This is a genomic window from Streptomyces sp. NPDC038213, from assembly GCF_055600495.1.
Map to the genome: position 1 here is coordinate 1 of NZ_JBVJYM010000033.1, position 87,868 is coordinate 87,868.

An 87,868-nucleotide genomic window follows, 5' to 3' on the forward strand; every position below is an offset into this window, starting at 1 on the left:
GCCGATTGACGCCCGTCGAGTACGAAACCATCATGGCCCCTCACACAGCACTCGCTGCGTAAACCCCAACTGTCACCCGATCACGCAGCAGTCCCCTGGAGGCGCTGGCGCTGGCGCTCGGGGTTGATGCGTCCCAGCTCGATCCATCAGGTAGAGGCCCGGTCGGCAGGGTGCACGTGGCGCTGCCGAAGATCTCTGCTGCCGTGGCAGGGTACGACGTTCCCCTCGACCCGCCTGGGATGACGCTCGGAGAGCTCTCCGAAGCTGCGAGGCAAGCGACCGCCTGGCGGTTGGCTGCTCAATACGGTCGTATCGCAGCAGAGGCTCCGCTACTGCTGAGTGAATGCCTTGCACACCTGCACGCCGCCGTCGGTCCGGCCCGCCAAGAGGCGGCCCGCTTGGTAGTAGCCACGGCTCGCGCCGCCGATGCCGTCGCTTTCAAGCTGCGGGCTCACGACCTGTCTGCACGGCTCATCGAGGTGATGCGGTGGGCCGCCAGCCACACCGGGGATTCCGACGTGGCTGCGGTGGCCGCATACGTGCACGCCGAGACCTTCCTCGCCTCAGAGTCGTATCGGAAGGGCCAGGTTGTCCTCGAAGGTGCACTGGATACTGCGCGCAACGCAGGCGGTGCCTGCTCCCCTGCGGCTCTCGGAGCTCTCCACATGCGCACTGCCGTGGTGGCCGCGAGGGGCGGGGACGCAGTCGGCTCGCGCGCCCATCTGAACGAGGCGGCGCGCATGGCGGGCGACCTTGCGGAAGGCGTCCATCTCGGTACGGCGTTCGGTCCCTCCAGTGTTCGCATCCACGAGGTGGCCGTGGCCGTCAGCCTGGGGCAGGAGCACGTCGGTCATGCCCTGGATATCGCTCGGGTGTGGAAGCCTGGAGCAGAGATTCCCGCTGAGCGACGATCAGGCTTCTTCGTGGAGCTCGGCCGTGCGCAACTCTGGGCGGCCCGTCCGGATGAGGCCTTCGAGTCCCTGAAGCTCGCACGATCCCTTGCGCCGCAACACGTACGGGACCATCCGTGGGTACGTGAGGACATCGCAACCCTCCGACGCATCAAGCGTGGGGCCAACCAGCCGTTGTCGGCGTTCGCCGAGTGGGTCGGTGCGGCGTGACCAGCCTGGGATACAGGGGCAGCCCCCGATGCCTGCACTCTGACCGTCACGGTCGTGGAAATCCCGCTCAGCGGATCGCAGAGCACGGGGCGGGTCGGCTGCCGCCGAGACGGCCGGAGCGCGTAGTGGTCGTTGGCGGCCTATGCCCAGCCTCAGGCGGCCCGGAGGCCGCTGGGCCTGCCCAGCTGTGTAGCGATCCGCTGCGGCTTGTTGCTTGTGGTCTTTCCGCCCGGAGGGCGGGGGCCCGGGGGAACGGGATGCGCCTGGCCGACCCTGACGAACCAGGGCCCTGGTCCCCCTGCTGCTTTCTCTCCTGTGGCTGCTGGCAAGTCTGGGACTTGACGTCCCGTGGTGCCCTGTCAAGGGCGGAGCGCCAGCGGAGTCGCGCAGCGACGCGACCGAAGGGAGCGCCCTTGACAGGGCACCACGGGACGGCCGGACAGTCAGACATGCGAGCAGACACCGGAGAGCTTCTCCGACCCCGGTCGGGGATGGGGAGCCGGGGGCCTGACCCCGGTCGCGGTGGGGGTGGGTGGGCAAAGGGCGGTGCTGGGGGTGCCGGGGCGGGGGAGGAGACGGGGTGCGGGGGAGCGCTCGTACCGCTGCGGGCTCTGATCCCGGCCCCGGCGTTCGTACCGTTGCGGATCCTGACCCCGGCCCCGGAGCGTACGTACCGCCCGCCTACGCCGCCATGCCCAGGGCCCTGGGCATCAGGTGGCGTCTGGCGAGGTAGGCCAGGAGGCCGTAGCCGGTGAGGAGGAGGGCCATGGTGAAGATCCATTCGTGGGAGCCCCCGGGGCGGTAGACCCGCCCCGGGTTGCCCACGTCCACCGCCGGGGCCACCCGGCCTTCGGCCAGGGAGTCCTTGGCGGTCCCGTAGAGGGTGATGCCCTCGCGGGTGACGGTGCCGTCCTTGGAGGTGAAGCTGCCCGCCCACTCGCAGCTCTCGTGGCCGCCGTGGGAGACGCAGCGCAGTTTGCCCGCGGTGAAGGAGCCCGCGACCCCGTCGGCGGTGGCCGCGCGGGCCACGTTGCCGAGGTTGGGCAGCGCCACGTACAGCAGCAGGGCCGCGAAGGCCAGCAGCAGGGAGCCGACGAAACCGGAGGGGCGGCGGGCGGCGGTCATGCGGTGAGGGCGCAGTCGCAGCGGGCGTTGCGGTTGTCCGGGGTGTTGCGGACGTGGTAGACCATCGCGATGATCATGGGGATGGTCACCAGCGCGTTGTAGAAGAGGTGCAGTTCGACGCGCGGGAAGACGAGCTGCAGCACGCTGGTGGGGACGGCCTTGCCCGCGATGTACGCGCCGGCGAGGGCCTGGATCAGCAGGAGCAGGTGCTCGATGTGGTGCCAGAACTGCACGCCCAGGGTGATGTTCCACCAGGTCCGGGAGCGGCCCTCGAAGCCGCGGCGGAAGATGATGAACCCGACGAGCATCAGGATGGCGTAGCTGTAGTGCATCCACTCGGACTTCACCAGCCACGGGAAGGGCACGCCGAGGACTCCGCGCGCCTCTGGGACCGGCCAGCCGAGCACGTAGATCTGGATGGCCTGGGTGAGGTGCTCGGCCCAGTGCGCGAGGACGATCACCAGGAACACCCTCAGGCCGATCTTGTGGAACCTGCCGTTGAGGGAGTTGAGTAATCCGCTCTCAACAGGCTTTACCTGCGCGGTCGTTGCCATGATGATCTCCTCCGTCGGTCCGGATCCGGAGGCTATCTGACCAGCGCAGATGAGGGGTGGTCTTCTTCGAGATTGCGGATCTGCGGTCAAACGGGAACGGAGTGGGTCCTTTCATACAACTCAGCAGCTACCTTGGCCGCATGCTGAAAAGAACCTACGAGGGCCAGGACTGCAATCTGGCCCGTTCGCTCGAGGTGATCGGTGAGCGCTGGAGCCTGCTGATCGTCCGGTCGGCGCTGCTGGGCGTGAAGCGGTTCGACGGCTTCATGGGCCACTTGCAGATCGCCCGCAACATCCTGACCAGCAGACTCGCGCGTCTCGTCGAGCTGGGCATCATGGAGAAGGTCCCCTACCAGGACAAGCCGGTGCGGTACGAGTACCCGCTGACGCCCATGGGACGGGATCTCGCCACCGCCGTCATCGCGCTCATGCAGTGGGGCGACCGGAACATCCCGCTGGAGATGGGCCCGCCGCGGCGGGCCGAGCACATCGGGTGCGACGGGCACGTGCACGTGCGGATGGACTGCGACCGGTGCGACCGGGACGTCCGGGGCGAGGAGGTCGCCGTACGGAAGATCCGCTGAACCGGGCCGCCTCTGAACGCTCCCCCACCACCCCACGCCCACCCCCGCACCCCACCCCCGCCCCGCCCTGAACGCCCCCCGGACACCTGAACACCTCTCGAACAAGCCCCCCGCCACCTCGGTGAACATCCCTAACCAGGCTTCAAGGGGGCCCCGTTGCGCACTACCGAAGATGCCGCGTGCTATAGCGCCCCTTGACCATGAGGCCTCCTGCCACCACCCCCGGTGGCCCCGTGGAGGAGGCACAGCGTGGGAACCGCAACGGGCGCTCTGCGCAAGCTGCTCATGGCCCCGGCCCTGAGCGAGGTCAGTTTCGCCGGACGGGGCTTCCCCGTCGTCCCGACGCCCGCGACGGCCCAGCTGGAGAGCATCCCGCAGGCGGTCGTCACCGGCTTCGAATGGGGCATCGAGGCCCGCGACCTCTGGGAGACCGAGCGCCGGCTGGAGCTGGTCGACCCCGAGCTGCAGGGCTTCGCGTACGAGGGGGCCACCATGGCCTCCGTCATCCGCGACGTGATGGGCCCCGGCCGCGGCCGCCGCACCCAGGACCTGATGGAGGGCGCCAACGGGCGCCGCCACATCTTCCTCAACTACATCGGCATCGGCTTCGCCATGGCCAAGCTGCCCCGCCCGCTGTGGAAGAAGGTCATGCCCGAGCTGCACGGCGACGAGTTCTACCCGCCGATGCTCTGGCTCGCCGTCGACGGCTACGGCTTCGACCGCGCGTACTTCGACACCCGCCGCTGGATAGACGAGCAGCGGCTCGACAGTCCCCACCCGTGGGACGGCCACCCCGACTACTTCCAGCGCGCGTTCGACCAAGGTGTCGGGCGCGCGTTGTGGTTCATCCACGGGGCGCACGTCGACAACGTCACCGCGGCCCTGCGCCGCTTCGCCTCCTCCCGCCACGCCGACCTGTGGGCGGGCGTCGGGCTGGCCGCCACCTTCGCCGGCGCCTCCCACTCGGAGGACCTCTCCGCCCTCTACGCGGCGGCCGGCGAGCACCGCGGGCACCTCGGCCAGGGCTCCGTCTTCGCGGCGAAGGCCCGCCACTTCTCCCGGACGGTCCCGGAGCACACCCGCATCGCCGTCCACGCCCTCGCCGGACTCACCGTCGAGCAGGCCGCCGCGCTCGCCGACGACAGCACCCCCGACCTGAAATCGACGGGACCTGTGCCCACGTACGAACTCTGGCGTACGGCGGTGCGTGAACAACTCCTCGTAAATGCCGTTTGAGCATTTCTGGAGTAGACGCTCCGGCGGGCCCGATCGTTAGATTCGAATTCAGCTAATTGGCTAGGTCGCAGTACCGAAGTGCCGAAGTGTCGACGTACCGCAGTACGGCAGGACCGAAAGACCGAAAGACCGTAAGGAAAATCCAGGACTGTAAATACGAGGGGCGGTTTGCTACGTGTCCATGTTGCGTGCGCTGAGGCGCAGGGTCCTCACACCCAATGTCCGGGAGACGCACCTGGATCGACGCGGATTCCACGTGAAGAACCCGGAAGCCAAGCATCAGCTGGAAACCGTCGGGTGCACCTTCCTCCAGGGGTACGCCTACGCGGTCGAGGCCCGTACGGCGGCCGAGGCCGAGGAGTGGCTGGAGACCGTCCCCCGTGCCTACCGCGGGTTCGCGTACGAGGGCGCCGGGATGGGCGCCGTGATGCTCGACGTGATGTCCGGCGGGGGCAGCCGGCTGACCGGCCTCCTCGAGGGCGAGGGCGCCAAACACGACTACATGATCTACGTCGGCGTGGGCTGGGCCATGGCCCGGCTGCCGAAGTTCCTGTGGCCGGACGTCACCAAGATCGACCCGGTGCTGCGCTGGCTGATCCTGGACGGCTACGGTTTCCACCAGGCCTACTTCAAGACGGACGCGTACGTGCGCAAGCCGCACGACGTGCACCCCTTCAGCTGGGCCGGCGGCTCCGACGAGTACAGCCAGCGCTGCCTCGACCAGGGCATCGGCCGGGCGCTGTGGTTCGTCGGCGGCACCGACCCCGACGTGGTCGCCGGGCTGATCTCCTCCTACCCCGAGCACCGGCACGCGGACCTGTACGCCGGCTCCGGGCTGGCCTGCACGTACGCGGGCAGCGCCGACGAGGCGGAGCTCAAGCGCTTCGCCGAGTACGCCGGCCCGTACGCGCCGAACCTCGCCCAGGGCTCCGCCTTCGCCTCGGAGGCCCGGGTCAAGGCCGGCACCACCATCGACCACACCCGGATGGCCGCCCGCGTCCTGTGCGCCGGGCGCACCCCGGAGGAGGCCGCCCAGGTCTGCCTCGACACGCGGCCCGAGCGCTGCGACGGCGGTCCGATCCCGGCCTTCGAGACCTGGCGGCAGGCCATTGCCGCCGGAGTATCCGTCCCCTCGTACTCGCAGGAAGGTGCCACCGCATGACGCACCCAGTTGCCTGGCTGCGAAAGCAGGCACCCGGAGTAATTGCCCTCGCCGTTATGGTGAGCATGTTCTACGCGGTGAAGCCGGAGGAATCCTCCGCTTCCGAGAAGCGTGAACTCGCGCAGGCATTCAAATTCGAGCCCATGTCCATTGCGCTGCCCTCCGGATACCGTCAGCAGACGGTCCGCAAGGTGAACAAGGCGTACAAGCACATCGAGGCGTGGATTTCCTCGGTCGGTGCCGGTGTCGCGATGAACGACATCGACGGCGACGGGCTTTCGAACGACCTGTGCATCACCGACCCGCGCACCGACCAGGCGGTCATCACCCCGGCCCCGGCCCCCGGCCGCAAGAGTGCCACGTACGCGCCCTTCGCCCTGGACCCGGCCCCGCTGCCGAAGACCCCGTACAGCGCCCCCATCGGCTGCGTCCCCGGCGACTTCAACGAGGACGGCGCCACCGACGTCCTCGTCTACTACTGGGGCCGCACCCCGGTGATCTTCCAGCAGAAGAAGGAGGCCTGGGACAAGAAGATGCCGCCCAAGGCCGAGTGCTTCGAGCCGGTCGAGCTGGTCCCGGGCAACGGCGGCAGCGTCTACACCGGCCCGCTGTGGAACTCCAACGCGGCCTCCGTCGCCGACTTCGACGGCGACGGCCACAAGGACATCTACATCGGCAACTACTTCCCCGAGAGCCCCGTCCTCGACTGGACGAAGGACGGCGGGGTCACGATGAACGACTCCATGTCGCACGCCCAGAACGGCGGCGGCGGGCACTTCTTCCTCTGGACCCCCGACGGCTACAAGAAGGTCGAGGAGGAGGTCATCCCCAAGGGCCGCGCCAAGGGCTGGACCCTGGCCGCCTCCGCCACCGACCTCGACGGCGACCTCAAGCCCGAGCTGTACCTCGGCCTCGACTTCGGCTCCAGCACCCTGCTGCACAACCGGTCCACCCCCGGCAAGCTGGAGTTCGTCGAGGTGAAGGCCAAGTACAGCGGGATCATGCCGCGGTCGAAGCAGATCGGCCGCAGCTCCTTCAAGGGCATGGGCATCGACTGGGCCGACCTCAACGGCGACGGCCTGCTCGACTCCTTCGTCTCCAACATCACCACCTCGTTCGGCATCCAGGAGTCGAACTACACCTTCATCAGCAAGGCCAAGAGCCAGGCGGACCTCTCCCGCCAGCTGAACAAGGGCGTGGCCCCCTGGAAGGACGAGAGCGCCTCCCTCAACACGGCCTGGTCCGGCTGGGGCTGGGACGCCAAGATGGCCGACTTCGACAACGACACCCGCGCCGAGATCACCCAGGCCACCGGGTTCGTCAAGGGCAAGCGCAGCCGCTGGGTGCAGCTCCAGGAGCTCGCCACCGCCAACGACCAGCTGGTCCGCCACCCCGGCGCCTGGCCCAAGGTCGAGGAGGGCGACGACCTCGCCGGCGACCAGTTCCTGCGCCTGTGGACCCGCAACGGGGACAAGTACGACAACATCTCCAAGGAGCTCGGCCTCGGCGTGCCCGTACCGACCCGCGGCATCGCCACCGGTGACGCCGACGGCGACGGCCGCCTCGACCTGGTCGTGGCCCGGCAGTGGGACGCCCCCGTCTTCTACTGCAACCTCAGCCCGTCCCAGAACGACTACCTCGGCCTGAGGCTCGTCGACGACAAGGGATCGGCCGTGGTCGGCGCCCAGGTCACCGTCGCCCTGCCCGACGGGCGCAAGCTCCTCGGCCGCGTCGACGGCGGCAGCGGCCACTCCGGCAAGCGCAGCACCGACGTGCACATCGGCCTCGGCAAGGTCAGCGGACCCGTCCAGGCCAACATCTCCTGGCGCGACTCGACCGGCCAGGTCCGCAAGCAGGCCCTTTCGCTGACCCCCGGCTGGCACACGGTCCAGCTCGGCACCGAGGCCAAGGAGAAGTGACCGTGTCTTCCCAGAACACCGCAGCTGCAGCCCCGGCGAAGCCAGCCGGAGGCCCCCGCCACGACCCCAAGGTCATCACCGCCCTGAAGCGGTTCGCGATCTCCATCACGGTGCTCAACATCCTCGGCTACACCGTGCTCGGCTTCGAGCAGGTGTGGATGTGGCCCTTCATCGCGGTCTTCACCGCGTACGCCACCGAGCTCTCCCTCGAATGGGTCAGCGCCCGCAGTGAGAACCGGGCCCCGCGCTACGCCGGCGGCGGCTTCAAGGGCGTCGTCGAGTTCCTCTTCCCCGCCCACATCACCGGTCTCGCGGTGAACATGCTGACGTACGTCAACGACCGCTGGTGGGTCATGATGTTCGGCGTCGTCGTCGCCGTCGGCACCAAGCACGTGCTGCGCGCCCCCCTCAAGGGCCGCATGCGGCACTACATGAACCCGTCGAACTTCGGCATCGCGGTCATCCTGGTCCTCTTCCCCTGGGCCAGCATCGCCCCGCCGTACCACTTCACCGAGTACCTGACGGGCAAGACCGCCGTCGGCGACTGGATCCTGCCCGCGGTCATCATCACCCTCGGCACCCTGCTCAACGCCAAGCTGACCAACCGCATGTGGCTGATCGCCGGCTGGGTCGGCGGCTTCGCGATCCAGTCCGTCGTCCGCGGCTGGATCTTCGACACCTCGATCCCCGCGGCCCTCGGCATGATGACGGGCACGGCCTTCGTGCTCTTCACCAACTACATGATCACGGACCCGGGCACCTCGCCTTCGAAGAGGTCCTCGCAGATCGCCTTCGGCGCCGGTGTCGCCGGTGTCTACGGGGTCCTGACGGCCCTGCAGATCGCGTACGGCATCTTCTTCGCCACCGCGATCGTCTGCCTGATCCGCGGCCTGTACCTGTGGGGCCTGCACTTCCAGGAGAAGCAGCGCTCCGCCGCCGCCAAGACCGCGGCGATCCGCCCGATCGAGCCCCTCGCCGCCGTACCGTCGCCCGTCCCCGCCCCCGTCGAGGCACCCGTCAAGGTGCCCGCCGCGGCGGCCGCGGCCGCACCGGTCTCGGCGGTACCCGCCCCCGCCGAGGACCCGTGCATCGCCGGGACCTGCATGCACGGCAAGTGCGCGGCCATGCGCGCCACCGCGGCGAAGGACGAGAAGGTGACGGTGACCCTGTGAGCAGAATCGCCATCGTCGGCATAGCGGGCCGCTATCCCGACGCCGCCAACCACCGCGAGCTGTGGGAGAACGCAGTCGCCGGCCGCCGGGCCTTCCGCCGGCTGCCCGACGTGCGGATGCGCCTCGCGGACTACTGGGACCCCGACCCAGCCACCCCCGACCGGTTCTACGCCCGCAGCGCGGCCGTCCTGGAGGGCTACTCCTTCGACCGGATCGCCCACCGCATCGCCGGCAGCACCTACCGGTCGACCGACCTCACCCACTGGCTCGCCCTCGACACCGCCGGGTCCGCCCTGGCCGACGCCGGTTTCGCCGGCGGCGAGGGACTGCCGAAGGAGCGTACGGGCGTCATCGTCGGCAACACCCTCACCGGCGAGTTCTCCCGCGCCAACGTGATGCGGCTGCGCTGGCCGTACGTACGCCGCGTCCTGGCCGCCGCCCTCAAGGCGGAGGACTGGGAGGACGAGCGGACCGCCGACTTCCTCGCCGGCGTGGAGGAGGCGTACAAGCAGCCCTTCCCCGCCATCGACGAGGACACCCTCGCCGGCGGCCTGTCCAACACCATCGCCGGGCGGATCTGCAACTACTACGACCTCAACGGCGGCGGCTACACCGTCGACGGGGCCTGCAGCTCCTCCCTGCTGTCCGTCACCACCGCGGCGACCGGCCTGGTCAACGGAGACCTGGACGTGGCCGTCGCGGGCGGCGTGGACCTGTCCATCGACCCCTTCGAGATCATCGGGTTCGCCAAGACCGGCGCCCTGGCCAAGCGGGAGATGCGGCTCTACGACCGCGGCTCCAACGGCTTCTGGCCCGGCGAGGGCTGCGGCATGGTCGTCCTGATGCGCGAGGAGGACGCCCTCGCCGGCGGCCACCGCATCTACGCCTCCATCGCCGGCTGGGGCATCGCCTCCGACGGCCAGGGCGGCATCACCCGCCCCGAGGTCAGCGGCTACCAGCTCGCGATGCGCCGGGCGTACGAGCGGGCCGGGTTCGGCGCCGACACCGTCCCCCTCTTCGAGGGCCACGGCACCGGCACCGAGGTCGGCGACGCCACCGAGCTCAAGGCCATCATGGGCGCCCGCGCCCAGGACAACCCGCAGGCCCCGCTGGCCGCCATCTCCTCCATCAAGGGGATGATCGGCCACACCAAGGCCGCCGCGGGCGTCGCCGGGCTCATCAAGGCCACCCTGGCCGTCGACGCGGCGATGCTGCCGCCCGCCATCGGCTGCGTGGAACCGCACGACCTCCTCACCGAGGACGGCGCCAACCTGCGCGTCCTGCGCCAGGCCGAGGCCTGGCCCAAGGGCGCACCGCTGCGCGCCGCCGTCACCGCCATGGGCTTCGGCGGGATCAACACCCACGTGGTCGTCGACAAGGCCGTGCCCAAGCGGCGCCCGGCCCCCAGCCGCCGCGCCACCACCCTCGCCAACTCCCTCCAGGACTCCGAACTGCTCCTGTTCGACGCCGAGTCCCCCGCGGCGCTGGGCGAGCGCCTCACCGAGGTCGCCGGCTTCGCGGCGCAGCTGTCGTACGGACAGCTCGCCGACCTCGCCGCCACCCTCCAGCGCGAGCTGCGCGAGCTGCCCTACCGGGCCGCCGCCGTGGTGACCTCCCCCGAGGACGCCGAGCTGCGCCTGAACGCCCTGGCCGGCTCCGCGGCCGAGGGCACCGTCAGCCACTTCGCCCAGGACGGCCGGACCTTCCTTGGAAAGGCCGACGGCGAGGCCCGGATCGGGTTCCTCTTCCCCGGCCAGGGCTCCGGCAAGGGCACCGGCGGGGGCGCGCTGCGCCGCCGCTTCACCGAGGCCGCCGAGGTGTACGCCAAGGCGGGCCTGCCCACCAGCGGGGACATGGTCGCCACCGACGTGGCCCAGCCGCGGATCGTCACCGGCTCCACCGCCGGCCTGCGGGTCCTGGACTCCCTGGGCATCGAGGCCGAGGTGGCCGTCGGCCACAGCCTCGGCGAGCTGTCCGCCCTGCACTGGGCGGGCGCCCTGGAGGGCCCCGCACTGCTGGAGGCGGCCCGGGTGCGCGGCGCGGCGATGGCCGAGCACAGCGCCTCCGGCACCATGGCCTCCCTGGCCGCGGCCCCCGAGGCCGTCACCCCGCTGACCGACGGGCTGCCCGTGGTCGTCGCCGGGTACAACGGGCCCAAGCAGACCGTGGTCGCCGGGCCGGTGGACGCGGTCGAGGAGGTCGCCGCCCGCGCGGCGAAGGCCGGGGTCAACTGCACCCGCCTGGCCGTCTCGCACGCCTTCCACTCCCCGCTCGTGGCCCCGGCCGCCGAGTCCTTCGGCGAGTGGCTGGCCGCCGCCGAGTTCGGGACCGTGGACCGGCGGATCGTCTCCACCGTCACCGGTGCCGAGCTGGAGCAGGACAGCGACCTCGCGAAGCTGCTGCGCCAGCAGATCACCGACCCGGTGCTCTTCACCCAGGCCGTGCAGGCCGCCGCCGCGGACGTGGACCTGTTCGTCGAGGTCGGACCGGGCCGGGTGCTCAGCTCCCTGGCCGCGAACACCGTCGACGTACCGGTCCTCGCCCTCAACACGGACGACGAGTCGCTGCGGCCCCTGCTGGCCGTGGTCGGCGCGGCGTACGTGACCGGCGCCCCGCTGATCCACGAGCGGCTCTTCCGCGACCGGCTCACCCGGGCGCTGGAGATCGGCACCGAGTTCAGCTTCCTGACCAGCCCCTGCGAGCAGGCCCCCGAGATCAGCCTGCCCGCCGGCCGGGCCGCCCGCCCCGCCGAGGGCGAAGCGGGTACGCAGGCACCCGCCGCGGACGCTGCCGGTGCCGAGGGCCTGACCGCCCTCCAGGTCCTGCGGGAGCTGGTCGCCGAGCGCGCCGAGCTCCCCCCGGAGCTGGTCGCCGACGACAGCAGCCTCCTGGACGACCTGCACATGAGCTCCATCACGGTCGGCCAGATCGTCAACCAGGCCGCCACCAGGCTCGGCATCGGCGCGGCCCACGTGCCGACCAACTTCGCGACCGCCACGGTCGCGCAGCTCGCCGAGGCCCTGGAGGAGCTGGCCGGCTCCGGCGGCGGCGCCCCGGGCAGCGGCCCGCTCGTCACCGGATCGGCCGTCTGGGCCCGCCCGTTCGCGGTGGACCACGACGAGGTGCCGCTCGCCCCCGCCGGACCGGCCGGACAGAACGGCCCCTGGGAGCTGTACACCGCCGGCCAGGACCCCTTCGGGCAGCAGCTCAAGGAGGCCCTGGAGCACGGCGGAGTCGGCTCCGGCGTGGTGGTCTGGCTGCCGCCGTCCTGCCCCGCCGCCCACATCGAGCAGGCCCTCGACGGTGCCAAGGCCGCCCTCGCGGCCGGTGACCGCGAGCGCCGGTTCGTCCTGGTGCAGCACGGCCGCGGCGCGGCCGGCCTCGCCAAGACCCTCCACCAGGAGGGCCACCTGCGGACCACGATCGTCCACACCCCGGCCCCCGGGGCGGACACCGTGCGGACGGTCGTCGCGGAGGTCGCGGCCACCGGCCGCTTCACCGAGGTCCACTACGACGACCAGGGGGTGCGCCGGGTCCCGACCCTGCGGGCCCTGCCCGCGGCCCCCGCCCGTACCGAGCACGTCATCGGATCCGGGGACGTCCTGCTCGTCACCGGCGGCGGCAAGGGCATCACCGCCGAGTGCGCCCTGGCCGTGGCCAAGGAGACCGGAGCGAAGCTGGCCGTCCTCGGCCGCTCCGACCCGGCCGCCGACAAGGACCTCGCCGACAACCTGGCCCGGATGGCCGACAGCGGGGTCGAGGTCGCCTACGCCCGCGCCGACGTCACCGACCCGGCCCGGGTCGCCGCAGCCGTGGCCGAACTCTCCGGGCGGCTCGGCCCGGTGACGGCCCTGCTGCACGGTGCCGGACGCAACGAGCCCGGCGCCCTGACCTCCCTCGGCATCGAGGACTTCGAGCGGACCTTCGCCCCGAAGGTCGACGGCCTGCGGGCCGTGCTCGAAGCGGTCGGCGAGAGCAGCCTCAAGCTGCTCGTCACCTTCGGCAGCATCATCGGCCGGGCCGGCCTGCGCGGCGAGGCGCACTACGCCACCGCCAACGAGTGGCTCGCCGACATCACCGAGGAGGTCGCCCGCAACCACCCCGGCTGCCGCGCCCTGTGCATGGAGTGGTCGGTCTGGTCCGGGGTCGGCATGGGCGAGAAGCTGTCCGTGGTCGAGACGCTGTCCCGCGAGGGCATCGTCCCGGTCTCCCCGGACGCCGGCGTCGAGATCATGCTCCGGCTGATCGGCGACCCGGACGCCCCGGTGGTGACGGTCATCAGCGGCCGTACGGAAGGCATCGCGACCATCCGCAAGGACCTGCCGCAGCTGCCGCTGCTGCGCTTCACCGGCAGCCCGCTGGTCCGCTACCACGGGGTCGAGCTGGTCACCGAGGTCGAGCTCAACGCGGGCACCGACGCCTACCTCGCCGACCACCTCCTCGACGGCAACCTGCTGCTGCCGGCCGTCCTCGGCATGGAGGCCATGGTCCAGGTCGCCCACGCGGCCACCGGCTGGGACAAGGTGCCGGTCATCGACGGGGCGCAGTTCCTGCGGCCCATCGTCGTACCGCCCAACGGCTCCACCCGGATCCGGATCGCGGCCACCGTGACCGCCGAGGACACCGTGGACGTCGCCGTCCACGCGGAGGAGACCGGCTTCGTCGCCGAGCACTTCCGCGCCCGGCTGCTCTACGGCGACCTGCCGATCCCCGAGGGGCAGCCCGAGCAGGTGCCCGCGGGCGTGCCCGCGGCCCCGCTGGAGCCCGTCGCGGACCTGTACCGCAGCGGGGTCCTCTTCCAGGGCGACCGCTTCCAGCGGCTGCGCCGCTTCCACCGGGCGGCCGCCCGGCACGTCGACGCGGACGTGGCGCTGGGCGCGCAGGCCGGCTGGTTCGCCCCGTACCTGCCCGCGCAGCTGCTGCTGGCGGACCCGGGCATGCGGGACGCGCTCATGCACGGCAACCAGGTCTGCGTCCCCGACGCGACCCTGCTGCCCTCCGGCATCGAGCGGCTGTACCCGCTCGCCCAGGGGGCCGGTGTGCCGGAGCAGGTGCGCTACTGCGCCACCGAGCGGTACCGCGAGGGCGACAAGTACGTCTACGACGTCGCCGTGCGCGACGCCGACGGGCGGATCGTCGAGCGCTGGGACGGACTGACCCTGCACGCCGTACGCAAGAACGACGGCGCCGGGCCCTGGGTGGAGCCGCTCCTCGGCTCGTACCTGGAGCGGACCCTGGAGGAGGTGCTCGGCACCCACATCGCGGTCGCGGTGGAACCGGACGCGGCGGACGCCGACGGCTCCACCGAGTCCCGCCGGGCCGCGACCGCGGTCGCGGTGCAGCGGGCCCTCGGCGACACCGCCGAGATCCGCTACCGGCCCGACGGGCGGCCCGAGATCGACGGCGGGCGGCAGGTCTCGGCGGCCCACGGGGTCGGCGTGACGGTCGGCGTGGTCGCGGAGCGCACGGTGGCCACGGACGTCGAGGCCGTCAACGTCCGCTCCGAGGAGGAGTGGGCGGGGCTGCTCGGCGAGTACGCCTCCCTGGCCGCCCTGGTGGCCGCGGAGACCGGCGAGGCCCCGGACACGGCGGCGACGCGGGTGTGGAGCGCCGTCGAGTGCCTCAAGAAGGCCGGGGTACTGGCGGGGGCTCCGCTCACGCTGGCACCGAAGTCCCGTACGAACTGGGTGGTGTTCACCGCCGGCGGGCTGCGGATCGCGACCTTCGTGACCGCGCTGCGCGGGGCGCTCGACCCGGGCGTGTTCGCCTTCCTGACGGACGGGACGGACGCGGCGTGACGGGGCGGGCGAACCACTTCGAATACCGGCACGCGGTGGCCTTCGCGGAGACCGACGTGTCAGGTTGCGCCGACTACGTGCACTACCTGCAGTGGCAGGGACGGTGCTGGCAGCTCTTCTTGCGCAAGGCGGCGCTCGACGAGCTCGACGGGGTCAACGGCCCCGTCGGGCCCGACGTGACGGGTGGTTCGCCCGCCGACCTGCGGCTGTTCACACTGCAGGTCGACTGTGAGCTCTTCGAGGCGGTCTGCGCGCAGGACCGCCTGTCCGTACGGATGCGGGTGGCCGACCTCGGCCACACGCAGTTCGACTTGACGTTCGAATACGTCAAGGAGACGGGGGACGGCGAAGTGCCGGTGGCCCGGGGCAGCCAGCGCGTGCTGTGTCTGCGCGGCCCCGAGTCCGCCCCCGTCCCCGCACTGATCCCCGACGCGCTGGCACAAGCGCTGGCGCCCTACGCGGCCGGGATTCGGCCGCCGGCAGGGAGGCAGACATGAGTCCCACGGCCGCTCCGTCCGCGGAGCTCGTCGACGTGGAAGACAGAAAGCAGTTGCGCGGGAGCTTCGGTGCCTTCCCCACCGGCGTCACCGTGGTGACCGTCGGTGGGGAGACCCCGCGCGGCATGACAGCCAATTCGTTCACATCCGTCTCCCTCGAACCCCCGCTGGTGCTGATCTGCGTCAACAAGGACGCCGTGATGCACCAGCACCTCGGGGTCTGCGAGACCTTCGCGGTGTCGATCCTCGGCAAGGAGCAGGAGGCGCTGGCCAAGCACTTCGCCGACCGCTCCCGGCCGGTGGGCGCGGGCCAGTTCGACGCCGTCGACTGGGTGCCCGGGCGGGTGGGCGACGCCCCCCTGATCTCCGGCGCCGTCGCGCAGTTCGAGTGCGAGAAGTGGGCCTCGTACGACGGCGGCGACCACACCATCTTCCTCGGCCGCGTGCTCAGCGCCGCCCGCCGGCCCGCCGAGGAGGCGCTGCTCTTCGCGAGCGGCCGCTTCCGGCGCCTGGTCCAGGACCAGGCGGAAGGCAGGGCGGCGTGAAAGTCCACCCACCGGGCCCGCCCCTGAAGGCCATGCCCGGACTGCTGCGCAAGCTCGCCTTCGACCGGCTCGCCCTCATGCAGGACGCGGCCGACCTGGGCGACGCCGTCCGCGTCAACATGGGCCCCAAGAAGCTGTACATCTTCAACCGGCCGGACTACGCCAAGCACGTCCTGGCCGACAACGCCGACAACTACCACAAGGGCATCGGCCTCGTGGAGGCCCGCCGCGTCCTGGGCGACGGACTCCTCACCAGCGACGGCGAGGTCTGGAAGACCCAGCGCCGCGCCGTCCAGCCCGCCTTCAAGCCGGGCCGCATCACCCGGCAGGCGGACGCCGTCGCCGAGGAGGCGGCGAAGCTCGTCGCCCTGCTGAGACGGCACGAGGGCCAGGGGCCCGTGGACGTGCTCCACGAGGTCACCGGACTCACCCTCGGGGTGCTCGGCCGCACCCTCCTCGACGCCGACCTCACCCGCTACGACTCGATCGCCCACGCCTTCGAGGAGGTCCAGGACCAGGCCATGCTGGAGATGGTCACCCAGGGGGCCACCCCCGGCTGGCTGCCCCTCCCGCGCCAGGCCCGCTTCCGCAGGGCCCGGCGCGAGCTGTACCGGGTCTCCGACCTCCTGGTCGCCGAGCGCATCGAGCGGATGTCCGGCGGCGAACAGCCCGACGACGCCCTTTCCCGCGTCATCCACGCCGCCTGGCAGCAGGAGCGGGACGCCGACCGGGTCCGCACCCGGCTGCGCGAGGAGCTCGTCACCCTCCTCCTCGCCGGCCACGAGACCACGGCCAGCACCCTGGGCTGGGTGCTGTACCTCCTCGAACAGCACCCCGAGGCCCGGGAGGCCGTACGGGCCGAGGCCCGGGAGGTCCTCGGAGAGCGCATCCCCGAGGCCGCCGACCTGCACAAGCTGACGTACACCACCAAGGTCATCCAGGAGGCCATGAGGCTGTACCCGCCGGTGTGGGTGCTGCCCCGGGTCTCCCAGGAGGACGACGAGGTGGGCGGGTACCACGTGTCCGGCAAGTCGGACGTCCTGGTCTGCCCGTACGTCATGCACCGCAACCCCGAGCTGTGGGAGGACCCGCTGCGCTTCGACCCGGAGCGCTTCGACCCCAAGCGGGTCGCCGGACGGGACCGGTACGCCTACATCCCCTTCGGGGCCGGCCCGCGGTTCTGCATCGGCAGCAACCTCGGGATGATGGAGGCCGTCTTCGTCGCGGCCCTCGTCACCCGGGACCTCGACCTGCGGATGCACCCGTGCCATCCGGCGGTCCCGGAGGCCATGCTCTCGCTCAGGATGCGCGGCGGGATGCCCATGACGGTGCACCCGGTGAGCTGAGGCCCGCGACCCCGTCGCACGAAGGAGGGGCCGGCAGCGGTGGAGACACCGCGGCCGGCCCCTTCTGTATGCGGCGGAACGAATCGCGCGAGCGTCGCAACGGCACCGGGAGCGTACGCCTCACTGCACGCCCAGGCGGGCCAGCAGCACCGGCGGGTCCAGCACGTCCAGCGGCCGCAGCACGATCTCGGCGGGCCGCGGCAGCGCCCCCGGCCGCACCGTCACCGGCCCGTGCTGCCCCACGGACAGCACGCCGGCGCCCTCCTCGGCCCCGTACGGGGTCGTGTGGACCAGGATGTGCCAGGTGCCGTTCGGCACGTCCCGCAGCTCGAAGGGGCCCGGCTCGTCCAGCACGGTCCAGCGCACCGGACGGCCCTGGCGGACCCGGGTCGGGAAGATGCCCACGAAGACCGTGCCCGGCTCCTCACCGGCCGGCAGGACCACCTTGCCGCGCAGCGACAGGCTCTGCGCCACGGCGCCGCCGCCCGCGGAGCGCACCACACCGCCCTGGGGGATCCTCGGAAGGACCCCGCCGAGCTCCCGGTAGGCGCTGGGGGAAAGCCCCACACAGGCCTTGAAGCGGGAACTGAAGGTGCCGACGCTGCTGTATCCCACCTGGCTGCTGATATCGGCCACGCTGAAATCGGTCAGCACCAGCAGGCGTTTCGCCTCCTGCATGCGTAATGCCGAAAGGAAACGTCCCGGAGAAGTGCCGGTGACGTCTCTGAAGATCCGCGTGAAGTGGAATTTGCTGAACATCGCCGTGCGTGCCATGTCGTCGATCGTCAGGTCCTGCCCGAGATTGACGTGCATATATCCGATGGCACGGCGGACGGCGTGCTCGATGGTCGTCGTGGTCACGGTATCTCCCTCTCGGTACGGGGCGTCAACGTCGAGTTGGCTGAGTCGCGTGGAGTTCGGGGAGCTCCGGACCGGCGTGCCTGCGCACCGCCAGTTCCTCGGCGAAGCGGCGCCAGGCGTCCGAGCAGTGCCGCGCCAGGTCGGCCACGGCATCGATGCTGTGGGGCGGGATGGAGTCCAGGCGCTTGCGCCAGGCCTCGTCCACCATGAAGTGCGTGTGGAGCCAGCGGATGAACTCCCGGCCCGTGTCCGTGTGCCGCAGCGAGGGGTCCCCGGCGAGCCGGCGCAGGGTGTCCATCGGCGGCCGGGAGCGCGGCGACAGCGCGGCCTGCGGGCCCTGCGCGGCCCGTACCGGGGGCTGCCCCCGGTAGCCCGCGCCCTGCCCCGGCAGCCCGCCCGCGGGGGGCGGCGGACCGGCCGCGCGCCGGGCCGCCTGGCCCGCCGCCTGCCGGCTCTGCGGCACCGGGTCCTCGCCGCGCAGCAGCCGCTGCCGCACGTCGTGCGCGGTGCCCAGCGACAGCCCCGTCTTCTCCACGATCGCGCGAAGCGGCAGGTCAGGGTCCTGCGCAAGCAGCTCGGCGGCGTGCATCCGCTCCGCGGTGCGGTCCAGGGGATGGGCCCGGCCGTCCGCGCCCGTACGCATGTTCAGCGGCGGAGAACCCGCGGCTGAACACACCCGGACCCCCGCGATGGTCTTGGCGTCGAGCCCCACGTGGGCGGCCACGGCGCGGTCCGACAGGCTCGGGTGGGAGCTCAGTATCCGGGCGGCCGCCGTCTTGCGCTCCGCCACCGACAGGGGCAGCCCGTGCGCCAGGTTCGCCGCCACCGACCGCAGGAACACCTGGTCCTCGGCGGCGTCGAAGAAGCGCACCTCGACGGTGTCCAGGCCCTTCAGGACCGCCGCGCGGATCCGGTGCATCCCGTCGACCACGCGCATCGTGGGCCGGTGCACCAGCACCGGCGGGAGCAGGGTGTAGACCGCCGCCAGACGTCGCACGTGGGCCTTGTCGATCCCGCCCAGTCGCGGAGAGTCGGCGGGCAGCAGATCGCCGATCGGTACCCGGTGCGTGTCGTGCGCCGGCGGGAGCGGGGCATCGTCAGCACTTTTCACGTTGCCCCCAAGCATCAGAACCAAGGCGCACTTCCGCGGGACGCCGGTGTCACAGCGGAAGGAATGTCACGTGCAGGTGCGGAATGCATCCGGGACCCGAGCCTAGGCGAGCCCCCGGCGCGTACCGGAAGTCGGGGATCCACGCCGCGCCGACTCTGGAGAGTCGTGTTCAGGTTCGCTGCGACTTTGGCTGGTTGCTTGAACTGCGGCCCGGGTTCTAGTTTTCTCTCACGCCGCAAGGCAACCACTCAGAACCGAAGAGAAAGGGGATCGAGTTGCGAGAAGAAAACGCACGAGTGGCGCCTGACGGCGAGAGCCGGACGATGACGTTGGAGGCCTACGCCGACACCATCGTCCCGGGGCAGAAGCGCTGGGCCGAAGACCGCGCGATCGCCGGTGTCTCCACCGGCGGCGGCGCGGTCGAGGCCGGGGCGCTGGAGCTCCTGCGCTGGGATGCCACCGGCATCCACGACGGACTCGACGACCTGGCCGACCTGGCCAACGGACACGCCGAGGCCTACGCCGCAGAGCAGGGCATCGCCCTCGACGAGAGCGTGCCGCCCTTCGTCTCCCTCGACTACTCCGAGCGCGTCGCCCTGATCCAGCGGCTGACGACGCCCGGGCACCCGGAGAAGGACTTCTGGGTGATGCTCTCCCTCTTCTGCAACATGGCCTTCGACTCGGCTGCGCACCTGCACACGGCCGAGGCGCTGGCGGACGGACACCCGGGCCTTGCTGCCATGGGCCTCTCCCACCCCGACGCGGACGGCCTCTGGCGCTTCAAGGACGCCGGTTACGGTCGCGAACTCGCCCGACTCCACCCGGACACCACGCCTCAGGGGAGCCCAGCATGAGCAGCAGCGTCGAGCGTACGGAAGTCCTGGTCATCGGCAGCGGGTTCGGCGGCGCGATCGCCGCCTACCACCTCGCCGCCGGCGGTGCCAAGGTCACCGTGCTGGAGCGCGGCCCCTGGTTGCAGAGCAACGACTTCGAACACGACTACAAGCTCGGTTCCTCCTACACCCGGGCCTTCGACTTCACGGTCGGCGACGGGATGAGCATTCTCGGTGGCAACTGCGTCGGAGGCGGCAGCGTCGTCTACTTCGCCGCGATGCCCCGCGCCCCCCGGTTCGTCTTCGACCGGCAGGGCTCCATCGGCCGCAGGATGTGGCCGGCGGCGGTCAGCCGCGCGACGCTCGACCCCTGGTACGACCGCGTCGAGGAGTCCCTCTCGGTCGCCAAACAGGATTGGAGTGACGTCAGCTACGCCGGCGGCCTGTGGGCCGCAGCCTGCAACCACGCCGGACGCACGGCCAATCCCCTGGCCGTGGCCATCGACAACACCAAGTGCGTCAACTGCAACTGGATGATGGCCGGCTGCCGGTTCGAGGCGAAGCAGTCCCTGCTGGTCAACTACCTGCCCGCCGCCATCGCCCACGGCGCCGAGATACGGCCGCTGCACGAGGTGCAGTACATAGCCCGTACCGACGAGGGCGACTACCGGGTCCACTACGACGTGGTCCACGACGAGGACTACCGGATCCACGAGGGAACCGGGGTCATCGAGGCCAAGATCATCGTGATCGCGGCCGGAGCCGGCGCCACGCCGGTCATCCTGCAGCGCAGCGAGGCCCACCTCGGCACCATGCCGCGGGCCGTCGGCCGGTACTTCTCCGGCAACGGCGAGCGCCTCAACACCGCCATCATCAACGAGGAGAAGGCGGCCGAACTGCTCGGCCTGGACCGGGGCGACGGCATCGCCTACGCGGCCAACCAGATCGGCAAGGGGCCCACCGTGGCCAGCTGGGACCGGCTCGACGGCTCCCTGCCCGAATACTCGCGCTACTCGCTGGAACAGCTCTACTTCCCGCCCGGCCTGGGGACGATCCTCGCCCAGGTACCCGACGCCACCGGCCCGACCTGGTTCGGTGCGGAGAAGAAGGAGATCCTCAAGCGCTGGACCTCATGGCTGACCATCTTCACGATGATCGAGGACGACAACGAAGGAGTCTTCGGCCCTCCTCCGGCCACCGGTAACGCCCACCGCATCTCGCAGCAGATGCTCGGCCGCGGAAACCTCCGCTACGAACCCACCCGCAACACCCTGGGCGCCTGGGACAAGTCCGACGCCGAGGTGAAGGAGATCCTGGAGAAGGACGGCCTCGCCAAGGTGATGCCGTGGACCAACGACCTGGTCGGCGCCTACACGGTGCACCCCCTGTCCTCCTGCCGGATGGGAGACGACCCGCACACCTCCGCACTCGACGACCGCAACGAACTGCGCGGCCACCCCGGCATCTTCGTCACGGACGGCTCGTCCGTCCCCGGAGCACTCACCGTCAACCCCGCCAACACGATCGCAGCGCTCGCCGAGCGCGCAGTTCCGGGCATCGTGCAAGCCGCCCAGAGCAAGGGGATCTCCGTCAGCTACGGGGCACCGGCCCCGGACGGCTCGAGGAGCGGGCGCAGGAACGTGCTGCCCCTGCTGCCCACCCTGACCCGCACCTGACCGACCGTTCCGCCGGATCCCCGGCACCCGACACCGCGCCGTCCGACAGCGAGCCCCTCGCTGCGGGCGGACGTGTCCGCCAGGTGGGTTGTTTCAAGCAACCCACCTGAACACCCCGCCAGACCACCTGACCCGAAACCCCGACCCGAAGGGCACCCGCCACCATGACCGTCTCCCTCGCCACCTCCGCCGCCACCGCCGTCGACTACTTCGAGTACCGCCACACCGTCGGCTTCGAGGAGACCAACCTCGTCGGCAACGTCTACTACGTGAACTACCTCCGCTGGCAGGGCCGCTGCCGCGAGCTGTTCCTCAAGCAGAAGGCGCCGGCGGTGCTCGCCGACGTCCAGGAGGACCTGAAGCTCTTCACGCTCAAGGTGGACTGCGAGTTCTTCGCCGAGATCACGGCTTTCGACGAGCTGTCGATCCGGATGCGGCTCAGCGAGCTCGGCCAGACCCAGCTGGAGTTCACCTTCGACTACGTCAAGCTCGGCGAGGACGGCACGGAGACCCTGATCGCCCGGGGCAAGCAGCGGATCGCCTGCATGCGGGGTCCCAACACGGCGACCGTCCCCTCCCTCATCCCGGACGCGCTGGCCCAGGCGCTGGAGCCGTACACCGCCGCCCAGGTGCGCTCGCTGGCCGGCCGGGCCGCCTAGGCCGTTCTTTCGGGCCCAGTGAGTTGCATCAAGCAACCCGGCCCGACGCAGACGCCAGACGCCAGACGCCAGACGCAGACGGAACAGCAGCACACGCAGCAGCACCAGCAGGAACAGAAGAAGACGCAGAGCAGGAGCGAGGCCCGTACGTCCGCAGCACGCCCAGTCAGTTGCATCACACAACCCGAACCCACCGCAGAAGGAGAAACACCATGAGCCTCAACGACGTCCTCAAGGCCCTGTCCGCCGACATCGACGAGGTCGCCGACCTGGTCGCCGACCTGGACGACGAAGCCTGGTACACGGAGACCCCGGCCACCGGCTGGAACATCGCCGACCAGATCGCCCACCTGACCTTCATCTTCACCCTCGCCAAGACCGCGGCCGCCGCCCCCGAGCAGTTCAAGGCGATCACCGCCGCCGCGGCCTCCGACTTCGACGGGGCCGTCAACGCCGCCCTGAAGCAGTTCAACGGCTTCCCGCCCAAGGAGCTCCTGGCCCGCTTCCGGGCCGAGGGCGAGGCCTCGGTCGAGGCGCTGGCCGCGGTGCCCGAGGGCCAGGTCGTGCCGTGGCTGGTCAATCCACTGCCGCCGGTCGTCCTCGCCTGCGCCGGGATCATGGAGCTCTTCGGCCACGGCCAGGACATCGCCGACGCCCTGAAGGTGCGCCGGCAGCCCACGGACCGGCTGCTCCACCTGGTCAACTTCGCCTTCCTGACCCAGTCCTTCGGCTACGAGTCCCACGGCCTGACCCCGCCCTCCGGCCCCTTCCGCTTCGAGCTCACCGGCCCCTCCGGGGAGCGCTGGGACGTCGGCCCGGCGGACGCCACGCAGATCATCACGGGCCCGGCCCACGACTTCTGCCTCCTGGTCACCCGTCGCCGCCACCGGGCCGACCTGGGCCTGAGCGCCACCGGCGAACTGGCGGACCAGTGGCTTGACATCGCCCAGGCCTACCGCGGGCCGGCCGGCGAGGGCCGCCGCCCGGGCCAGTTCGAGGACCACCAGTGCTGAACGGTGCCGGGAACCCCTCCGGCCACCACCCGCCCGCAGCCGCACCGCAGCACGGCACCGCCCGACCCCGCACCCGCTCCCGCAGCCCACCAAGGAGAACCCCTGTGACCAGCGCCGACAGCCACTTCAGCCCCGAAGACGCCGCAAGCGGCCACGAGACGGTCCTCCAGCACGTGACCGTGATCGGCTGTGGACTGATCGGCACCTCGATCGCACTCGCACTGACCCGGGCCGGGGTCCTGGTCACCCTGGAGGACCGCTCCTCCCGGGCCCTGGAGACGGCCCTGATGATGGGCGCCGGCCGGGAACTGACCCCCGACACCCCGCCCGCCGACCTGGTGGTCGTCGCCACCCCGCCGTCCACCGTCGTGGACGCCCTGTACGAGGCGCAGGCCCGCGGGCTCGGGCACGCCTACACGGACGTGGCCAGCGCCAAGGAGCACATCTGGACGGAGGGCCTGCTGCGGGGCAGCGACCTCCTGGGGTACGTACCGGGGCACCCGATGGCGGGGCGCGAGCTCTCCGGCCCCGGCGCCGCCCAGGCCGACCTCTTCGAGGGCAGGCCGTGGATCCTCTGCCCCTACCCGACGGTCGAGCCGCGGGCCCTGGAGGCGGTCGACGCCCTGGTGGCCCTCTGCGGGGGGATTCGCCGGGACATGACCCCCGAGGCCCACGACCGGGCCGTGGCGGCCCTCTCCCACGCCCCCCAGCTGGTGTCCTCGGCGCTCGCCGCCCAGCTGGCCGGACTGGACACGGAGGTGCTGGCGCTGGCCGGCACCGGAGTCCGGGACACCACGCGGATCGCGGGCAGCGACCCCGGGCTGTGGGGGGACATCCTCGGCCAGAACGCGGCCGCGGTGGCCGATGCGGTGGAGCGGATCGCCGACGAACTGGCCCTCACGGCCCAGGAGCTGCGCCGGCAGGGCGTGGCCGGGTCGGCCGTGGTGGACGGCCTGCTGGGCCGCGGGAACGAGGGCCGCACGGCCCTCGTACGGGCGGGCTCCCCGGCGGGCGCGGCTGAGGCTGCGGTCGCGGAGGCGGAGGCGGCAGTGGAGACGGTGGCGACGGTGGAGGCGGCCGGGGCTGCGGCGGGCACGGCGGGCACGGCGGGCACGGTGGTCCTGGCGGGCGCCGAGGCGGCCGGGCCGGGCGCGGGTCCGGTGTACGCAGGGGCGGCGGCAGCCCCGGCAGGGACGGGCGCGGTGTACGCGGAGGCCGGGACGCGGCGGGCGGAAGGGGTGCGGGTCGGCGAGGGCCCGCGCACCGGAGCCCTCCGGACCGGCGCCGCGGCCGGCGCCCGCCCCGAGCCGGGCACCGCCCCGCGGGCGGGCCGGGGCGGCGGCCCGTACGCCGGGCAGGGCGTCCGGTCGGGCGCGGCCGCGGGCACGGGACGCCCGTACGCGGGGCAGGCGGGCGGGGCGGGCACGGCCGGCGGGGCCGTACCGCACCCGCACCCCGCGGGCCGCGTGCTCCCGGTCAGCCGGCCGGGGCGGCCCCTGACCCGGCTGGTCCTGCCGCTGCGGCCCGCGGGCCGCGGGCCGTCACCGCGCCTGCGCCACGGCCGGCAGGACGGGCCGGGGACGCGCGTCCACCGGCTCGCGGGCTGACAGCCGGGAGCCCACGCACAGCGCGGCGGACAGCGCGGCCCAGGAGGTGAGTTCGATCAGCTCCCGGTCCGAGGCGTGCCGCTCCCGGAAGGCCTGCACGTCCTCGTCGGTGGTCTGGTACGAGGCGAAGGCGGTCAGCAGGGCGAGCCGGGCGGTGGGCCGGTCCTCCCTCGGCAGCCCGGACAGGGCCTCGGTCAGCCAGAGCCGGCTGGGGCCCGCGGGGCCGCCGTCCCAGCCGGCCAGCTGCTCGTGCAGCCGGTCGCGGACCGGCTGCGGGACCCAGCGGGCGCCCTCCTCCACGGCGGCGGCCGCCCGGCCGACGGCATCGGCCACCACCGGGTTGGCCCGGGCCCACTCCAGGCCCGGCGGCAGCGGGGCCGCGGGCAGCAGGGACAGCGAAGCCCCCGGGGCCAGCGGGTCGGGACCGGCCGGCCGCATCGACTTGGCCACGGTCCGCATCACCGGGCCGCGGACGAAGCCGGGGGCCTGGTCGGGCATCGGGGAGTCGGCGAGGTACAGGCCGACCATGCGGTTGATGTAGTGGAAGGTCACCGCGACCCCGCCGTACTCGGCGGCCTGCGCCGGGGAACCGGGGACGGGGTCGGGAGCCGCGGTCCCGGGGCCCCGCAGCCGCCCGGTCGCCCCGGCCCAGCGGGCCAGCGGCTCCTCCTCGGCGGCGGGCACGGGCGCCAGGGACTCCAGGGTGGCCTGGTGCACGGAGACGCAGTACGGGCAGGCGTTGGCGCGGGACACCCCGGTGGCCACCACCTCCTTGGCCGCCCGGCCCGCCGCCCCCTCCACGAGGAGGTTCTCGCGGAGCATCAGCCAGGCGGCGGCGAGGACGGGCGGGGCGGGGGAGTGCAGCGCCAGGGGCGGCGCGAGCACCCCGAAGTCCTGCTCCGCCTGCTCGTACACGGCGGCCACCAGGCCCTGGGCGCGGCCCGGTGGGACCGCCTGCACGTGGCGCACCTGCTTGAGGGCGCCTCGCAGCACCGCTCGTACGACTGGCCTCACGTCAGTTACCTCCTGCTCGGGGCGGACCGAGGGGTCCGCCCGGCCTGCTGGGTCTGCCGGGCCGCCCGGGCCCCCGTGGCCGCCCGGGCGGCCCGCCCACGGCCCCTGCGGGCCGCGGGGGGCGGGGGGTCCGGGTCCGGGTCGGGGAACGGCGGCGGGCGGGGTGGCACGGATTCGGGGAGCTCGGGGAGTTCGGGGAGTTCGCGATGCCGGGCCCGGGTGCCGGTCCGGTGGGCGGGCCGGGGGACGGGGCGGTGGCGGGCGCCGCTTCCGGGGCCGCGGGGAGCGGTCGGCCGGGGCGGTCGGCCGTACCGGCTGCGGTGGGCGCGGGGTGGCGGGTCGGCGCGCGGACGCCGTGGTGGGCGGGCACGGTCAGCCCGCGTCTTTGAGGAGGGACAGGCCGTGGGGCTCCGGGTCCCCGGCGGGGGCCCGGGCCGCGCGGCGCATGATCTCCCCGACCAGGCGCAGGCTCGGCAGGGCCGGGACCTCGGCGGGCGGACCGGCGGCCGCGGCGGAGGTGCGGCGGGTCTCGGCCCGCGCGACGGCCGCGGTCGCCCGGTCCCAGGGGGTTCCGGCCGCCGCGGCCTCCTCCGCTTCCAGAGCCGCGTACGCCTCCGCGTAGGGGGAGGTGGACAGGAGCGGGGCCGGGGCCGGGTCGGCGGGCGGGACCGCGGCCGCGGCCGCCGGGGCGGGCGGCCCGGGAGGCGGCCCCTCGTCCAGGCCCAGCCCGAACACCCCCTGCTGCATCAGCATCCGCACCAGCGCGGTGGCCGCCCCCTGGGCGGCGGAGGCCGTGTACGCGGTGGAAGCGGCCGCAGCTGCGGACAGCACCGCCCCGGCCGCGGGCCCGGAAGGCGCCTGCGCCGCACCGGCACCGTGCCGGGAGCCGTGGGAACCCGCCGGGCCGGACGCCGCCGCGCGGCCCGGTCCGGCCGCAGGGAGCGGGTGCGCCGTACCGGCGGGGGAGTACGCCGGCCGTCGCGGGTCCGCGCTCCGGTCCGGGCCGGTTGCCCGGGGTGGGCGGGCCGTGTCGGCGGGGGTGGGCGTCAGCCGGTGCGGGTGTGCCGGGGTGGTGGCCGGGGGACGGGTCGGCCGCTGCGGGGGTGCCGTGGCTGCCGCGTGGGCCGGAGGGGCCGTACGGGGCGGGAGCGCCGTGGCGTTCGCGGAGTCCGCAGCGGTCGCCCCGCGGGGCGCGGGCGGGTCGGACGGGGAGCGCGGGGTGTCCTGGGCGTCCGTGTGCAGAGTGTCGGGCAGGTGTGCCGTGTCAGCCATGTCAGCCTCCCTTGCCGGGATCGGTGAAAGCCGTACGTCCGGCCGGGCGGCCGGGGTCAGCGCAGGGCCGCACCCCCGTACCGGCCTACCGCCCGGAGCAGTTCGCCCCGGGACAGCGCCGCGGTCATCAGCTCCAGGTCCTCGGACAGCGTCCGGTCCGCGCCCGGCGGCACCAGCGAGCGCACCGCCTCGTACGCCGCCCGGCCCGCCGGGCCCAGCTCCTCGTACCGCCGCGAGACGTCCACCACCCGGGCCGCCGCGAGGAACTCCACCGCCAGGACGCGGTTGTTGTTCTCCAGCACCCGGCGGGCCCCGCGGGCCGCGACCAGCCCCGGACCGGCGAGGTCGGGACCGTCCCCGCCCGCCGCCGGCACGCTCTGGGTGCTGGCCGGGCCGATCGTGCGGTTCTCCGCGACCAGGGCCGCCACCGGGCCCCGCACCCCCGCGAAGCCGTGGCCGCCCGGCTCCAGCAGCCGGTGCACGTGGCGTTCGGCCAGCGCCCCCAGCTGCACCAGCGCGACCGCCGTGAAGTCCAGCGCGAACGCCACCGGCTGGCCGTGCCCGTTCGCCCCGTGGAAGACCAGCCGGTCCTCGAAGTACAGCGGGTCGTCCCCGGCCGAGTTGAGCTCCGTCTCCAGGGTCCCCACCGCCTGGTACAGGGTGTGCCGGACGGCCCCCAGCACCTGCGGCACCGCCCGCAGCGAAGCCGCCCGCTGCACCTCCGGGGCCGGGTCCCGCAGCGGGTCCTGCACCGCCTGCCCGAAGGCCGCCGCCGCCCCCGCACCGCCGCGCAGCAGCGCCCGCAGGTTGGCCGCCGAGTCGATCTGCCCCAGGTGCGGGCGGGCCAGGTCGTGCCCCGCCGCCAGGAAGGGCCCGGTCGTGCCGCCCACCGCCTCCGTCGCCAGCGCCGCGGCGATCTCGGCCTGCCGGACCTGGTCCAGGGCCCGGCCCACCACCAGCGCGCCCAGCCCCGTCATCCCCGCCGTGCCCCCGAGCAGCGCCCGGCCCTCGCCGACGCCCAGCCGCAGCGGCTCCACACCCAGTCCGGCCAGCACCTTCGCCGTCTCGACCCGCCTGCCGTCCCGCAGCACGAGCCCCTCGCCGATCAGGGTGGCCGCGATGTGCGCGAGCGGTACGACGTCCCCGGCGGCTCCGAGCGAGCCGATCTCCGGGACGGCCGGGGTGATCCCGTGGTTGAGGTAGCGGGCCAGCCGGGCCAGGACCTCCGGACGCACCCCCGAGTACCCCTTGGCCAGCGAGTTGAGGCGGGCGGTCACCACGGCCCGCACCTCGTCCTCGCCCAGCAGCGGACCCATCCCCGCGCTGTGGCTGCGCACCAGCGCCGCCTGCTCCCCGGACGCGCCGGGCGGGACCGCGCCGACCAGGTCGAGCAGGATCTGCCGGCTCCGGGCGGCCCGGGACACCACGCCGTCGGTGAGCGCCACCCGGGCGCCCTCCTCGGCGACGGCGCGCACCGCTTCGAGGGTCAGGTTCTCGCCGTCGACGACGACGGCCGCGATCCCCGTCTCGAAAACTGACAACGTCCCCACTCCCTGCGTCGCTGTCCCCGCGCCGCTGTCCCCGCGCCGGGCCGGACTGCCGCCGGAACAGACATTCTGGAAGCGGCACCCGGAAGGCCGCGTCTCCTCCCGTGCGCAGCTGACCGGCCCCGCGCAGCGCCCCGCGGCCCCGCGAAACGGACTCCGGCGCCCGGCGAATCGGACTCCGCCGCGGCCCCCGGCCGCCGCCGGACCTGCCTGAATGCGGTCCGCGCGGCAGCCCGCCGGGACACTTGGGCAGGTTGCGGTGCCGCCGCCGGGACTTCGTCCCTTGGATGGATCCGGGACATCCGAACTCCGAGAGGATCCGCCGGACATGGCCGGGGAGCTCGTCCACACCAGGGACCGGAAGACGGCACCGGCCGCCTCCCCGCGGCCGAGCGCCTCCCCGCGGCCGTCCTCCGCCCCGGCCGCCCCGGCCCCGTCCGGCGCGCCCCCGCCCGACGCCCGCCGCTGGCGGACCCTGTGGCTGCTGCTCCTGGGCCCCTTCCTGTCCGTCTTCGACGCCTTCTGCATCAACCTCTCCGCGGCCGCCATCGACCGCGACCTCGGCCTGTCCGCCTTCGAGTTCCAGGCCGTGGCCGCCGGGTACGGCCTGGTGTACGGGCTGTGCCTGATCACCGGCGGCCGGATCGGCGACCTCGCCGGCCGCCGCCGCGCCTACCGGGCCGGCCTGCTGCTCTTCGGCGCCACCTCGCTGGCCTGCGGGCTCGCCGGGTCCGCCGCCGCCCTGATCGCCGCCCGGCTCGCCCAGGGCGCGGCCGCGGCCGTGATGCTGCCGCAGGTCCTCGCCCTGATCCGGATCCGCTTCCCCGAGCAGGACCGCCCCAAGGCGCTGGCCTGGTACGGGGTCGCCATGAGCCTGGGCATGGTCTCCGGCCAGCTGCTGGGCGGCGCCGTGCCCGCCTGGGACCTGTGGGGTTCGGGCTGGCGGCCCGTCTTCCTCCTCGGGGCCCCGCTGTGCCTGGCCGCGTACCTGCTGACCGGGCGGGCGGTGCCCGCGGACCGGCCGGACGGGGCGGTGCGCGACCTCGACGGCACGGGCGTGGCCCTCAGCGCCCTCGGCTTCACGCTGCTGCTGCTCCCGCTGGCCGCCGTACGCGAGCTGCCGCTGCTGCCGACCTCCGCGGCCCTGTTCGCGGCCGGGCTGCTGACCACCGGGGTCTTCGCGGTGCAGCAGGCCGTCCGGGACCGCAGGGGGCGCACGGCCCTGCTGCCGGTGCGGCTGTTCCGGGTACGGGCCTTCGTCCTGGGCGTCCTGCTCAACTTCGCCCTGTACCTGGCCACCCTGCCCTTCTTCCTGCTGCTGGGCCTCTACCTCCAGGACGGGGCCGGGCTCGGCCCGGCCGCGGCCGGGGCGGCCTTCACGCCGGTCGCCGTGGGCATCGCGGCCGGCGCCCGGCTCGGCCTCGGGCTGCGGGCCCGCTTCGGACCGGGCACCCTGGTCGCAGCGGGCCTGTGCACCACGGCGGGCCTGGCCGGGGCGCTGTGGTGCGTCGCCTCCCTGGAGGGCGGCGCGGTGCTGGCACCGCTGCTGCTGTGCCTGGTCGTCTTCGGCTTCGGCAACGGCACGACCGTGCCGCTGGTCGCGGGCATCGTGCTGGACCGGGTGCCCGTCGCCCACGCGGGCGCCGGGGCCGGGGTGTTCACCGCCGCGCAGCAGCTCGGCGCCGCGGCCGGGGTGGCCGTCAGCGGGCTCTTCCTCTACCCCGCCGTGGACGGCGGCCCGCTGCACTACGTGCCCGCCCTGTGGGTGTCCGTCGCGGCCGCGGCCGCGACCCTCGGGTGCGCGGGCCTGCTCGTGGCCGCCGTACGCGCCGAGGACCGCGCCGCCCGTGCCGCCGACCGGCGGTCCGCAACCGACCCCCTCCCGTGAGGAGTCACCATGCCGAACCCCTCAGCGCAGCAGGCGCGTCCGCAGGCGCGCCCCCACTCGGCCGCGGTGGTGCGGCTGCGCGGGCAGCTCGGCGGGCTGGAGCGGGACGCGCGGTCCGGGGCCTGGGCGCCCACCGCGCTGGAGCGGCGGATCTCCCTCCTGCTCGCCACCGCGGCGGCGGGCGGCGGGCTGCCGGGCGCCGACGCGGTGCGCGAGGCGCTGTGGGAGGGGCACCTGACCCTCGTCCAGCAGAACGGCGGACGCTTCGCGGCCCTGCTCGCCGACCTGGTGGCGGTCCTGGAGGAGCTGGCGGGCGCCGCGGCCGGCCCGGCGGGGGAGGGCTGCTCGGCGCGGGCCGGCTACGAGGCCGCGCTGGACGCCTGCGCCTTCGTCTCCGCGGCGGCCGAAGACCATGCCGCGCGCTGAGCTGGCGCAGGCTGTGCTCGGCGGTTCCGGCGCGGCCGGCTCAAGGCCGGGGGCAGGGCCGCGGCTGCCCCGGTTGCTGCGGTTCTCGGGCGGGTACGGGCCGCCCGGCCTGCCCTCCGCCGGAACGGCGCAGGTGTGGCTGGCCGACGCGGCCCGGGAGCCGGGGGCGGTGGAGGAGCTGGCCCGGCGGGTCCTCGACGAGCCCGAGCGGGCCCGGGCGCGGATGCTGCGCCGGGCGGCCGACCGGCGCTGCTACCTGACCGCGCACGTGGCCCTGCGGGTGCTGGTGGGCGCGCACCTGGGGCAGGCCCCGGAGCGGGTCCGCTTCCGCCGGGAGCCCTGCCCCTGCTGCGGGGAGCCGCACGGCCGCCCCGCCCCGGCCGATCCGGGTACGGGCCTGCACTTCTCGCTGTCGCACAGCGGGGACCTCGCGCTGCTCGCGTTCGCCACCACCCCGGTGGGGGCCGACGTCCAGGCGACGGGCTCCGCCGAGGCGGCCGAGGAGGTCTGCGGGGTCCTGCACCCGCGCGAGGAGGCGGAGCTCGCCGCCTGCCCCGCACCGGAGCGCCCGCAGGCCTTCGCGCGGGCCTGGGTGCGCAAGGAGGCCTACCTGAAGGGGCTGGGGACCGGGCTGGCCCGCAACCCCGCCTTCGACTACCTCGGCACGGGCCCGGCCGCCCCGGCGGGACCGCGCGGCTGGTCGGTCGTGGACGTGTCCGTCCCGGCGGGCTACGCGGCCGCGGTGGCCGTCCGGCTGCCGCGCTGAGGCGGGCGTACAGCAGCCCGTACGGCCGCCCGTACAGCCGTGTGTACGGCCGCATTTAAGGCCGCGCGTACGGCGAAGGGGGCCGGCCCCGGAACTCCCGGGGCCGGCCCCCTTCCCGTACGCGCGGCGCTGCGGGTGTCGGGCGGTCAGTACGCGGAGTCGCCGGTGGTCGTGCGGCCCGAGCCGATGTCGGCGAGGGCGCTGAGCACCATCGGGGGGTGCTCGGTGAGCCGCTGGAGCAGGTGCAGCCACCAGTTGGTGCCGTACGTCGCGTAGATGCGGCAGGGCCGGCCCGCGTCCCGGTGGTGGCGCAGCAGCTCGGGCTGGACCCCGTACAGCATCTCGATGTCGCCGACGCGGGAGAGCAGTCCGCTGTCCTCGGCGGCGGCGAGGACCACCGGGTCCTGGGTGGCGAGGCTGAGCCGGACCCCGCGGTCGACCAGCAGGGCGGCCAGGCCCAGGTAGCGGTCGTCGAGGGCCGGGCCGCGGCCGAGCGCCAGGTGCTCCGGCTCGGGGAAGGCGCCCTTGACCAGGCGGATCCGGCGGCCGGGGCGGGCCACGGCGAGGACGTCGCGCTCGGTGCGGTGCAGGTGCGCCTGGAGGGTCAGGCCGAGGTTGGGGAAGCGGTCCGCGAGCTCGGCGTGGACGGAGAGCGCGCCGTCCACGGCGGGGGAGCGGTCCATGCCGAGGACGACCTCGCTGCCGCGCCCGGCCGCGGCGGCCGCGATCCGGGCGGTGTTCGCGACCGCGAGCGGGCGCGAGACCGCGAGGCCCACGTGCGAGAGGTCGAAGCCGAGCCGGTCGGGCGCGGACTCGTGGGCGAGCAGGGCCAGGTACTCCCGGACGGTCCGCTCGGCCTGAGCGGGGCCGTCGGCGTCCTGGTCGCCCGCGGTGAACTCGGCCGTGATCCGGTAGCCCTTGGCGCGCAGGGCGCCGATCTCCGCGAGGAACCCGGTGCGGTCGGGCGCGAGCACGTAGCGGCGGGCCGCGGGGGACAGGACGTCGTGCAGCGCCGAGCCGGGCGCGCCGAAGGCGGCCCGGCAGCGCACGTCCGAGGCCAGCTTGCGCAGCCCCTCGGCGGCGGCTTCCAGGAGGGCCCGGTGGGAGGGCGCCTCGCCGGTCTCCTTGGCAAGAAAGTGTGGCAATTGCTTGCCAAGTCTAAAATCCCTGCTCAAGTCCGTTCCTGCCATGCCTGTCCACCCCCTGAGCGGAGCGTGCTAGCCGATTTGGAGCGGGTGTATTGCCAAGCTTGGGCAACATGTTGTCACAATACCGGGACGGCTGCAACGCACGCGGCGGCGGGCGCCCGGTCCTGGGACCGGGCGCCCGCCGCCGCATGTACCGCCCGGGCCGCGGAACGGGCCCTCAGGCCTCGCTGCGCGCCTTTCCGCGGGCCTTCATCAGGCACTCCGCCGCCAGCCGCCAGATCTCCGCGGCCAGGTCTATGTTCGAGGTCTCCTGGGCCTTCACGGCCAGCCGCTGGAGCCCCGCCAGGCCCTCGTCCTCCTCGCCCGACAGGATCTGCAGCTGGCTCTCCAGCACCTCCAGGCGCACCTGCGTCTGGAAGGGCAGGCGCAGCTCGGAGCGGGCCAGCCGGTCCAGCAGGGCCCGGGAGTCGTGCAGCCGGCCCTCGTGGAAGGCCAGCCGGGCCCGCAGGGCCGTCAGGGCCTGCTCCAGCGCGGGCGTACGGGCGAACGGCAGCCCGGCCTCGGCGGCCTCGATGCACCGCTGCGCCGCGTCCGGCTCCGGCGGGAACTTCTGCAGGTGCAGCTCGGCCATGGCCACCCGCAGCCGCAGCCACAGGGTGAGGTTCTCCCGGCTGTCGAAGCCCTCCAGGGCCCGCTGCAGCACCTCCTGCGCGGCGGCGAACTCGCCCTGGCGCACCAGCAGCGCGCCCGCGGTCCACAGGGACTCGGCCCACATCGCGTCCGTACGGCCCTCGACCAGCCGGGTCAGCTCGTCCGTGTGCCGGCGGGCGTCGGGCAGCCGGCCGGCCTCGGCCTCCACCGAGACCAGCACCAGCAGGGCGCCCGCCGTGTCGTGCGTCGACAGGCCGCCGTCCGCCGCGAGCCGGTGCGCCGTCGTCGCGGCGTCCACGGCGGGCAGGATCTCGCCCGAGTTGCGCAGGGAGCGGGCGAGCTGGGTCAGGGCGCGGCAGCGCAGCTCCGCCAGCCCGATCTCCTCGCTGACCCGGGCCAGTTCGTCGAGGTAGCCGCGCTCGGCCTCCTGCTCGCCGTGCCGCCGCTTCCACTGGGCCAGCAGCCACAGGGCCTGCCAGCGCAGCATCGGGTCCTGGCCGTGCGAGGACTCCAGCGCCTGCGCCAGCAGCTCGCTGGTCTCGTCCGAGTCGAGGGAGGTGGCCAGGGACAGGCTCTGCGCCAGCGACGTGGCCTTCGACTCCTCGAACTCGGCCGGGCTGATCCCGAGCCGGCCGGCCAGGTGCGCCACGGCGCGGTCCGTCGGCTGGCGGGCGCCCGACTCCAGGCGCGACAGGTAGCCGGTCGACATTCCGTCGCCGGCGAGGGCGGCCTGCGAAAGGCCCCGCTCGGTCCTCAGCTGCTTCAGCCGACGACCGAAAGATGGCTGCTCCAGCACGTGTCTGCCCCAACGGTGGATTGGACTGCGAAGGTTCCGGGCACCGTCTTGCCGCTGCCGTGTCACATGATTCGCTTCTGTTATGCCAGATCGTATCCGCGAACCGTGCAGGTTAGCAAGGAAAACGGCAAGGTGGGCCGGGATGACTCGACCAAAGGTGTAGCGATTCTAGGCAAGTCCGGCTGCGTCCAACGTTGGCAAGTCGTTGCCAAGTTGGCCTGATTGTCGTACGCTGCTTGGCAACACGAGGTCCACATGCCTCCGCGCACCGTCGCACCTCGTCGTTCACCGCCGTACCGCCGAGACCCCTCTGTTCGCCGACGATGCCCACAGGAGTGGCGTAAATGACCCGTGACCGCTCTGCCGTCATCGCCGTCACCGGCACGCCGGCACACCGCCCCGCGAGCCCGGCCGACGAGGCCGCGGACATCCGGGAGTTCATGCTCAGGTCCTGGGAGGAACTGCTCGGCTGCTCGAACCTCACCGAGCACTCCGACTTCTTCGCCCGCGGCGGGGACTCCCTGCTGATGACCCGGCTCGTGCGCCGGATCGCCAAGGAGTACGGGATCACCGTGCCCCTCCACGACATGTCCCGGCGCAACCTGGGCGACCAGGTCGACCTGGTGCACGGCCTGCGCGCCCGGGCCCGGGCGCGGGGCGGTGTGCGCAGCGTGCGGGAGTTCCTCACCGGGGAGTGGGCCGAGCTGCTCGGCGGTCCGGGCCGGCTGACGGACCGCTCCGACTTCTTCGCCCTGGGCGGGGACTCGCTGCTGATGACCCGTCTGGTGCGGCGCATCGGGCGGGAGTTCGGCGCCACCGTGCCCGTGCACGACATGCTCGCCGTACCCACCCTCGGCGGCCAGGTGAAGCTCGTGAGCGGCTTCCTGACGGCCGCCCCGCGGCTGACGAAGACCCTCCGGGGGCGTGCGGCCTGACCCGCCCCCCGCCCCCCGCCCGCCGACTCTTGCCCGAAGGCCCCGTCCTGCCTCCAGGACGGGGCCTTCGGCGTCCCGCCGCCCCCGCTGTCCTCCCCGGCCGCCTCCCGGGGCTTCTCGCCGGGCTCCTCTCCGGGTACCCCGCCGCACCCTCGGCCGCAGCCCCGGCGCACCCCCTCTGACCTGCGCCTTTGGCCAGCACTTTTCCGCTCCACCCTGGCAAGTTGCCAAAGTCTGGCAAGTGTTTGCCAAGAGGGCCCGGGCTTCGCTAGCGTCCTCACTGCCGGAATAGAGAGAACGACCGAGGAGCCGACATGACAACCGCCCTCCAGGCCCGCACGTCCGTGGTCACCGCCTCCGACGACCCGATCCAGTGGCCCTGATCCCATGACCTGGCTCCAGTGCACCGCGGTCCGCCCCCAGGCGGCCCAGCGTCTGATCTGTTTCCCGCACGCGGGCGGAGTGGCAGCCTTCTTCGCCCGCTGGGCCGACGGATTCCCCGACGCCGAGGTGCACGCCGTGCGCTACCCCGGACGCGCCGAGCGCGCCTCCGAGCCCTGCGCCACCGATCTGTGCGAGCTGGCCCGCCGGATCGCGGAGGCCGTCCGCCCCCTGGCGGACCGCCCCCTCGCCCTCTTCGGGCACAGCATGGGAGCCTGGACCGCCTTCGAGACGGCCCGGCTGCTGGAACGGGACGGAGTCGCCGTCGGCCACCTCTTCGCCTCGGCGGCCCCCGCCCCGCAGACGCGCACCGAGCCCGACCCGGACACCGGCGGCCTCGACGAGTCGGAGTTCGCCGCCACCCTGGCCCACCTGGGCGGCACCGCCGCGGAACTCCTGGCCGAACCCGTCCTGCTCAAGCTCGTCTTCCCGTACGTCAACGCGGACTTCCGGATGGCCGGCCGCTACGTCTACCGGCCCGGACCCCCGCTGAACTGCCCCATCACCACCCTCGTCGGAGCCGACGACCCGGTGGTCGGGGCCGAGGCCGCAGACGGCTGGGCCGAGCTGACCCGGGGCACGTACCGCGCCCACACCGTCAAGGGCGACCACTTCTACCTGACCGCACAGCCGCCCTTCGAGCTGGTGCAGGAGCTCCTGCCCCGCCCCTGAGGGCCCGAGCGGGCTCGGGGAGACCACTCAGCCCACCGCCGAAAGGACCCTCGCGCACATGCCGCACATCGGGATCGACAACGACCTGCCCGGCATCAGCGGCCTCCTGGCCCAGCGCTCGGACACCGCGGAGCCCCTCAACGGCCTCGCGAACGCCCTGCTGCACGCCCCGTCCTCCCTGAGCCCCGGCGAGCGCGAGCTGATCGCGGCCTACGTCTCCCACCTCAACGCCACCACCTTCTGCGCCGCCTCGCACAGCGCCTTCGCGGCCGCCCAGCTCGACGGCGGCGAGGAGTTCGTGGCCTCGGTGCTCGCCGATCCCGAGGGCGCGCCGGTGGGCCCGAGGATGCGGGCGCTGCTGCGGATCGCCGCCGAGGTCCAGGCGGCCGCCCGCCCGGTCGCCGACGAGAGCGTGGCCGCCGCGCGCGCCGCGGGCGCCGACGACACCGACCTGCACGACACGGTCCTGATCGCGGCCGCCTTCTGCATGTACAACCGGTACGTCAACTGCCTCGCGACCGAACTCCCCGCGGACCCCGGCCACTACGCCCGGGCCGCGCAGCGCGTCGCGGCGCACGGGTACGGCCACGGCCGCGCCCGCCACCTGGCCGCGGCCGGCTAGGCGGCCGGCGATGGGCAACCGGACCCGCTGGACCGCGGCGGACGCCCCGGACCAGCACGGCCGTACCGCCGTGGTCACCGGGGCCAGCTCCGGGCTCGGACTCGAACTGGCCCGGGCCCTCGCCCAGCGCGGGGCCCACGTCGTGCTCGCCGTCCGCGACGAGATCAAGGCGGCGGTGGCCGCGGCCCGGATCAGGGCCGCCGTCCCGGAGGCCGGGCTGACCGTACAGCGCCTGGACCTCGCGGACCTGGCCTCCGTGCGATCCGCGGCCAAGGAGCTGGGCGACCGCTTCCCCCGCATCGACCTGCTGGTCAACAACGCCGGGGTGATGTGGACCCCGGAGGCCCGCAGCGCCGACGGGCACGAGCTGCAGTTCGCCACCAACCACCTGGGCCACTTCGCCCTGACCGGGCTGCTCCTGGACCGGCTGGTGCAGACCCCCGGCTCCCGGGTGGTGACCGTCAGCAGCTACCTGCACCGCTTCGGGCACCTCGGCGGCGGACCCGCCTCGCCCGGCGCGGCCGGCGGCGGCCGCTACAACCGCTACACCGCCTACAACCGCTCCAAGCTCGCCAACCTCATGTTCGCCCTCGAACTCCAGTACCGCCTGGAGGAGTCGGGGCACCGGACCCTCTCCCTGGCCGCCCACCCCGGCCTCGCCGACACCGGCCTCGGCCGGGAGCTGCCGGCCGCCGTGCGCTCGCTGGGGCCGCTGCTCGGGCCGCTGTTCCTCCAGACCCCCGCCATGGGCATGCTGCCCGCCCTGCGCGCCGCCACCGATCCGGGGGTGCGCGGCGGCGAGTACCACGGCCCGGTCGGCATCACGGAGACCCGCGGCTACCCGGGGCCGGTGCGGCCCGCCCGGCCGGCCCTCGACCCGGGCGACCGGGCGCGGCTGTGGACGGAGTCGGAGCGCCTGACCGGCGTGCACTACGCGTTCTGAAGCAAGGGGATACGACTGCGGGCCGTCCTTCCGGACGGCCCGCAGTCGTAGGTCCGGCGGGGGACTCAGGTGACGATCTCCATCTGGGCCATCATCCCGGCCACGTTGTGCTCCTGCATGTGGCAGTGGTACGGGTAGCGGCCCGCGAAGCCCTTGAAGGTGGCCTGGATGCGGACGGTCTCGCCGGGGCGGACCAGCACCGTGTCCTTGAGGGCGTGCTCGCCGGGCAGCGGCGGCTTCCCGTCCCGGTCCAGCACCCGGAACTGCACCATGTGCAGGTGGAAGGTGTGGTCGATGCCGCCGAACTCGGAGTCGTAGGAGTCGGCGTTGTACAGCTCCCAGATCTCCGTGGAGCCCTCCGGGATGACCGCGTCCACCCGGTTCGCGTCCCATTCCAGGTCGTTGATCGCGTACGCCAGCTTGGAGGGCGCCACCGCGAGCTTGAACTTGCGGGTCCGCACCGGGCTGCCCAGCCGCGGCAGGGGGCGCAGCCGGCTCGGGACGCGGCTGCCGTCGGGCACCGGGCCGCCGGTGACGTCGAAGCGCATCACGGGGCCGTGCGGCTCGGCCAGCACCAGCCGGGTGCCGGCGGCGTGCCGGGAGAAGTCGACGACGACCTCGACCCGCTCGGCCGGGGCGATCAGCAGCTCGGTGCGGCGCAGCGGCTCGGGCAGCAGTCCGCCGTCGGAGCCGATCTGGACCATCTCCTCGCCGCCGAGGTCCAGCTTGAAGATGCGGTGGACGGAGCCGTTCAGGAAGCGGAGGCGGTACTTGCGACGCTTCACCGGGAAGTACGGCACGGGCTTGCCGTTGGCGAGGAGGGTGGAGCGGGCCTCCGGGGCCGAGGGGTCCAGGATCAGGGCGCCGGCCTCGTCGAAGTGCGCGTCCCGGATCACGATCGGGATGTCGTACGCCCCCGTGGGAAGCCCGAGCGCGTATTCGTCGGGGCCGCCCAGCAGGTAGAAGCCGGCGGCGCCGCGGTAGACGTGCTCGGCCTCCATGTGGTGGGTGTGGTCGTGGTACCAGAGGGTCGAGCCCGGCTGGTCGTTCGGGTAGACGTAGGTGCGGCTGGCGCCCGGGGCGATCAGGTCGGTCGGGTAGCCGTCGCTGCTCGGGGGGACGTGCGCGCCGTGCAGGTGGACGTTGGCGCCGATGCCGAGCTTGTTGGTGAAGGTCACCTTGGCCGTACGGCCGGAGCGGGCGCGGATGGTGGGGGCGACGAATCCGCCGTTGTAGGTGATCCCCGGGGTGCGCAGGCCGGGCAGCACGTCCAGGTCGGCGGCCCTGATGTCCAGCCGGAAGTGGTCGGCGTCGGGGGTGCGCCGGAAGGGCGAGAGCACCGGGGGGACCGGCATCCGCACGGAGAAGGGGGTGGCTGCGGCCACCGTGCTCATTCTCGCGTTCTTCGCGAGGGCGTGGTGGCCGAGACGATTCGGGGCGTGGTGGGCCGTCGCGGCCGGTTCGCGGCCGGCTATCAGGGCGGTCGCGCCACCCGCCACGGCCGCGCCCGCGCCTATGGCCAGCAGGCGTCGTCTGTCCAGCATCTGTTCCCCAATCAGTGCGTGCGCATGGTCAGGGGCTGCCGTCCCGCGGCCGCCCGGCCGAGCATGTCAGCGCAGAACTGTCCGGTCCTCTTCGAAATTGCTCGATCGGGGAACCGAATCGGTACCTGGTGCGACGGAGGTGGCCGCACCAGGGCGTGCGCACGGGGAACAGGGGCTCAGTCGGGCACGGAACCGCAGGTCATATTGGTGATCGAGCCGGTCAGGGCGCCCGCTGCCGGGGAGGCGAGGAACACCGCGACCGCGGTCGCCTCGGCGAGGGTGGGCGTCCGCCCGATCATGGTCCGGTCCGCCAGCACCTGGGCGTGGCCGTCGGGGTCCAGCCCCTCGGTGGCCTCGACCGGGGAGTCGAAGACGTTGGTGTGCCAGTCCACCGCCCAGGCCTCCGGGAGCCCTTCGGAGCGCAGTCCGAGCACCCGTACGCCGTGGACGCCCACCTCGGCGGCCAGGTTGCGGGTGAGGGTCTCCACGGCGGCCTCCGCCACCGAGGTGCCGCCCATCAGCGGGCCGACCATCTTGGCCGGCGGGGAGGTGAAGGAGAGCACCACCCCGGAGCCCTGCTCGGCCATCAGCCGGGCGGCCGCCCGCATGGTGTGGAAGTTGGCGAGTACGGCGGTCTCGACGGGGCGGACGAAGTCGGCGGCCTCGATATCGATGAGGGGCACCCCGTGGACGTCCCCGTGGGAGACCAGGTTGAAGGACACGTCGATGCCGCCGGTACGGGCCGCGACGGACCGCAGGTGCTTGTCGACCGCCTGCTCGTCCAGGACGTCGACCACGTCGGCCCCGGCGGAGCCGCCGGCGGCGGTGACGGCGGCGGCGACCGCCTCGACCGTCTCGCGGGTCCGGCCGACGATCCGTACGTGGGCGCCCTCGCGGGCGAACGCCAGGGCCATGGCGCTGCCGATGGCCCCGCCCGCCCCGTAGATCACGGCGGTCTTGTTCTCAAGCTGCATGTTTCCTCCAGCGCCCGCGCACCGGCGGTCGTCACGAATTGGGGGGACATAAGGGCTTGAGGTGCTGAACGTCAGTGAATGGCAGTTGAGATTGGAGATATTGACCGTTCAGCCCCATATTTCACGGTTTCACGCTTCTCAATGTGCCCAGCGCCCGCAGGGCCGCGCATCTCCCGTGATGCTGTGCCCCAAGGGTCACGGCGGGCCGTGGGGGTCCGAAGCGGGGGCAGCTGAGCAATCGCAGAGATGTGCGGGCGGCCGCAGTGACCGAATCATGGGGGCATGGATGATTTGCTGGCCGGCCCGGCCGACATCGGCAGGCACTACGACGAGCGTGCGCCCATCAGCGACGAACTCCGCGACGGCCAGCTGCACATGTGGTACTGGTACGACCGCGAGGACCCGGCCACCCTGCCCGAGGCCGTCCACCGCATCACCCGCAAGGTCACCGACACCCTCGGGCTGCGCCCCGGCGAGCGGCTCCTCGACGCCGGCTGCGGCCCCGGCGAGACCGCCGTGTACGTGGCCGGGCAGTTCGGCGCCGAGGTCACCGGGGTCACCGTCAGCGAGTACGAACTCGGCGTGGCCCGCGCCCGGGCCGCGGCCGCCGGCCTCGCCGACCGCGTGGAGTTCGCGTACGGCGACTACATGGGACTGCCCTTCGCCGACGGCGCCTTCGACGCCGTACTGGCCCTGGAGTCCCTCCAGAACGCCCCGGACCTCGGACAGGTGCTCCGCGAGCTGTACCGGGTGCTGCGCCCCGGCGGCCGGATCTCCTTCTCCGACTTCAGCCTGGAGTCCGACCGGGACCCCAAGCGGGTCGAGACCTTCATGACCACCCTCAAGCTGCCCGTGCTGCCCACCCTCGCCGAATGGCTCGGGCACGTGCGCGCGGCCGGCTTCGAGGTCGAGGAGTACACCCAGTGCGGCGCGCGCGTGTTCGGAATGAAGGGGAAGTACCTGGAAACGGCCATGGGCATGCGGGACGAAGTCGCAGGAAAGTTCGGAGAGGAACAGGTGACTGAATTCTCCCGGCTGCACCGCGGATTCTTCGCGCCCCGCAAGGACCAGATCGGCTATGTCGTGGTGTCGGCGAGAAAGCCCCGCGGCTAGCCGGTCGTCCCTGTCGGCCCCGGCGCGCAGCGCGCCGGGGCCGACAGCCATGCCATCGAGCAATCTCGAAGAAGACAGCACCGGCTCCGGGGTGCCAGCCTGGTGGAGATGCTCGCGGAGTGCGGAATTCCGCCTTTCTGTCGCGGGTGTACGGATTCCTCATGTGAACGTAAGGAGAGTCTTCATGGCTCAGTTCGGCATTTTCCTCTACTCCCCGGCCCCCGCGGACCCCAACGACTACAGCCCCGAGGAGCACGAGGCCAACGAGCGCTTCGGCGCCCGCCTGACGGAGCTCGGCGGCGAGATCGTCACCGCCCAGGCCTGCCTGGCGAGCACCGAGGCCCGCACGGTCCGCGACGGCGCCGTCACCCCGGGCACCTTCCTCGACGCCAAGGAGGTCGTCGGGGGCTTCTTCGTCCTGGAGGCCAAGGACATCGAGACCGCCCTGGAGATCGCCAAGGCCGTCCCGCACAAGCCCGGCGGCGGCGTGGAGGTGCGCCCGCTGTTCGCCGAGGAGGCCGCGTGAGCTGACCCGGCGCAGCCGGCCGCACCCGGCCGGTGCCGGCCGGCTGCCGGGGGCGGCGGCGCTCCTCCCGGGGGCCCGGGTCCCAGGACTTCCGGAAGTTCCCGGTAGTTCCCTGGATCCGCGGATTCCGCACGGGAGGAGATGCCGCCCCCGGGGCGGCGCGTCAGCATCGCCGACGTGGTGACACCGCGCCCCGACAAGCTTGAGGAGATCGAATGGTAGAGCGAATCGTCATCGACGTCTGGGTCCCCGATCTCACTTTCCCGGGGTGGATGGACCGGTGGCACGCATTCGGCCGCGAATTCGAGAAGAGCCACCCCGAATACCGGATCAACATCGAGGGCCAGGACTTCTGGACTTTCCCCGGCAAGGTCTCCGAAGCAGCCGCACAGGGCCGTGTCCCGGCCCTCGCGGAGTACTACTTCTACGTCGGCGAGGCGGCGCGGGACGCCCGGGCCCTGGACGGCAGCCCGCTGTTCACCTCCGTGGAGCGGGCCGTCGCGGGCCGGACCGAGATACTCGGCGAGCCGGTGGTGCTCGACGACATCATCGCCCCGCTGCGCGAGTACTACACCAACGACGGCGAGCTCACCTCCATGCCCTCCGTGGGCACCACGAGCCTGATCTACGCCAACGTGGGCCTGCTGCGCCGCGCGGGCATCACCGAACTCCCGGAGACCTGGGACGAGGTGACCGCCGCCTGCGAGAAGGTCGCCGCCCTCCAGGACGGCCCCGCGCACGCCATCACCTGGTCCAACCACGGCACCTTCTTCCAGCAGGCCCTGGCCTGCCAGGGCGGGCTGCTGGTGGACAAGGACAACGGACGCGCCGGCCGGGCCGCCACGGTCGACCTGCACTCCCCGCAGATGCTCGCCTGGGCCGAGTGGTGGCGCGGGCTGCACCGCGACGGCCACTACCTGTGGACCGGGAAGATCCCGGACTGGGCCGGCACCCTGCGCGCCTTCGCCGAGGGCGAGGCCGCCTTCCGCATCTCCTCGTCGAACGACGTGAACTACATGGTCCAGGCCGCCAAGGACAACGGCTTCGAGATCGAGATGGGCATCTTCCCGTACAACGACAAGGTCCCCTACGGCGGCAACGCGGTCGCGGGCACCTCGATCTGGCTGGCCAACAACCTGGACAAGGCCACCGAGGACGGCGCCCTCGCCTTCCTCCAGTGGCTCCACAACCCCCGCAACACCGCCGACCGGCACAAGGCCAACAGCTTCATCCCGGTCACGTACGCGGCGCAGGCCCTGCTCGAGGAGGAGGGCTGGTTCGAGGAGTACCCGCACCACCGCGTCGCCTACGACCACATCACGAACTACCCGCCGAAGGTCGTCGAGGCCCACCCGGAGCTGGCCGGGGCCGTGCCCCCCACCCGCGGTGCCCTCTTCGGCGACTTCGCGGGCAACCAGGACGTCATGACCCGCGCCATGGGCGACGTCCTGAACGGGGCCGACCCGGCCGAGCGCTTCGCGCAGGCCACCGTCGAGGCCCAGCAACTGCTCGATGCCTACGAAGCGGACTGCGCGGCAGGCAAGGGCCCCACCAACCCGGAGGCCCTCCGGGTGGAGCTGTTCGCCGAGGCCATGGCGGGCCGCGACTACAGCGCAGCCGACCTCGAAAACGTCGTCCGGCTCAACCGATAGAACCGAAAGGAGCAGACGTGTCCACTGAGGAAGCACCGGCGAAGGCCGGCCGGAAGGCGTGGATCGGGCTCGTAGCGCTGCTGCTGCCCACCTTCGTTGTGGCCATCGACCTGTTCGTCCTGATGCTCGCCCTGCCCGACCTGGCGTCGGAGCTCGGCGCCGACAGCAACCAGCAGCTGTGGACCATGGACATCTACGGATTCCTGCTCGCGGGATTCCTGGTGACCATGGGCACCCTCGGCGACCGCATCGGCCGCCGCAAGCTGCTCCTGATCGGCGCCGCGGCCTTCACCCTCGCCTCGGTGCTGTGCGCCTACTCGACCACCCCCGAGATGCTGATCGGCGCCCGCGCCCTGCTCGGCATCGCCGGCGCGACGCTCGGCCCGTCCACCCTGGCGCTGATCACCACCCTCTTCCAGGACCCCAAGGACATGGCCAAGGCCTTCGGCCTGTGGGGCGCCACCTTCACCATGGGTGCGGTCTTCGGCCCCGTCATCGGCGGCGCGATGCTGGGCACCTGGTGGTGGGGCTCGGTGTTCCTGCTCGGCGTCCCGCTCATGCTGGCGGCGCTGGTGCTCGGCCCGAAGTACCTGCCCGAGTACAAGAACGGCCAGCCGGGCCGGCTGGACCCGGCGAGCGTCGTCCTGACGCTGGCCACCATGCTGCCGGTCGTCTACGGCATCAAGGAGCTGGCCCGTCACGGCTGGGAGGTCGTCCCGATCCTCGCCATCGTCCTCGGCGTGGCCAGCGGCTTCGGTTTCGTCAGCCGCCAGAAGAAGCTCGACGACCCGCTGCTGGACGTCAGCCTCTTCGCCAACAAGACCATCGGCACCACCCTCTTCGGGCAGCTGTCCTACAGCGCCCAGGGCGGCGCCGTCATGCTCTTCATGATGCTGTACTTCCAGCTCGTGCAGGGCATGTCCACCCTCCAGGCGGGTCTGGCCATGGTCCCCGGCATGATCGGCGGCGCCCTCGGCTTCACGGTGGCGCCCAAGCTCGCCGCCAAGTACCGCCCGGCGTACGTGATCGCCGCCGGACTCGCGGTCTCGGCCCTGGTCCTCGCCTCCTACACGCAGTTCGAGGCCGGCACCGGCAGCGCCCTGCTGATCCTCGGCTTCGCCGTGATCGCCTTCGCCGCCGCGCCGATGCCGGGCCTCGGCACCAACCTGGTGGTCATGTCCGCGCCGCCGGAGAAGGCGGGCTCCGCCGGCTCCCTGGCCCAGATGGCCAACGAGTTCGGCTCCACGCTGGGCATCGCGGTGCTCGGCACCCTGGGCACGGCCATCTACCGCGGCCAGATCGAGGGCAACATCCCGGCGAACGTCCCGGCCGACGCGGCCGAGACCGCCAAGGACAGCCTCGCCGGCGCCACCGTCGCCGCCGAGCAGCTGCCCGCGGACGTCGGCTCCGCGCTGCTGGCCCCCGCCCAGGAGGCCTTCACCAGCGGCGTGCACGTGATGGCCGCCTTCTGCTCCGCCCTGCTGGCCGTCGTGGCCGTCCTGGTCGCCGTACGGCTCAAGCACGTCCCGCCGATCGGCGCCCCCGCCGCTCCCGAGCCGGAGGGCGAGCAGCCGGCCGCGCAGGCGGCCGGGGCCGAGCAGTCGGCGCCGTCCGAGCAGGCCCCGCAGGGGGCGGCCTCGGTCCGCTGACCCGGGCCCGCCGGCCCACCGGGCCGGCGGCACCCCGAACGACCCGTGCACCCACGACGTGGAACTTCCCGTCGTGGGTGCACGTCATTGTGGGCGCGCGTGCCGGGGCTCAGCGCGCCGGCGGGTGCGGGGGAGCCGGTAGGGGGGCCTGCGCCGCCGCCGGTGCGCCCCGCTGGGCCGGGATGAAGGGCCGGGCGGGGGCGGGGGCCCGGGCGGGCCCGGGGGCCGCTGCGGGAGCCCGAGCGGCCTCGGGGGCGGGGGCGGGAGCCCGGGCGGGCACGGGGGCGGCTGCGGGAGCCTGAGCGGCTGCGGCTGCGGGCGCCTGGGTCCGCTGCCGGCGCCGGGCAGCCGACCGGGACGCCGAGCCGAAGCGCAGCATCACCGGCGTCTCCACGTACCGGAACAGCAGCCAGGCCGGGAGCAGGGTCAGTGCCAGCAGCACCGCGACCAGCCCGAGTGCCGGCAGGGTGGCCAGCTGCCGGTCCCCGGTGAGCCACTGGTGCCCGTAGTCGAGCACCAGGTAGTGGCAGACGTAGAAGGCGAAGGACAGCTCGCCCAGCCGGACCGCGGGCCGGGCCGCGAGCCAGGTGTGCCGGCCCCGGACGTCCAGCCCGGCGCCCGCGGCGATGACCAGCCCCAGCGGCAGCAGCATCACGGCCGTCAGGTGGAAGGCCGCGGGCAGCAGCGGCGCCGCCAGGTACGCGCCCAGGGCCAGCGCCAGGGCCCCGCCCAGCCCCAGCCGCGGCCCGCGGCCCGCCAGCACGGCCCGGGCCAGCAGCATCCCGAGCAGGAAGTCCAGGATCCGCAGCGGCGGGAACATGGTCAGGAACCACAGCTCGTTGACGGTCACGGAGGGCGCCGGGATCCGCGGCGCGGCCGGCAGCCACAGCACCGCGCCCAGGGCCGCCAGGAAGGCGGCGGCGGTCACCGCGCCCGCCCAGGCCCACAGCCGCTCCGGGCGGACCCGGTCCACGAGCCGTTTGAGGAACGGGAACGCCAGGTAGAGCAGCAGCTCACAGGAGAGCGACCAGGCGACCAGGTTCACCACGAAGGCGTCCACGGAGCCCGTCCAGGTCTGCAGGAGCAGCAGGTTGAGGACGAAGTCCAGCGGGTCCACGTCCTGGTGCGAGACCAGGGTGACCACCGCCAGGCCCGCGAGCAGCACCACCACGTGGTTCGGGAAGATCTTGAACAGCCGCCGGCGCCACACCACGGCCGTGGTGTCCCCCGGCCGGGCCGCCCAGGTCAGCACGAAGCCGCTGAGGACGAAGAAGAACGAGACCGACGCGAAGCCGGTCCTCCCGAAGACCGCCGCGTAGACGGACGAGTCCCGGTCGGAAGCGAACACATCGGTCGTCGGGACGACATGGGTGAGGAAGACCAGCAATGCGGCGATGGATCGCATTCCGGTCAATGTGTTCAGCTGTACGGGCTTACCGGGAACTTTTCGCACCCTGTGCCTGATCCCCATGGGGGACTCCTTGGTTGAGGACGGTGTGCGGACGATCCGTCCAGCATTCCCAGGGGTTTTACGGGGGTTCATCTCCCGGGCTGCGCAGTGGGAGCACGCCCGCCGCACCTCGATGTAAGACCCGTCGCGCAATCCGGAAGATGCACCAACTCCCGTCGCAGCACCATGCTTTCAGCCACGGAGGGCTCGACTCCCGAGACCACGCCGCAGCAGGAGGAATCATCCGTGACGCAGAATCTGGAGCGGCCCGGCGCTCCGGCTGCCCTTCGTCCGCAGCAGCGGAACGAGGACGAGCAGTCCCCGGCGAACAGACCCGCACGCCCGCGCCGCCGCAGCCGGAGCCTCTGGTTCGGGCCGATGGCGATCGTCGCCGTCGCGTTCCTGATCTACCAGCTGCCCCCGTACCTCGCGATGGACTCCTCGCAGTCGAGGATCCCGCTCAAGTTCCCCCTGCACTACGCGATCCTCGTCGGGCACGTGCTCTTCGGATCGCTCTCCCTGGTGACGATGTGCCTGCAGATGTGGCCCTGGCTGCGCCGCACGCACCCGGTCTTCCACCGCTGGAGCGGCCGCGTCTACCTGTGGGCCGGGGCCCTGCCCTCCGCGGCCCTCGCGCTGATCATGTTCCCGGTGGCCTTCAAGGCAGGCAGCATCGGCGTCCTGATGTCGGCCTCCCTCTGGTCGTACTTCGGGGTCATGGGCTGGGTGCGGGCCCGCCAGCGCCGCTGGCGTGAGCACCGCAAGTACATGCTGTACAGCTTCGCCGTCATGTGGGGCCAGGTCATCTGGGGCTTCGCGCTCGGCATGTCCTGGATCTGGTTCTCCCCCTGGGTCGCCGAGGTCGACTTCAACTACATAGCCGAGACCGCCCGCTGGGTCGGCTGGGTGTCCAACCTCCTCGTGGTCCAGTGGTGGCTGGACAAGACCGCCAAGAGGCCGCTCGACATGTGACGCGCGGAAGCGGGCACGGGAACACGAAGAAGCGGCCGGCCCCGGGAACCCCCGGGGCCGGCCGCTCCTCCGCTGCTCAGGGCCGGAACTCGGCCGAGGCGTTCGGCGTGATGTCCCCGCGGAACAGCCCCTCGGGGTCCACCCGCTTGCGGACCAGGTCCAGCGTCACCAGGTGCTGGGCGCTCAGGTGCCCCTGCGGCTGGGTGTGGTTCTCCACGAAGGTCGGCGTGGTCCGGCCGGTGTCCCAGGGGGTCAGGGCGGTGCGGATCGCCCGGCAGTGCGCCTCGATCGCCTCCTCCGTACCCGCCTCCCCGTCCGTCAGCCCCGCCGCCATGTACGCGTACCGCGCGTCGAGGTGCGACAGCGCGCCCCCGCCCACGGCAGGCACCGCCAGCGCCCCGCCCAGCTGCCGCAGCTCGGCCGCCACCAGCGGGGAGCCCGAACCCTCCCCGACCAGGGACAGCAGCAGCTCCGCGGCCCGGTCGTCCACCTCGCGCAGCAGCAGGTGGTCGCCGAGCACCGCCACCGGTTCCGTCGGGTCCATGTGGGTCTCCAGCACGTCCGCCGGAACACCCGTGTGCCAGGTGTCGAACACCGGGTCGGCCACCTCGCGCAGCGGCCCGAGCAGGTCCTCGGCCAGCTGCTCGGCCACCGTCGGATCGTCCCCGTCGGTACCGAGCACCGTGCCCGCCACGCACAGCACCGCCCCCGCCGTCAGCTCCGGCGGGATCTCCGGCAGCGGCGGCAGGTTCATCACGCGCAGCGAGGTCGACACCTCCTGCGGCGCCTGCTCGCACCACTTCAGCCACCGGGAGAGCACCTCCGCGTGGTGCTCGGCCGTCCAGAAGGCCGCGCCCGTCACCACCACGGAGGCCGGGAACAGCTCGACCTCCACCGCGGTCACCACGCCGAAGCCGCCGCCGCCGCCCCGCACCGCCCAGAACAGGTCCGGGTCGTGCAGGGCGTCCACGCGCCGCAGCTCCCCGTCGGAGGCGACCAGTTCGACCGCCCGGACGCTGTTGACCGCCAGGCCGGTGCTGCGCCCGTACATGCTGATGCCGCCGCGCAGCAGGTAGCCCACGGCGCCCACCGTCGGGGAGGACCCGTGCGCCGCCGCCAGCCCGTGCACCGCGGCCGCCTCGGCCACCTCGCTCCACGGGGTCCCCGCCGGGATCCGCGCCGTCCGGGTCTGCGGGTCCACGGTGACCCCGCCCTCCAGCCGGGTGCGGACCAGCACGGAGTCCGCCATCGGGCGGGCGGTCGGCGCCGCGTGCCCCGTCGCGTGGACCCGTACCGACAGGCCGTTCTCGCGCGCGTACGCGATGGCGCTGCGCACGTCCTCGACCGTGCGCGCGGTCAGCGCCGCCGCCGGCGCCACCGGGGCCGCCAGGTTGAAGACCCGCACCGCTTCCTCGTACGCCGGGTCCCCGGCCGTGGCGGGGACCGCGCCCCGCTCTGCGCTCGTCGTCATGCTGTGCCCTTCCGGGGAGTTCGGGGGTGTTCGGGGTGTTCGGATGCCTCCGCGAGCATCGGGCGCCCGTACGCGCGTACGCATCTCCCGGAGTGCGCAGTGCGATCGCGCACCGCAATCCACGAGATGCGGCCGCCGGAACCGCCCCGTGAAGCTGGGCCCAGCGTGTGTCAGCTCCCGGCAAACCCCGCCTCCTGAAAGGGCCGCCCGCATGACTGTTCAGACCGCCCACCCCTCCGTGGCCGAACTCCTGGACCGCTTCCGCGAGGCGCCCGCGGACGGGCTGGAGGAGGCCTTCTCCGCCCTGGCCGCCGCCCTGTGGGGGCCGGACGGCGCCACCGCGGCCGCCCTCCCCGCGGTCCCGCGGCTCGTGGCCCTGCTGGACGGGGCGGACCAGGACCGCAAGGGGTACGCCGCCGTCCTGCTCGGCCTCCTCGTCGAGACCGAGTACCCCGGCGAGCCCGGCCCGCTGACCGCCGCCGCCCGCGAGGGCCTGGACGTCTACCTCGCCCACCTGGCCGGCACCACCGCCCGCCAGCCCCTCCAGCCCGCCCTGCTCTACCTCGTCTCCCACTTCCCCGAGGACCGCGAGCGCATCCTCGCCACGGCCGCCGGGCTCTCCCTCGACGAGCACGACACCTCGCGCCTGGAGCGCGCCGTGCGCGCACTCGACCTCAAGAGCCCCGACGTGGGCCGCGTCTGGCCCTCCCCCGCGGTGTGGAAGCTCGACGAGGAGGAGAAGGAGTTCGACCAGGAGGCCATCAACTCCCTCACCCCCGAGCAGGCCCAGTACAACTGGGAGAACGACACCCGCACCATCTGGGCCTACTCCGGGATGCGCGCCTACTGGGCGGTCCGCCACGGCGTCCCCGCCGAGGTCGCCTACCCCATGCCCGCCGACGCCGGGGACCTGACCTCCCCGCCCGCCCTGTCCCCGGCCGCCTTCGAGCGGCACGCCGACGCCCTGCGCTGCGCCTCCTGCGCCGGCCGCCTGGCCTTCCAGGACGACAGCGCCCGCTGCGGCGCCTGCGGCACCAACTACCCCCTCTCCGGCGGCCTGCTGAACCTGACCGCCGGGCAGAGCGACGAGGCCTGGCGCGAGAGCGCCGCCGAGAAGACCGACGACGCCACCAACAACCTCCTCTCCAAGCTCGCCGCCATGAAGACCATGGGCCTCTACTACGAGGCCGTGCTGCGCCCCGCCTACCTGCGGATCGCCGGCATGAACTGGGGGCTCGACGTCACTCCGTCCGACGAGGACGAGTACCTGATCGAGCACACCGCCCCCGTCGACGGCCCCTTCCTCGACCTGTGCGCGGGCGCCGGCCGCTGGACCGCCGTACTCGTCGACATCCTCGGCTCCGACCGGCTGATCGCCCTCGACATGGGCCTGCCCATGCTCAACGCGCTGCGCAACCTGCTGCCCGAGACCCCCGCCGTGGTCGCCAGCGCCCTGGAGCTGCCCTTCGAGGACGCCTCCCTCGGCGGGGTCAACATGTGGAACGCCCTCCAGGCCTTCCCCGAGCAGGCCGACACCGCCATCGCCGAGGTCGGCCGGGTGCTCAAGCCGGGCGGCACCTTCACGATGATGGCCTTCCGCTGGGCGGACGACCCGGTGGACCGCTACTTCCAGGCCTCGCACTACTTCCCGAGCCGCCCGGCCGGCATGCTCCTCTTCGACCTGGACGAGGTCCGCGGCTGGCTGGCCGACGCCGGCCTCGAGGTCCGCCACGAGAGCGGCAAGGGCACCTTCTTCGAGTTCACCTGCGTACGGGCCGCCTGACCGGCACGCGGAGACGGGAGGGGGGTGGGCCGGGATCCCGGCCCACCCCCCTCCCGTGTGCGGCTGCCCCTGCCCGGGCCGCCGCTGTCCCGACGGCCGGTCAGGCTGCTGCCAGGTGGGCCGCCAGGCGGTTGAAGAAGCTGGACCAGCCCTCGCGGAGTTCGTCGTGGCGCTCCGGGGGGAGGGAGGTCTCCTGGGTGAAGACCAGTTCGGTGCCGCCGTCCTTGTCGGTGAGGGTGATCGTGGTCAGCTCCTCGGGGTTGGTCTCGTCGTTGAGGTCGAGGAGGCCGAAGACCACCCGCTCGTTCTTCACCAGCTCGTGGAAGACGCCCGCGAAGGGCACGCTGCTGCCGTCCTCGTCGGAGACGATCCGGGCCCGGAAGCCGCCGCCGACGACGGCGTCCATCTCCACGGACTCCGCCGGGGTGTGGTAGCCCTCGGGGCCCCACCAGCGCTGGAACAGCTCGCCGTCCGTCCACGACTCGTACACCGCCTCGCGCGGGGCGTCGAGCTGCCGGGTGAGGGAGACGGTGGGGGGCCCGGGGGTGCCGGGGCCGTTCTGCTCGGTCATGGGTCTTTCCCTTCTGCGTCTGCGGGGTGGTACGGCGTCCTAGGCGGCGGTGGCGTCCTGGGCGGCGGCGGGTGCGGCCGCCGGGCCCACGGTCACCGGTACGCCGTTGAAGACGGCGTTGCCGGACAGGGCGTCGGTGACGGAGTTGTCGGTGAGGGCGTTGGCGTTGTAGCCGGCGTAGCGCGAGGCGACCCGCTGCGGGGAGCCGGTGTGGCCCCAGCCGTGCGGCAGGCTCACCACCCCCGGCATGATCTCCTCGGTGCGCTCCACGGGCACGACGAGCTCCCCGGCGGCGGACCGCACCAGGGCCCAGGCGCCCAGCCCGCGCGCCTCGGCGGTCTCGGGGTGGACGTGCAGGGTGCAGGTGTTGCTGCCGCCGACCAGGGACTCGATGTTGTGCAGCCAGCTGTTGTTGGAGCGCAGCTGGCGGCGGCCGATCAGGATGGTCTCGGCGGCGGGCTCGGCCAGCCGCCGGGCCAGCCGGGCCACCTCGGGGTCCAGGTCCGGGTGGGCCAGGCGCAGCCGGCCCGACTCGTGGGCGACCACCTCGGGCAGCCGGGGCTTCAGGGGGCCCAGGTCGAGCCCGTTGGGGTGCTTGCGCAGCTCCGCGAGGGACAGCCCGTACGGGCCGAGCTTGAGCATCACGTCGAGGACCAGCTCGGGGCCGCTGTCCCCGTCGAGGGAGGCGCGGGCGGCGGGCAGGTCCATGCCGTGGAAGGGGGTGCCGGGTATCTGGGTGCCGATGCCCAGGAGCTGTTCGAGGACCATCTCGTCCAGGCCCGCGGGATCGGCCGCGGCGCCCGCGCCGGCCGCGATCAGGGCGAGCTTCGCCATGATCTCGGACTCGGAGAGCTGCCCGGGCTCCAGGGGCAGGGCGGGCGGGGAGAACCGGGTGTAGTTGCGGACCGTGACGGTCAGCAGCAGCAGGTCGTAGTGCGGCATCTGGAGCATCCGCGGCGGCGGCAGGATGACGTGGGCGTGCCTCGTGGTCTCGTTCAGGTACGGGTCCACGGCCACCATGAAGTCCAGCCCGGCCAGGGCCCGCGCGAGCCGGGGGCCGCTGGGGGCGGAGACGGCCAGGTTCCCGGCCACCGTCACCAGGGCCCGCACCTGCCCCTCGCCGGGGGTCTCGATCTCGTCCACGAGGGTGGCCACGGGGAACTCGCCCAGGGCCTCGGGCAGCCCCCGCACCCTGCTGTGCCAGCGGCCCATCTCGAAGGGCTTGGGGCCCCACGGGACCTCCATGGTGGCCGGCTTGGGGAACATCACCCCGCCGGGCCGGTCCACATTGCCGGTGAGCACGTTGACGGCCTCGACGAGGAACTGCGTCAGGGTGCTGAAGTCCGCCGTCGAGGTGCCCATCCGGGTGTAGACGGCGGCGCTGGGGGCCGCGGCCAGGTCCCGGGCCAGGGCGGTGATCCGCTCCGGGTCCACCCCGCACACCGGGCCCACGGCCGCGGGGGTGAACGGGGCCGCGTACGCCTCCAGTTCGGCCAGCCCGTCCGCCTCCACGCGCAGCTGCGCCAGCCCCTCCGCGAACAGGGTGTGGACCAGGGCGAACAGGAACAGGGCGTCGGTGCCGGGCCGGATGAACAGGTGCTCATCCGCGACGGCCGCCGTCCGGGTGCGCCGCGGGTCCACCACGACCAGGCGGCCGCCGCGCCGGCGCAGGGCGCGCAGCCGGCCGGGGAAGTCGGGGGCGGCGCACAGCGAGCCGTTCGACTCCATCGGGTTGGCGCCCAGCACCAGCAGGAAGTCCGTGCGGTCCACGTCGGGGACGGAGATGGCGGTGCCGCTGCCGTACATCAGGCCGCCGGCCACGTGCTTGGGGATCTGGTCGATGGTGCTGGCGCTGTAGATGTTGGTGGTGCCCAGGGACTGGGCCAGCGGCATCCGGTAGAAGATCCCGCCCATGGTGTGGAAGGTCGGGTTGCCGAAGTACGCGGCCAGGGCCTGGCGCCCGTACTTCTCCACCGTGCCCATCAGGCCCCGCTCCACCTCCTGGAAGGCCTCGTCCCAGCTCACCTCCCGCCAGGTGTCGCCGGTGCGGACCATCGGCTTCGAGAGCCGGTCGGGGTCCTCGTCGATCCGTCCGAGGCTGGCGCCCTTGGGGCAGATGTAGCCCTTGGACAGCGGGTCGCTCTCGTCGCCGCGGACGGACTGGACCCGGCCGTCGTCGCCGAGGTCGATCCGCAGGCCGCAGACGGAGTCGCAGATGGGGCAGGTGCGGTGCACGGTGCGCAACGGGACTCCCGGGGGTCGTGAGGGAGCCGACCGGATGTCACCGGCCGACCCGGCCTAGGCTGGACGACCGTCGCATTGCGCCCTTCTCGTACGCATCTTCGGGATTGCGCAGTGGCCCGCGGACTGCGGGATCCGTGCAGGTCGCAGGGGTACACGGCACCGCAATCCGGGAGATGCGCGGATCCCGGCGCCCTCCTGATCCTGGCCGCATGACTGACTTCGACGGCAAGACCGTTCTGATCACCGGCGGCGGCAGCGGCATCGGCTTCGCCACCGCCCGGCGCCTCCTCGACGAGGGCGCCAACGTGGTCCTCGTGGGCCGCAGCGCCGACCGGCTGGCCGAGGCGGCGAAGGAGCTCGACGCGGGCGACCGGGTCCTGACGGTGGCCGCCGACGTGGCCAGCCCCGCCGCCCTCGACGGGGTGGTCGAGGAGGTGCGCGCCCGCTTCGGCACCCTGCACGGCGTGTTCGCCAACGCCGGCATCGGCCTGAACGCCCGTACCGCCGACGTCACCGAGGAGGCCTTCGACGAGGTCGTCGCCACCAACTTCAAGGGCACGTTCTTCACCGTGCAGAAGGCCCTCGGCCTGCTCGAGGACGGCGGCTCCGTGGTCCTCAACGCCTCCTGGCTGGTGCACCGCGGCATGGGCGCCGGATCGGTCTACGCGGCCACCAAGGCGGCCGTCCTGAACCTCCCGCGCACCCTGGCCCCCGACCTCGCCGAGCGCGGCATCCGCGTGAACGCCGTCACCCCCGGCCACATCCGCACCGAGATGTTCGACATGGTCGCCCCGATCGAGCCGGTGCGCGAGTACTTCCGCGGCCAGGTCGCCCTCGGCCGCTTCGGCGCCCCCGGCGACATCGCCGACGCCGTGGCCTTCCTGCTCTCCTCCCGGTCGGCCTACATCACCGGTCAGGAGATCGTCGTCGACGGCGGGCTGTCGGGCTCCGTCCCCAGCTGACCGGTTCCGCCAGCCCGGGAGACGTCACGGGCCCGCACCGCAATTCAGGAGATGCAGCGCCGTGCGGGCCGCTGTGAACCTGCCACAACGGCAGAGCGCCGTAAGGCCCCGTCGAGAAAAAGGAACCGCGTGGCAATGACAGTGACCGCGAATACCACCGGACAGGGAATTCCCCTGCCGCCCGAGCCCGGAATCACCCCCGAGGTGATCGTCGAGCGCGCCAGAGCGCTGGGCTACGGGCTTCTCGACCGCCAGGCCGAGACCGAGGAGCGGACCTTCTACGCCCCCGACACCCACGAGGCCTTCGCGGCGGCGGGGCTGTACCGGATCCTGGTGCCCCGGCGCTACGGCGGCTACGAGTTCGGGCTCGACACCTTCTTCAAGGTGGTCGTGGCCCTGACCCGCGGCTGCCCCTCCACGGGCTGGATGTACTGCCTCGGCGCCGCCCACGCGCACGCCGTGGCCACCCTCTTCGACGAGCGCACCCAGGCCGAGGTCTTCGCCGGCGGGGACTTCCTCGCCCCGGCGACGGTCGCGCCCACCGGGACCGCGACCCCCGCCCCCGACGGCGGCTGGATCGTCGACGGCACCTGGAACTACTGTTCCGGAGCCCCGTACTCCACGCACTTCGTCGCCCACGCGCTGGTCTTCCCCGAGGACGGCGAGCCGCACCCGGTGATGTTCATCGTGCCGCGCTCCGACTACGAGGTGCTGGACGACTGGGGCCAACTGCTCGGCCTCAAGGGCAGCGGATCGCACAGCATCCGGGTGGCCAAGGCCCACGTGCCCGCCCACCGCGTGCTGCCGATGCACATGAGCCAGGCCACCGTCACCGACGGCACCCCCGGGCTCGCCCTGCACGCCAACACCCTCTACGGCGGCGGCCCGCTCAGCGTCATGGTGCTGGAGGACGCGGCCCTCGCCCTCGGCATGGCCCAGGCCGGGCTCGACGCCTACGAGGAGCTGATGCGCTCCCGCCAGACGATCTTCCCGCCGATCCTGCCCCGTACCGAGGACACCGACTTCCAGTACTGGTACGGGGAGGCCGCGGGCCTGATCGGCGCGGCGGAGAACGCCTTCTTCGGCGCCATCCGCCAGTGGCACGAGTACGCCGAGCGGGGCTCGGCCTACTTCACCCCGGAGCGCGAGCTGCGCATCGTACTGGCCTGCCGCGAGGTGGTCCGGATGTGCTGGCGCGCCGTGGAGAGCCACCTCTACCCGACCGCCGGATCCAGCGCCATCAAGCGCGGCGAACGCATGGAGCGCCTCTGGCGGGACTTCTCCATGCAGCACTCACACGCGGGCATCGCGGTATTTCTTTCCGCCCATGCGAACCGCGAGTACTCAAAGGCCCATTTCGGCGTCGAGAACTGACATGTCGATTTCAGCATCACCTAAATTCGAGGAGGTATCCGTGACGGGCGACAAGACCGGGACTCGCGCGGTGGTACTCGGCGGAAGCATCGCCGGCCTGTTCGCGGCCAGAGTGCTCGCCGATGCCTACGACGAGGTGCTCATCGTCGACCGGGACAAGCTCCTGGGCGTGGACGGACCGCGGAAGAACTGCCCGCAGAGCCGCCACATCAACGGCCTCCTGGCCCGCGGCCAGGAGATCATGGAGGAGCTCTACCCCGGGATCACCGAGGAGCTGTTCGCCGACGGCGTGCCCACCGGCGACCTCGCGGGCCACGTGCGCTGGTACTTCAACGGGCAGCAGCTCAAGCAGCAGAGCGCCGGCCTCACCTGCGTCGCGGCCAGCCGCCCGATGCTGGAGAAGCACATCCGCAACCGCACGGCCGCCCTCGAGAACGTGGTCTTCTTCGAGGAGTACGACATCCTCGGCCTGGAGTCCACCGACGACAAGACGCGCGTCACCGGCGCCCGCGTCCAGAAGGCGGGGGGCGGCGGCGAGGAGCTCCTCACCGCCGACCTGGTCGTCGACGCCACCGGCCGCGGCTCCCGCTCCCCCGTCTGGCTGGAGGAGATGGGCTACGGGCGCGTCGAGGAGGAGCGCAAGAAGATCGGCCTCGGCTACGTCACCCAGCACTACCGGCTGACCGCCGACCCGTACTTCGGCGACCTCTCCATCAACCCGGCCGCCTCCCCCGAGGTGCCCCGCGGCGCCATTTTCACCAAGACCGACGGCGACCGCGTCGAGCTCACCACGTACGGCCTCCTCGGCGACCACCCGCCGCTCGACCAGGAGGGCCTGTACAAGTGGGTCAAGTCCCTGGCCGTGCCGGACATCTACGAGGCCCTCCAGCACGCCGAGCCCCTCGACGAGCCCGTCGCCTTCCGCTTCCCCACCACCCTGCGGCGCCGCTACGAGAAGCTCGACCGCCTCCCCGACGGCCTCCTCGCCGTCGGCGACGCCATCACCTGCTTCAACCCCATCTACGCCCAGGGCATGACGGTCTCCGCGCTGTCCGCGCTGACCCTGCGCAGCCACCTGCACACCGGCGCCGCCCCGGTCCCGAAGGACTACTACGCCGACCTGGCGCACGACGTCATCGACCCCCCGTGGGAGATGACCAACAGCGTCGACCTCTCCTTCAAGGGAGTCCCGGGCGAGCGGACCCCGCAGGTCCGCGCCGCCCAGGTCTACCTGAAGCTGGTCCAGAAGGCCGCCGTCCTCGACGGCAAGGTCACCGCCGCGTACATGCGGGCCGCGGGCCTCGTCGAGCGCCCCGAGTCCCTCATGAAGCCGGCCCTCGTCGCCCGCGTCCTCTACACCAACGCCCGCGGCCTGATAGCCGGCCTGACCGGCAACGCCCCCGCCCCGGTGCGCCGCCCGGCCCCGGTGCCCATCAAGAGGGAACGCCCCGCCAAGAAGGACCTGGTGGCGAGCTGACCCCCGCACGGTAGCCAGGACGGAGGGAACGGAAACGTGATCGAGGCATCTGCTGCACCTGCTGCACCCGCGGCCGGCAAGGGACCGGCCGCCGGTCCGCGCGCCCAGGACGCACACGGCGTACAGGAGACGTGGCGGCTCCCTGAGGCACGTGTTCCCGACGCCCCCGGGTACCACCTGCACCGGGCGTACACCGTCACCGGGGAGTTCGACCCGGAGGCCCTGCGGGCCGCCTGGCGGGCGGTGGCCGCGCGGCACGACGTGCTGCGCACCACCCCCGCCGGGCGGGACGGGGCCCCCGCCGGCCCCCCGGCCGCCCGGCTGAGCGTCGGCCCCGGCCGCACCGGCCACCTCGTCACCCTGCGCCTGCACCAGGCGCTCGGCGACGAGCGCTCCCTGGCCGTGCTCATGCACGAACTGTCCGCGCACTACGCGGCCGCCGCCCACGGCACCCCGCTGCCGGACGAACTGACCCTGCCCGCACCGCAGTACGCCGACTTCGCCGCACTGCGCCGGCTCCAGGAGCCCTCCGCCCACCAGCGGCGGCAGCTCGACTGGTGGACGCGGGCCCTCACCCCGCTGCCCGCCGAACTCGCCCTGCCCGTGGACCGGGCCCGCCCCGCCGGACCCGCCACCCTCGGCGGCACCCTGCGCTTCGACTGGGGCGCCGGGCTCGCCGGCCGGGTCGCCGACCTGTGCCGGGCCGAGGAGACCACCCCGTACGCCGTACTGCTCACCGCGTTCATTGCCCTGCTGGGCCGCTACACCGGCGAGGACCGGGTGGCCGTCGGGCTGCCCTCCTCCCTGCGCCCCGCCGGACCGCGGTTCGCCGACGTCGTCGGGCCCTTCCGCAACCACCTGGTGCTCGCCGGGGACCTCTCCGGCAGGCCCGCCTTCCGGGACCTGCTCGCCCGCACCGCCCGCGCGGTCCGCGCCGCCCAGGACCACCGCGAGATCCCCTACGGGCTGCTCACCCGGGCCCTGAACGCCGACGGCGGCCGCCCCCACCGGATCCCGCTGTGCGAGGCCATGTTCGTCTACGAGGACACGGCCGCCAGCGAGCTGTGGCTGCCCGGCGCGGTGGTCCGCCGCCGCCCCGCCGACGACGCCACCGCCCGTACCGACCTCACCCTCACCGTCCACCAGGCGGTCTCCTCCCTGGAGGGCTCGCTCGAGTACCGGGCCGCGCTCTTCGACCGCTCCACCGCCGCCTCCGTACTGGAGCAGCTGCGCCACCTGCTGACGGGGGCGCTGGACGCCCCCGGCAGCCCGGTGGAGGACCTGGCCCTGGAGGCACCGGAACGCACCCGCGCGGCCGTACGCGCCGCGGACCTGACCGCCGTCGCCCCCGCGGACCGGCCCGTGCACGCATCCGTGCGCGCGGCAGCCGCAGAATCCCCCGACTCGGTGGCCCTCGAGGGCGACGGCACCGGTGTCACCTACGGGCAGCTCCAGGAGCGCGCCGCCGCCGTGGCGCACGCGCTGCGGGAGCTGGGCACCCCGCCCGGCGCGCCCGTCGCCGTCCGCATGGCCAACGGGCCGGGCCGCACCGCGGCCCTGCTCGGGGTCTTCGCCGCCGGTGCGTACGCGGTGTGCCTGGGCACGGAGAAGGCGGGGGAGCGGGGCCGGGACGTGCTCGACGGCGCCGCGCCCCACTGCCTGCTCGCCGACGTCCCGGCCCCGGCCGCGGGCGCGGGCGCCGCACCGGAGGACGAGCTCGCCGACTGGTACCACCGCGAGCGCGGCGGGGCCGTCCTGTTCCCCGCGCTCCTCGACCCGGCCCCCGCGGGGGCCGGCGGCGCGGCCGGTACGGAGGGGCCGGAAGGGGCGGACGGGGTCCACGACCTCGACGCCTGGGCGTACGTCACCCACACCTCCGGCTCCACCGGGGTGCCCAAGGGCATCCCCCAGAACCACCGCACGCTCGCCCAGCTCGTCGGCTGGTTCGCCGCGGAGTTCGGCATCCGGCCCGGCTCCCGGGTGGCCCAGTGGGCCTCCCCGAACTACGACGCCAGCCTGGTCGAGCTGTTCGCCGCGCTGGGCGCCGGCGCCGTGCTGTGCCCGGTGCCCGACCGGATCCGGGCCAACCCGGAGAAGCTGGCCGACTGGCTGGAGCAGGAGCGCATCACCCTCTTCCAGACGGTTCCCAGCTTCGCCCGGGAACTCCTGGGCGCACTCGGCACCCGCCGCCTGCCCCACCTCGACCACCTGCTGCTCGCGGGCGAACCGCTGCCCGGCGAACTGGCCGACGGGCTGCGCGCCGCGCTGCCCGGGGCCCGGCTGGTCAACCTGTACGGCGCCACCGAGAGCATCCTCGCCACCTGGCACGAGGTCTCCGGACCGGTGCGGGGGACCGTGCCGGTAGGCCGGCCGATCCCCGGCCGCCAGGTCCTGGTCCTCGACGACCAGGACCGGCCCTGCCCGCCCGGGGTCACCGGGCGGATCGTGGTGGCCGGACCGCACATCACCCCCGGGTACGTCGGCGGGGACCCGGCCGACCCGGCCGGGGAGGCCGCCTTCCGGCCGCTGGCCGGGGCCGTCCGCTGCTACCGCTCGGGGGACCTCGGGCGGCTGCGGTGGGACGGGGCCCTGGAGTTCCGGGGCCGCGGCGACACCCGGATCAAGTTCTACGGCGTACGGATGGAGCTGACCGACATCGAAGCGGCCCTGGCCGCCCACGAGTCGGTCACCGACTGCGCGGTCGTCGCCCACACCGGGCGCGACGGACTGGTCTCCCGGCTGGTCGCGTACGTCGTACCCCGCCGGGCCCCCGACGGGTCCCCCGCGGAGCCGCCCGTCAACCCCGCCGTCTGGCGGGCCTTCCTGCGCCGCCGGTTCGGCAAGTCCATGCTCCCCGTGGCCTTCCGCACCCTAGACAGCCTGCCGCGCAACGCCGGCGGAAAGATCGACCGCCGCGCCCTGGCCGCCCTGCGGTAGCCACCCGTACCGCCCTGCCCAGCCCTTTCAGTGCTTCCCGGCACTCCCGCGCTTCCCAGCTACTCCAGCCCGCTTTCTGCCCTTGCAACCGTATGGAGTGAAATCATGACGATTGTCGACGCCGAGCTCCAGGTCGAGACCGACACCGCGACCGTCCAGTTCGACGGCCAGACCCTGGACATCCCGGCGGTACGGCGGGTCGCCGAGGACAAGGCGCAGGTCGGAATCTCCCCCGCCGCGCTGGCCAAGGCCGCCGACAGCCGGCGGATGTTCGAGGACACCGTCGCCGACGGCACCCCGGTCTACGGCGTGACCACCGGTTACGGCGAGATGATCTACATGCTGGTCGACACCTCCAAGGAGGTCGAGCTCCAGACCAACCTGGTGCGCAGCCACAGCGCCGGCGTCGGCCCGCTGTTCGCCGAGGACGAGGCCCGCGCCATCCTCGCGGCCCGCCTGAACGCCCTGGCCCGCGGCTACTCCGCGGTCCGCCCCGAGCTGCTCCAGCGCCTTGCCCTGTACCTCAACGAGGGCATCACCCCGGCCATCCCCGAGATCGGCTCCCTGGGCGCCTCCGGCGACCTCGCCCCGCTCGCGCACATCGCCACCAGCCTCATCGGCGAGGGCTACGTCCTGCGCGACGGGGTCCGCGCCCGCACCGCCGACGTGCTGCGCGAGAAGGGCATCGAGCCCCTCCAGCTGCGCTTCAAGGAGGGCCTGGCCCTCATCAACGGCACCTCCGCCATGACCGGCCTCGGCTCCCTGGTCGTCGGCCGGGCCCTGGAGCAGGTCCGCCAGGCCGAGATCGTCACCGCCCTGGTCGTCGAGGCCCTCAAGGGCTCCACCAGCCCCTTCCTGGCCGAGGGCCACGACCTGGCCCGCCCGCACCAGGGCCAGATCGACACCGCGGCCAACATGCGCGCCCTGCTGCGCGGCAGCGACCTGGCCGTCGAGCACGCCGAGCTGCGCCGCCAGGCCGAGGCCGCCAAGTCCGGCGAGGGCGTCCACCGCACCAAGGTCTACCTGCAGAAGGCGTACACCCTGCGGGCCATCCCGCAGGTCGTCGGCGCCGTCCGCGACACGATCTACCACGCCATCCAGAAGCTGGAGATCGAGCTCAACTCCTCCAACGACAACCCGCTGTTCTTCGAGGGCCAGGAGATCTTCCACGGCGCGAACTTCCACGGCCAGCCCATCGCCTTCGCGATGGACTACACCGGCATCGCGCTCACCCAGCTCGGCGTCTTCTCCGAGCGCCGCACCAACCGCCTCCTGAACCGCTACCTCTCCGACGGCCTGCCGGAGTTCCTCGTCAAGGGCGACCCGGGCCTCAACAGCGGGTTCGCCGGCGCCCAGTACCCGGCCACCGCCCTGGTCGCCGAGAACCGGACCATCGGCCCCGCCTCCATCCAGTCCGTCCCGTCCAACGGCGACAACCAGGACGTGGTCAGCATGGGCCTGATCGCGGCCCGCAACACCCGCCGCATCCTGGAGAACAACACCCGCATCCTCGCGGTCGAGTTCCTCGCCGCCGCCCAGGCGGTGGACCTCGCCGACCGCTACGGCCAGCTCAGCCCGGCCGGCAAGGCCACGTACGACCAGATCCGCTCGCTGGTCCCCACCCTGGAGCGCGACCGCTTCATGTCCGACGACATCGAGCTGATCGCCTCCGCGCTGTCCCGCGGGGAGTTCCTGGCGGCCGCCCAGTCCAGCAACACCGAGCTGCGCTGACGCCCGCACGCACCCCGTACGCCCCGCGCAGCCGCGCACCCGCCGTACCCCCCACAGCAGGCCGGATCCCGATCCGGCCTGCTGTGGCCGTCACCGCCGGAAACCGTCACGCGCCGTACCGGCACCGCCACGCTCCACGAATGGGGACCCCATGAGCATTCCGCTCTCGTTCAACCAGGAATTCCTGTGCATGTTCGACCAGGGCGACGAGGAGGGCCCCTTCGGGCCCCGCTACAACATCGTCCTCGGCTGGCGGCTGTTCGGGAAGGTCGACACCGACACCCTCCAGCTGGCGCTGAACGACGTGGTCGAGCGGCACGAGGGCCTGCGCACCACCATCGTGCGCAGCGCCGGCGGCCAGCGCCAGGAGGTCGTCCCCGCCTCGCCGGTCAGCCTCGACGTCCGCGACCTCGGTGCCACCGGCACCGGCCAGGAGGAGCGCGACCGCGCCGCCGAGGAGCTGGTCATCGCCGTCGAGGGCGAGCTGTACGGGGTGACGAAGCTGCCCCTGCTGCACGCCGTGCTCGGCCGCTTCGACGAGGAGGAGTCCGTCCTGGCCCTCACCGTCCACCACACGGCGGCCGACGAGATCTCCATGCAGCTGATCATGCGCGACGTCGCCGCCCTGTACGCCCGGCGCCGCGGCCACGACGTGGAGCTGCCCGAGGCCGCGCAGTTCCAGGAGTACGCCGTCTGGGAGCGCGAGCGCTTCGGGCCCGGGTCCCCGACGGCCGACAAGGCCCGCGCCTACTGGCGCGAGCAGCTGGACGGCGGGCAGATCACCGGCATCCCCACCGACCACCCCAAGTCCGCGGGCCTGCCCAAGACCACCGCGGTCCACCGCTTCCTCGTGGACGAGACCCTGGCCGCCGCCACCAACGAGCTGGCCCGCGCCACCCGCTCCACGTCCTTCATGGTGCTGCTCGCCGCCTACCAGGTGCTCGTGCGCGACCTGACGGGCTCCGAGGACGTCACCGTGCCCACGATGGCCTCGGGCCGCGGCCCGGCCCGGTTCCAGAACACCGTCGGCGCCTTCTTCAACTTCGTGCCGCTGCGCACCAGCCTCGCCGGGGCGGGCAGCTTCCGCGAGGTCGTCGAGCGGACCCGGTCCACCTGCTTCAAGGCGTACGCGCACGACCTGCCCTTCGGCCAGGTGGTCGCGCAGGCCCCCGGGGTGGTGGCCGCCTTCGGCGCCGACGACCTGGGCGTCTTCGCCTTCCAGGCCTTCCAGTTCCCCGCTCCGGTCCGGGAGCCGGCCGGGGACATCGCGTACTCGGAGATCCGCACCCGGCTGCTGTCCCAGGAGGTCAGCACCGACATCCCGGACGGGGCCATGATCCAGCTGGCCCACGACCCGGCCACCGGCCGCTTCTCCGGCTACCTCGGCTACAACACCAACATCTACGCGCACGAGTCGATGCGCGCCCTCGCGGTCCGCTTCCAGGACCTGCTGCGCACCCTGATCACCAGCCCGGACGCCCCGCTGCCCAAGGGCTGAGCGGGTACGGTCCCCGCCCCGGCCCCCCTCGCAAGGGGGCCGGGCGCCGGGGCGGGGCCGGGGCCTAGCGGGCCGGGCGGTAGGTGCAGACGTGCACGCCCGCGGGGCTGGTCACGCTCTTGACCAGTTCGAGGTTCTGGAGGGTGCCGCCGCTCGGGAAGATCGTCTTCCCGCCGCCCACGAGCACCGGCATGATCATCAGCCGCAGCTCGTCGACCAGGCCCTCGTCGAGGAGGGTGCGCGCCAGGGTCGGGCTGCCCATGACCAGCAGGTCGCCGCCCTCGCCCCCGCGCAGTGCCCGGATCTCCGCCAGGGCCGCGCCGCCCGCGATCCGGCGGGAGTTGTCCCAGGTCAGCTCGGACTCTTCGAGGGTCTCGGTCACGACGTACTTCGGGAGCGAGTTGAGCCGGTCGGCGAAGGGGTCGCCGGCCCGCTCCGGCCAGGCCTGCGCCATGGTCTGCCAGGTGCGGCGGCCGAAGAGCAGGGCGTCCGCGCCGCTGACCACGTCGTCGAAGGCGCCGCCGACGACCTCCGGGTCGAAGAACGGGTGCGACCAGCCGCCGTGGGTGAAGCCGCCGTCGGTGTCCTCCTCCGGACCGCCCGGGGCCTGCACGACTCCGTCGAGGCTGATGAACTCGCTGATCACGATGCGCATGGGACTCTCCTCTTGCTCCGGCCCGGCTCGGCCCGCCGCTTTCCTGCGTTACGCAAGTAGAGACCGGGCGGGAGAGCGGAACTCATCGGTCCCGCGCGGGATTCTCCTGTGACCTGGGTCACACGCGCTCGCGGCCCCGGAACGCACGGAACCCCCCTTACCGGCCCGCACGCCGGGAAGAGGGGTCCGCGAGGTGCTCAGGTGAGGTCCGGGACGGTCCAGCCGTCGAGGTCGTACTCGCTCAGACAGGTGTCGACGAAGGCCTTGTAGCCGTCGACGTCGCCGGAGGTGGTCTGCGACATCAGCAGCTCCACCCGGGTGTTCTCGTGGTTGCCGGCGTAGTTGCGCTCGTACAGCTCGTGGCGGCCGCCGAACTCGGTGCCGACCGCGTCCCACAGCAGCTTCATCACCTTCACCCGGTCCACCGCCTCGACCCCGCCCGAACCCCGCAGGAAGCGGTCCAGGTACGGGCGGACGTCCGGGTTCTTGAAGTCCTCCGCGCTGGAGTTCACGTAGATCAGGCCGCTCGCCACGTCCTGCTGGATGATCTCCTTGACCCGCGGATAGCCGATCTGCATGAACCAGCGGTACGCCATCCCGTACTGCGGGTTCGGCAGCACGGCCCCGTTCTTCCACTCCACCGGATTGCGCGCGGCCGCGTCCGAGAAGGCCCAGAACAGGTTCCGCCAGGCCAGCACCTCGCCGATGCGGCTCTGCACCCCGCGGAAGTCCTTCGTACCGGTGATCTCCAGCGCCTTGATGAGAAGGCCGGCGATGAACTCCAGCTTGACCGCCAGGCGGGTGCAGCCGTGGAAGGTGAACCGCTCGGTGAAGCCGGACCGGCCGGCGAACATCTGGATCTTGCCCAGGTGCCCGTAGACGAAGACGTTCTCCCAGGGGATCAGCACCTTGTCCAGGACCAGGATCGTGTCGTTCTCGTCCAGCCGCGAGGACAGCGGGTAGTCGAAGGGGCTGCCCGTGGCCGCCGCCTGCACCGTGTACGAGGGCCGGCAGATCAGCTTCATGCCCGGCGCGTCCATCGGCACCGTGGCGATCAGGGCGAACTCCTTCTTCTTGATGGGGAGTCCGAAGTGCGCGATGAAGTTGTACTGGGCCAGGGCGCTGCCCGTGGCCACCACCTTCGCGCCGGAGACGATCAGGCCCGCGTCCGTCTCCTTCTCCACCCGGATGAACACGTCCGCGACCTCGTCCGGACCGCGGTCGCGGTCCACCGGCGGGTGCACGATCGCGTGGTTCCAGAAGAGCACCTTCTCCTGGGACTCCCGGTACCAGCGCCGCGCGTTGTCCCCGTACGGCTCGTAGTAGTCGGCGTTGGCGCCCAGGGTCCCCAGGAACGAGGCCTTGTAGTCGGGGCTGCGGCCCATCCAGCCGTACGTCATCCGCGCCCAGGCGGCGATGGCCCGCTGGTCGGCGACCAGGTCCTCGGCGCTGCGCGGGGTGGTGAAGAAGCTGTGGGTGTAGCCGTCGCTGCCGGTGTCCGTCGGCTTGGTCAGGATCCCCCGCTGCTCCGGGTCGTGCAGGGCGTCGTACAGCCGCGCCGTCATCCGGATGGGGTTGCGGAAGGCCGGGTGCGCGGTCACGTCCTTGACCCGCTCGCCGTACAGGTAGATCTCGCGGCCGTCGCGGAGGCTCTCGACGTACTCCTCACCGGTCTGCGGACGGGTCGTGCGCCGCGGCTCGGCGGCTCCCGCAGGGGACTCCTGAGGCATCTGAGGCTCCTGACGATCCGTCATCGGCTGCTTCTCTCTTCCTGAGGACTGAGGAAAACCTCTGGGCGCACGCGGGCTGTGAGGGCCCCTCATCGTGTCAGCGGCCGCCGGACACCGTCGTCTCCGAGATTGCGGGCAACCTCGAAGATGCGGGCCACCTGCCCGGCTGGAACGGTCGGGGGCGTGTATCGCGACGGCCGGCGGACCGGCCGCCACGCTCGTGCGCCCATCCAGGAGGACATGGTGTTGACGACCGATGTGCCGACGCGGGAGCAGCTCGTTCGCCGCGCGACCGAGCTGGTGCCGCTGCTCCAGGCCAACGCGGCCTGGGCGGAGGACAACCGGCGCATCCACGAGGAGTCGATCGAGGCGCTGGCCGGCGCCGGCGTCTTCCGGATGCGCGTCCCCGCCCGCTTCGGCGGCTACGAGAGCGACACCCGCACCCTCGTCGACGTGGCCGCCGAGATCGCCCGCGCCGACGGCTCCACCGCCTGGGTCGCCTCCGTCTACTGGATCCCCGGCTGGATGGCCGGCCTCTTCCCCGACAGCGTCCAGGAAGAGGTCTTCACCAGCCCCGACGTCCGCGTCTGCGGCACCCTGAGCCCCGGCGGCATGGCCGCCCCGGCCGAGGGCGGCGTCGTCGTCAACGGCCAGTGGAAGTTCATCAGCGGCGCCCTGCACGCCCAGTGGCAGATCATCGTCGCCATCCAGCCCACCCCCGAGGGCCCCCTGCCCGTCATGGCCCTGGTCCCCATCGGCGACCTCCAGATCGTCGACGACTGGTACACCTCCGGGCTCAAGGGCACCGGCAGCGTCACCACCGTCGCCCAGAACGTCTTCATCCCGGCCGAGCGGGTCCTGCCCCTCCCGGTGATCGTGCAGGGCGGGGGCGGGGTCTCCCAGGCCAACGCCGGCAAGCCCCTGCACGCCGCCCCGCTGCTCCCCGTGGCCTCCGCCTCCTCCGCCGGCGCCGTCCTCGGCCTGGCCAGGGCCGCTGCCGACGCCTTCTTCGCCCGGCTGCCCGAGCGGAAGATCACGTACACGGACTACGCCTCCCAGGCCGAGGCCCCCCTGACCCACCACCAGGTCGCCGAGGCCACCCTCAAGACCGACCAGGCGCAGTTCCACGCCTACCGGCTCGCCGACCTCGTCGACTCCAAGTCCGAGCAGGGCGCCGTGTGGACCGTCGAGGAGCGGGTCCGCGCCCGCGCCGACCTCGGCGCCGTCTGCCGCCTCGCCAAGGAGGCCGTCGACATCTTCCAGACCGCCGGCGGCGGCTCCTCGATCTACTCCGACGTCCCCCTCCAGCGCATCGCCCGCGACGTCCAGGCCGTCAACCTGCACGCCCTGATGCACCCCAACACCAACAACGAGCTGTACGGGCGGGTCCTGTGCGGCCTGGAGCCCAACAGCCTCTACATCTGACCGGCACCCGCCCGGACAGCGCACGCGCACCAGCCGACCCGCCCCGGCCGCCCCACCGGCCGGTCCACCAGCCGACCCGCACCAGCTCACGGACAGGGGAACAGCAATGACCGCAGCACCGTCCGACCTCGACGCGGCCGTCACCGACGCGGACAAGGCGGCCGTCGCCGCCGTCCCCGGGAAGATCGTCGCCGCCTGGGCCGGCCACGACGCCGAGGCCTTCGCCGCCGTGTTCACCGAGGACGGCAGCATGATCCTGCCGGGCCACTACGCCACCGGCCGGGAGAACATCGCCGGATTCATGGGCGCCGCCTTCCAGGGCCCCTTCAAGGGCACCCAGGTCACCGGCACCCCGCTCGCCCTGCGTTTCCTGCGCCCCGACGTGGCCCTGGTCATCACCCAGGGCGGGGTCCTCGCCCCGGGCGAGACCGAGGTCGCCGACGAGCGCGCGATCCGCGCCACCTGGGTCGTCGCCAAGCAGGACGGCGAGTGGAAGCTCGCCGCGTACCACAACAGCCCCCGCGACGCCGCCTGACCACCCCACCCCCGGGCCCCGCGAGGGGCCCGGGCCCGCGGACGCCCGTCCGCTCCGTGGCGGCCGGGCAAACGGGCAGCGGCCCTTGGCTTCCGCCGAAGCCAAGGGGCGCTGCCGGTTTCCGGGGCGGATCAGGCGGCCTCGGCCACCGGCACCGCCGCCTCCGCCGCCTTGGTCAGCCGCACCGGCAGGGCGCGGTGGCCGTTCATGATGAAGGTCGGCAGCGGCTGCAGCTCCTGCGGCTCCACCGCCAGCGACAGGTCCGGGAAGCGGGCGAACAGCGTCGACAGGCCCGTGGTCGCCACCAGGCGGGCCACCCCCGCACCCAGGCAGTAGTGCGGACCGAAGCCGAAGGACAGGTGCTCCTTGTCCTCGCGGGTCACGTCGAAGGCGCACGCGCTCTCGCCGTGCACCGCCGGGTCCCGGCCCACCGCGCTGTAGTTCACGAGGATCGGGTCGCCCTGCGGGATGGTCACCCCGTCGAGCTCGATGTCCTGGACCGCGTACCGCAGCGGCAGGTGCGCGAGCGGGGACTCGACCCGCAGGGTCTCGTCGATCACGTCGTCCCAGGAGCGCTTGCCCGACAGCACCAGCTCCTTCTGCTCGGGGTGCGTGAGCAGGGCCGTGATGGCGTTGTCGAAGAAGTTGATGGTGGTCTCGGAGCCGGCGCCGAGGATCGCGAAGATGGTGTCGCACAGCTCCGCCTCGGACAGCCGCGAGCCGTCCTCGTCGCGCGCCGCGATCAGGTCGCTCGTGATGTCCTCGCCGGGCTCGGCCCGCTTCTGCGCGACCAGCTCCTCCATGGCCCCGCGCCAGTTCGCCAGCACGGACTGGGCCTGCTCGGGGCTGACGGTGGTGTCCACCATCATGTCGATCACCTTGGCGGTGGCGACGCGCTGCTCCTCGCCCATGCCGATCAGCTCGGCGACCAGCATGGCCGGCAGCGGGTAGGCGAACCGCTCGCGCAGGTCCACGACCTCGCCCGGCCCCACGGCGGCGAGGGCGTCCAGGAGGTGGTTGGTCAGGCCCTCGATCAGCGGGCGCACGGCCTCCGTGCGGCGCGGGGTGAAGGCCTTGCCGACCAGGCGGCGCAGCCGCACGTGGTCCTTGCCGAAGGCGGTGACCATGTTGTCCATCGCCACCCAGCTGATCATCTCCCAGTTGGGCGGGATCTCGCCGTTGATGAACTTCGGCCAGTGGTTGCGGGCGCTCTTGGTCACCTGCGGGTCGGTGAGGACCTTCCGGATGCTCGCGTAGTCGTTGATCGACCAGGCCAGGACCCCGCCGGGCAGCTCCACCTGTACCGCGGCGCCCTGGGCCCGCAGCGCGGCGGCCTCGGCGTGGATGTCCCGTCCGGTCGTGTCGAGCCGGTGCGCGACGGGGCAGCGTTCTTCCATCGAAATTACTCCCGGAATCTCGTGAAGGGAGGTGGGGGGACGGTCTTACGCAGAAATTCCGGCACGCTCGGCGACGATCGAGACCAGGGCCGCCAGGGTGGGGTCCTCCTCGAATATGTCGCCGACGTCGATCAGAATGCCGAGCTCGTCCTCGACCCGGGACACGATGCGCACCGCGGCGATCGACTCCCCGCTGAGCTCGAAGAACGTCGCGTCCTCCAGCTCCACGACGGCCTCCCCGAGCACCTCGGCCCAGATCTCGGCAACCTTGCCCTGGATGACGGAAATGCTCGTGCGCTCAATGACATCGCCGCTCATGGAAAGCCCCTTCGCTGAAGTAGCGGAACCTGTCGATTCACCGGCCGGTGTTCACCGTCGCAGCGTCACACCCGGCCGTGCCGCCGGGCATCTCCTGGATTGCGCGGCCCGGTCCCTCCGCAGGTCAGCACGCTCGGAGTTGGCCAAAAACGGGGTGCTCGCGACGATGAGGCGCCAGTCTTACGGCCCTACGGCGCACCACTTCGGACACGTCCCCAGGAGCATGACTTGACTGCCACCGCCGCAGTACCGCCTGCACCAGCACGTCCCAACCGCCGCTCGGTAGCCGCCACCGTCGTGGGCAATGCGGTCGAGTCCTTCGACATGCTCGCCTACGGGCTCTTCGCCCCCCTCTTCGCCGCCCAGTTCTTCCCCTCCTCCAACCCCGTCACCTCGCTCCTCGGGGCCTTCGCCGTCCTCGGCATCGGAGTCCTGGCCCGCCCCCTCGGCGGCATCCTCCTGGGCAAGTACGCCGACCGGCACGGCCGCCGCCCGGCCCTGCTGCTGTCGATCGTCCTGATGACCGCCGGGTCCGTGCTGATCGGCGTCGCGCCCACCTACTCCCAGATAGGCATCCTCGCCCCGCTGCTGCTCGTGGCCGCCCGCATCGGCCAGGGCATCTCCGCGGGCGGCGAGTGGCCCACGGCGGCCGCGTACCTGATGGAGTCCGCCCCGCCGCACCGCAAGTGCCTCTACGGCAGCCTCTTCTCCGTCTCCACCGGCCTCGGCGTGATGACGGCCTCCGCGATCGGCGGGATCATGACCGCCCTCGTGGGGCCCGCCGCCATGTCCGACTGGGGCTGGCGCGTGCCCTTCCTCTTCGGCGGGGTGCTCGGCCTGGTCCTGATGTTCCTGCGCAACCGCCTCGCCGAGACCGACGTCTTCCAGCGCGAGGTCCGCGGCCGGCGCTCCCGCGGCTCCCTGCGGCAGGTCCTGCGCACCCAGCGCCGCTCGGTCCTGCTGTCCGTGCTGATCGTCTCCGGCATCGCCACCGTCAGCGGGGTCTGGTCCGCGGTCGTGCCCGCCATGGGCACCCGGCTGGCCCCGCCCGGAATGATGTTCCAGGTCGTCGTCTGCGCCGTCGGCATCATGCTGTTCCTGAACGTCCCGCTCGGGATGCTCGCCGACCGCATCGGCGCGACCAGGTTCATGGTGGGCGTGACCGCCGTCTTCGCCGTCGCCGGCTCGTACGGCTACCTCAACATGACCGGGGAGTTCGGCAGCCTCCTGCTCGCCTACGGCAGCGGCGTGGTCTACCTCGTCTCCATCACCACCGTCCTGCCCAAGCTGCTCACCGAGATCTTCCCTCCGCAGGTGCGCGTGGTCGGCATCGGCCTGCCCCACGCCGTCACCACCGCCGTCCTCGGCGGCGCCGTGCCCGCCCTGGCCACGTACCTCGGCGAGCGCGGGGACTCCGGCTGGTTCGTCGCCGCGATGATGACCATGGTGGTCGTGGCCCTGCCCGCCGCCTTCGCCTCCCGCCGCCACAGCCGCAGCCTGCCGGCCGCGGTGACCGAGCGGGAGCCGGAGCCGGTGCTGGCGGCCGCGGCGAAGTGACCGGGGGCCCCGGGGGCCATCCCGGGGGCCTCCGGGCACTTCCCGGGGTCCCCGGGGCGTGACGCACCGCAGCCCCCGGCCTTCCCGGCCGGGGGCTGCGGTGCGCCGTACGCGGGGAGGGGCTCAGCTGGCGGGCGGCAGGTAGCCGTGGTTGGCCAGCCGCAGCCCGACCTCGTCGTACGCCGCCGGGTCCTCGGGGGTGATCGCCGCCAGCCCGTCGACGTACCGGTTGAACATGCAGAACGCCGCCGCGACCAGCACGGCGTCGTGCACCGACTCGTCGTCCGCGCCCGCCGCCCGGGCCGCCTCCACGTCCTCGGCGGTGACCGTACGGGCGTCACCGCGCACCTTCGCGGCGATCCGCAGCAGGGCCCGCATCCGCTCGTCGACCGGAGCGGTCTCCAGGTCCTTCTTGACGGCCTCCACGAGCTCGTAGCCGCCCTCGTGGGTGTGCGCCGCGGCCGCGGTGTGCGAGCCGGTGCAGTAGCGGGTCTGGTTCAGGTGGGACACGTACGCGGCGATGAGCTCGCGCTCGCCGGCGCTCAGCGGCGACTCGCCGCGCAGCAGCTGCTCGGCGAGCTCGCTCAGGCGCTGCCCGGAGCGCGGCTTGCTGTCCATCAGGCCACGGATGCCCGGTACCTGCGCCGGAATCGCGATGTGCGGCATGCGGTGGTGTCTCCCTCGTCGACCGGATGACCGGTGAGTCGAACTGACCTTCGGAGACTAGTTGTTGAACCAGGGTGCCGTGGTGGTGTCCGTACTGAATTGAGCCAGCATCTTGTCCGCAACCTTCTGCTGACCCGTGCTCGACGGGTGCACCCCGTCGCTCTGCAGGTCGGAGCACCGCCACTCCAGGCCGTCGCTGCGCCCGGGGACCCCGCCGGCCACGTTGTCCGCGCCCAGGCCGTCCGCCCACAGGTACGGGCCCCAGGACAGCCACGGGGCCACGCCGCCGGACCCGTACGACAGGGTCGCGTCCCCGTTGATCTGGTCCTGGATCAGCTTCTTGACGGCCCAGCCCTGCTGGTAGGCGCCCGCGCTGCGGCTCTGGTTGTAGGTGTAGATCCGGCTGGCGACGTAGCCCACGGCCAGGTTCGGGTACTTCGTGCGGGCGTTGCGCGAGATGTTGGCGAGCGCGTTGCGGAGGTTGTTCGCCCCGGCCGGGAAGGCCCCCAGGTTGTCGCCGACGAACTGCTCCTTGAGCCACATCGCCTGTACCTGGGCCGCCGTCACCCCCGCGTTCGACAGCCGGGTGGCCAGCACGCTCCACGTGGCGTCGTTCGGGTTCGCCCAGGTCGAGGCGTCCTTGCCGCCCTGCGCCCCGTCCACCAGCACGACCTTGGGGTCCTTGCCGCCCCAGGCGTTGACGGTCTGGACGAACTTCTGGAACTCCTGCGTGGTGTTCGACATGCCGATCGAGATCAGCACGATCTTCCCGTTGACCAGGTCCACCTGGCCGGCGGAGTTGCGCGGCAGCACCTGGTTCACCGCCAGGTTCACCCCCGCCGCCTCGTGCGCCGACGGTCGCGCGTTGCTCCCGCCCGGGTACAGCCCGCCCTGGAGCCCTTGGTAGGTGCCCGTACCCAGGTCGTTGATCGGGACCAGCCCGCTGGAGGTGAACGAGCAGTCCGCGGCGGCCGGTGCGGACACGGCGGGCTGCGGGACGAGCGCCAGGGCCGCTGCGGTGGCCGAGGTGGTCAGGAGCGCGAGCATCCGTCGCTGGACGGGCATGGATCCTCCGTGGGCAGGCAGGGTGAAGTGCCGCGCGGAGGACCGGTCGACCCCCTCCGCCGGGGCGCGGGGGCGCGCCCGGGGCAGATCCTTGCCGCGCCGGGGGCGGGGGAGGGGACCCCGTGCGCGCGTGCCGACGACTCGCCCAAGTGCGGGTCCACCCGGGTGCGACTTGCCCAGGTCGCCCGCCAGAGGAAAACGAACAGGGTGGACGGTATTTTGCCAATCTCCCGCCCGGGCCGAAAAGAATCAGGATGGGCGGTATTTTCCTATTGACTTCGCCGCAGAGGCCTTGGCGAGCCCCCTCGCGCCTCCCGGCTCAGGAGGCGGCGGCGAGCGCCTCGGTGTGCTGCACGGCCTCGTCGTAGACCCGCTGGGCGCGGCTCTCGGAGATGTCCACGGCCGCCAGGACGGAGGCCTGGGTGATGCTCGGCAGGAGGTGGCGCAGCAGCGCGGAGACCCGGACCACGAGGTCCTGGTAGTCGCTCAGGGCCTGGGACATCGACTGGATCCCGGCGTAGGTCCCGACGATGACGTCGGCCGTCTCGGCGGGCACGACGTGGGGCAGCAGCTCGCCCTGCGCCTGCGCCTTCTCGAGCCGCTCCCGCACCGGGATGGCCCAAGTGCGGAATGGGCCGCTGCGGTCCAGGCCGTTGGCGAGCTGGTCCATGGTGAGCCGTACGCCGGCCCGCACCATCGGGTCGGTCTGCAGGCGGTACGTGTGGAGCGCGACGATGTCCACGATCTCCTGGATCTTGGACGCGCGGTCGGGGATGACCAGGTTCTGGTTCTGCGCGGCCAGGACGCCCTGGGCCAGCTCGTCCTTCGACTGGAAGTGGAAGTACAGGGCGCCCTTGGTCACACCGGCGGTGGCCAGGATCTCCGAGATCGTCGCGGTCTGATAGCCGTGCTCCTCGAAGACTTTCGCCGCCGCCAGCAGGATGGTGCGACGCGTACGGATGGCCCGTTCCTGCTCCGCCATTTTGGCCCTCCGTGTACTTGACGAAGCTCATAGGGCTCCGTATACAAACCGTCTAGTTTGTATCTTACAGGGAGTGAACCCCGATCCAAGCCCGTACATGACCGACTTAGGCACGTCTCATCACCGAAAGGTCCCCGATGATCCTTGTGACCGGTGCCACGGGCACCGTGGGGCGGGAAGCGGTCCGCAGGCTGCCCGCAGGCGTCCCCGTCCGCATCCTCGCCAGGGATCCTTCGCGCGTGGCGGTGGCGCCCCCCGGCGCCGAGGTCGTCACCGGGGACTACGGGGACGCGGCCTCCCTCGCCAGGGCCCTGGACGGGGTCCGCAGCACCTTCCTCGTCACCACCCGCGTCGCCGGCGACCAGGACGCCCGCTTCCTGGAGGCCGCGGCGGCGGCCGGGGTGCGCCACGTGGTGAAGCTGTCGGCCGCCGCGGTGGAGGACCCGCTCGCCGAGGACCTGATCACCACCTGGCAGCGCGACAGCGAGGAACTGCTGCGCAGCTCGGGAATGCAGTGGACGATGCTCCGCCCGCGCTCCTTCATGTCCAACACGCTGTCCTGGGCGCCCGCCCTGCGCGCGGAGCAGGTCGTCCGCGCCCTGTACGGGGAATCGGTCAACGCCTGCGTGGATCCGCGCGATATCGCGGAGGTGGCGGTGCGCGCGCTCACCGAGCCCGGGCACGCCGGCCGGACGTACGCACTGACCGGACCGGAGGCGCTCAGCGCGGTCCGGCAGACGGCCCGGCTCGCCGAACTGCTGGGCCGCCCGGTCCGGTTCGAGGAACTGGCACCGGACCGGGCGCACGCCCAGTGGATGCAGCGGTATCCGGCCCCCGTGGCCGACGCCCTGCTGCACAGTGCACGGCGTCAGCGCGACGGGGCCAAGGCCGGGGTGGCGGGCACCGTCGAGGAGCTCACGGGCCGGCCGGCCGCACCCTTCGGCACCTGGGCCCGCGACCACCTGTCGGCCTTCGGCGGACCCTGAGGTGCCCGGTCTATCAGCGGCCGTCGGGCGCCGCCGTCACCAGGGAGGAGAAGACCACCTCGCCGCCCTGGTAGCCCGTGACGCGCACCCGCTCGTCCCCGCCGGGGGAGGCAGGGGCGAGCCGCTCGGCCTCGATGAAGCAGGGCGCGTCCAGCTCGGCGTACCGCTTGAAATCGCTCTCGATGCTGGTGGGGAGCAGCGAGGAGCGGTTCAGTGCGGCGGCCGCGCCCTGCCGTGCGGCCTCAAGGAGCACCATGCCCGGGACGTGGTCGACCGGGTGGTCGAACAGCACGGGGTGGCGGGGGTTGAGGCGCAGCTGCCAGCGGTTGCTGTGCCCGATGGGGGAGAGCACCACGTCGCCGGGGGACATGCGCCCCACGCTCTGCGGTGCCATGGGCGCGGTCAGGGGGAGCCAGCGGTAGTCCGGGGCGAACACGCGCTCCGGGCGCAGCCGCCCGTAGACGGCCGGGCTGACGCAGGTGTAGGAGATCCGTCCCGTGGCCACCAGCTGTCCTTCGCGGCGCACGAGGGACTCGTACGTCAGCCCGGAGACGCCGGCGCCCCGCCGCTTCACCTCGGTGCAGACGACCTCGATGTCCACGGAGGCGGGGGCCTGGCTGACCCTCAGGAGCTCCGGGTGCACGGTGAGGGAGAAGTCCCACAGCAGGAACTGGTGGCCGAACGGCACGCCGAACTCCGCGTGTCCGAGGAGCGCCCCGATCTGGCGGATGGTCTCGGCGACCATCAGCGGGTCGTGGTACTCCCCGTCGATGGGCGTGAAGAAGCTGTGGCTGCGGGGCCACTGCGCTTCCACCCGGAAACGGGTGGGGTCCTCGCGCCGCCAGTCGGTGAGCATGACCTCCGCTACGGCCGCACGGTGCACCAACTCCTTGGGAACGGTGGTCGTCAGGGTCGGGAGGCGGAGACCGGACAGCTCCGCCCGCGGTTCCATGGCCGATGCTGCCTGGTAGGCGGCGATCGTCGGGCGCTCGACATCGAACGTGCTCGCAGACATTGCTCCCCCTGGGCTGCGCTGACGAGGTGGGCCGTAGCCCCTGGCCGGGAAAGATACATACCAACCGGTTTAATTTCTAGCGGTACGCGACCCTCCGCTCGTAGATAAAGCGGAATTTTCCCCTCCACCTGACAGATTCTGCTGGTCAGAGGCATCTGGGTGGCTGAGATTCGGCGTCGGCGCCCGCGCGGGGCCGCTCCCTCATGGATGTGTCGAGAGGGGTGCGAGCTGTTCTCTAGTGCAGGTGTTGAGAGTTGGACGACCCGCAACCTGTCGTTTGATCGATTCGAACTTGAGGGATTCCCGGATTAGAAACCGCGCAAGCGGTTTGTTAAGGTGGGATACACGGAGCAGGGCCGATGGCGGGGGAGGGCCTGGGCGTGGCTGTGGGGGGTGGCGCCGGAGGGTGCTGCCGCGATCGGCTCCGCAGGCCGGCTCCGCGGCACTTACCCGGCCTGCCTGCCTCCGCAGGCGGGGCAATCCCTCGCAGTGACGGAGCAGTTGATGGTCAAACAGGAACGCGCGATGCGGACGCGCGAGGCCCTGATCCGGTCCGCGGCCGAAGTCTTCGACCGCGAGGGGTTCGCCGTGGCCTCCCTGACGGCGATCAGCTCGCTGGCCGGCGTGAGCAACGGGGCGCTGCACCATCACTTCGTCAGCAAAGCCGCACTGACGGACGCCGTCGAGGAGGCGGCCCTGGCCCGGCTGGCGGCCGTCACGGGTGCCGTGCTCCCGTTCGGGGCGAGCCGTGTGCAGCTGCTCGTGGACGTCACGCACCGGCTCGCCGTCGCGCTGCGCGAGGACGTGGTGCTGCGGGCCGGATTCGAACTGAGCGGCGAACTGTCCCGGCAGCCGCACGCCGACCTGCGCGCATGGTGGTGCCGCTGGGTCGAGCGGGTGCTCAAGCAGGCCGACGCCGAGGGTGAACTGCGCCCGGACGTGACCGCGTCGGACGTGGTGAGCGCCGTGGTCGCGGCCACCGTCGGCTTCGAGGTGCTCGGGGTGCGGGAGGCCGAGTGGCTCTCGGCCGCCACCGTCAGCCGGTTCTGGCGGCTGCTGCTGCCTACGGTCGTGCCGGCGGTCCTGCTCGTGGACCTCAGGGCGGAAGGGGCGGGCCCGCTTCCGTGAGCCGCCAGCGGATTCGCCTGGTGGTGTAGTGCCCGCGGTCCAGTGTCTTCGGCCCCGGCTTCCCGTACTCAGGTGCGGCGGCCGGGGCTTTCGCATGCCAGAGACTCGATGGTCTGTTCTGGCTCGCCACCGTCCGTGGTTGAGAGGGTGAGAACTGTGTATCGGAAGCGGCAATTCCTCTAGTCGTACACCATCGATGCAGGTCAGGGCCTATGTTGAGAGTTCGTTAGGTGGGCTAAGAAGTAAAAACAGCGCGGTCGGTTTCGTATTGACAAACCGCCGGTCCTGTTTTTTACTGATCGTGCGGCGCAAGCCGAGCCTCAATCCACGGAACAGGCAGGGGAGTTACGGCGTGGACATCGATGTACTGGGCGCACTCGCGGTGCGGGAGAACGGGATCTCCATCACGCCGACCGCTTCCAAGCCCCGTCAGGTACTGGCCCTTCTCGCACTGCACGCGGACCAGGTGGTCCCCGTCTCGGCGCTGATCGAGGAGCTGTGGGCGGGGGAGCCCCCGCGCAGTGCCCGTACGACGCTGCAGACCTACGTGCTCCAGCTGCGGGCGCTCATCGCCACCGCGCTGGAGCAGGGCGCGGACGCCGAGGGCGCCGAGCCGGCCGGTCCGGTGCGGACCGCCAAGGACGTGCTGGTCACGCTGCCCGGCGGGTACCTGCTCAACAGCAACGGCGGCACCAGCGACGTCCGCGAGTTCGACCGGCTCGCCGGCAAGGGCTACCGGGCGATGGACGCCGGCGACTTCCCCGGCGCGGCCCGGCTGCTGCGCGAGGCGCTGTCCCTCTGGTCCGGGCCGGCCTTCGCCGACGTACAGGGCGGGGTGCAGCTCGACATGGAGACGCGGCGCCTGGAGGAGATCCGGCTCTGCGCGCTCGACCAGCGCATCGACGCCGACCTGCGGCTCGGCCGCCACCGCGAGCTGCTCGCCGAACTCACCGTCCTGGTCAGCCGCTACCGCACCCACGAGAACCTGCACGGCCAGTTCATGCTCGCCCTGCACCGCTCCGGCCGCCGCGGCGAGGCCCTCGACGTCTACCAGCGGCTGCGCGGCACCCTCGTGCGCGAACTCGGCCTGGAGCCCTCCGCCTCCCTGCGCCGCCTGCAGCGCGCCATCCTCATGGCCGGCCCCGAGAACGTGGTCGAGGCGACGGAGAACACCGACGACCGCCTGGTGCGCGTCGGCTGATCCATCCCCGTACACCTGCTGGGCCGGAAGGAACCGAGATGCAGGAGAGGTCGGAGCGCACCCGCAGGCGGCTCGTCCACGCCGGTGCCGAGATGTTCTGCCGCAACGGCTACGCGAACGCCACGCTGAACGAGATCGCGGCCACCGCGGGCATGACCAAGGGGGCCCTGTACTTCCACTTCGGCTCCAAGGAGGAGCTGGCGGCGGCGGTACAGGAGAGCGGCTGCGCACTGCTGCGCGCGGAGGTGCGCGCACTGCGCGAGTCCGGCGCCTCGCCGCTGCAGACCCTGATGGACGCCACGCACTGGCTCGCCCGGATGCTGCACGAGCAGCCCATCGTCCCCGCGGGCCTGAGGATCGCGAAGGAGTGCGCGGGCCGGCAGCCCGCGGCCGGCAGCGATTTCCACCGGGCGTGGATCGCGGTGGTCTGCGAGCTGCTGGGCCAGGCCCGCGACCACGGCGAACTGCGCGAACAGCGCTGGGAGAACGCCGAATCGCTGGTGGCCGCCGCGGTCTGCGGAATCGAGGTGATGTCCGGTACCGGCATGACCCACACGGAACTCCAGCGCCGCGTCGGCGCGCTGTGGGCCCTGCTGCTGCCGAGCCTGGTGCCGACGGGCACCGAATCGCGCTTCACGATGCGGGGCCGGACCGCGCACCCGGTACGGCGGCGCCCCGAGCCCCTGGCGGCCGCGCGCGGGTGACCCCCGCACGCGCGTGCACCCCGCGCCCCCGACCGGCCGCAGCGCCGACACACTGGAGAAGGCACCGATGACCAGCGACCGAACCGTTCCCCCGGGCGACCTCCTGACGGACGTCCTCGCCGTGCTCGCCGACGTCCTGCGGGTGCAGCCGGAGAAGATCGACCCGGAGCAGACGTTCCAGTCCCTCGGCTTCGACTCCCTGCTGACCGTCGAGTTCGTCGCCGTGCTCAACGCGCGGTACGGGCTCCAGGTCCTGCCCACCGAGCTCTACGACCACCCCTCCCCGGCGGCCTTCGCCCGCCAGCTCGCCCGCGAACTCGGCGGCACGGAGGCGGAGTCGGGCCTGCTGGGTGGAGGCGGCGGCAGCAGCAGTGCGGGCGGCGGCGGTACGGGCACGGGCACGGGTACGGCGGGCAGTGCGGCTGCTGTGCGCCCCGCCGGGGTGCCGTACGCGACGCCGTACGGGGAACCGCGTCCGCAGGGCGGGGCCGGTGCGACCGCCCCCGCCGACGGCGGCGCGGTCCTGGAGATCCTGCGCGAGACGCTGGCCGCGATCCTGTGCTGTGACGCCTGGGAGATCGACCCCACCGCGTCCTTCCCGCTGCTCGGCGTGGACTCCATCATCGGCACCGAGCTCGTCACGGCGCTGAACCGGACCTTCGGGCTCCAGGAGCGTGCGGTCACCCTGCACGACCACCCCAACCTCGGCGCGCTGGCCGCCCACATCGCCCTCAGGACCGGCGCCGCCCCGGCGCCGGCCGCCCCGGCACCCGTGTCCACCGCGGCCGCCGCGGCGGCGCACGGCACCGAACTCGACGTACTGCTCGACGCGGTCCGCGACGACCGCCTCACCGTGGACGAGGCCCTCGTCCTGCTGGGGCGCCGCGGCTAGGCCGTCTCTTCCGGATCTTGGCGGATCAGGCCGCGGGGTCTGGTGCTGTGCCTCGCAAGGCGGAGGGGAGCCCGGGTACTGGGCGTACCCGGGCTTCCCGACAACGCCGCGAGGCGCAGTGCCGGGCGTCGCGGACCCGCCAAGATCCGGAAGAGACGGCCTAGGCCGTCTCCTGGGGCCTGGACGGCATCGCCCGTCTCTCTAGTTCGCTTCATCCGGGGGGATGGGATGCACATGCCGGTCGACACGGCCGGCCGGGGGGCCGGCGGCGCCGGGCCTGCGGGCTCGCCGGGGGCTGCTCCGGACCGGGGCGCCGCGGGTGCGCGGGCCGCCGCGCTCGTCGATGTGCTGCTCGCCGGGCCCGACGGCCGTGCGGGCCGTGCCGCGGGGGCGCTCGGGATCCTCCTCGGCAGCCCCGGGACCGGCAAGAGCACCCTGCTCGCCGACGCCGCCCGGCGGGCCGCCGCGGGCGGCGCCGCCGTCCTCGCCGCCACCGCCTCCCCGGCCGAACAGGACCTCCCCCTCGGCGTCCTCGGACAGCTGCTCGGCGGCGCCCCGCTGCCCGAACTGCCCCGCGACGCCCAGGCCGCCGCCTTCGAAGAGGGCTTCCGCGGACTGCGCGAACGGGCCGCGCGGGGACCCGTGCTCGCCCTCGTGGACGACGTCCAGTACGCCGACGAGCCCTCCGCCCGCGCCCTGCTCTACCTCGCCGGGCGGCTCGCCCCGCACCGGCTCCTGCTCCTGGTCGCCGGGCAGGAGCAGGCCCGTACCGCACCCCCGCCCGCCCTCGCCCAGCTGCTGCGCCACCCCGCCGCCCACCGCATCCCCCTCACCACCCTCGACCCGGCGCAGACCGCCCGCTTCCTGGCCGGGCCCGGGGGCATGGACGCGGACACCGCGCACCGGCTCGCCCCCGCCTGGCACCGCGCCACCGGCGGCAATCCGCGCCTCCTGCACGCCCTGCTCGCCGACCACGAGGCCTGCGCACCGCTGCGCCCGGCCCGCCCGGTGGCCGGGACCGCCCTCAAACAGGCCGTCAGCCGGTGCCTGCGGGCCGCCGCTCCGGGGGTCGCCGAGGCCGCCCGGGCCCTCGCCGTGCTCGGCGACGGGGCCACCCTCTCGCTGGTCGGCCGACTGCTGGGCACGCACGACCGGGCCGCCGTACCGGCCCTCGCCGAACTCGACGCCATGGGGCTGCTCGCCGCCGGGCGGCTGCGGCACGAGGGCATCCGGGCCGCCGTACTGGAGGAGCTCGCCCCCGGGGACTGCGCCCGGCTGCACGGGCGCGCCGCCCTGCTGCTGCACGAGGCCGGGGCCGCCCCCGGCGCCGTCGCGCAGCACCTGGCCGCCGGGTGGTCGGCCGACGCACCCGACGCGGGCGCCGCCCCGCCGTGGGCGGTGCCCGTGCTCACCGAGGCCGCCGGGGCCGCCCTGCGCGACGGGCAGCCGCAGCGGGCCGCGGAGTTCCTGCGCACCGCGCACCGCACGGGGCCCGCCGGGCCGACCGCGGCCGGGGTGCTCGCGGAGCTCGCCCGAGCGGAGTGGGAGACGGACCCCGGGGCCGTGACCCGGCACCTTTCCGGGCTCGAACAGGCCCTGCGGGAGGGGCTGTTGGACGAATCGCAGACCGCTGCCGCGGTGGGCTGCCTGCTGTGGCACGGTCGGCGTCCGCCCGTACTGTCCGCCGCGGCGCCCCCCGGGCCGGCCGCGCTGCGCGCGCTGACGGGACGGATCTGGCCGGGGCCCGGCGGGGCGGGGCGGGGAGCGGGGCAGGACGGCTCCCCGGACCGCCCCCACGGTTCGGTCCGCCCGGGCGGTCCGGTTCTCGTCGACCACCTCGACGGCTACGGAGGTGCTGGCGGCTACGACGGCCGGGCAGACGCCGATCGTCCCGATCGCGCCGATCGCCCCGACGGGGTACCCGGCCGTGCTGCGGACCCGGCCGCTGCGGACCGTCCTGCCGGTGGCGCCCGTGCCGCACGCACGGTCCGGGCCGCTTCCGGCGGGCGCAGGGCGTACGCCGGGTACGGAGGCGGGACCGGGGCGGCCCGCGCCGGGCTGTACGGGGGCCCCGTGGGCTTCGGCGTATCCGCCGGGTCCGGCGGGGGTACGGGCGACAGCGCGGGCGTATCCGGCGGGGCGGCCGTACCCCGCAGAGCTGCCGTGGCCGGTGGTGGCCGGGGGAGCGGCCGGGGGGCCGCTTCCGGCGCCGGCCCCGGTGCCCGGAGGGCCGACCCGGAGCGGGTGCTGCGGGCGCTCGCCCTCGGGCACGCGCCGCGGCCCGACACGGGGGAGCTGCTCGGGGCGCTCCTGCACACCGCCCGGCTGCCGCGCCCGGCGGCCTGGTGCGCGCTGCTCGCCGAAGGGGCCGCGTGGACCCAGGCCTTCCGCACCCGCCGGGCCGTGCTCGAAGCGGCGGCGGCCGTGCTGTACGGGCGGACCGGGGACCACCGGGCCGCGTCCCGGCACGCCGCGGCCGCCTTCGACCTGCTGGCCCCGGCCGCCTGGGGGATCGCGGTCGGGGTCCCGCTGGCCGCCGCCGTGGACGCCGCGACCGCGCGCGCGGCGCACCGGGAGGCGGCGGAGCTGCTGCGGATCCCCGTACCGGAGGAGATGTTCCGTACGGTCGCCGGACTGCCGTACCTGCTCGCGCGCGGCCGGCACCAGCTGGCCGCGGGCCGGACCGCGGCCGCCCGGGACGACTTCCACACCTGCCGCGAGCTGATGGCCGGCTGGGGACTGGAACCGGCGGGCGCCCTGGACTGGCGCACCGGGCCGGCGGACGCGTCGCGCCCGGGCGAACAGCCCCCCGCCCGCCGCCGCCCCGCCGCCACCCGCACCCCGAACCCCCCTGCGGCACCGGGCCGGACCGCCGCCACCCCGGCCGCGCGCCCCGCCGTCCCCGCTGGGGACGCGGAGGGCGGCTGTCCCGTGGCCGGCGGCCGGGAGGGGGAAGGGCGGACGGGCGGGCTCAGCCGGGCCGAGCGGCGGGTGGTCGGGCTGGTGGCCGAGGGGTTCACCAACCGGGCCGTCGCGGCGCGGCTGTTCGTCACGCCCAGCACCGTCGAGCAGCACCTCACGCGCGTCTACCGCAAGCTCGGCGTCCGCAGCCGCGCCGAGCTCACCGAGCTGTGGCGGGCCGCCGGGGAGGGCGCGGAGGGCGGAGAGGGGAGTGGGGGTGCGGCGGCCCGCGGGGGCTGGAGCCGCCGCACCCCGGCGGTCGGGCGGTGACCGCCGTACGGGTCAGCCGCGCCGGGCGGCCGTACGGAACCCCCTGCGGTTCTTGCGGCCCAGGGCCCCGGTGGCGACCAGGGCCGAGAGCAGGGGGGCCGGGACGTGCTCGGGGGACCGCAGCTGCGCGTACAGCCGGTTCTGGATCGCGAGGGACACGTCCAGGCCGATGGTGTCGAGCAGGGCGAACGGGCCCATGGGGAAGCCGAACCCGTGCTGGACCGCCGCGTCCGTCTCCTCGATGCCGGTGCCGGGGCGCTCCAGCAGGTTGACGGCCGCGCCCAGGTACGGGAAGAGCAGGGCGTTGACGATGAAGCCGGCCCGGTCGGGGCAGGAGACCGCGGTCTTGCCGAGGGCCGCCGTGAAGGCGCGGGCGGTGGCCGCCGCCGCGTCCGAGGTCTGCGCGGTACGGGTGACCTCGACCAGCTTCATCACCGGCGCCGGGTTGAAGAAGTGCAGCCCGATGACGTCGGCGGGGCGCCCGGAGGCGGCCGCGCAGTCCGCGACCGACAGGCTGGAGGTCGTGGTCGCCAGCACTGCCCCCGCCCAGGCCGTGCGGCCCAGTTCGGCGAAGAGCTCCCGCTTGACCTGCTCGTCCTCCGCCACGGCCTCGATGACCAGGTCGCATTCCGCGACGGCCGCGAGGGCGGCGGCCCCGGTGAGGCGGGCCAGGGCCGCGTCCCGGGCCTCGGGGGCCGTCCGGCCGCGCTCGACGGAGCGGTTCAGGGAGGTCTCGACGTGGGCCAGGGCAGCCGCCGCCTTCTCCGCGCTGCGGGCCACGAGCACCGTCGGGTACCCGGCGGCCGCGGTGACCTCCGCGATCCCGCGGGCCATCGCGCCCGAGCCGAGCACGCCGACCGTGCGCACCGGGCGGACGTCCGCGGTGTCCGGCGCGCCGGCGGCCGGGCGCACCGGCCGGCCCTCGTCGTCGTACCGGTGGAAGCCCTCGCCGGTCTTGCGGCCGAGCAGCCCCTCGCCGACGGTACGGGTCAGCAGCGCGGCCGGCTCGAAGGAGGGGTCGCCGGTGCGCTCCCGCAGCCGGGTCAGCGCGGCGTGCGCGGTGTCCAGGCCGATGGTGTCGAGGAGTTGCAGCGGGCCCAACGGGAGTCCGCAGCCCAGCCGCATCGCGGTGTCGATGTCGTCGCGGGAGGCGTGGCCCCCGTCGAGGAAGGCCACGGCCTGGTTGAGGTACGCCAGGACCAGGGCGGTGGCGTCGGCGGCGGGGCCCGCGCCCAGCACCACGGGCTTCAGCCCCAGCGAGGCGATCAGCCCGTCCACCGCGGCGGCCGCCTCCGGGGAGGTCAGGGCGGTGCGCACGGGCTCGACCGTGCCGCCCGGGCCCGGCGGGACGAGGAAGCGCAGGCCTGCGGTGTCCGCGGGCCGGCCCGCGGCGATCGCCAGCCCGGCCAGGGGGAGTTCGGCGGTGGTCGTGACGAGCACGGCCTGCGGGGCGGCGGCCGCCAGCTGCCGCAGGAGCTCCGTCTTGACGCCGGGGTCCTCGGTCGCGGCCTCGACGACGATCCCGGCCCGGTGCAGCCGCGCGGGGTCGTCGGTGAACACGACGCGGTCCGTGCGGCCCTCGGGGTCGGCGGCCTTGGCCCGGCGCGCGGCGCGGGCCAGGACGTCGAGGTCCCGGTCGACCGCGACAACCTCGTGCCCGGCGGCCAGCGCCAGCAGCAGCAGCCGCTCGCCGAGGCTGCCGAGGCCGACGAGGCCGAGCGGGGCGGCCGGTGCCCCGGCGGGGGCGGCCGGAGCCGGAGCGGCTGCCGGGGCCGGCGTCCGGTCCGGTCCCTGGTGCGGTCCCTGGGTCATGGCGGGATCCCTCAGTCTTCCTGGGTGCGGAACCGGTTGATGGCGTCGAGGTGCTTCGCGCGCAGCTCCGCGTCCCGGACGCCGAGCCCCTCGCGGGGGGCGAGCGCGAGGACACCGACCTTGCCCTGGTGGAGGTTGCGGTGGACGTCGTACGCCGCCTGGCCGGTCTCCTCCAGGGAGTACGTCTTGGAGAGCGTGGGGTGGATCTTGCCCTTGACGATGAGCCGGTTGGCCTCCCAGGCCTCGCGGTAGTTCGCGAAGTGGGAGCCGACGATGCGCTTGAGGGACATCCACAGGTAGCGGTTGTCGTACTCGTGCATGAAACCGGAGGTGGAGGCGCAGGTGGTGATGGTGCCGCCCTTGCGGGTGACGTAGACCGAGGCGCCGAAGGTCTCGCGGCCCGGGTGCTCGAAGACGATGTCCACGTCCTCGCCGCCGGTCAGCTCGCGGATCCGCTTGCCGAAGCGCTTCCACTCGCGCGGGTCCTGGGTCTGCTCGTCCTTCCAGAACCGGTAGCCCTCGGCGTTGCGGTCGATGACCGCGTCGGCGCCCATCTTCCGGCAGATCTCCGCCTTCTCCGGGGAGGAGACCACGCAGATCGGGTTGGCGCCGCCGGCCAGGGCCAGCTGGGTGGCGTACGAGCCGAGGCCGCCGCTGGCGCCCCAGATGAGCACGTTGTCGCCCTGCTTCATGCCGGCGCCGTTGCGGGAGACCAGCTGGCGGTACGCCGTCGAGTTCACCAGTCCGGGGCTCGCGGCCTCCTCCCAGGTGAGGTGCTCGGGCTTGGGCATCAGCTGGTTGGACTTCACGAGCGCGAGTTCGGCGAGCCCGCCGAAGTTGGTCTCGAAGCCCCAGATGCGCTGCTCGGGGTCGAGCATCGTGTCCCCGTGCCCGTCGGCGGACTCCAGCTCCACGGACAGGCAGTGCGCGACCACCCGGTCGCCGGCCTTCCAGCGGTTCACCCCGGGCCCGGTGCGCAGCACCACGCCCGCCAGGTCCGAACCCAGCACGTGGTACGGCAGGTCGTGGCGGCGGGTGATCTCGCTGAGGCGCCCGTAGCGCTCCAGGAACCCGAAGGTGGGCAGCGGCTCGAAGATCGAGCTCCACACGGTGTTGTAGTTGATGGCGCTCGCCATCACCGCGACCAGCGCCTCGCCGGGACCGGGCTCGGGCGTGGGCACGTCCTGCACGTGCAGGGACTTGCGGGGGTCCTTGTCCACGGAGGACAGCCCCTCGAACATGTCCGTCTCGTCCCGGCGCACCACACTGCCCCGGTACGACTCGGGCAGTGGCAGGGCCGCGACGTCGGCGGACGCCACGTCCTCGGCGAGCAGGGCATTGACGATCTCGTCCACGTGAAATCCCTTGTGAGTAGAGGGGACGTCTCCGGACAGGCTAGGCCGAATTCAGACCCCGGGGGGACCCCTATTTTTCCGGCCGGTACCCCTGTTTTTTGAGGGGTCGAACAGGGGCTGCAATCCGCTCGGGAAACACTCATGCTGTGATCCGGCCCCGCCGGAAAGCGGCTAGGAGAATTCATGAACGGAATCGCGGCATGACCGTCTACTCGCCCGCGGCGGGCGGCATCGGAATCCTCGGCACCGGCTCGTACCTGCCCGCGGAGGCGGTCGGCAACGAGGCCGTCGCCGCCCGGGCCGGGGTCACCCCCGACTGGATCGAGCGCAAGACCGGCATCGTGGAGCGGCACTACGCCGCCGACCACGAGGCCTCCTCCGACCTGGCCGTCGAGGCGGCCGTCCGGGCCCTCGGGGACGCCGGGGTCGAGGCCCGGGACGTGGGCTGGATCATCGTGGCCACCTCCACCCCCGACCACCCGCAGCCGGCCACCGCCGCCCTGGTGCAGCACCGCCTCGGCGCCGCCGGGGCCATGGCCTTCGACGTCAACGCCGTCTGCGCGGGCTTCGCCACCGCCCTGCACACCGGCGCCCGGCTGCTCGCCGTCCCCGAGGCCGACGGGGCGCGGCGCTGCGCCCTGGTCATCGGCGCCGAGGTGTACTCGCGGATCCTCGACTTCTCCGACCGGCGCACCGCGCCGCTGTTCGGCGACGGCGCCGGGGCCGTGGTCCTGGGCCCGGTGTCGGAGGGCCGCGGGCTGATCGGCACGGGCATGGGCTCGTACGGGCACCTGCACGGGCTGATCGGCGTGGAGGCGGGCGGCAGCCGGCTCCCGGCCACGGACAAGACCCTGCTGCGCGGGGACCAGTACTTCCGGATGCAGGGCCGCGACGTGCGGGACTTCGTCGAACGGGAGCTCCCCGCGGCCGTCGCGGGCACCCTGGACGCCTTCGCGGTGGACCCGGGCGAGGTGGACCACCTCGTACCGCACCAGGCCAACGGGGAGATGCTGCGCGGGGTCGCGGACTCCCTCGGGCTGCCCCGGGCGCGGATGCACCTCACGGTGGACCGGCACGGCAACACCGGGGCCGCGTCCATCCCCGTCACCCTCGACCACGTGGTGCGCGGCGGCGCGGTCGCCGAGGACGACCTGCTGCTGCTCGCCGGGTTCGGGGGCGGGATGACGGTCGGGACGGCCCTGCTGCGCTGGGGGCGCTGAGCCCGCCGGGATCCGGAAGAGACCGTCTAGACCCAATGCTGGTGACTTAGATGTTCTGTGCTCGTTGGTTGTGGTGTGGCGAGGGTGGGGCAGGTCAAGTCGCCTGCGGGTGAGCGGTTGTCGGAC

General features: G+C 73.1%; 69 protein-coding genes. 44 read left to right on the forward strand and 25 right to left on the reverse strand.

The features are described 5' to 3' along the window. Positions 1–176 precede the first annotated feature (176 nt). Positions 177–1,121, forward strand: a complete 945-nt coding sequence (locus ACZ7JZ_RS30625) for a transcriptional regulator (protein ID WP_470945054.1) — start codon at positions 177–179, stop codon at positions 1,119–1,121. Positions 1,122–1,802: 681 nt separating this feature from the next. On the opposite strand, the gene ACZ7JZ_RS30630 is transcribed toward ACZ7JZ_RS30625, so the two are convergent. Both ACZ7JZ_RS30630 and ACZ7JZ_RS30635 read right to left on the reverse strand, forming a co-directional pair. After that, entirely contained in the window at positions 1,803–2,246 is a 444-nt protein-coding gene (locus ACZ7JZ_RS30630; RefSeq protein ID WP_470945055.1) for a hypothetical protein, read from the reverse strand. Then, a complete protein-coding gene (locus tag ACZ7JZ_RS30635; protein WP_470945056.1) occupies positions 2,243–2,800 on the reverse strand; it encodes a hypothetical protein in 558 nt (185 codons plus the stop codon). Before ACZ7JZ_RS30635 ends, ACZ7JZ_RS30630 begins: the two co-directional genes overlap by 4 nt. Positions 2,801–2,940: 140 nt before the next feature. Between ACZ7JZ_RS30635 and ACZ7JZ_RS30640 the strand changes: the two genes are divergently transcribed. The 9 genes from ACZ7JZ_RS30640 to ACZ7JZ_RS30680 all read left to right on the forward strand — a co-directional run bounded on the left by ACZ7JZ_RS30640 (position 2,941) and on the right by ACZ7JZ_RS30680 (position 17,059). Next, positions 2,941–3,384: a winged helix-turn-helix transcriptional regulator gene (locus ACZ7JZ_RS30640; RefSeq protein WP_470945057.1), complete on the forward strand. Its 444-nt coding sequence runs from the start codon at positions 2,941–2,943 to the stop codon at positions 3,382–3,384. 249 nt (positions 3,385–3,633) lie between these two features. Continuing rightward, a complete protein-coding gene (locus ACZ7JZ_RS30645; RefSeq protein WP_470945059.1) occupies positions 3,634–4,620 on the forward strand; it encodes a DUF1702 family protein in 987 nt (328 codons plus the stop codon). A gap of 181 nt (positions 4,621–4,801) precedes the next feature. Continuing rightward, positions 4,802–5,782, forward strand: coding sequence for a DUF1702 family protein (locus ACZ7JZ_RS30650; RefSeq protein ID WP_470945200.1), 981 nt, complete (start codon positions 4,802–4,804; stop codon positions 5,780–5,782). Continuing rightward, a complete protein-coding gene (locus ACZ7JZ_RS30655) occupies positions 5,779–7,701 on the forward strand; it encodes a CRTAC1 family protein (RefSeq protein ID WP_470945061.1) in 1,923 nt (640 codons plus the stop codon). The genes ACZ7JZ_RS30650 and ACZ7JZ_RS30655 overlap by 4 nt, the downstream gene beginning before the upstream one ends. After that, positions 7,698–8,873 (forward strand): enediyne biosynthesis protein, encoded by a 1,176-nt coding sequence (locus ACZ7JZ_RS30660; RefSeq protein WP_470945063.1) that lies wholly within the window; start codon positions 7,698–7,700, stop codon positions 8,871–8,873. Before ACZ7JZ_RS30655 ends, ACZ7JZ_RS30660 begins: the two co-directional genes overlap by 4 nt. Further along, a complete protein-coding gene (locus tag ACZ7JZ_RS30665) occupies positions 8,870–14,671 on the forward strand; it encodes a type I polyketide synthase (protein WP_470945065.1) in 5,802 nt (1,933 codons plus the stop codon). Before ACZ7JZ_RS30660 ends, ACZ7JZ_RS30665 begins: the two co-directional genes overlap by 4 nt. A 56-nt stretch (positions 14,672–14,727) precedes the next feature. Then, positions 14,728–15,168 carry an acyl-CoA thioesterase gene (locus ACZ7JZ_RS30670; protein ID WP_470945067.1) on the forward strand — a complete coding sequence of 147 codons (441 nt, stop codon included), beginning with the start codon at positions 14,728–14,730 and terminating at the stop codon, positions 15,166–15,168. Continuing rightward, the gene (locus ACZ7JZ_RS30675; protein ID WP_470945070.1) at positions 15,165–15,713 is read left to right on the forward strand and encodes a flavin reductase family protein; all 549 of its coding nucleotides are present in this window, start codon (positions 15,165–15,167) and stop codon (positions 15,711–15,713) included. The genes ACZ7JZ_RS30670 and ACZ7JZ_RS30675 overlap by 4 nt, the downstream gene beginning before the upstream one ends. After that, positions 15,710–17,059: a cytochrome P450 gene (locus ACZ7JZ_RS30680; RefSeq protein WP_470945072.1), complete on the forward strand. Its 1,350-nt coding sequence runs from the start codon at positions 15,710–15,712 to the stop codon at positions 17,057–17,059. Before ACZ7JZ_RS30675 ends, ACZ7JZ_RS30680 begins: the two co-directional genes overlap by 4 nt. A gap of 120 nt (positions 17,060–17,179) precedes the next feature. On the opposite strand, the gene ACZ7JZ_RS30685 is transcribed toward ACZ7JZ_RS30680, so the two are convergent. Next, positions 17,180–17,920: a helix-turn-helix domain-containing protein gene (locus ACZ7JZ_RS30685; RefSeq protein WP_470945074.1), complete on the reverse strand. Its 741-nt coding sequence runs from the start codon at positions 17,918–17,920 to the stop codon at positions 17,180–17,182. Positions 17,921–17,945: 25 nt separating this feature from the next. Beyond that, positions 17,946–18,917, reverse strand: coding sequence for a ParB/RepB/Spo0J family partition protein (locus ACZ7JZ_RS30690; protein WP_470945077.1), 972 nt, complete (start codon positions 18,915–18,917; stop codon positions 17,946–17,948). A gap of 437 nt (positions 18,918–19,354) precedes the next feature. On the opposite strand from ACZ7JZ_RS30690, the gene ACZ7JZ_RS30695 reads away from it, so the two are divergent. The 5 genes from ACZ7JZ_RS30695 (at position 19,355) to ACZ7JZ_RS30715 (ending at position 24,819) form a co-directional block, all read left to right on the forward strand. Then, the gene (locus ACZ7JZ_RS30695) at positions 19,355–19,885 is read left to right on the forward strand and encodes a DUF5987 family protein (RefSeq protein WP_470945079.1); all 531 of its coding nucleotides are present in this window, start codon (positions 19,355–19,357) and stop codon (positions 19,883–19,885) included. Then, positions 19,882–21,540, forward strand: coding sequence for an FAD-dependent oxidoreductase (locus tag ACZ7JZ_RS30700; protein WP_470945080.1), 1,659 nt, complete (start codon positions 19,882–19,884; stop codon positions 21,538–21,540). Before ACZ7JZ_RS30695 ends, ACZ7JZ_RS30700 begins: the two co-directional genes overlap by 4 nt. Before the next feature lie 164 nt (positions 21,541–21,704). Next, on the forward strand, positions 21,705–22,199 hold the full coding sequence (locus ACZ7JZ_RS30705) for an acyl-CoA thioesterase (RefSeq protein WP_470945083.1): 495 nt from the start codon (positions 21,705–21,707) through the stop codon (positions 22,197–22,199). Positions 22,200–22,411: 212 nt separating this feature from the next. Continuing rightward, positions 22,412–23,212, forward strand: coding sequence for a TIGR03084 family metal-binding protein (locus ACZ7JZ_RS30710; RefSeq protein ID WP_470945084.1), 801 nt, complete (start codon positions 22,412–22,414; stop codon positions 23,210–23,212). A 104-nt stretch (positions 23,213–23,316) separates the two neighbouring features. Beyond that, positions 23,317–24,819, forward strand: coding sequence for a prephenate dehydrogenase (locus ACZ7JZ_RS30715; protein ID WP_470945087.1), 1,503 nt, complete (start codon positions 23,317–23,319; stop codon positions 24,817–24,819). On the opposite strand, the gene ACZ7JZ_RS30720 is transcribed toward ACZ7JZ_RS30715, so the two are convergent. The 3 genes from ACZ7JZ_RS30720 to cmdF (ACZ7JZ_RS30730) all read right to left on the reverse strand — a co-directional run bounded on the left by ACZ7JZ_RS30720 (position 24,754) and on the right by cmdF (ACZ7JZ_RS30730) (position 28,646). After that, a complete protein-coding gene (locus ACZ7JZ_RS30720) occupies positions 24,754–25,833 on the reverse strand; it encodes a carboxymuconolactone decarboxylase family protein (protein WP_470945089.1) in 1,080 nt (359 codons plus the stop codon). The genes ACZ7JZ_RS30715 and ACZ7JZ_RS30720 overlap by 66 nt on opposite strands. 372 nt (positions 25,834–26,205) lie before the next feature. Beyond that, a complete protein-coding gene (locus ACZ7JZ_RS30725) occupies positions 26,206–27,105 on the reverse strand; it encodes a hypothetical protein (protein ID WP_470945091.1) in 900 nt (299 codons plus the stop codon). Positions 27,106–27,161: 56 nt separating this feature from the next. Then, complete coding sequence (gene cmdF, locus ACZ7JZ_RS30730; protein ID WP_470945092.1) at positions 27,162–28,646, reverse strand: tyrosine 2,3-aminomutase; 1,485 nt, start codon at positions 28,644–28,646, stop codon at positions 27,162–27,164. A gap of 334 nt (positions 28,647–28,980) precedes the next feature. Between cmdF (ACZ7JZ_RS30730) and ACZ7JZ_RS30735 the strand changes: the two genes are divergently transcribed. From ACZ7JZ_RS30735 to ACZ7JZ_RS30745, 3 genes are read left to right on the forward strand one after another with little or no spacing between them, the layout of a single operon-like run. After that, positions 28,981–30,540, forward strand: coding sequence for an MFS transporter (locus ACZ7JZ_RS30735; RefSeq protein WP_470945093.1), 1,560 nt, complete (start codon positions 28,981–28,983; stop codon positions 30,538–30,540). A 9-nt stretch (positions 30,541–30,549) separates the two neighbouring features. Next, a complete protein-coding gene (locus tag ACZ7JZ_RS30740) occupies positions 30,550–30,966 on the forward strand; it encodes a hypothetical protein (RefSeq protein WP_470945094.1) in 417 nt (138 codons plus the stop codon). Then, positions 30,953–31,732 carry a 4'-phosphopantetheinyl transferase family protein gene (locus ACZ7JZ_RS30745; protein ID WP_470945095.1) on the forward strand — a complete coding sequence of 260 codons (780 nt, stop codon included), beginning with the start codon at positions 30,953–30,955 and terminating at the stop codon, positions 31,730–31,732. The genes ACZ7JZ_RS30740 and ACZ7JZ_RS30745 overlap by 14 nt, the downstream gene beginning before the upstream one ends. 146 nt (positions 31,733–31,878) lie before the next feature. Here the strand turns inward: ACZ7JZ_RS30745 and ACZ7JZ_RS30750 are convergent, their stop codons facing one another. Next, positions 31,879–32,877: a proline dehydrogenase family protein gene (locus ACZ7JZ_RS30750; RefSeq protein ID WP_470945097.1), complete on the reverse strand. Its 999-nt coding sequence runs from the start codon at positions 32,875–32,877 to the stop codon at positions 31,879–31,881. A gap of 220 nt (positions 32,878–33,097) precedes the next feature. Next, complete coding sequence (locus ACZ7JZ_RS30755; RefSeq protein WP_470945098.1) at positions 33,098–34,327, reverse strand: helix-turn-helix domain-containing protein; 1,230 nt, start codon at positions 34,325–34,327, stop codon at positions 33,098–33,100. A gap of 344 nt (positions 34,328–34,671) precedes the next feature. Here ACZ7JZ_RS30755 and ACZ7JZ_RS30760 point away from each other — a divergent pair, with 344 nt between their 5' ends. From ACZ7JZ_RS30760 to ACZ7JZ_RS30775, 4 genes are all read left to right on the forward strand, one after another. After that, positions 34,672–35,262, forward strand: a complete 591-nt coding sequence (locus tag ACZ7JZ_RS30760; protein ID WP_470945100.1) for a phosphopantetheine-binding protein — start codon at positions 34,672–34,674, stop codon at positions 35,260–35,262. A gap of 387 nt (positions 35,263–35,649) precedes the next feature. Beyond that, complete coding sequence (locus ACZ7JZ_RS30765; protein WP_470945103.1) at positions 35,650–36,375, forward strand: thioesterase II family protein; 726 nt, start codon at positions 35,650–35,652, stop codon at positions 36,373–36,375. 58 nt (positions 36,376–36,433) lie between these two features. Next, positions 36,434–36,997, forward strand: a complete 564-nt coding sequence (locus tag ACZ7JZ_RS30770; RefSeq protein ID WP_470945105.1) for a carboxymuconolactone decarboxylase family protein — start codon at positions 36,434–36,436, stop codon at positions 36,995–36,997. A gap of 10 nt (positions 36,998–37,007) precedes the next feature. Continuing rightward, on the forward strand, positions 37,008–37,940 hold the full coding sequence (locus tag ACZ7JZ_RS30775) for an oxidoreductase (protein WP_470945108.1): 933 nt from the start codon (positions 37,008–37,010) through the stop codon (positions 37,938–37,940). Between the two features lie 65 nt (positions 37,941–38,005). Here ACZ7JZ_RS30775 and ACZ7JZ_RS30780 read toward each other — a convergent pair whose 3' ends face one another. Further along, entirely contained in the window at positions 38,006–39,484 is a 1,479-nt protein-coding gene (locus ACZ7JZ_RS30780; protein ID WP_470945111.1) for a multicopper oxidase family protein, read from the reverse strand. Positions 39,485–39,660: 176 nt separating this feature from the next. After that, positions 39,661–40,458, reverse strand: coding sequence for an SDR family NAD(P)-dependent oxidoreductase (locus tag ACZ7JZ_RS30785; protein WP_470945113.1), 798 nt, complete (start codon positions 40,456–40,458; stop codon positions 39,661–39,663). 282 nt (positions 40,459–40,740) lie between these two features. On the opposite strand from ACZ7JZ_RS30785, the gene ACZ7JZ_RS30790 reads away from it, so the two are divergent. From ACZ7JZ_RS30790 to ACZ7JZ_RS30805, 4 genes are all read left to right on the forward strand, one after another. After that, positions 40,741–41,571: an SAM-dependent methyltransferase gene (locus ACZ7JZ_RS30790; RefSeq protein WP_470945114.1), complete on the forward strand. Its 831-nt coding sequence runs from the start codon at positions 40,741–40,743 to the stop codon at positions 41,569–41,571. A gap of 184 nt (positions 41,572–41,755) precedes the next feature. Further along, a complete protein-coding gene (locus ACZ7JZ_RS30795; RefSeq protein ID WP_470945115.1) occupies positions 41,756–42,097 on the forward strand; it encodes a YciI family protein in 342 nt (113 codons plus the stop codon). A gap of 215 nt (positions 42,098–42,312) precedes the next feature. Beyond that, complete coding sequence (locus ACZ7JZ_RS30800) at positions 42,313–43,749, forward strand: extracellular solute-binding protein (protein ID WP_470945117.1); 1,437 nt, start codon at positions 42,313–42,315, stop codon at positions 43,747–43,749. A gap of 17 nt (positions 43,750–43,766) precedes the next feature. After that, positions 43,767–45,398, forward strand: a complete 1,632-nt coding sequence (locus ACZ7JZ_RS30805; protein WP_470945120.1) for an MFS transporter — start codon at positions 43,767–43,769, stop codon at positions 45,396–45,398. Positions 45,399–45,507: 109 nt separating this feature from the next. Here ACZ7JZ_RS30805 and ACZ7JZ_RS30810 read toward each other — a convergent pair whose 3' ends face one another. After that, positions 45,508–46,803 carry an acyltransferase family protein gene (locus ACZ7JZ_RS30810; RefSeq protein ID WP_470945123.1) on the reverse strand — a complete coding sequence of 432 codons (1,296 nt, stop codon included), beginning with the start codon at positions 46,801–46,803 and terminating at the stop codon, positions 45,508–45,510. 291 nt (positions 46,804–47,094) lie between these two features. On the opposite strand from ACZ7JZ_RS30810, the gene ACZ7JZ_RS30815 reads away from it, so the two are divergent. Further along, complete coding sequence (locus ACZ7JZ_RS30815) at positions 47,095–47,820, forward strand: DUF2306 domain-containing protein (RefSeq protein WP_470945124.1); 726 nt, start codon at positions 47,095–47,097, stop codon at positions 47,818–47,820. Between the two features lie 76 nt (positions 47,821–47,896). Here ACZ7JZ_RS30815 and ACZ7JZ_RS30820 read toward each other — a convergent pair whose 3' ends face one another. Then, positions 47,897–49,291, reverse strand: coding sequence for an FAD-binding protein (locus tag ACZ7JZ_RS30820; RefSeq protein WP_470945125.1), 1,395 nt, complete (start codon positions 49,289–49,291; stop codon positions 47,897–47,899). A gap of 211 nt (positions 49,292–49,502) precedes the next feature. On the opposite strand from ACZ7JZ_RS30820, the gene ACZ7JZ_RS30825 reads away from it, so the two are divergent. Continuing rightward, complete coding sequence (locus tag ACZ7JZ_RS30825) at positions 49,503–51,074, forward strand: class I SAM-dependent methyltransferase (RefSeq protein ID WP_470945128.1); 1,572 nt, start codon at positions 49,503–49,505, stop codon at positions 51,072–51,074. Positions 51,075–51,174: 100 nt separating this feature from the next. Here ACZ7JZ_RS30825 and ACZ7JZ_RS30830 read toward each other — a convergent pair whose 3' ends face one another. Both ACZ7JZ_RS30830 and ACZ7JZ_RS30835 read right to left on the reverse strand, forming a co-directional pair. Then, a complete protein-coding gene (locus tag ACZ7JZ_RS30830) occupies positions 51,175–51,645 on the reverse strand; it encodes an SRPBCC family protein (protein ID WP_470945131.1) in 471 nt (156 codons plus the stop codon). A 39-nt stretch (positions 51,646–51,684) separates the two neighbouring features. Continuing rightward, positions 51,685–53,889, reverse strand: coding sequence for a molybdopterin-dependent oxidoreductase (locus ACZ7JZ_RS30835; protein ID WP_470945133.1), 2,205 nt, complete (start codon positions 53,887–53,889; stop codon positions 51,685–51,687). Between the two features lie 209 nt (positions 53,890–54,098). Here ACZ7JZ_RS30835 and ACZ7JZ_RS30840 point away from each other — a divergent pair, with 209 nt between their 5' ends. The 6 genes from ACZ7JZ_RS30840 (at position 54,099) to ACZ7JZ_RS30865 (ending at position 63,868) form a co-directional block, all read left to right on the forward strand. Beyond that, positions 54,099–54,851 (forward strand): SDR family NAD(P)-dependent oxidoreductase, encoded by a 753-nt coding sequence (locus ACZ7JZ_RS30840; protein ID WP_470945136.1) that lies wholly within the window; start codon positions 54,099–54,101, stop codon positions 54,849–54,851. Positions 54,852–54,986: 135 nt separating this feature from the next. Beyond that, complete coding sequence (locus ACZ7JZ_RS30845; RefSeq protein WP_470945138.1) at positions 54,987–56,225, forward strand: acyl-CoA dehydrogenase family protein; 1,239 nt, start codon at positions 54,987–54,989, stop codon at positions 56,223–56,225. Between the two features lie 40 nt (positions 56,226–56,265). Continuing rightward, positions 56,266–57,702, forward strand: a complete 1,437-nt coding sequence (locus ACZ7JZ_RS30850; protein ID WP_470945139.1) for an FAD-dependent oxidoreductase — start codon at positions 56,266–56,268, stop codon at positions 57,700–57,702. Between the two features lie 36 nt (positions 57,703–57,738). Then, the gene (locus ACZ7JZ_RS30855) at positions 57,739–60,639 is read left to right on the forward strand and encodes a non-ribosomal peptide synthetase (RefSeq protein ID WP_470945141.1); all 2,901 of its coding nucleotides are present in this window, start codon (positions 57,739–57,741) and stop codon (positions 60,637–60,639) included. A gap of 105 nt (positions 60,640–60,744) precedes the next feature. Next, entirely contained in the window at positions 60,745–62,370 is a 1,626-nt protein-coding gene (cmdF, locus tag ACZ7JZ_RS30860; RefSeq protein ID WP_470945143.1) for a tyrosine 2,3-aminomutase, read from the forward strand. Positions 62,371–62,521: 151 nt separating this feature from the next. Beyond that, positions 62,522–63,868, forward strand: a complete 1,347-nt coding sequence (locus tag ACZ7JZ_RS30865; RefSeq protein WP_470945145.1) for a condensation domain-containing protein — start codon at positions 62,522–62,524, stop codon at positions 63,866–63,868. A gap of 64 nt (positions 63,869–63,932) precedes the next feature. Here the strand turns inward: ACZ7JZ_RS30865 and ACZ7JZ_RS30870 are convergent, their stop codons facing one another. After that, positions 63,933–64,523 (reverse strand): dihydrofolate reductase family protein, encoded by a 591-nt coding sequence (locus ACZ7JZ_RS30870; RefSeq protein WP_470945148.1) that lies wholly within the window; start codon positions 64,521–64,523, stop codon positions 63,933–63,935. Positions 64,524–64,720: 197 nt separating this feature from the next. Then, positions 64,721–66,253, reverse strand: coding sequence for a 4-hydroxyphenylacetate 3-hydroxylase family protein (locus tag ACZ7JZ_RS30875; protein ID WP_470945151.1), 1,533 nt, complete (start codon positions 66,251–66,253; stop codon positions 64,721–64,723). A gap of 243 nt (positions 66,254–66,496) precedes the next feature. On the opposite strand from ACZ7JZ_RS30875, the gene ACZ7JZ_RS30880 reads away from it, so the two are divergent. Next, entirely contained in the window at positions 66,497–67,678 is a 1,182-nt protein-coding gene (locus ACZ7JZ_RS30880; RefSeq protein ID WP_470945154.1) for an acyl-CoA dehydrogenase family protein, read from the forward strand. A 106-nt stretch (positions 67,679–67,784) separates the two neighbouring features. Further along, positions 67,785–68,213 carry an SgcJ/EcaC family oxidoreductase gene (locus tag ACZ7JZ_RS30885; RefSeq protein ID WP_470945157.1) on the forward strand — a complete coding sequence of 143 codons (429 nt, stop codon included), beginning with the start codon at positions 67,785–67,787 and terminating at the stop codon, positions 68,211–68,213. Positions 68,214–68,344: 131 nt separating this feature from the next. On the opposite strand, the gene ACZ7JZ_RS30890 is transcribed toward ACZ7JZ_RS30885, so the two are convergent. Both ACZ7JZ_RS30890 and ACZ7JZ_RS30895 read right to left on the reverse strand, forming a co-directional pair. Next, positions 68,345–69,610 (reverse strand): cytochrome P450 family protein, encoded by a 1,266-nt coding sequence (locus ACZ7JZ_RS30890; protein ID WP_470945158.1) that lies wholly within the window; start codon positions 69,608–69,610, stop codon positions 68,345–68,347. A 45-nt stretch (positions 69,611–69,655) separates the two neighbouring features. Next, the gene (locus tag ACZ7JZ_RS30895) at positions 69,656–69,928 is read right to left on the reverse strand and encodes a phosphopantetheine-binding protein (protein WP_470945161.1); all 273 of its coding nucleotides are present in this window, start codon (positions 69,926–69,928) and stop codon (positions 69,656–69,658) included. A gap of 228 nt (positions 69,929–70,156) precedes the next feature. Between ACZ7JZ_RS30895 and ACZ7JZ_RS30900 the strand changes: the two genes are divergently transcribed. Then, entirely contained in the window at positions 70,157–71,485 is a 1,329-nt protein-coding gene (locus tag ACZ7JZ_RS30900) for an MFS transporter (RefSeq protein WP_470945163.1), read from the forward strand. A 123-nt stretch (positions 71,486–71,608) separates the two neighbouring features. On the opposite strand, the gene ACZ7JZ_RS30905 is transcribed toward ACZ7JZ_RS30900, so the two are convergent. From ACZ7JZ_RS30905 to ACZ7JZ_RS30915, 3 genes are all read right to left on the reverse strand, one after another. Further along, a complete protein-coding gene (locus tag ACZ7JZ_RS30905; protein WP_470945166.1) occupies positions 71,609–72,151 on the reverse strand; it encodes a carboxymuconolactone decarboxylase family protein in 543 nt (180 codons plus the stop codon). 57 nt (positions 72,152–72,208) lie between these two features. After that, positions 72,209–73,216, reverse strand: a complete 1,008-nt coding sequence (locus ACZ7JZ_RS30910) for a hypothetical protein (protein WP_470945168.1) — start codon at positions 73,214–73,216, stop codon at positions 72,209–72,211. Between the two features lie 319 nt (positions 73,217–73,535). Beyond that, positions 73,536–74,198: a ScbR family autoregulator-binding transcription factor gene (locus ACZ7JZ_RS30915; protein WP_470945170.1), complete on the reverse strand. Its 663-nt coding sequence runs from the start codon at positions 74,196–74,198 to the stop codon at positions 73,536–73,538. A gap of 137 nt (positions 74,199–74,335) precedes the next feature. Here ACZ7JZ_RS30915 and ACZ7JZ_RS30920 point away from each other — a divergent pair, with 137 nt between their 5' ends. Continuing rightward, positions 74,336–75,184, forward strand: coding sequence for an SDR family oxidoreductase (locus ACZ7JZ_RS30920; RefSeq protein ID WP_470945173.1), 849 nt, complete (start codon positions 74,336–74,338; stop codon positions 75,182–75,184). A 13-nt stretch (positions 75,185–75,197) separates the two neighbouring features. Here ACZ7JZ_RS30920 and ACZ7JZ_RS30925 read toward each other — a convergent pair whose 3' ends face one another. Then, positions 75,198–76,199 carry a ScbA/BarX family gamma-butyrolactone biosynthesis protein gene (locus ACZ7JZ_RS30925; protein WP_470945176.1) on the reverse strand — a complete coding sequence of 334 codons (1,002 nt, stop codon included), beginning with the start codon at positions 76,197–76,199 and terminating at the stop codon, positions 75,198–75,200. A gap of 504 nt (positions 76,200–76,703) precedes the next feature. On the opposite strand from ACZ7JZ_RS30925, the gene ACZ7JZ_RS30930 reads away from it, so the two are divergent. The 5 genes from ACZ7JZ_RS30930 (at position 76,704) to ACZ7JZ_RS30950 (ending at position 83,355) form a co-directional block, all read left to right on the forward strand. Then, a complete protein-coding gene (locus ACZ7JZ_RS30930; RefSeq protein WP_470945178.1) occupies positions 76,704–77,327 on the forward strand; it encodes a ScbR family autoregulator-binding transcription factor in 624 nt (207 codons plus the stop codon). A 352-nt stretch (positions 77,328–77,679) separates the two neighbouring features. Then, a complete protein-coding gene (locus ACZ7JZ_RS30935) occupies positions 77,680–78,528 on the forward strand; it encodes an AfsR/SARP family transcriptional regulator (protein ID WP_470945180.1) in 849 nt (282 codons plus the stop codon). A gap of 38 nt (positions 78,529–78,566) precedes the next feature. Continuing rightward, positions 78,567–79,232: a ScbR family autoregulator-binding transcription factor gene (locus tag ACZ7JZ_RS30940; RefSeq protein ID WP_470945182.1), complete on the forward strand. Its 666-nt coding sequence runs from the start codon at positions 78,567–78,569 to the stop codon at positions 79,230–79,232. A gap of 67 nt (positions 79,233–79,299) precedes the next feature. After that, positions 79,300–80,124, forward strand: coding sequence for an acyl carrier protein (locus tag ACZ7JZ_RS30945; RefSeq protein WP_470945185.1), 825 nt, complete (start codon positions 79,300–79,302; stop codon positions 80,122–80,124). Between the two features lie 234 nt (positions 80,125–80,358). Then, on the forward strand, positions 80,359–83,355 hold the full coding sequence (locus tag ACZ7JZ_RS30950; RefSeq protein ID WP_470945188.1) for a helix-turn-helix transcriptional regulator: 2,997 nt from the start codon (positions 80,359–80,361) through the stop codon (positions 83,353–83,355). Between the two features lie 12 nt (positions 83,356–83,367). On the opposite strand, the gene ACZ7JZ_RS30955 is transcribed toward ACZ7JZ_RS30950, so the two are convergent. Beyond that, positions 83,368–85,167, reverse strand: a complete 1,800-nt coding sequence (locus ACZ7JZ_RS30955; protein ID WP_470945191.1) for a 3-hydroxyacyl-CoA dehydrogenase family protein — start codon at positions 85,165–85,167, stop codon at positions 83,368–83,370. Positions 85,168–85,178: 11 nt separating this feature from the next. Further along, entirely contained in the window at positions 85,179–86,522 is a 1,344-nt protein-coding gene (gene ccrA, locus ACZ7JZ_RS30960) for a crotonyl-CoA carboxylase/reductase (protein WP_470945194.1), read from the reverse strand. 200 nt (positions 86,523–86,722) lie between these two features. Between ccrA and ACZ7JZ_RS30965 the strand changes: the two genes are divergently transcribed. Then, entirely contained in the window at positions 86,723–87,742 is a 1,020-nt protein-coding gene (locus tag ACZ7JZ_RS30965; RefSeq protein ID WP_470945197.1) for a 3-oxoacyl-ACP synthase III family protein, read from the forward strand. Positions 87,743–87,868: the final 126 nt, after the last annotated feature.

Bases quoted from the DNA above. Each gene is read 5' to 3' on its own strand.
- ACZ7JZ_RS30630 (WP_470945055.1), bottom strand. From the start codon at position 2,246: ATGACCGCCGCCCGCCGCCCCTCCGGTTTCGTCGGCTCCCTGCTGCTG.
- ACZ7JZ_RS30635 (WP_470945056.1), bottom strand. From the start codon at position 2,800: ATGGCAACGACCGCGCAGGTAAAGCCTGTTGAGAGCGGATTACTCAAC.
- ACZ7JZ_RS30640 (WP_470945057.1), top strand. From the start codon at position 2,941: ATGCTGAAAAGAACCTACGAGGGCCAGGACTGCAATCTGGCCCGTTCG.
- ACZ7JZ_RS30650 (WP_470945200.1), top strand. From the start codon at position 4,802: ATGTTGCGTGCGCTGAGGCGCAGGGTCCTCACACCCAATGTCCGGGAG.
- ACZ7JZ_RS30655 (WP_470945061.1), top strand. From the start codon at position 5,779: ATGACGCACCCAGTTGCCTGGCTGCGAAAGCAGGCACCCGGAGTAATT.
- ACZ7JZ_RS30675 (WP_470945070.1), top strand. From the start codon at position 15,165: ATGAGTCCCACGGCCGCTCCGTCCGCGGAGCTCGTCGACGTGGAAGAC.
- ACZ7JZ_RS30695 (WP_470945079.1), top strand. From the start codon at position 19,355: ATGACGTTGGAGGCCTACGCCGACACCATCGTCCCGGGGCAGAAGCGC.
- ACZ7JZ_RS30700 (WP_470945080.1), top strand. From the start codon at position 19,882: ATGAGCAGCAGCGTCGAGCGTACGGAAGTCCTGGTCATCGGCAGCGGG.
- ACZ7JZ_RS30705 (WP_470945083.1), top strand. From the start codon at position 21,705: ATGACCGTCTCCCTCGCCACCTCCGCCGCCACCGCCGTCGACTACTTC.
- ACZ7JZ_RS30710 (WP_470945084.1), top strand. From the start codon at position 22,412: ATGAGCCTCAACGACGTCCTCAAGGCCCTGTCCGCCGACATCGACGAG.
- ACZ7JZ_RS30725 (WP_470945091.1), bottom strand. From the start codon at position 27,105: ATGGCTGACACGGCACACCTGCCCGACACTCTGCACACGGACGCCCAG.
- ACZ7JZ_RS30735 (WP_470945093.1), top strand. From the start codon at position 28,981: ATGGCCGGGGAGCTCGTCCACACCAGGGACCGGAAGACGGCACCGGCC.
- ACZ7JZ_RS30740 (WP_470945094.1), top strand. From the start codon at position 30,550: ATGCCGAACCCCTCAGCGCAGCAGGCGCGTCCGCAGGCGCGCCCCCAC.
- ACZ7JZ_RS30745 (WP_470945095.1), top strand. From the start codon at position 30,953: ATGCCGCGCGCTGAGCTGGCGCAGGCTGTGCTCGGCGGTTCCGGCGCG.
- ACZ7JZ_RS30760 (WP_470945100.1), top strand. From the start codon at position 34,672: ATGACCCGTGACCGCTCTGCCGTCATCGCCGTCACCGGCACGCCGGCA.
- ACZ7JZ_RS30765 (WP_470945103.1), top strand. From the start codon at position 35,650: ATGACCTGGCTCCAGTGCACCGCGGTCCGCCCCCAGGCGGCCCAGCGT.
- ACZ7JZ_RS30770 (WP_470945105.1), top strand. From the start codon at position 36,434: ATGCCGCACATCGGGATCGACAACGACCTGCCCGGCATCAGCGGCCTC.
- ACZ7JZ_RS30775 (WP_470945108.1), top strand. From the start codon at position 37,008: ATGGGCAACCGGACCCGCTGGACCGCGGCGGACGCCCCGGACCAGCAC.
- ACZ7JZ_RS30780 (WP_470945111.1), bottom strand. From the start codon at position 39,484: ATGCTGGACAGACGACGCCTGCTGGCCATAGGCGCGGGCGCGGCCGTG.
- ACZ7JZ_RS30785 (WP_470945113.1), bottom strand. From the start codon at position 40,458: ATGCAGCTTGAGAACAAGACCGCCGTGATCTACGGGGCGGGCGGGGCC.
- ACZ7JZ_RS30790 (WP_470945114.1), top strand. From the start codon at position 40,741: ATGGATGATTTGCTGGCCGGCCCGGCCGACATCGGCAGGCACTACGAC.
- ACZ7JZ_RS30795 (WP_470945115.1), top strand. From the start codon at position 41,756: ATGGCTCAGTTCGGCATTTTCCTCTACTCCCCGGCCCCCGCGGACCCC.
- ACZ7JZ_RS30800 (WP_470945117.1), top strand. From the start codon at position 42,313: ATGGTAGAGCGAATCGTCATCGACGTCTGGGTCCCCGATCTCACTTTC.
- ACZ7JZ_RS30810 (WP_470945123.1), bottom strand. From the start codon at position 46,803: ATGCGATCCATCGCCGCATTGCTGGTCTTCCTCACCCATGTCGTCCCG.
- ACZ7JZ_RS30820 (WP_470945125.1), bottom strand. From the start codon at position 49,291: ATGACGACGAGCGCAGAGCGGGGCGCGGTCCCCGCCACGGCCGGGGAC.
- ACZ7JZ_RS30825 (WP_470945128.1), top strand. From the start codon at position 49,503: ATGACTGTTCAGACCGCCCACCCCTCCGTGGCCGAACTCCTGGACCGC.
- ACZ7JZ_RS30830 (WP_470945131.1), bottom strand. From the start codon at position 51,645: ATGACCGAGCAGAACGGCCCCGGCACCCCCGGGCCCCCCACCGTCTCC.
- ACZ7JZ_RS30840 (WP_470945136.1), top strand. From the start codon at position 54,099: ATGACTGACTTCGACGGCAAGACCGTTCTGATCACCGGCGGCGGCAGC.
- ACZ7JZ_RS30845 (WP_470945138.1), top strand. From the start codon at position 54,987: ATGACAGTGACCGCGAATACCACCGGACAGGGAATTCCCCTGCCGCCC.
- cmdF (WP_470945143.1), top strand. From the start codon at position 60,745: ATGACGATTGTCGACGCCGAGCTCCAGGTCGAGACCGACACCGCGACC.
- ACZ7JZ_RS30865 (WP_470945145.1), top strand. From the start codon at position 62,522: ATGAGCATTCCGCTCTCGTTCAACCAGGAATTCCTGTGCATGTTCGAC.
- ACZ7JZ_RS30870 (WP_470945148.1), bottom strand. From the start codon at position 64,523: ATGCGCATCGTGATCAGCGAGTTCATCAGCCTCGACGGAGTCGTGCAG.
- ACZ7JZ_RS30875 (WP_470945151.1), bottom strand. From the start codon at position 66,253: ATGCCTCAGGAGTCCCCTGCGGGAGCCGCCGAGCCGCGGCGCACGACC.
- ACZ7JZ_RS30885 (WP_470945157.1), top strand. From the start codon at position 67,785: ATGACCGCAGCACCGTCCGACCTCGACGCGGCCGTCACCGACGCGGAC.
- ACZ7JZ_RS30890 (WP_470945158.1), bottom strand. From the start codon at position 69,610: ATGGAAGAACGCTGCCCCGTCGCGCACCGGCTCGACACGACCGGACGG.
- ACZ7JZ_RS30895 (WP_470945161.1), bottom strand. From the start codon at position 69,928: ATGAGCGGCGATGTCATTGAGCGCACGAGCATTTCCGTCATCCAGGGC.
- ACZ7JZ_RS30905 (WP_470945166.1), bottom strand. From the start codon at position 72,151: ATGCCGCACATCGCGATTCCGGCGCAGGTACCGGGCATCCGTGGCCTG.
- ACZ7JZ_RS30910 (WP_470945168.1), bottom strand. From the start codon at position 73,216: ATGCCCGTCCAGCGACGGATGCTCGCGCTCCTGACCACCTCGGCCACC.
- ACZ7JZ_RS30915 (WP_470945170.1), bottom strand. From the start codon at position 74,198: ATGGCGGAGCAGGAACGGGCCATCCGTACGCGTCGCACCATCCTGCTG.
- ACZ7JZ_RS30920 (WP_470945173.1), top strand. From the start codon at position 74,336: ATGATCCTTGTGACCGGTGCCACGGGCACCGTGGGGCGGGAAGCGGTC.
- ACZ7JZ_RS30925 (WP_470945176.1), bottom strand. From the start codon at position 76,199: ATGTCTGCGAGCACGTTCGATGTCGAGCGCCCGACGATCGCCGCCTAC.
- ACZ7JZ_RS30930 (WP_470945178.1), top strand. From the start codon at position 76,704: ATGGTCAAACAGGAACGCGCGATGCGGACGCGCGAGGCCCTGATCCGG.
- ACZ7JZ_RS30940 (WP_470945182.1), top strand. From the start codon at position 78,567: ATGCAGGAGAGGTCGGAGCGCACCCGCAGGCGGCTCGTCCACGCCGGT.
- ACZ7JZ_RS30945 (WP_470945185.1), top strand. From the start codon at position 79,300: ATGACCAGCGACCGAACCGTTCCCCCGGGCGACCTCCTGACGGACGTC.
- ACZ7JZ_RS30950 (WP_470945188.1), top strand. From the start codon at position 80,359: ATGCCGGTCGACACGGCCGGCCGGGGGGCCGGCGGCGCCGGGCCTGCG.
- ACZ7JZ_RS30955 (WP_470945191.1), bottom strand. From the start codon at position 85,167: ATGACCCAGGGACCGCACCAGGGACCGGACCGGACGCCGGCCCCGGCA.
- ACZ7JZ_RS30965 (WP_470945197.1), top strand. From the start codon at position 86,723: ATGACCGTCTACTCGCCCGCGGCGGGCGGCATCGGAATCCTCGGCACC.